Source organism: Sulfurivermis fontis, from assembly GCF_004001245.1.
Classification (GTDB): domain Bacteria; phylum Pseudomonadota; class Gammaproteobacteria; order Thiohalomonadales; family Thiohalomonadaceae; genus Sulfurivermis; species Sulfurivermis fontis.
The window spans coordinates 1,234,192-1,346,674 of sequence record NZ_AP018724.1; the positions used below are offsets into that span (position 1 = coordinate 1,234,192).

Here is a 112,483-nt window from a genome sequence, read left to right on the forward strand (position 1 = left end):
GCTGCTGGCGGCGATGCTGGCGCTGGAGTCCATGTTCCGCTCCGACTTCGACGACGGCGCGCTGGAGCAGATGCTGCTGACGCCCCATCCCCTGCCGCTGCTGGTGCTGGCCAAGGTGACGGCGCACTGGCTGGTGACCGGCCTGCCGCTGCTGCTGGTGGCGCCGCTGCTGGCGCTGTTGCTGAATCTCGAGGGCGAGGCCGTGGTCATACTGCTGGCCAGCCTGGCCCTGGGCACGCCGCTGCTCAGTCTCATCGGTGCCATCGGCGTGGCCCTCACCGTAGGCCTGCGCCGCGGCGGCGTGCTGCTGTCGCTGCTGGTCCTGCCACTGTACGTGCCGGTGCTGATCTTCGCCGCCGGTGCCGTGGGCAATGCCCAGGCCGGCATGGCGGTGACCGGCCAGCTCGCCTTCCTCGGCGCCCTGCTGGCGCTGGCGGTGGCCCTGGCGCCGCTGGCGGTGGCGGCGGCATTGCGCATATCACTGGATTGAGGGACATACCATGTGGGCTTGGCTGCATCGACTGGGTTCGCCGAAGCGCTTCTACGGCTGGTCCGGCGCGCTGGCGCGCTGGGCCGGCTGGGGCAGTCTGCTGCTCGGCGCCGCCGGCCTGTATTACGCGCTGTTCGCTTCGCCGCCGGATTATCAGCAGGGGGAGAGCGTGCGCATCATGTACGTGCATGTGCCGGCGGCCTGGCTATCCATGTTCATCTACATGAACATCGCCTTTGCCTCGCTGATCTCGCTGGTGTGGCGCATGAAGGTGGCCGACATGTTCGCGGCGGCCAGCGCCCCTATCGGCGCGTGGTTCACCTTTCTGGCCCTGGTCACCGGCTCGCTGTGGGGCAAGCCGATGTGGGGCACCTGGTGGATCTGGGATGCGCGCCTGACCTCGGAACTTATCCTGCTGTTTCTCTATCTAGGCTATATCGGCCTGCTCGCCGCCATCGAGGAACGCGATACCGCGGCACGCGCGGCGGCGGTATTGGCCCTGGTGGGGGTGGTGAATATCCCCATCATTCACTACTCGGTGGAGTGGTGGAGCACCTTGCATCAGGGGGCGACGGTGACCAAGTTCGAGAAGCCCTCCATTGCCTGGACCATGCTGCGTCCGCTGCTGCTGATGGCCCTGGCATCCACCCTGTTCTACTTCATGGTGGCGCTGCGCCTGGCGCGGGCCGAGCTGCTGCGGCGCGAGGCGGACAGTACCTGGGTGCGCGAACTGGTTGACGGGCATCAAGGCGGAGGAGGCCACTGATGGGCGACTTTCTGCACATGGGGGGGTATGCGTTTTACGTCTGGGCCAGCTATCTGCTCGGCCTGGTGGTGGTGGTGGTGAATCTGTGGCAGCCCCGGCGCGCCGAGCGCGAGGTGTGGCGTCAGCTGAAGCGGCGGCGCCGTAATGAGGAAAGAATGAATGAATCCGAAACGCCGTAACCGGCTGCTGATTATCGCCCTCCTGGTGGCCGGTGTGGGCACGGCCGTGGCGCTGGCGCTGGTGGCGCTGCAAGAGAACGTCAATCTGTTCTACAGCCCGACCGAGGTGGCGCGCGGCGCAGTACCCAAGGGGCAGACCTTCCGCGTCGGCGGCCTGGTGCGCGAGGGCAGCGTGCGGCGCGCAGGGCAGGGCCTCACGGTCAGCTTCGACGTCACCGACGGCCCGCACAGCGTGACCGTGGATTACACCGGCATCCTGCCCGATCTGTTCCGCGAGGGGCAGGGCATCGTGGCGCAGGGCCGCCTCAATCCCGACGGCCGTTTCACCGCCGATCAGGTGCTGGCCAAGCACGACGAAAACTACATGCCGCCGGAAGTGGCCGATGCCCTGATCAAGGCGGAACAGGAAGGCGCGCTGGCCAACCCGCACAGTCCGCAATGAATGTGAGGGCGCAACCTCACGATCTCGCGACAAACAGGTTTCTTACCATAGGCAGCTAACCCGATGCTCCCCGAATTAGGTCATTACGCGCTGATCCTCGCCCTGTGCCTGGCCCTGGTGCAGGGCAGCGTGCCGCTCATCGGCGCGCAGCGCGGCATTAGCAACTGGATGGCCCTGGCGCGACCGCTGGCCTGGGCCCAGTTCGCGGTGCTGCTGTTGTCCTTCGCCATCCTGGCCCATGCCTTCGTCAGCAATGATTTTTCCGTGGCCTATGCCGCGCGCCACTCCAACAGTCTGCTGCCGGCGATCTACCGTTTCTCCGCCGTATGGGGCGGCCATGAAGGCTCGCTGCTGCTGTGGGCGCTGCTGCTGGCCGGCTGGAGCGCGGCGGTGGGCCTGTTCAGCCGGCGTCTGCCGCTGGCGATGGTGGCGCGGGTGCTCGGCGTCATGGGCCTGGTCAGTGTCGGTTTCCTTGCCTTTCTGATTCTCACCTCCAATCCCTTCGGTCGCCTGTGGCCGATCCCTGCCGATGGCCGCGATCTCAACCCGTTGCTGCAGGACCCGGGACTGGTGCTGCACCCGCCCATGCTGTACATGGGGTACGTCGGTTTCTCCGTCGCCTTTGCCTTCGCCATCGCCGCGCTGCTCGGCGGCAAGCTGGACGCCACCTGGGCGCGCTGGTCACGGCCGTGGACCACCGTCGCCTGGGTGTTCATGACCCTCGGCATCGCGCTCGGCTCCTGGTGGGCCTATTACGAACTGGGCTGGGGCGGCTGGTGGTTCTGGGACCCGGTGGAAAACGCCTCCTTCATGCCCTGGCTGGTGGGCACCGCACTGATCCATTCGCTGGCGGTGGCGGAGAAGCGCAGCGCCTTCAAGAATTGGACCGTGCTGCTGGCCATCTTCACCTTCTCCCTGTCGCTGCTCGGCACCTTCCTGGTGCGCTCCGGCGTGCTCACCTCGGTGCACGCCTTTGCCACCGATCCCCAGCGCGGCCTGTTCATCCTGATGCAGCTCGCCGTGGTGGTGGGCGCCTCGCTGCTGGTCTATGCCTGGCGTGCGCCGCAGGTGAAGAGCACCGGCCATTTTGATCTGATCTCGCGCGAAACCATGCTGCTCGGCAACAATGTGCTGCTGGTGGTGGCCACTGCCTCGGTGCTGCTCGGCACGTTGTATCCACTGATCGTCGATGCCCTGGGCGCCGGCAAGATCTCCGTCGGCCCGCCGTACTTCAATACCGTGTTCGTGCCCTTGATGATCCCGCTGGCCTTCATGATCGGTGTCGGCCCGCTGACGCGCTGGAAGGGCGATCAGCTCGGCCGCCTGCAACGGATGGTACGCCTCGCATTGGCGGCAAGCATCGCCGGGGGCGTGCTGCTGCCCTGGTTGCTGTTCCGCTCCTGGGAGCCGATGGTGATCCTGGGTTGTGCACTGGCGGTGTGGATCGCCGCCACTGCCGTGCTCGATCTGCGCAACCGCCTGCACCATGCCTCTTCGCTGGGACAGGGCCTGCGCCGGCAGGGGCGCAGCTTCTGGGGCATGGTACTTGCGCACCTCGGTGTGGCGGTAACCATCGTCGGCATCACCTTCTCCAGTTATTTCAGCCAGGAACACGACGTGCGCCTGGCCCCGGGCGAAACCTACGTCATGGGCGAGCACAGTTTCGTGTTCGAGCAGCTGAGCGAACACGATGGCCCCAACTACACCGCCAGCCGCGCCACCCTGCGCGTGGAGAAGGCCGGTCGCGCGGTCGCCACCCTGCACACCGAGAAGCGCCTCTACACCGTCACCGGCATGCCGATGACCGAGGCGGGCATCGATTGGGGACTGACGCGTGATCTGTACGTGGCCCTGGGCGAGCCGCTGGGTGATGGCGCCTGGGCGGTGCGTCTGTATCACAAACCCTATGTGCGCTGGATCTGGCTCGGTGCGCTGCTGATGGCCTTGGGCGGCCTGCTGGCCGCTGCCGATCGCCGCTACCGGCTGGTGCGGCGCACGGTGCCGCAGACGGCCGCCGCCAGCGTGGAGAATCATGCATGAAGCTGCGTTTCATCCTTCCGCTCGTCATCTTCGCCGCACTGATCGGCCTGTTCGCCGTCGGCCTGCAACTCAATCCGCGCGAAGTGCCGTCGCCGCTCATCGACAAGCCGGCACCGAGCTTCGATCTGCCGCGCGTGGACACGCCGGAGACGCGCATCACGCGCGATGACCTCACCGCGCACAAGGTCAGCCTGTTCAACGTGTGGGCCAGCTGGTGTGTGGCCTGTCGTCAGGAACATCCCTTCCTGATGGAGTTGGCGCGCAACGATGCCGTGCCCATTTATGGGCTCAACTACAAGGACGAGCGCAAGGATGCCCTCGCCTGGCTGGAACGTCATGGCAATCCTTACCGCGCCAGCGGCTTCGATCACGAAGGCCGCGTCGGCATCGACTGGGGCGTGTACGGCGTGCCGGAGACCTTCGTGGTCGATGCCCGGGGGACCATCCGCTACAAGCACATCGGTCCGCTCACGCCGCAGGTGTGGCGCGAGAAACTGGAGCCCATCGTGCGCGAGTTGCAGGGGGCGGCGTCATGAGGTCGCTGTTCGCCATTGCGCTGTTGCTGTTCGCGGTGGCCGCGCAGGCGGCGATCAGCGCCTACAGGTTCGACACGCCGGAACAGGAGGCGCGCTTCAACAAGCTGTCGCAGGAACTGCGCTGCCTGGTGTGCCAGAACCAGAACATCGCCGACTCCAACGCCGGTCTGGCGCTGGACCTGCGCCGGCAGATCCATGAAATGATCCTGGCCGGGAAAAGCGATGCGCAGATCATCGAGTTCATGACCCAGCGTTACGGTGACTTCGTGCTGTACCGGCCGCCGCTGCGCGCCGGCACCCTGCTGCTGTGGGTGGGGCCGTTCGTGCTGCTACTGGTCGGCGGCGTGGCGCTGGCCTGGTTCGTGCGCCGGCGCGTGGCGACGACCAGCGAGACGCCGCTGAGCGAGGAAGAGCAACGGCGGCTGGACGCGCTGGTGCGTGAGCGCGGAGGACGATCATGACCCTGTTTGTATCGCTGGCGCTGCTGCTCACCGTGTTGGTCCTGGTGCCGGTGCTGCTGCCACTGCTGCGTCCGTGCATGGTACGCACGGCCGGGCGCGAGGCGCTCAACGTGGCGCTGTTCCAGGAACGGCGCGACGAGCTGGCGCAGGAACTGGCGGAGGACGCCATCAGTGCCGAGCAATACGAGGCGGCGCGGCTGGAGCTGGAGCGCGATCTGTTGCTCAATGCCGGCGCCGAGGAGCCGGGTGAACAAGGCCCGGCCCGGACATTGGCAGCGATCGTCGGTGTCGGCGTGCCGTTGCTGGCGGCCCTGTTGTACCTGCAACTGGGCGCCCCCGATTTTGTCGATCCGCCGGCCCCTGCGCAGCATCCGGCCGGCAGTGGAATGGACATGGCCGCACTGACGCAGCAGTTGGCCAAACGGCTGGAACAGAGTCCGGGCGACGTGCAGGGCTGGATGCTGCTAGGCCGGTCCCTGGTGATGCAGAAACGTTACCAGGAGGCGGCGGAAACCTATGAGCGCGCCCTGGAACGCGCCGGCGGGCATCCCGACCTGCTGACCGACTATGCCGAGATGCTGGCCCTGCAACAGGGCAGTATGCGCGGCAAGGCGCGCGAACTGGTCGAGCGCGCCCTGCGCCTCGATCCCGATGCCCAGGGCGCGTTGTGGCTGGCCGGTGTCGCGGCCTTCGAGGAGGCTGATTACACCGCCGCTATCAGTCACTGGCAGCAGTTGCAGAAGCAGTTGCCGGAGGAGGGCGATACCGCGGCGCTGCTGCGCGACAACCTCAACGAGGCACGCGCCCGCCTCGGTGAGCCGCAGCCGCTGGCCGAGGCAGCCGCCATGCTGCGCCTGCACATCACCCTCGCTCCGGCCCTGGCGGCCCGGGCGCAACCGGATCAGGTGCTGTTCATCATGGCCCGCCCGCCGGAAGGCGGCATGCCCATCGCCGCCTTGCGGCGCCAGGTGCGCGACCTGCCGCTCAAGATCGTGCTGGACGACAGCGCCGCCCTCGGCGCCGGCCGCTCGCTGGGTGACTTCAAGCGTGTGGAGGTGGTGGCGCGCATCAGCCGCAGCGGCAATGCCGCCGCCGCCAGCGGCGATCTGGAAGGGAGTGTGCTGGTCGATCCGCGCCAGGTGGAGCCGGTGGAGATTTTGATTGGGAAGGTGAGGGAGTAGGGGCGGCGCCCCGACCCAGGCAATTCGCGCGACAGCGTATTTCCCAACAGATGCTGGGTGCGCATGGCGCACCCAGCAGAGCGGTCTAGCGTTTTCCCCGCAGTCGCCGCAGGCGGTTCTCGCAGTCCTTCAATTTCTGATGCAGGGTGGCCGGGCTGAGGTTGCGCAGCGAGCCGCGGTGGCGTGCTGCCTCGGCCAGCATGGCCTTGTAGTAGAGAACTTCGTTGTGCAGGGTTTCTTCCGATGCATCTTCCGGCAGTGCGCTCGGCATGGGAGTCGTCATCACTGGAATCATGGATAAGCCCTCGCTGTTTCTTGCGAACGGCCCAAGACTAGATCAACGGTGTGGGGCTGGGCAGGGATAGACGGCGGGGCATTTGGGATAGGGAGTTGCGATCAAACCTCGAAAGTTGGCCTAACTACCCGTCCGCAATGATTTTTTGAAATTCATCACATTTCGGGGGCTGTCAGGTCTCCTCCAGCACCTGCAACAGCCCCTGCATCAGGGCCAGCGGCGTCGGCGGGCAGCCGGGGATGACCGCATCCACCGGGATGACGTTGCTGACGGCGCCGCGGCTGGCATAGGAGCAGCCGAATTCACCGCCGCAGGCGGCGCAGTCGCCGGCGGCGATCACCAGCCGCGGCGCCGGTGTCGCTTCATACGTGCGCAGCAGGGCGGTTTCCATGTGCACCGACACCGGGCCGGTGACCAGCAGCACATCGGCATGGCGCGGCGAGGCGACGAAGTGCACGCCGTAGCGCTCGATGTCGTAGTAGCCGTTGTTGAGGGCGTGGATCTCCAGCTCGCAGGCGTTGCAGGAACCGGCGTCCACCTGGCGGATGGCGAGGCTGCCCTGGAATTGCCGCGCGATGCCGGCGCGCAGTTGTGCGCCCACCTGCTCCAGCACGACATCGCGCGGCAGGTCTTCGGTGATGAGTCCGGTCTGGCGGATCTTGTTGAGGATTCTCAGCATGGGCGCCTCACAGGTCGTGTCCCGAATAGGAGCCGTTCACCGACTTGTTGCAGACGGGGAAATCGGGAACGATGTTGCCGTGAATCAGCAGCTCCAGCGCCGGCCAGTTGAACCAGCTCGGGTCGCGCGGGAAGTAGCGGGCGATGCGGCCGTCGGCGCCGAAGCGCACGTAGCTCAGGATTTCGCCGCGCCAGCCTTCGACCAGGCCGAGGCCTTCACTTCCGGCAGCGGGTGCCTGCCACGGCACCTGCACCGCGCCGTCGGGCAGGGTATCGAGCAGCACCACCAACAGCTCCAGTGAGTCGAGGACCTCCTGCATGCGCACCTGCATGCGCGCCTCGACATCGCCGGTCTGGAACAGGGGCGAGGGAACGTGCAGGCGGTCGTAGGGGGCGTAGGGGTGATCGCGGCGCAGGTCGGCATCCTGGCCGCTGGCCTTGCCGACGTAACCGAGGCAGCCGAGACGCTGCGCCTGCTCCGCGCTCAGCACGCCGGTAGTGGCGAGGCGGTCCTCCAGCGAGGGATGATCGTCGAGGATCGGATACAGCGCGGCCAGTTCGCGGCGCAGCGGATCGACGGCGCTGCGCAGCCGCACCACCTGTTCCGCTGACAGGTCGCGCGCCACGCCGCCCGGTACGATGCAGTCCATTAGCAGGCGGTGGCCGCAGCAGGCGGCGTTGTCGCGCAGCCACAGCTCGCGCAGGCGGGCGAACTGTTGCCACATGAAGGCGAAGGCGACGTCGTTGCAGATGGCGCCGATGTCGCCCAGATGGTTGGCGATGCGCTCGCGCTCGGCGTACACGGCGCGCAGCGCCTGCGCGCGCGGCGGCACCGTGATCCTGGCCGCGCGTTCCATCGCCATGCAGGCGGCCCAGGCGTGATGCACCGTGCTGTCGCCGGAAACGCGGCCGGCGAGACGCGCCAGGCCGTGCGCGTCGCGGCCCTCGGCGATCTTCTCGATGCCCTTGTGCACGTAGCCGAGCCGCTGCTCCAGGTTGAGCACCATCTCGCCCACCGCCTGGAAGCGGAAGTGGCCCGGCTCGATGATGCCGGCATGTACCGGGCCCACCGGGATTTCATAGGCGCCGGCGCCCTGGGTCTGGATGAAGCTGTAATCCTGCTCCGGCGCCGCGGGCAGCGGCGCGTTGTCGACGCTGAAGTCCTTGCGCAGCGGATAGCGGTCCGGCGCCCAGCGGTTGTGGCGGCTCCAGCGGCGCGGATCGGGATGATCGCTGAACACCACGCCGTGCATGTCCTGTACGTGACGCTCCATGCGATCGGCGCCGGGATAGTACGGTGTCTGTGACGGCAGTCGGGGCGCCGCCAGCGGCACGGCGGTACGCAGCAGCAGGTGATCGCCCTGATATGCCAGCGCTGCGCTGATCAGCAAGCTGTCATCGTGCTGCTCGGCCCACACGCCGGCCCAGCGGCAGCCGAACTGCGCGGCGACCTGCGCGGCGCGTCCCCAGTCCTCGGCATCGATCTCCAGCAGGTGCGCCGGTGCCAGTTCCCGCGCCGAACCGCGCCGCACCAGCACGCGTTCGTCCTGATAGCGGGCCAGCAGTTCGGACAGCCAGTCGAAGTGGCTCATAACACCCCCTTGCCGGCGATGAGCTGCGTCGCCTGATCGAACCACTGCGCCAGCACGGCGGGAATGGCGAGGCCGAACCACAGCGCCAGCAGCAGGTGCAGGTACACCGGCAGCATGTTGGCCTTGACCGGCAGCTGGCCGTCGGGCTGATTGCCGTAGACCATGGGATGGATGTGGCGGAACAGGCCGGCGAAGGCGATGGCGAGGCCCGACAGCAGGGCCAGGGTGAGCCAGGGCCAGCTCTGCATGGTGGCGATGAGCAGCAGGAATTCGCTCACGAACAGGCCGAAGGGCGGGAAGCCGGCGATGGCGGCGGTGCCGAGCAGCAGGCCCCAGCCGACGCCGGGCTGGGTGCGGATCAGGCCGCGGATCTTGTCGATGGCCTGGGTGCCGGCGATGTGGGTGGCGTGGCCCACGGTGACGAAGATGGCCGACTTCACCAGCGAGTGCAGCGTCATGTGCAGCAGTGCGGCGAAGGTGGCGAGCGGGCCGCCGAGGCCGAAGGCAAAGGTCATCAGCCCCATGTGTTCGATGGAGGAATAACTGAACATGCGCTTGATGTCGCGCTGGCGGTGCAGGAACAGACCGGCCACCAGGAACGACAGCAGGCCGAAGGCCATCATCAGGTAACCGGCCAGTTGCGGCGTGTTGGACACGCCGTGCAGGGCGCCGTCCACCAGCATCTTGGTGCGCACCACCGCATACAGGGCGACGTTGAGCAGCAGGCCGGACAGCACCGCCGACATCGGCGTCGGGCCTTCCGAGTGGGCGTCGGGCAGCCAGTTGTGCAGCGGCACCAGGCCCACCTTGGTGCCGTAGCCCACCAGCAGGAACACGAAGGCGATGCTCATCACCGTGGGGTCGAGCTGGCCGGCGATGCCGTGCAGCGTGGTCCACAACAGGCCGTCCTCGGGCACGGTCAGCACCGAGGCGGCGGCGAAGTACAGCAACACCGTGCCGAACAGCGCCTGGGCGATGCCGACACCGCAGAGGATGAAATACTTCCACGCCGCCTCCACCGACTCCGGCGTGCGGTACAGCGACACCAGCAGCACGGTGGCCAGCGTCGCCCCCTCCAGCGCCACCCACAGGATGCCGAGGTTGTTGGTGGACAGCGCCAGCAGCATGGTGAACAGGAAGCCCTGGTACATGGCGTGATAGAGGCGCATGCGCCGGCTGTTGACGCGGCCGCGTGCCAGCTCGTGATCCATGTAGGGGCGCGAGAAGATCGCCGTGGTGGTGGCGACGAAGGCGGTGAGCACCAGCAGGTAGACATTGAAGGCATCGACGTAGAAGAACTTGCCCGCCGACAGCATGGCGCCGTCGCGGAATACCGCCAGCGCCAGCAGGATGGAGGCCACGGTAGTGGCGGCGGCGAAGGCGACATTGAACCAGCCGGCGATGCGGCAGCGCGGCACCGCCGCCATCAGCAGCGTGCCGAGCAGGGGGATGAGCAGGGTGGCGAACAGGGCGTTCATTCGCGTTCTTCCGTTATTTCTTCCGGCTCGGTGGTCTCCGCCAGGCGGCTCAGGCGATCCACGTCCAGCGAGTCGATGCTCTGGCGGATCTGGAAGAAGAACACGCCGAAGATCACCGTCGCCACCAGCAGGTCGAAGGCCACGCCCAGCTCCACCACCATCGGCATGCCGTGGGTGGACACCACGGCGGCGAAGAACAGGCCATTCTCGATGGACATGAAGCCCACCACCTGGGTGATGGCCTGACGCCGCGTCACCATGATCAGCATGCCGAGCAGCACCACCGCCATGCTGATGGCGATGGTGTTGCGCGTCGCCAGGGTCGACAGCTTTTCCACCGGCAGCGCGACGTAATAGCTGAAGGCCACCAGCGCCGCGGCCGCGAGCAGCACCAGGGCCGGATTCACCACCGTCTCCACCTCGCGGGTGATCTGCAGCTTGACCACGATGCGGTGCAGCACCCAGGGAATGAGCACGGCCTTGAGGGCGAGGGTGATCAGCGCCGACAGATACAGATGGTGCTGGCCGGCGACCAGCGCGACCATCGCCGTGGCGGCGGCCACCAGCGCCCCCTGCCAGGCGAAGGCGTGGATGCAGGCGATGATGCGTGTCTGCGCCAGCAGGGCGAAGGAGGCGAACAGCACCAGCGCGGCGAGGAGCACCACGCCCTGTTCCTGCAGCGTGAACTGGGCGAAGTTCATGCCCCCACCTCCAGGATCACATGGCTCAGCATGCCGAGCAGGGCGAACAGGAAGGCGAGGTTGAGATAACCCGGCACGCGGAACAGGCGCATCTTGGCCAGCACGGTTTCCGACACCGCCAGCACCACACAGAGCAGCATCAGCTTGCCGGCAATGGCGCCGAGGCCGAGCAGCAGGGCCGTCGGCGTGCTTTCCTGCGCGATGCCCCAGGGGGAGAAGATGTTGGCGATGAGCACGCCATAGATCATCAGCTTGAGTTGCGCCGCCCACTCCATCAGCGCGAGGTGGCGGCCGCTGTATTCGAGGATCATCGCCTCGTGCACCATGGTCAGTTCCAGGTGGGTGGTCGGGTTGTCCACCGGCACGCGCCCGGTCTCCGCCACCGCCACCAGCAGCAGGGCCAGCAGGGCGAACATGAACGAGGGACGCAGCACCACACCCTGCGCCAGCAGGAAGTCGATGGCGTGGGAGATGTTGGTGCTCTGCGCCGTCATGGTGAGGGTGAAGATGGCCATCAGCATGGCCGGCTCGGCCAGCGAGGCGATGGTCATCTCGCGCGACGAGCCCATGCCGCCGAAGGCGGTGCCCACGTCCATGCCGGCGAGGGCGAGGAAGAAGCGCGCCAAGCCGAGAAAACCCACCAGCACGATGACGTCGGCGATGATTGCCGTGGGCAGGTGCACGGCGAGCAGCGGGATCACCGCGGCGGTGACCACCGTGGCGGAGAACACCACATAGGGCGCGGCGCGGAACAGCGGCGAGGCGGTGTCGGCGACGATGGCCTCCTTGCGGAACAGTTTGGCCAGGTCGCGGTAGGGCTGGGTCAGCGCCGGGGCGCGGCGGTTCTGCAGACGCGCCTTGAGCAGGCGTAGCCAGCCCACCAGCAGCGGCGCCGCGGTGACGAACAGCGCCGTTTGCAGCAGCGCCAGCAGCCAGCCTTGCAGGTTCAGGAGATCAGCCATAGCAGGAAGATCAGGGTGAAGAAGGAATAGGACAGGTAGGTGCGCACGTTGCCGCCCTGCAGGCGGGCGATGTTGCGCGCGGCACCGAGCACCCAGCGGCCGATGGGCTCATACAGCAGCTTCCAGCTGCGATCGCCGACCTGCAATTGATGGCGCAGGCCGCTGACGCGCCGGTCGTCGCCGAGGCGTTCGATCTTTTCATCCAGCAGCCACACCGGCTGGAAGATGCGCCGTACCGGTTGGGCAAAGGCGGTGGCGGTGTATTGCATGCGCGGACTCAGGGGGCCGAAGCCGCAATCCCAGGGATGGATGCGGCGCACGCGCTGGTGGTTGCGGCCGTGCAGCAGCAGATAGAACAGTCCCCAGGCGATCCCCAGGCCGAGCAGCACCAGCGGCGCGCTGTAGCTGGCGGTTGCCGCCGAGACCGGCGTCAGCCACAACCAGCCCTGGCCGGTGATGCCGGGTTCGGGCAGGCCGCCGAGCACCTGCGGAATGGCCCCCATCACATCGATGCTCAGCGCCGGCAGCACGCCGAGCAGCAGGCACAGCACGGCGAGCAGGGCCTGGGCCGTGCGCATGCCGAAGGAAGGCAGATGGGCCTGGCGTGCCTGGCGCGTGCGCGGCTGGCCGAGGAAGGCGATGCCGTACAGGCGCACGAACAGCATGGCGCCGAGGGCGGCGGTGAGCGCCAGCATGGCGGCGGTGACCGGGATGATGATGCGCAGCACGCCGCTGTCCAGTACCACGCCCTGCAGGGCCGTCTGCAGCGTCAGCCATTCCGAGGCGAAGCCGTTGAACGGCGGCAGCGAGGCGATGCTGAGGCAGCCGACGAGGAAGAAGGTGCCGGTGTAGGGCAGGCGCTTCAGCAGGCCGCCCATGTGTTCCAGGCTATGCTGGTGGGTCTGCTGGATCACCGCGCCGGCGCCGAGGAACAGCAGGCTCTTGAACAGGGCGTGGTTCAGCGCGTGATACAGCGCGGCGATGAGGCCGAGGCTGCCGAGCAGCGGCTGGCCGGCGGCGAGGAAGATCATGGCCAGTCCCAGCGCCATGAAGATCACGCCGATGTTTTCGATGGAGGAATAGGCCAGCAGGCGCTTGATGTCCGTCTGCTGCATGGCGTAGAGCACGCCGAGCAGGGCGGAGACGCTGCCCACCAGCAGCACGATGACGCCCCAGTCCACCTGCACCGTGCCGATGAGATCGAAGGTGACGCGCACGAAACCGTAGATCGCCACTTTGAGCATCACGCCGGACATCAGCGCCGAGATGTGCGACGGCGCCACCGGATGGGCCTCGGGCAGCCAGGCATGCAATGGCACCAGGCCGGCCTTCATGCCGAAGCCGAAGAAGGCGAGGGCGAAGGCCACACCGGCCCACAGCGGCGGCAGTTCCGCCGCACGCATCGCCTCGAAGGTGAAGCCGCCGCCGAAGGCGGCCAGCACACCGTAGCCGAGCAGGATGGCGAGACCGCCGACGTGGGCCATCAGCAGATAGAGGAAGGCGGCACGGCGGTTGGCGGCGTTTTCGTGCTGGAAGGCGACCAGGAAATAGCTGGACAGTGACATCAGCTCCCAGGCCACCATGAACAGGAAGGCATCGTTGGCGATGACCACCAGCATCATGCCGGCCACGAACAGGCCGGTGAACACGCCGAGGGCGGCGAGGGAGTGGCGGCCGTGCAGGAATTCGCGGGTGTAGCCGGGGCCGAACACGGCAACGGCGAATACCACCACACCGATGAGCAGCAGGATGAAGCCGGCGAGGGCATCGATCCGCACCGACCACGCCAGCCATGGCAGGCCGAGGGGAAGCTGGGCGGTGGCGGGTTCACCGGTCAAGGCCAGCAGGCCACCGGCGGCGGCGGCCAAGCCGGAGAGGCCGAGCAGGGGGAAACAGACGAGTTTGAGCAGGGAGCGGAAACGGCTGGTACCTAGACCTGCCAGCCCCGACAGCAGGGACAGCGCGACTGCGTATGCGATCAGCTTCAATACCACGTTTGCCGCTGCTCCTCACCGGGCCATGACGACATCAATCAGTATGGCGCATGATTATAAGTATTTTATTGTCTTGAATAGCGCTGCGATAAGAAAAAAATTTTGTCCGAGCTGCCGTCCTTACTCGGGGTTTCCATAGTAAACATATTGATATTTATAGAAAAATGTCTGTATTTGTGTGTGGATAAAAATCAGATTTTTCCTACATACACGCCTTGCTCCGCTTGCTAATTTGATCGCGTATTCAACCGGCGGGCTTACCTCATGGAAGGACACATCATGGATTGCAACTCCTGCGTGGTTCCAAGCTACGGTGAGGGCGATGCCACTGAGCGTTTCTGCAGCAAGTGCCGCCACCACCTTTTGCAGAAAAGTTATTGCGTAGCCTTGCGCGAAGCCGACGAATCGTTGATGCCCTTCATCGCCCTGGATGACGCCGTGCAGGCCACCGAGTACGCCGGCCGCCTCGGGCGCCAGGGGATTTCCCACGTGATCCTGAGCTGGAACCCCGAGCAGCGTAATTTTTCGCTGTATTGATACCGCTCCGGCTGCGTCGGCATGGCGCGGCCGTTGCCGTTCCGTTCAGTCCAGCGCCGGCCCGGCTGTGTACTCCACAGTAGTGAATCCGTGATCCTCCAGGATTGCGGCGATTTCTTCCCAGCGCCATTCCCGCAACTCCTCCTGCGCCTCGGCAATGAGCGCGGTGACGCGCCGTACCGCGTCGCGCTCACTGTAGTCGTCGGGAATGCGTATCAGCCGGATACGCTCGAAATCGCGGGCGGGCAGCAGCATCAGTCGTTCCGGCATGTGATCTCCTCCTGGGTGGTGGATAATGTGCAAGAGCGGCGCACCGGTGGCAATGCCCGCATGCACGTTTGAGCAGTATAGAACGGTCCGGAGCCATCACTCGGGATGCACCGGCTGTGGCAACGGGAAGGAGGCAGCGTGCTGATCTTTGTCGAGTTGATCGTCCTGGTGGCGATCGTCGCACTGGTGGTGTGGGCCATCCGGCCACCGAAATCCTGAGGACGCGGGTATGTCAAAGGCCTCGCTGTCCAACAGTTGAGGGCTTGCGCTCTTCCGATCTCACCTCTGCCAGCGCCGCATCGCCCATTTCTCCAGTTCCACCAGCGGGAACACGGTGGCGGCGATGAGTACGATCTGCAGCCAGGTGTCCGCACGCAACGGCACTGTGTGGAACAGGTGCTGCATGGGCGGCGCGTAGGTGAACAGCAGTTGCAGGGTGAGTACCAGGGCGACCGCGATGAGTACGTAGCGGTTGCCGAACAGGGCGTCGCGGCTCAAGGACGGCTCCAGAATGTAGCGGCTGCTGAAGATATAGAACACCTCGAACATCACCAGGGTGTTGACGGCGATGGTGCGGGCCTCTTCCAGCGGTGTGCCGTGGGTGCGGTGCCAGAGGAACAGGCCGAAGGTGCCGGCCACCAGGATGGTGGAGACGAACAGGATGCGCCAGGCGAGGAATCTGCTCAGCAACGGCTCCGCCGCCTTGCGCGGCGGGCGGCGCATCACATTGGGCTCCGGCGGCTCGAAGGCGAGGGCCAGGGCCAGGGTGACGGCGGTGACCATGTTGACCCACAGGATCTGCAGCGGCGAGATGGGCAGGCTGCGGCCGAGCAGGATGGCCGCGACGATGGTGAAGGCCTGGCCGCCGTTGGTGGGCAGGATGAACATGATCGACTTGCGGATGTTGTCATAGACGGTGCGCCCTTCCTCCACGGCGTGGGCGATGGAGGCGAAGTTGTCGTCGGTGAGCACCATTTCCGCCGCCTCCTTGGCCGCCTCGGTGCCGGTGACACCCATGGCGACGCCGACATCGGCGCGCTTGAGCGCCGGCGCGTCGTTCACCCCGTCGCCGGTCATGGCGATGATCTTTCCCTCGGCCTGCAAGGCCTCCACCAGGCGTAGCTTGTGTTCCGGGCTGGCGCGGGCGAATACGTCGGTGTCGAGCACGGCGCGGCGCAGGGCTGCCTCGTCCAACTGCTCGATCTCCTTGCCGGTGAGGGCACGGGTGCCGTCACCGATGCCCATCTGGGCGCCGATGGCGCGGGCGGTGACGGCGTGGTCGCCGGTGATCATCTTGACGCGGATACCCGCCGCGCGGCACTTGGCCACGGCGCGGATCGCCTCCTCGCGCGGCGGGTCGATGAGGCCGACCAGGCCGAGCAGGGTCAGGCCGCCTTCCACCTCGGCGAAAGTCAGTTCGCGGCGGCCGTCGTTGTCGGTCGGCTTGGTGGCGATGGCGAGGATGCGCTGGCCGCGTGCCGCGAGTTCGTCGATGCGTTCATGCCAGTAGGCGACGTCGAGGGGCTGAGCGTCGCCGTCCATACGCTGGCTGTTGCAGGCCGTCAGCACCCGCTCCGGCGCGCCCTTGAGCAGGATGAAGCCGTTGCCGGCGTGGTCGTGGTGCAGCGTCGCCATGAAGCGGTGCTCCGACTCGAACGGTATGGCGTCGGTGCGCGGGAACTCCTTTTGCAGCGTGGCCGGGTCCAGGCAGGCCTTGAGACCCAGGGTGAGCAGGGCGCCCTCGGTGGGGTCGCCTTGCAGGTGGTAATGACCGTTCTCTTCCTTGAGGGTGGCGTCGTTGCACAGTACGGCGGCGCGACAGATTTCATACAGGGTGGGGCGCTGTTCCGGTGTCACTTCCTCGTCGCCGCGGGAGAAACTGCCGTGGGGATCGTAGCCTACACCGCTGACATCGTAGGTGCGGTGCTGGGTCACCACGTTCTTGACCGTCATTTCGTTGCGCGTCAGGGTGCCGGTCTTGTCGCTGCAGATCACCGACACCGAGCCCAGGGTTTCCACCGCGGGCAGACGGCGGATGATGGCGTTGCGCGCGGCCATGCGCTGCACGCCGATGGCCAGGGTGATGGTGATGATGGCGGGCAGGCCTTCCGGGATGGCCGCCACCGCCAGGCCCACCGCCGCCATGAACACCTGTTCGGCACTCTGGCTGTATATCACCACCCCGACGGCGAAGGTGGCGGCGGCGATGGCGGCAATCCACAAGCTGAGCAGGCGGCCGAAGCGGTCCACCTGGCGCAGCAGCGGCGTGGTGAGGGTTTCTACCTCGGTGAGCATGGCGCTGATGCGGCCGATCTCGGTGTGGCCGCCGGTGGCCACCACCACTCCGGTGCCCTGGCCGTAGGTGACCAGGGTGCTGGAATAGGCCATCGAGGTGCGGTCGCCCAGTTCGGCATCCGCCGCCACCGGTTCGACGGCCTTCTCCACCGGCACCGATTCGCCGGTCAGGGCCGCCTCCTCGATTTGCAGGTTGCGCACCTTGATGAGGCGCAGGTCCGCCGGCACCTTGTCGCCCGATTGCAGCAGCACGATGTCGCCCGGCACCAGTTCCTCCGCCGGGATCTCCCGGCGGTGGCCGTCGCGCAGCACCATGGCCTTTTGCGACAGCATGGAACGGATGGCATCCAGCGCCTTTTCCGCCTTGCCTTCCTGGAGGAAGCCGATGAGGGCGTTGATCACCACCACGCCGATGATCACCGCCGTGTCCACCCAATGGCCGAGCAGGGCGGTGACTACTGCTGCCAGCAGCAGGACATAAATCAGAATATTGTGGAATTGCAGCAGCAGGCGCATGAAGGCGCTGCGCCGGCGCGGCTGCGGCAGGTGGTTGGGACCGTAGCGCTGCAAACGGCGCGCGATTTCCTCGTCGCCGAGCCCCTCGGGCCGGCTGTCCAGCTCGGTCAGGGCCTGTGCGCCGGGGATGGCATGCCAGCGCGTGGCGGTGGTCTCGGGGGGGACGGACATCGGTGTGGCTCCCTGACTCTTGTTAAGGCGCGTCAAACAGTATGATGCCCACGAGGCCGCGGAGTTTCACCCACCTGATTTTTGCGGGTTAACTCGTTACACTGTGCCCCTTTTCCAATTGCAGGAGCCGGGTCCTCTCGGCGAACAGGTGCCGGTATCAGGCACCGCTTTCGTCCACGGAGTGGGCTCCTACGCTGTTTCACCTGTCGTCTGCGGAGAACTTTGTGTCGGTCATCACCCAGCGTCTGCGCGAATATGTGCGTCTCACCCGCCTGGATCGCCCCATCGGCATCTATCTGGTGATGTGGCCGATGCTGTGGGCGCTGTGGGTGGCGGGCGAGGGCCGGCCCGATCCGCTGGTGTTCGTGGTTTTCATGCTGGGCACGGTGCTGATGCGTTCCGCCGGCTGTGCCATCAACGACTACGCCGATCGCAACATCGATCTGCACGTCAGCCGCACCCGGCAGCGCCCGTTGGCCGCCGGCACCCTCCGGCCGCGCGAGGCGGTTTGGGTGTTCGCCGTGCTGTCGCTGCTGGCCTTCGCCCTGGTGCTGCTGATGAATCCGCTCACCATCCAGCTCTCCGTCATCGGCGTGCTGCTCGCCGCCAGCTATCCCTTCACCAAGCGCTACACCTATCTGCCGCAGGCCTATCTGGGCGCCGCCTTCGGCTGGGCGATCCCGATGGCCTTTGCGGCGCAGGCCAATGCGCTGCCGCCGGTGGCCTGGCTGCTGTTCATCGCCAACGTCTTGTGGTCGCTGATCTACGACACCATGTACGCCATGGCCGATCGCGAGGACGACCTCAAGATCGGCGTGAAATCCTCGGCCATTCTGTTCGGGCGCCATGACCGCCTGATCATCGGCCTGCTGCAGCTGGTGATGTTCGGGCTGTTCGTGCTCGCCGGCCTGAGTCTCGACATGAGTTTGTGGTACTACCTCGGCCTGCTGGCGGCGGCCGGCTTCGCGGTGTACGAGCAGTACCTGATCCGTGGCCGCGAGGCGCCGCAGTGCTTCCGCGCCTTTCTCAACAACCATTATCTCGGCGCGTCGATCTTCGTCGGCATCGCGCTGCACTACCTGCTGACATGAACAATCACGACTGGGCCCGGCGCGATCTCGCGGTGGTGTGGCATCCCTGTACCCAGATGAAGGATCACGAGCAGCTGCCGCTGATCCCCATCCGCCGCGGCGAGGGGGTGTGGCTGGAGGACTTCGAGGGCCGGCGCTATCTCGATGCCATCAGTTCCTGGTGGGTGAACCTGTTCGGTCACGCCAATCCGCGCATCAACGACGCGGTCAAGGCGCAGATGGATCAGCTGGAGCATGTCATCCTGGCCGGTTTCAGCCACGAACCGGTGGTGCGCCTGTCCGAGCGGCTGATCGCGCTGGCGCCGCCGGGGCTCAATCACTGCTTCTATGCCGACAACGGCTCGGCGGCCATCGAAGTGGCGCTCAAGATGAGCTTTCACTATTGGCAGAACGTCGGCAAGAAGAACAAGACACGCTTCATCAATCTGGCCGGCAGCTATCACGGCGAAACTCTCGGCGCGCTGGCGGTGGGCGACGTGTCGCTGTTCAAGGAAACCTATCAGCCGCTGCTGCTGACACCGATCACCGTGCCGTCGCCGGACTGCTATCAGCGCGAGGCGGGGGAGAGCTGCGCCGATTATTCGGTGCGCGCCTTCGCCCACATGGAGCGGGCACTGGCGCAGCATGCCCACGAGGTGTGCGCCGTGATCGTCGAACCGCTGGTGCAGTGTGCCGGCGGCATGCGCATGTACGACCCGGTGTATCTCAAGCTGCTGCGCGCGGCCTGTGACCGTCACGGCGTGCACCTCATCGCCGACGAGATTGCCGTCGGCTTCGGCCGCACCGGCACGCTGTTCGCCTGCGAGCAGGCCGCCATCACGCCGGACTTCATGTGCCTGTCCAAGGGACTCACCGGCGGCTATCTGCCGATGTCGGTGGTGCTGACCCACGACACGGTGTATCAGGCGTTCTACGACGACTACGCGCGCCTCTCCGCCTTCCTGCACTCGCATTCCTATACCGGCAACCCGCTGGCCTGCAGCGCGGCGCTGGCGACGCTGGACATCTTCGCCGCAGACGACGTCATCGCGCGCAACAGGGCGCTCGCCGCCGAGATGGCGCAGGCGACGGCGCACCTGCGCGATCACCCGCACGTGGCCGAAGTGCGCCAGATGGGCATGATCCTGGCGGTGGAGATGGTGCAGGACAAGGCGAGCCGCACGCCGTATCCGTGGCAGGAACGGCGCGGCGTGCGTCTGTATCGGCACGCCCTGTCGCGCGGTGCCCTGCTGCGTCCGCTCGGCAATGTCAGTTACCTGATGCCGCCCTATGTGATCACGCCGGAGCAGATCCGGTTCCTGGCCGAGGTGATGACGGAAAGCATCGACGTCGCTGTGAGCGATCGGCCGGATGCATCAAGCGCTACGGCGACCCTGTTGTTCTGATGCACCGTCTGTTGGTAGATACTGATATTCAGGTCAAGCGCCAGCCATTCCATGTAGTGTCGGATTAAACGGGGTTGGGCTGAGGAACGAAGCCCAACATTCATCTTCACCGATGTGTTGGACTTCCTGTCGTCAGCCCAAGCTACAGAAATGAGGGGGAGCCGACGGCTCCCCCTCTGATTGATGCCGGTCAGGAGACCAGCGGGAACAGGTGCGGTTCGAGCTGGCCGAGCAGCTCCCGCTCGTTGACCTTGGTGTAGTCCTTGTCGATCTGGTGGGCAATGAGTTTCTTCACCTGATCATTCATGTGCTTGTTGAGCAGACCGCGGAAGGCGGAGGGGGCGACGACGGCCAGCTTGCTGTAGCTGTTGGCGGTGCGCCCGTTGTTGAGGATGCCGGCCAGCTCGTGGGCGAAGCGGTCGATCTCGTAATCCTTCGGCGAGGTCGGTTCTTCGTAACCGCTGCCGCTGCCCATGCTGTTGCTGTCGCCCATGTAGGTGCCGGGTCGATCCGAGGCCAGTTGGTCGCCCTTCATGCGGCTGGCGGGGTGGAGATGCTCGCTGACCAGTTTCAGCCCATCGCTGCGTTTGGTCAGGTTGAAAACCCGTGCTTCACTGCCGTTGGCAACCAGAACCCAGGTGTTTTCCATACGACTCTCCTTTCGCTGTACGCTGTGACTCATTGGAAACGCGTTTTGAATGAAGCTTGGCACAAAAAACACGCCCGATCATCCGGGCGGCAAATAAGTGACTCCTGATTGTTGCCATGGACGTATTGCCCATCCATCAGATCCTGCCGGATATCAAAAACCGCCTCGGTCCGGGCCGCCGGCTGGTGTTGCAGGCGCCGCCCGGCGCCGGCAAGACCACGGCCGTGCCCCTGGCACTGCTGGATGAACCCTGGCTGGCCGGCAAGCGGATCCTGATGCTGGAGCCGCGCCGGCTGGCGGCCCGTGCGGCGGCGGCGCGCATGGCGGCGCTGCTGGGCGAGGCGGTGGGGGAGACGGTGGGCTACCGGGTGCGTTTCGAGCACCAGGTCTCCACCCGCACCCGCATCGAGGTGGTGACCGAGGGCATCCTGACCCGCCGCCTGCAATCCGACCCCGAGCTTTCCGGCGTCGGCCTGGTCATCTTCGACGAATTCCATGAGCGCCACCTGCACAGCGACCTCGCCCTGGCCCTGTGCCTGGACGCCGGCGCGGCCCTGCGCGACGACCTCGCCCTGCTGGTGATGTCCGCCACCCTGGACGGCGCCGCCATCGCCCGCTTGCTTGACGCCCCCGTCCTCACCAGCGAGGGCCGCGCCTTCCCGGTGGACATCCGTTATCTCAACCAGGAACCGGACGGCCGTCCGGCGGACATCGCCGCCGCGGCGGTGCGCCGCGCCCTGGCCGAGACGGAAGGGGACGTGCTGGTATTCCTGCCCGGCTCCGGCGAGATCCGCCGCGTGGCGGAGCTGTTGGCCGATGTCCCGGTGCAGTTGCATCCCCTCTATGGCGACCTGCCGCTGCCCGAGCAGCAGCGCGCCATCCTTCCCGACCCGGCGGGAAAGCGGAAGGTGGTCCTCGCCACCAACATCGCCGAAACCTCGCTCACCATCGAGGGTGTGCGCGTGGTGGTGGACAGCGGCTGGGCGCGGGTGCCGCGCTTCGACCCGCGCAGCGGCCTGACCCGGCTGGAGCTGGTGCGCGTCTCCCGCGCCAGCGCCGACCAGCGCGCCGGCCGCGCCGGCCGCCTCGCTCCCGGCGTGTGTTACCGGCTGTGGAGCGAGGGGACGCAGCGCGGCCTCATTCCCTTTGCCGTGCCGGAGATCGCCAGCGCCGACCTGGCCCCGCTGGCGCTGGACCTGGCGCAGTGGGGCGTGCGCGATGCCGCCACGCTGCGCTGGCTGGATGCGCCGCCCGCCGGCGCCCTGAACCAGGCGAACACCCTGCTCACCGAACTGGATGCCCTGGACGGGGAGGGCCGCATCACCGCCCTGGGCCGCGCGATGGCGGCGCTGCCCTTGCATCCGCGCCTGTCGCACATGCTGCTGCGCGCCAAACCCCTCGGCCTGGCGGGCCTCGCCTGCGACGTGGCGGCCCTGCTGTCCGAACGCGACATCCTGCGCGGCCCGCCGCAGGCGCGGAGCTGTGACTTCGCCGTGCGGCTGGAGGCGGTGCAGGCCCATCGCCGCGACGGCCGTGACGGTGCGCGCCGCTTCGATGCCGACCCCAACGCCTGCGCCGCCGTCGAACGCGCCGCCCGGCAGTGGCGGCATCTGATCGAGGCCCAGGCCCCCGATGCCGCGCATATCCACGACAGCGGCCTGCTGCTGGCCCTGGCCTATCCCGACCGCGTGGCGCGGCAGCGCGGCAGCGACGGCCGCTACCTGCTCGCCAATGGCCGCGGCGCCAAACTGGAAACCCATTGCCCGCTGGCGCGTGAGCCCTACATCGTCGCCGCCGAACTGGACGGCGCCGGCGACGACAGCCGCATCCGCAGCGCCGCGCCGATCACCCTGGCCGAACTGGAACAGGTGCATGCCGCGCGCCTGCAATGGCGCGAAGAGGTGCGCTGGGATGCGGCGACGGAGGCGGTGGTGGCGCGGCGCGTGCGCGGCCTCGGCGCGCTGGAACTGGAAAGTGCGCCGCTCGACAAGGCCGCGCCGGAACGCATGGGCGCCGCGCTGCTGGAAGGCATCCGCGCCATGGGGCTGGAGGTATTGCCGTGGGACGATGACACGCGCCAGTTGCAGGCACGCGTCGAGTCGTTGCGCCAGTGGAGCCCGCAGGACGGCTGGCCCGATTTCTCCGACAGCGCATTGCTCGCCACGCTGGAACAGTGGCTCTTACCGTACCTCAACGGCATGAGCCGCCGCAGTCATCTGGCGAAGCTGGACCTGCACACCATCCTGCGCGACAGCCTCGGCTGGGAACGCGCCCAGCGCCTCGATGCCGATGCACCGACCCACCTCACCGTCCCCAGCGGCTCGCGCAAGCGCCTGCACTACGCACCGGGCCAGCCGCCGGTACTGGCGGTGAAGCTGCAGGAACTGTTCGGCCTCGCCGACACCCCGCGCGTCGCCCACGGCAAGGTCGCCGTCATGCTGCACCTGCTCTCCCCGGCGCAACGCCCGATCCAGGTGACGCAGGACCTGAAAGGCTTCTGGGAACGCACCTACGCGGAAGTGAAAAAGGAACTGAAGGGCCGCTACCCCAAACACCCCTGGCCTGACGACCCATGGACCGCCACGCCGACGGCGCGGGCCAAGCCGCGGAGCTGAGTTTGTCTGTTGGCTGGATTGTCGTATATTCGGCGGACGGAAGGATGTTGGGCTTCCTGCGTCAGCCCAACGGGCTAACTATCATGTGAAAAAAATAACGAATGAAAGTATATCTCGACGATGAAAGGGAAACACCTGAAGGTTGGTTAAGGAAGCTCTGAATAAGTTCAGAGCTTCCGCGGCACAGGGATGTGCCGCCATTTTCCAACGACGATAAGTCGTTGGAAAATGAAGCCAAGCGAAAATCACACTTTTCGATTGGCCTGATCTGAGAAGTCCAGGATGGACTTATTCAGACCTTCCATAGTATTTAGGCGATACAGGACGCGCCATGAAAGACCTGCTTCTGCCCATGCTGTTCGACAACGGCCAGGCCATCCGGGATGGCGAGGAGATCGGCCGGCTGACCGCCCGGGTCCGGCACCTCTCGCAGGAGTTGGCCGACCAGCAGGCGAGCGCGGACAAACTGCGCGAGGCGCTGACCTACTCGCGGCAGGCCGCCCAGACCTACTCCGAACTCGCCGAGAGCTATGAGCGCCAGCGCGACCGGGTGCAGAAGCAGTATGACGAGATGTTCGAGGACCCGATCGGTCTGCGTATCTGGGTGCAGTACAACCTGCTGGACATGCGCAGCCGCCTGGTGCGGGCGATGATCAGCCGCGAACGGCTGCTCGCCATGAAGGCCGAGGAAGGCATCACCGCCGCCGAGCGCCGCGAGATGAACAAGGGCCTGGTGACCTTCGCCTACGTCCTGTGGATGGGCGTGACCCTGTTCATGCGCGAGTACCTCGAGGCCGAGGAGATGCTGCAGGCGCTGCAGGCGCGCGCCCGCCGCGGCGAGCTCACCGTGGAGGAGCTGGCCGACGCCCTGGACAAGCCGCTCCAGAACATGGGGATCGCCCAGGAAATCCGCCTGCCGTCCTGGCCCGGCATTAGCTGGAACGCGGCCGGCGCCAAGTCCACCCTGCGCGAGCGGCTCCCGGCGGCCCAGCAGCAGCTCGAGATGGAGATGGAGGATGGTAAGGTGGTGTTCGAGCCGAACGGCAACCGCCTGATCGCCCGCCCGCCCATCTCGTCCTACAGGGGCGACATCCGGACGATGCTCGAGGAGAACTGGGCCTACATCCTGGACAAGCAGTTCGAGTAACCCCGACGCCCGCGCAAGCGGGCGTTTTTTGCGGAATATAGCCAGCAGAAATTTTTGCCGTTATACTACATTCCCCTGCATTGTAGTATACTTCCGGCATGCAGTATTCAGACATCCTCTCATCCTCGGCTCAAACAGCCTACGCTCAGGTCTTCGATCTCGCGCAGGCCTCCGCGCTTGCACGGACCGCAGGCGATCTTCCGGGATCATTTGCCACGAAGAGGGTGCGCGGGCGGCTCTACCACTACTACCAGTACCGTGAACCCGGCTGCAAAGGACCAGCGAAACAGGTCTACATCGGGCCCGATTCGGAGCGCATGCGCGAACTCATTGCTGCCGCGAAAGCACGGACCGTGGCCGCCGTATCAACCGCTGAATGGGCGCGGGCCGCCATCAACCTCGGTTGTGAGCCGGTTACGACACGACACTACCGTATCGTGAAGCGGCTGGCTGATTACGGGTTGTTTCGCGCGGGCGCCATCCTGGTAGGCACTCACGCGTTTCTGGCTTACGGGAATATGCTGGGTGTGCGCTGGGTGTCGCACCAATACACACAGGACCTGGATTTCGCCCACCCTGGCGGACATCTGGCGCTCGGCCTGCCAAACAACATGCAGCTGGATCTGCACGACGCCATTTCATCTCTCGAAAAGGGCTTCCTGCCGATTAATGCGCTCAAAAGCGGACTGGCCGCGACCTACGCGGCCAAAGACGATGCGGCGCTGCGCATCGATTTCCTGACCCCTCTCCATCGAGCAGATGGCCCACAACCCTCTGCAGCGCTGGGTGTGGCACTCCAGCCACTGAAATTCATGGAGTTCTCACTGGAGCAGACCGAACAGGCTGCCGTCTTCTGCAACGAAGGCGCCATACTGGTCAATGTGCCAAAACCAGAACGGTTCGCCGTCCACAAACTGATTGTGTCGGGAGAACGGGCTGGGGCGTTTCACACCAAAGCCACAAAAGACATTGCCCAGGCGGCCGCCCTATGCGAGTTCTTGCTCGAATACCGGCCGGATGAGCTCCTTGCGGCATGGGTGGATGCGACCGGACGAGGTCCTGGGTGGCGCTCCCGCGCCACGCAAGGGCTGAGGGCGCTCAAGAGGGCTGCGCCGGACATCGGTGAGGCGTTGGCCGCTCTGATCGGGCCTGCACAGCCTGGACACGAGAAACCACCCGCACCATAACCCGCCACCGTACCATGCAGAAGGCGAATCACTACGGTTGATGCCGGACTAATGGCCACTACGGATGTCGACCTGCCATTCGATGCGCAGGCAAAACTGCATATTGCGGGCAGCGATGTCGCGACTGAGGGACTGATACGGCCGCGAGACCTTGCGCAGGCCAGGGGGGTCGCGGATCTGGCGGAGCACTACCTTGGACTGTCGTTCGATGACGAGTGCCTGGCCGTCTTCCCGGCCAGAATCCGCGCACTGGTGCGCGATTTGCGCCCGACAACCTGAGCCAGCCCCATCATCACTTTCGCCGTGAATTACGCAGGAGATCACGATGTCCCTGAAATCACGTCCCACCCAACAACACCCCCAGCGGCCACAGCCGCGCCGCATGGCCGCCGCGCCCGCCCTTCCGGCCGTGGTTCCCGTGCGGGACGAATGGTGGTGGTCCACCCGGCTGTTGCTGAACCGGATCGACCATCTGCTGGCCGACAGCAGTCCCGGTAATACCCCTGCAATTTGATGTAAAGTTACCGTCGGCAATACCCCAAAAACGACCAACAAGGAGAGAGCACCATGTCGAGCACCGTAAACCAGGACACGAAGAACGGCGCCCTGTACGCCTACATCTGTTATGCCGTCGGCCTGTTCCTGCCGATCGCCACCATCGTCGGCATCATCATCAACTTCATCAAGCGCGACGCCGCCGCCGGCACCTGGGTGGAATCTCACCACCGCTGGATGATGCGCACCTTTTTCTTCTCCCTCCTGTGGGGACTGGTTCTGTTCATCCTGTTCTTCGTTCCGGTCATCCAGGTCCTGGCCTTCATTGCCGCCATTGGCCTGGCCATCTGGTACATCTACCGCATCGTGCGCGGCTTCCTGGCCTTCAATAGCGAGAAGGCCATGTACGGCGCCGCCCCGGCCGCGGCCGTGGCCACTTCGCAGGCAAACCCCTGACCCCTTGCAGCGTCTCTCGCAGGCTGAAAACCGCTTTCTCCTGCGAGGGACCGCAGCAGGCAGGCTGTCGCTCAACTCATCACCGGGAGAACGAGAATGTCGGACACAGATGAAAAACACGGGGTACTGATTGGGTATGCGATCATCGGTGGGGCCGGTCTTTTGACCCTGCTCCACATGGGCATGCTTTCACTGCTGGTGGCGGTGGGCTCATTGTTTTACCAACGCGCACGCACCCGCGGGCTCGATCATGACGTTTGGCTCAGCCACTATCGCTGGCAGCGACGGTCGGCCATCCTGCTCCTCGCCAGCGTCGGTCTGCTCTTCGTGTGGTTCGGCATCGAGCTGATGCACATGGACGGCAGCAATCTGATGGGCAGTATCGCTACCCATTGGATTGCGCATACGGTGGTGTCTGTCGTGGCCGGTGTCTGGGTGCTGGTGCGGTCGATTCGCGGCGTGCTCCGGTACACGGACCGGCAGCCTATCTAGGGAAGGTCTGAATAAGTCCATCCTGGACTTTTCAGGTCGCTCCCGCCCCTCCCTGGGCTGCGCGACATAAGTCCATCCGTGGACAAAACCACGCCAAGCGAAAAGTGTGATTTTCGCTTGGCTTCATTTTTCAACGACTTATCGTCGTTGAAAAATGGCGGCACCTCCCTGTGCCGCGGAAGCTCTGAATAAGTTCAGAGCTTCCTTAGCCAACTGCTTCTGCCGCGTGCCCGAACCATGGAAATTTCCGCTGCCAGCCGTATCGCCGCACTGCCGCCCCAGGCGGCGGAGCGGCGTGCTGCTGCCGACAACGCTGCGCCGGAAGATTCCACTCAGGCGGAGCAGGGGACTGCTGCACAGCGGGCCGTACCGGCGCAAGCACCCGAAGAGCAGCGCATGCTGCAGCAGTTGCAGGCGCGCGACCGCGAGGTGCGCGCCCATGAACTGGCCCACGTCGCCGCCGGGGCCGGACTGGTGCGCAGCGGCGCGGCCTACAGTTACCAGCGTGGCCCCGACGGCCGTTTCTACGCCGTCGGCGGCGAGGTGAGTATCGATACCGCGGCGGTGCCCGGTGACCCGGCGGCGACCGAGCGCAAGGCCGAGCAGATCATGCGCGCGGCGCTGGCGCCGGCCGAACCCTCGGGCCAGGACCGCGCCGTGGCCGCGCAGGCGGCGCGCATGGCCGCCGAGGCGCGCCTGCAACAGGCGCTGGAGGCCGGCAGTTCCAACACGCCTGGCGACAATTCGCGTACCCCGCAGCTCGATCTCTACGCCTGACCGGTTGAACCCGGTGGCGAAAACCCCGAAACTGCACACCCACACCATTTCAATTCCAATAACGGGGAGCGCGGCATGAGCATCGGCGGATTCATCACCTGGGGCATCATCGCAGTCGTCGTCATCTACGTCATCGCCATCTACAACAATCTGGTGACGCTCAAGCATGCCGTGGCCAAGGCCTGGTCCAACATAGACGTGCTGCTCAAGCAGCGTCACGACGAGCTGCCCAAGCTGGTCGAGGTGTGCAAGCAGTACATGAAGTTCGAGCAGGAGACGCTGGAGAAGGTGATGCTGGCGCGTTCCTCGGTGTCGGCGGCGCGCGAGCGCGGCGATGTCGGCGCCCTCGGCCAGGCGGAAACCCAGCTGCGTCTCGGCCTGGGCAACCTGTTCGCGGTGGCCGAGGCCTATCCCGACCTGAAGGCCAACGAGAACTTCCAGCACCTGCAGCACCGCATCTCCGGTCTGGAGAATGCCATCGCCGATCGGCGCGAGTTCTACAACGAGAGCGTCAACGTCAACAACGTGCGCATCGAGCAGTTCCCCGACGTGATCATCGCCCGCCTGTTCAACTTCGGCCCGAAGCAGCTGCTGGAGTTCAGCGAGGAAGAGAAGAAGGACGTGGACATCAAGGCGCTGTTCGGCTGATGCACTGTAGGAGCGGATCGTATCCGCGACTGCATCGGGTTCCCCCGACGCAGCATCGCGAATACGATTCGCTCCTACGGTTCCGGAATATCTGAACCGTGTTCGAATCCCTTATCCCGCCCGACTGGGCGCTGCGCGTGCAGCAGCTCGCGCCGGCCGAATTCTGGATCGGCACGGGCCTGCTCATCGCGCTCGCGCTGGGCGGTTTCTACGCCATTTTCCGTTTCCTCAAGCGCTATCACATCATCGAGGGCACGCCGACCTCCAGGGTGCGTTCCGCGGCGCAGGGTTATGTCGAGCTGGACGGCATCGGCTACCTGATGCCGGGAACGCCGATCATTGCCCCGCTGTCGGGGATCACCTGCACCTGGTACCACTACAAGGTGGAGGAGAAGACGGCCTCGGGCGGCGACAACCGCGAGCGCTGGCGCACCCTGCGCCAGGAGACCAGCGACGAACTGTTCCTGCTCAAGGATGACACCGGCGAGTGTGTCATCGATCCGGAAGGGGCCGAGGTGACGCCGGCCATCAGCGAGGTGTGGTACGGCGATACGCCGATGTGGAACGGCGGCGCGCGGCGCGGCCGCATCGGCCGCTACCGCTATACCGAGAAGCGCATGCACCCCGGCGACATGCTGTACGCCATCGGCCAGTTCCGCAGCGTCGGCGGCTCGCAGGAGCTGCCCAATACCCACGAGGAAGTGCGCCAGCTGCTGGCGGAGTGGAAGCGCGATCAGGTGTCGCTGCATGCCCGTTTCGATCGCAACAATGACGGCGTGCTCAGCGTCGACGAATGGGAGGCGGTGCGCAAGGCTGCATGGAAGGAGGTTCTGGCGGAGCAGGCCAAGCGGGCGCGCGGGCCGGTGCATCATCTGCTGACGCGGCCGGACGACAGCCGCCGTCCCTTCATCCTTTCGGTGCTGCCGCAGGAGCTGTTGATCCGCCGCTATCGTGTCTATGCCGGCCTGTCGCTGCTGGTGTTCCTGCTGGCAGGCAGCGCGGCGACGTGGCTGCTGACGGCGCGGTTCGGTGCTCTGCCGTAAGGCGGGCTGAAGCCCGCCCTACATCACGGCAAGCCGTAGCTGCCGGCCCAGGGCCAGCGTGTAGATCAGCACCGCCGGCACCTGGAAAAACAGCAGCAATCCCTCATACAGCAGACTCTCGAATCCTTCCCGATTGTGCAGGCGTTTGATGTGGCCACCGATCCAGTGACTGACGTGGTGGGCCAGTGACTGCGTCAGCGGCGCCAGCACCAGTATCGTCACCACCACCGTAGCGCCCGGCCAGTAGCTGACGGTCTTCACGTTCAGGGCCACGGTGAGCCAGTGGAACAGCAGGGTGGACATGGCGATGGCCTGCACCGGCAGCACCAGCCCCTTCAGGTTGCCGAGCAGCGGCGCCAGCGGCAGCAGCAGGCTGAGCACGAAGGCGGTGTTGATCAGCGTGCTGACGCGGCCGTCGTGCGCCCACAGCAGGTCGGGCATGGGTGGCGCGCTGTGCAGGCCGAACAGCCGCGGGTAGGCCAGCAGCAGAAACAGTAGCAGGGCCAGCACGCGGCACCAGGGCAGCAGCACATGCTCCACCATCCAGGCGGTGAAGCCCACGTCCTGTACCGCGTGGTGCAACCGTGCGGTGAAGTATTCCAGCGCCATCACCACCAGGCCGTAGATCAGCAGGGCGCCGAGCAGCGGCGGGCTGAACAGGATGGTGAGCAGATCGTTGCCCGTCATGGGCGGGTGCACTCCGGCGGCAGGTAGCGCATGACCTGCGCCAGCATCTGCGTGTCGGCATCGTTCTGCCCGGTGTCGACGCGGATCGCGCGCAGGCGCTCATCCTCGCCGAGCGGTTCCTGGCTGGCGATCTGCCGCTCCAGCACGGCCAGGCCGGCCTCGGAGGCATCCTTGCCGCGGGCGCTGCGCTGCTCGATGCGGCGGCGCAGTTCGGCCTCGCTGGCGTGGAATTCGACGATGAGAAAGGGGAGGCCGAGGCGTTCGGCCAGCTGACGGAACAGCACGCGCTGGGCACGGCGCAGGAAGGTGGCATCGATCAGCACCGGCTGTCCGCTTTGCAGCATCATCTCTGCGGTGGCGGCCAGATGCGCATAGGTCTGTTCGCTGGCCTGGGCGGTGTAGATGCCGCCATCGACGCCGGAGCCGCTGCGGGCCGTGGCCGTCAGGCCGAACAGGCGTTTGCGCTCCACGTCGGAGCGCAGGCGCACCAGGCCGAGCTGTTCCAGCAATGCCTGGCTGTGGCGCGTCTTGCCCGAGCCGGACAGGCCGCGGGTGATGACCAGGAACGGTTGTCGTGGCACGGCATAGGCGGCGGCCAGTTGCAGATAGGCGGCGATGTCGCCGGCCGCCTGTTGCCGCAGGGCGGTGTCGTCACCGGCCTGGCTGGCACGGATCGCCGCCACCTTGGCGCGCACCATGGCGCGGTAGCTGAGGTACCAGGGCAGCAGGGGCAGGGCGGCATAGTCGCCGCTGTGCTGCAGGTAGGCGTCGAGAAAGCGCCAGGCATAGTCGCTGCGGCCGCGCGCCCGCAGGTCCATCATCAGGAAGGCGCTGTCGCTGATGGTATCGATCCAGCGCAGGCCGTCGTTGAACTCGATGCCGTCGAAGGGGCAGGGCTGGCCGGCGAGCAGGACGATATTGCCGAGGTGCAGGTCGCCGTGGCATTCGCGGATGTGGCCGTTGGCGCGGCGCTGGGCCAGCAAGGGTGTCAGGCGCTCCTTTTCCCCGGCCGCCCAGACGGCCAGCCGCTGCATCTCAGCGCGCTGTGCGGCGTCACTCAGGCGCGGCGCGATCTGCTCGAAGTTCTCCCGCACCGGCTGCCAGGCCGCCTCCGGCGTGCCCCAGGGCGAGGCGGGGTCGACCCGCGCTGCAGCGGCGTGGAAGTCGGCGACGTTGTGGGCCAGCGTGTCGATGAGCGGCGGCGTCAGCCGGCCGGCATGCAGCAGATCGTCCAGCAACCGGCCGGGGGGAAAGCGCCGCATTTGCACCGCGTACTCAAGTATCGGGCCCTCGCCGCCGAAACAGGGACTATCGAGCGTGCCCGTTACGGGGACGGCCGTCAGATAGATCTGCGGCGCGGTGCGGCGGTTGAGGCGGACCTCCTCCTCGCAGAAGCGGCGGCGCCGCTCCAGGGTGGAGTAGTCCAGGAAGCCGAGATCGAGGGGTTTTTTCAGCTTGTAGGCGTGCTCGCCGGCAAGGAGCAGCCAGGAAATATGGGTTTCCAGCAGCTGCACGGCGGCAGGGCCGAGACGCGCCTGTTCGCGGCGCAGCAGGGCCTGGACCAGTTGCCGTTGGCGGGAAAGATCGTCGGACATGGTGTGATGGTGCCTTCAGCGGGGAGCAGCCACAAGATGCAGGAACGAATACACAGCAGCCATTCCCCGCGGGGGGCTGGTAAGATAGGGCGGCACAAGGCAAGAGGAGCCGAGCCGGTGGGCGTCTATTCGGTCGACAAATTGATGGCGGAGACACGGCGTCTGGCGGCCGAATACCGCCGCACGACCGGGCAGCCCCTGGCGGTGAGCGGCGAGATCGCCAAGTACGATGCCGCCCGCCTGCTCGATCTGGAGCCGTGCAAGGACCCCAACCTCGGCTATGACGCCGTCGGCCGCAGCGGCGAACGCGCCGGCCGCCGCGTGCAGATCAAGGGCCGCGCCATCTTCGACGAGAGCAAGGGCGGCCAGCGCATCGGCCAGCTCAAGCTGGAGCAGCAGTGGGACAGCGTGATGCTGGTGCTGATGGACGAGGAGTTCGAGCCGTCGGAGATCTGGGAGGCGGAGCGCGCCGCCGTCCTCGACGCCGTGCGCGAGGCGGAGAACAGCAGCCGCAGCAAGCGCGGTCCCATGTCGGTGGCCAAGTTCAAGGCCATCGGGCGCCTGGTGTGGACGCGGGAAGAGGGCGAGATCAGGGACGAGATTTGGGAAAATCGCCCGGAATAGTTTCGGGCTCCGGATTTCGAATCCCGTGTGCGGGGGCCATTTTTCGAAACTCGAAACTTCATTTATAGATGCACGACATTCACACCATCCTGTCCGCGGATGGTCCTTTCGCTGAACTGATTCCCGGTTTTGCCCCGCGCGTCCAGCAGCAGGAGCTGGCCGAGGCGGTGGCGCACGCGCTGCAAAACCAGCAAGTCTTCATCGCCGAGGCCGGCACCGGCACCGGCAAGACCTTCGCCTATCTGGTGCCGGCCCTGCTGTCCGGGCAGAAGGTGATCATCTCCACCGGCACCAAGAACCTGCAGGACCAGCTGTTCCACAAGGATCTGCCCCTGGTGCGCCAGGCGCTGGGCGTGCCGGTGGAAGTCGCCCTGCTCAAGGGGCGGGCCAATTACCTGTGCCTGCACCGCATGGAACTGGCCCTGGCCGAGGGGCGCTTTCGCAGCCGCAGCGAAGTGGCCGATCTGCAAGTGATCCGCGAATGGTCCGGCCGCACCCGCAGCGGCGACATCGCCGAATTGACCGAGCTGGCGGAGGATGCGCCGCTGTGGTCGCAGGTGACCTCCACCGGCGACAACTGCCTGGGCAGCGAGTGCGGCCAGTACGACGACTGCTACCTGATGCAGGCGCGGCGCCGGGCGCAGGAGGCCGACGTGCTGGTGGTCAATCATCACCTGCTGTTCGCCGACATGGCCCTGAAGGGCGAGGGTTTCGGCGAATTGCTGCCCGGCGCCAATGCCTTCATCCTCGACGAGGCGCACCAGCTGCCGGAAACGGCGTCCAATTTCTTCGGCACCGCGGTGAGCGGCAACCAGCTGCTGGAGCTGGCAAGCGACAGCATCGCCGAGGACCTGCGCGAGGCCGGCGAGAGCGGGCGGCTGCGCAGCGCCGCCGAACACCTGCAAAAGACGGTGAAGGATCTGCGTCTTGCCTTTGGTGTCGAGCCGCGCCGCGGTGCCTGGCGCGAGGTGAAGCCGTTGGCCGGTTTCCAGTCGGCGCTGAACGATGTGGATACGGCGCTCAAGGAACTGCACGCCCAGCTCAAGCCGGTGGCCGCGCGCGGCAAGGGGCTGGAAAGCTGCCTGCGCCGCTGCGAGGAGATGATGCTGCGCTATGGACAGGTGAGCGGCGATACGCCGCCGGACCAGATCCACTGGTTCGAGACCCACACCCGCTCGTTCTCCCTCAACCTGACGCCGATGGACGTGGCGGCGCTGTTCCAGGCCCAGGTGAGCGCGCGGCCCTGCGCCTGGATCTTCACCTCGGCGACGCTGGCGGTGGGCGACAGCTTCGAGCATTTCACCCATCGCCTCGGCCTCAACGAGGCGAAGACGCAGCGCTGGGACAGTCCGTTCGATTTCGCGCGCCAGGCGCTGCTCTATGTGCCGCCGGACATGCCCGATCCCAATGCCTACGGCTATACGGCGGCTGTCATCGAACAGGCCCTGCCGGTGCTGGAGGCCAGCCGCGGCCGCGCCTTCATCCTGTTCACCAGCCACCGTGCCTTGCAGGAGGCGGCGGGCCTGCTGGAAGGCCGCATCGAGTATCCGCTGCTGGTGCAGGGACAGATGCCGCGCTCACGTCTGCTGGAGCAGTTCCGCGCCCTGGGCAATGCGGTATTGCTCGGTACCGGCAGTTTCTGGGAAGGGGTGGACGTGCGCGGTGAGGCGCTGTCCTGCGTCATCATCGACAAGCTGCCCTTCGCCTCGCCCGGCGATCCGGTGCTGCAGGCGCGCATCGAGGCGATGCGCGAGCGGGGCGGCAATCCCTTCATGGAATACCAGTTGCCGCAGGCGGTCATTACCCTGAAGCAGGGCGTGGGGCGTCTGATCCGCGACGTCAATGACCGCGGCGTGCTGATGCTGTGCGACCCGCGCCTGGGCAGCAAATCGTATGGCCGGATATTCATCGACAGCCTGCCGCCCATGTCCAAGACCCGCAAGCTGGAGGTGGTACAGCGTTTTTTTGCGCAGGGTGATTGAGCCCCCCGGGACTTACCGATAGACTTTTCGTCCTCATCGTTATCAACCAGGGAAGCAGACAATGAAAAGAACAGTGATTGCCGGTGCCGTGGCCATGGCACTGATGGGGGCCGGTGCGGCACAGGCGGAAACCGGTTTCGGCATCGGTGTGAAGGTCGGGACGCTGGGCATGGGGGCGGAGCTCACCAAGTCCTTCACCGACAACATCAATGGCCGCATCGGGTTCAACACCTACGATTTCAGCGATACCGGTACCGAGGGCGATATCGATTACGACATCGACCTGGAATGGCAGAGCACCGCGCTGCTGCTGGACTGGCACCCGTGGGGCGGCACCTTCCGCCTGACGGCGGGTTATATCTTCAACGGCAACGAGCTGAAGATGAAGGCCAAGCCCTCCGGTACCTACACCGTCGGCACTACGACCTACAACGCCTCCGACATCACCAGCCTGACCGGCAATGTCACCTTTTCCGACGGGCCTTACGTGGGCCTGGGCTGGAGCAATGCCGGCAAGGCCGGTTTCGGCTTCAGCTTCGAGCTGGGCGCGGTCTATCAGGGCTCGCCCGATCTCAACCTGTCCGGTGAATGCACCAATGTGACGGTGTGCGGCAACTTCGATGCCGAGCTGGCCAGGGAAGAGCAAGATGCCCAGGCGGACCTCGATGAGTTCAAGTGGTATCCGCAGGTCGCCGTCGGCGTTTCCTACGGCTTCTGATTCACAGGCACTGCGCAACGCCCGCACCGCCACCCGGTGCGGGCGTTGTTTTGTCCAGGGATGGACTTATGCCGCGGAGGCCATGGATGGCCGGGAGCGGCGCTTGTTCAGGGATGGACTTATGCCGCGGAGGCCATGGATGGCCGGGAGCGGCGTCCCGCGCCTCGTGCGATAATCGCCTTTCCCTTTATTCACTGTTGCCGTCGTGAAGATACTCGCCCTCGAAAGCGCTACCGAATCCTGTTCCGTCGCCCTGCTGGCGGGGGAGACCGTTTATGCGCGCTCACAGCTGGCGCCGCGCGAACATGCCGCGCTGTTGTTGCCCATGGTGCAGGAGGTGCTGGCGGAGAGCGGGCTCACGCTGAGCACGCTGGACGCCATCGCCTTTGGTCGCGGTCCCGGCAGCTTTACCGGCGTGCGCATCGCCACCGGCGTCACCCAGGGACTGGCCTTTGCGGTCGATCTGCCCGTGTTGCCGGTTTCAACCCTGGCGGCGCTGGCTCAGGGGGCGCTGCGCGAGCTGGGTGCGCAGCAGGTGGCGGCCGCCATCGATGCGCGCATGGGCGAGGTGTACTGGGGACTGTATCGGGCGCAGGACGGCGTGATGACGCTGGAAGGCGAGGAGGGCGTGTTCACCCCCGCGCTGGTGCCGCTGCCTCCCGGCGGCGGCTACACGGGTTATGGCAGTGGCTGGGCCACCTATGGCGATGTGCTGGCCGGGCGCTGCGGCATCACCGTGCATCAGGGGGAACGTTTTCCGCAGGCGGAGGATTTGCTGCCGCTGGCGGCGGCGGCGTGGCGGGCCGGTATGGCGGTCACTGCGGCGGAGGCCCAGCCCGTATATCTGCGCGACAAGGTCACGCACCAGCGCTGAGTGTTCGTATCGCTGTAGGGCGGACTTCAGTCCGCCTCACGATTTCACACCACCAGATCCAACTGCTGCACCGTGCCCACCCCGCCGTCTTCCTTGAGATAGACGCCGCTGGCGCGCACCACGCCGAGCAGGGCGTTGTCGTTGTCCTTGAGCGAGAACGGCGTCGCGGCCTGGCCCAGGTAGATGGCGCCGACGTTGCGCTCCAGCAATCCCTCCAGCCGATCGTTACCCTCGCCGTCGCGGCTCCAGATGAGCAGGCGCGCGAAGATGGCGTCGGCTTCGTCGATCCAGCCGTTGCCGTCGCTGTCGTAGGCCGCGAGGTCGGCGAAGCCGTTGCCGCTCAGGGCACCGAACAGTTCGCGGCCGTCGTTGATGACGCCGTCGCCGTTGCGATCGAGGGCGAGAAAGCCGCTGTCGGGGCCGACGAAGGCGATCTGATCCATGCGGCCGTCGGCATCGATATCGAAGGCGAATTTGGTGCGGGTGAGTTCGGCGGCATTGCCCGCGAAGTTGATCACCAGCGGGTCTTTCAGCGCATCGCCGGCCCGTACCGTGAGGCTGGTGTGGCTGATGAATTCGCGGCTCATGTTCAGTTCCACGGACAACGTGATCTCGCGGCCATCGGCGGTGCGCACGATGCCCTGGGCGGAGAACTGCGTGCTCTCCTGTTCCAGCGTGGTTTCCTCGGCGTGATACACCGCGCCCCAACCCTGGCGCGCGTCGCCGCGGCTGGCCTGTTCCGGGGGTAACTCCACTGCCTTGCCGTGGTTCATCGCGCGGGCATCGAACAGCTCCAGCCTGCGTCCGGTGAGTTTTTCCACCAGCAGCTTGAGGATGGTGACCTGGAGATCACCGGCGTACTCGACCGTGGCATCCGCGTCGGTAGCTTCAATCTGAGCCGGGGACGTCGTTTCGGCCTGTCGCGCTGGCGGCGGTTGGAGACGCGGTGCCTGCTGTGTAAAGGCGAGACTGGAGGTGCTGGCGTCCATGCGTAGTTGCTCGCTGCTGGACTCCAGGGTGAGCTGTCGGCGACCTTCGGCACCGTCCTTCCACATCGTCAGGGACTCGTGGCGGCGCTGGTACTCCAGGTAGCTGTGGCTGCTGCTCAGATGCAGGTTGGAACCGGTGACGATCATGGTGTGCTCCGGGCGGGACGGGCTTTGCACGCATTAGCGTCCCGGGGCCGGAGAACTTTAGAAGGCGGTCAGTATGACGGCAGGAGGATGGAAATCTTTAGCGTGTAAAAGGCGTTAAACGCAAAGGTGCAAAGGACGCGGAGAGCGCAAAGAACTATCGGCTCTGGGCGTTCTATCGCCGTGAGGTGCGTCGTCGAGTCTGACGCCGACGCGTGCCATGTGCGCCTGCAGTGCACATTCCCTTTGCGTTCTTGGCGTCCTTTGTGTCTTTGCGTTGAAGTCTTTTGACTTTCAGCCCGATGCCAGCAGCTTTTCCAGCAGGCGTTCGTAGATGGCGCTCAGGGTGTCGAGGTCGGCGACGCTGACGCATTCGTTGACCTTGTGGATGGTGGCGTTGAGCGGTCCCAGTTCCAGTACCTGGGCGCCGGTGGGGGCGATGAAGCGGCCGTCGGAGGTGCCGCCCTTGGTGTTCACCTCCGGCTCGACGCCGGCGATCTCGCGCACGGCGGCGACGGTGGCCGGCAGCAGTTCGCCGGTCTCGGTGAGGAAGGGATTGCCCGACAGCGACCAGCGCAGGCTGTACTTGAGGCCGTGCCGGTCGAGCAGGGCCTCCACCTTCTTCTGCAATCCGTCCGCGGTCTGCTCGGTGGAGAAGCGGAAGTTGAACATCACCTCCAGCGCGCCGGGGATCACGTTGTTGGCGCCGGTGCCGGCGTTGATGTTGGCGATCTGGAACGAGGTGGGCGGGAAGTAGTCGTTGCCGCGATCCCATTCGATGTTGCACAGCTCCTGCATCACCGGGGCGAAACGGTGCACCGGATTGTCGGCCAGGTGCGGATAGGCGACGTGGCCCTGCACACCGTGCACGGTGAGGTAGCCGGTGAGCGAGCCGCGGCGGCCGTTCTTGATGCCGTCGCCCAGCACCTTGACGCTGGAGGGTTCGCCCACCAGGCACCAGGTGATCTTTTCGCCGCGCTGCTCCAGCACCTCGATCACCTTCACGGTGCCGTCCACCGCCTCGCCTTCCTCGTCGGAGGTGAGCAGGTAGGCGATGGAGCCTTGATGCTGCGGATGGCGCGCCAGGAAGCGTTCGGTGGCGGTGACGAAGGCGGCGATGGAGCCCTTCATGTCGGCGGCGCCACGGCCATACAGCATGCCGTCGACGACCTCGGTGGCGTAGGGGGCATGGGTCCAGTCGCTCTCCGGTCCGGTGGGCACCACGTCGGTGTGGCCGGCGAAGCAGAACAGCGGACCGTCGTTGCCGCGCCGCGCCCACAGATTGTCCACCGGGCCGAAGCGCAGGGGCTCGATGTTGAAACCGAGGGGACACAGACGCTCGGCGATGAGCTGCTGGCAGCCGGCGTCGTCGGGCGTGACCGAGCGGCGGGCGATGAGTTCCTTGGCGAGTTCGAGGGTGGCGGACATGGTGAGGCTCGCATTGGTTGAGTGGCGCTATTAGGCCACAAAGCGTCGTGATGTTGTAGGAGCCGCTTCTATCGGGAAAATATCTCGGCGTAGGCGGCGGAACTGAAGCCGACCGTGATTCTGCCCTCATGCACCAGCACCGGCCGTTTGATGAGCGTCGGATGCTCCAGCATCAGCGCAACTGCGGCAGCGGTGTCGCCGATGTGTCGTGCACTCTCCGGCAACTGGCGCCAGGTGGTGCCGCGCGTATTGATCAGCGTCGCGGTATCGACCTGCTGGAGCCAGATATTCAGTGTGGCGGCATCGAGGCCGTCACCACGCAGGTCGTGAAAGCGGTAGGAGACACCGTGCGCGTCGAGCCAGGCGCGGGCCTTGCGCACGGTGTCGCAGTTCTTGATGCCGTAAAGAGTGGTCATAAAGCCAGTTTCAAGTGACAAGTTCCAAGTCACAAGCAATTCTTGCAACTTGTTACTTGCCACTTGTCACTTCATTTCAAATATCGCGCAGCAGTTCGTTGATGCCGACCTTGCCGCGGGTCTTCTCGTCCACTTTCTTGACGATCACCGCGCAGTACAGGCTGTACTTGCCGTCCTTGGAGGGCAGGTTGCCGGACACCACCACGGAACCGGCGGGGACGCGGCCGTAGTGCACTTCGCCGGTCTCGCGGTCGTAGATCTTGGTGGACTGGCCGATGTACACGCCCATGGAGATGACGGAGCCTTCCTCGACGATGACGCCTTCCACCACTTCGGAGCGCGCACCGATGAAGCAGTTGTCCTCGATGATGGTCGGCGCGGCCTGCAGCGGCTCCAGCACGCCGCCGATGCCGACGCCGCCGGATAGGTGCACGTTCTTGCCGATCTGGGCGCAGGAACCGACGGTGGCCCAGGTGTCGACCATGGTGCCGCTATCGACGTAGGCGCCGATGTTGACGTAGGAGGGCATCAGCACCGCGCCCGGGGCGATGTATGAACCGCGACGGGCGGTGGCCGGCGGCACCACGCGCACGCCGCCTTCGCGGAAGTCGCGCGAGTTCATGTCGGCATACTTGGACGGCACCTTGTCGAAGTAGTTGGTGAAGCCGCCCTTCATGAACTGGTTGTCGTTGATGCGGAAGGAGAGCAGCACGGCCTTCTTCAGCCACTCGTTGACGGTCCACTTGCCGACGGACTGGCGCTCGGCGACGCGCAGCTTGCCGCTGTCGAGCAGACGGATAGCCTCTTCCACGGCCTCGCGGACATGGGCCTCGGCGTTGCGCGGGGTGATCTCGGCGCGGCGCTCGAAGGCTTCTTCAATGACGTTCTTGATATCGTTCATGCGCACTCTCCATAAAATCAAAAGATTTCAACGCAAAGACGCAAAGGGCGCAAAGTTCGCAAAGAAACTCAAGGCTGAAACAGGTACGGATTTGCCCTATACAACCTTGCGCTCTTGGCGTCCTTTGCGTCTTTGCGTTTAAAGGTTTTTCACAAATTCGCGGATGCGGCGCGCCGCCTCCACGCATTCATCCATTTCCGCCACCAGGGCGATGCGCACGCGGTTGCGGCCGGGGTTCATCCCGTGCGCCTCGCGCGACAGGTAGCTGCCGGGCAGCACGGTGACGTGCTGCTGCGCGAACAGTTCGCGGGTGAAGCGATCGTCGTCGATGGGGGTCTCCAACCACAGATAGAAACCGGCGGCGGGCTTTTCCACCTTGAGCACCGGCTGCAGGATTTCGATCACCGCATCGAACTTGCGCTGGTAGTAGGCGCGGTTCCCGGTGACGTGCGCCTCGTCCTGCCAGGCGCTGATGCTGGCGGCCTGGGTCGGCGGCGGCAGGGCGCAGCCCTGATAGGTGCGGTAGAGCAGGAACTTGTTCAGCACTGCCGCGTCGCCGGCGACGAAGCCGGAGCGCAGACCGGGCAGGTTGGAGCGCTTGGACAGCGAGTGGAACACCACGCAGCGGCGGAAGTCGTCACGGCCGAGAGCGGCGCAGGCCTGCAACAGCCCGGCGGGCGGATGGGCCTCGTCGTTGTACAGCTCGGAATAGCATTCGTCCGAGGCGATGATGAAGTCGTGCTCATCAGCCAGGGCGATGAGGCGCTGGAAATACTCGATGGGCGCCACCGCGCCGCTGGGATTGCCCGGCGAGCAGACGTACAGCAACTGGCAGCGCGCCCACACCGCGGCCGGCACGGCGTCGAGGTCGGGCAGGAAGCCGGTGGTGGCGGTGGTATTCATGAACCACGGCGTGGCGCCGGCGAGCAGGGCGGCGCCTTCGTAGATCTGGTAGAAGGGGTTCGGCATCAAGACCAGCGCATCGCTGCTGCGGTCCACCACCGCCTGGGCGAAGGCGAACAGCGCCTCGCGGGTACCGGCCACCGGCAGCACATGCCTTTCGGCGTCCACGCTGCCGTCCCTGAGCCGGAAGCGGCGGGTCAGCCACTGGGCAATGGCGGCGCGCAGCTCGACGCGACCCTTGGTGAGCGGATAGTTGGCCAGGCCGCCCAGATTGGCGATGAGTTCGTCGCGGATGAAGGCGGGCGGCTGGTGCTTGGGTTCGCCGATGGACAGCACGATGGGCGACAATTCCGCCGGCGCGGTCACCCCGGCCTTGAGCTGGGCGAGCTTTTCAAAGGGATAGGGCTGTAGCCTGTCGAGGTCCGGGTTCATGGTCGGGCGCTGGGCCGGGGCCGATGTCACAAGGTTGAAAAATGGCCCCGTAGTATAAGAGCATGCCTTCTGGCCGTCCATTTAACTCAGGTACTTTCATGCAGTTGCACCACGTCAGCCTGCTCGTCGCCGATACCGCCCGCGCCCTGGTCTTTTACCGCGATATCCTCGGCCTGGCCGAGGCACCACGTCCCGACCTGGGGTTTCCCGGTGCCTGGCTGGAGGTTGGCGGCCAGCAGATCCACCTGCTGGAACTACCCAACCCCGACCCGGTGCAGGGGCGGCCGGACCACGGCGGCCGCGACCGCCACGTGGCCCTGTCCTGTCCCGACCTGGATGGTCTCATCGCCCGCCTGGAGGCGGCCGGGATTCCCTACACCCGCAGCCGTTCCGGCCGGGCGGCGCTGTTCTGCCGCGATCCGGACGGCAATGCCGTGGAGTTGATCGCAGGCGGATAGGGGCATGTTGTGGTTTAATGTCGCCCCATGTTCCGGCCCCTCATCCTCTACATCGGTCTGCGCTACACGCGTGCCAAGCGGCGCAACCACTTCATCTCCTTCATCTCCCTCATCTCCATGCTCGGCATCACGCTGGGCGTGACGGCGCTGATTACCGTGCTGTCGGTGATGAACGGTTTCGAGCACGAGCTGCGCACCCGCATCCTGGGCATGACCTCCCACGCCACCATCAGCGGCTACGGCGCGCCGCTGCGCAACTGGCCGGAGGTGGCCGGGCTGGCGCGGCGCGATGCGCGCGTGCTCGGCGCGGCGCCCTACATCCAGAAGGAGGGCATGCTCATCGAGGGCCAGCGCGTCAACGGCGCGCTGATCCGCGGTGTGCTGCCGGCGGAGGAGCCGGCGGTGTCCGATGTGGGCGACAAGATGCTCAGTGGCCGCCTCGCCGACCTGACCCCCGGTGACTACAACATCATTCTCGGTGTCGACCTGGCGCGCATCCTCGGCGTGACGGTGGGCGACAAGGTCACCCTGGTGACGCCGTCGGCCAATGTCACGCCGGCCGGCGTGCTGCCGCGGCTGAAGCGCTTTACCGTCAGCGGCCTCTTCGAGGTGGGCATGTACGAATACGACAGCGCCCTGGCGCTGGTGCATCTGGACGATGCAGCGATTCTGTTCCGCATGCCGGGGGAGGTGAGCGGCGTGCGCCTGAAACTGGAGGACATGTTCCGCGCGCCGTGGGTGGTGCGTGAACTGGCGCAGACCCTGCCAGGCAGTTACATGGTCAGCGACTGGACGCAGCAGCACGCCAATTTCTTCCGCGCCATCCGCACCGAGAAGACGGTGATGTTCGTGATCCTGTCGCTCATCGTCGCGGTGGCGGCATTCAACATCGTTTCCACCCTGGTGATGGTGGTGACCGACAAGAAGACCGACATCGCCATCCTGCGCACCCTCGGCCTGTCGCCGCGCGGCGTCATGGGGGTGTTCATGGTGCAGGGCACGGTGATCGGTTTCGTCGGCACGCTGTTCGGCGTCATCGGCGGCGTGCTGCTGGCGCTCAACGTGGAGACCATCGTGCCGGCCATCGAGCGGATGTTCTCGGTACAGTTCCTGCCGGCGGACGTGTATTACATCAGCACGCTGCCGTCGCGCCTGAACGGCGCCGACGTGGTACGCATCGGCCTGCTGTCCTTCCTGCTCAGCGTGGTGGCCACCCTGTATCCGGCCTGGAGCGCGGCACGTACCCAGCCGGCGGAGGCCCTGCGCTATGAGTGAGGTGGTGCTGTCCTGTCATGACCTGGGCAAGACCTATACCGAAGGCCCGCAGGCGGTGGAGGTGTTGCGCGGGGTGAGCCTCGGCGTGGCGCGCGGCGAGCGTGTCGCCGTGGTGGGCGCCTCCGGCTCCGGCAAGAGCACGCTGCTGCACCTACTCGGCGGCCTGGACCTGCCGAGCCACGGCCGTGTCGAGGTGGCCGGGCAGGACATGGCCAGTCTCGGCGAGGCGGCGCGCGGTCGTCTGCGTAATCGCGCGCTGGGTTTCGTCTACCAGTTCCATCACCTGCTGGCCGAATTCACCGCGCTGGAAAACGTCGCCATGCCGCTGCTCATCCAGGGCGCCGCACCCGCCGAGGCGGCGCGCCGTGCCGGCGCACTGCTGGAGCGCGTCGGCCTGGGGCATCGCCAGAGCCACAAGCCGGGCGAGCTGTCCGGCGGCGAGCGCCAGCGTGCCGCCCTGGCCCGCGCCCTCGTTACGCAACCGCAATGCGTGCTGGCCGACGAGCCCACCGGCAATCTGGATCAGCACACCGCGGAGCAGGTGTATGCCCTGATGCTGGAATTGAACGAGGAACTCAAGACCAGTTTCGTGGTGGTGACCCACGACATGGGCCTGGCGGCGCGCATGCATCGGATTCTCAGGCTGGAAGACGGCAGGATCGTCTAACGGTAGTTACAAGTGACGAGTCTCAAGTTGCAAGAAGGAATCTTGTGACTTGCAACTTGTCACATGTCACTGTTTCCAAAAGTCTTGCGCAGCTCGCGTTCGCGCTTCTTGTGCTGCCAGTGGCGGACCAGGTGCAGGCGCCACAGGCCGCGCACTACGGCATAGCCGAGCAGGCTGCAGATGACGCCCACCACGAAGCAGCCGAGCAGGAAGGGCTGCCAGATCACCGCCAGTTCCGCCTGCAGCCACTCGATGCTGAATTTGCTGTCCGTGGGATGCAGCGGTACCCCCAGCAGCCAGCTGCCGACCTTGTAGCAGAAATAGAAGATCGGCGGCATGGTGATCGGGTTGGTGATCCACACCAGCGCAATGGACAACGGCAGGTTCACCCGGAACAGAATGGCGAACAGCGCCGCCGGCAGCATCTGGAACGGCATCGGCATGAAGGCCCAGAACAGACCGTTGGCGAAGGCGCCGGAGGCGGAGCGGCGGTTGAGGTGGAACAGGTTGGGGTCGTGCAGCAGGGTGCCGAAGATGCGCAAATGCCTGTGTTCACGGATCACGCGGTGATCCGGCATTAGGCGCTTGAGGAATTTCTTCGGCATGATGGGCGGCAGGCGCCTGCGCTGAACGTGGGCGCCTATTATCCACAAACCATCAGGGGCAGGAAACATGGTCGCAGGGACGCTGGCCTTTCTTCTTGGCATTGTCATCTTCCAGTGGCAGGCGGATATCCCGTCCGCCCCCTGGCTCATCCTCATGTTGCCCTTGCCGCTGCTGCCGTGGTGGCTGCCCCGCGCCTGGCAACCGTCGGCGCGGCTGGCGGCATTGGCGGCGGCGGGATTTCTCTGGGCCTGGCTCCATGCCGCGCTGGTTCTTGCGCAGCAATTGCCGGCGGCACTGGAGGGCGAGGACCTGGTGCTGGAGGGCGTCATCGCCACGCTGCCCGAGGCCGATGGCCGGCGCAGCCGTTTTGTGTTCGATACGGAGCGCCTGTTCTATCGGGGGGACGCCCTGCCGCCGCCGGGGCGGGTGCGTCTGGCCTGGTACCAGCCCTATCCCGTGCTGGAGGCGGGCCAGCGCTGGCGTCTGCAGGTGCGCCTGAAGCAGCCGCACGGCATGGCCAATCCCGGCACCTTCGACTATGAAGGCTGGCTCTACCAGCAGCGCATCCGCGCCACCGGATATGTGCGGCCGGGAAACGATACGCGGCTGCTCGCGGCCGACAGCGGCGAGTTTCCCCTGCAGCGGCTGCGCCAGCGCCTGCATGCGCAGCTGCGCGCTGCCGTGGGCGAGCATCCCCTCGGCGGTCTGGTCGCCGCGCTGGCGCTGGGCGAGCGCCAGGACATCGGGCGCGAGCAATGGCTGCTGCTGCGCGCCACCGGCACCAACCATCTGGTCGCCATCTCGGGGCTGCATATCGGCATCATCGCCGGGCTGGTGTTTTTCCTCGTCCGTCGCCTGTGGCCCTGGCCGCAGCGCCTGCCCGCACCCAAGGCGGCCGCCCTCGCGGCGCTCATCGCTGCCGCGCTGTATGCGGCGCTGGCCGGATTCTCCCTTCCCACCCAGCGCGCCCTGATCATGGTGGCGGTGGCGATGCTGGCCCTGCTCGGCCAGCGTGCCCTGCGTCCGGCCCGGGTGCTGGCCGTCGCCCTGCTGGCGGTGCTGCTGCTCGACCCGCTGGCGGTGCTGTCGCCCGGTTTCTGGCTGTCCTTCGGCGCCGTGGCCCTGATCCTGTACGGCATGGGCGGGCGGCTGGGCGGCAGCGGCTGGTGGTGGCGCTGGGGGCGGGTGCAGGTGCTGGTGGCGCTGGGGCTCGCCCCGCTGCTGGCGGTGTGGTTCCAGCAGGTGCCGCTGCTTGGCGCCCTGGCCAATCTGCTGGCCGTGCCCTGGGTGTCGCTGCTGGTGGTGCCGCTGGTGTTGCTGGGTACGGCGCTGCTGGCGCCGTGGCCGGCCGCCGCGACGGCGCTTGTGTCCCTGGCGCTGTTCGGGCTGGAGGCCCTGTGGTGGTGGCTGGAATGGTGCGGCGGCCTGTTGCCGCCGCGCTGGAGCGTGCTGGCCGCCGTGCCGTGGACGCTGCTGCCGGCGCTGGCGGGGCTGGCGTGGCTGCTGGCGCCGCGCGGCTGGCCCGCGCGCTGGCTCGGCGTCATCTGGCTGTTGCCCCTGTTGCTGGTGCGGCCGGCGGGACCGGCCGTCGGCGAGGCCGCGGTGACGGTGCTGGATGTGGGGCAGGGGCTGGCGGTGCTGGTGCGCACCGCGAACCATGCGCTGCTGTATGACACCGGCCCGGCCTACGGCCCGGAGAGCGATGCCGGCGAGATGGTCCTGCTGCCGGTATTGCAGCATTTCGGCATCACGCGGCTCGATGCCCTGATCCTCAGCCACGGCGACAGCGATCACGCCGGCGGTGCCGCGGCGGTGTTCCAGGCGCTGGCGGTGGGGCGCTTTCTGAGCGGCGCGGAGGCGGCGCTGCCCTGGCGCGGGCACGAGCCCTGCGCGCGCGGCCAGCAGTGGGAGTGGGACGGCGTCCGTTTCGAGATCCTGTTTCCCGCCACGGCCGGGGGCCACAGCGGCCGCGGCAACGACAGTTCCTGCGTGCTGCGCATCGTCACGCCCCACGGCGCGCTGCTGCTCGCCGGCGACATCGAGGCCGCTGCGGAGCAGGCATTGCTGGCCGCGGTGCCTGAGCAGCTGGCGGCGGACGTGCTGGTGGCGCCGCACCACGGCAGCAAGACCTCATCCACGGCGCCGTTCGTGACCGCCGTGGCAGCGCGTCATGTGCTCTTTTCGGTAGGCTACCGCAACCGCTGGGGCTTCCCGCATCCGGCGGTGGTGGCACGCTACCGTGCGGCGGAGGCCGACGTGCATGACACGGCGCAGCAGGGCGCCCTTACCGTGCGGCTGGCGGCCGACGGCGTGCAGGTGGAATCCTGGCGGCAGCGGGCGCGGCGCTACTGGTTCAGTCAGTGATGGTGTGGGGCGGGGCACATTTGGTACAGTGTCGCCACTTTTTTCCGGTTGTAATTCAAGGGGTATGACGGGTGTTTGAGATTATTGTCGCCGGCGGCTGGCTGATGGTGCCGATTATCCTGTGTTCCATCGCCGCCCTTGCCATCATCGGGGAGCGTTTCTGGAGCCTGCGTCAGGACAAGGTGACGCCGAAGAATCTGGTGGCCCAGGTATGGCACTGGCGAAGGAACAACCAGCTCACCCCGGAACGGGTGCTGGCGCTGCGCAACAGCTCGCCCCTTGGCCGCGTGCTGGCCGCCGGTCTGCTCAACATGGCGCACAGCCGCGAGGTCATGAAGGAGAGCTTGGAGGAGACCGGCCGCCAGGTGGTGCTGGAGCTGGAGCGTTATCTCAACACCCTGGGCACCATCGCCTCCATCTCCCCGCTGCTCGGCCTGCTCGGCACCGTGCTCGGCATGATCAAGGTGTTCACCGCCATCACCACTCAGGGCGTCGGCAATCCCGGCGTGCTGGCCGGCGGCATCTCCGAGGCGCTGATCACCACCGCCGCCGGCCTCACCGTCGCCATCCCCAGCCTGATGTTCTACCGCTATTTCCGCGGCAAGGTCGATGCCCTGGTGCTGAAGATGGAGGAGGAGGCGCTCAAGCTGGTGGAGGTGATCCACGGCGAGCGCGAGGCGGGGGATTCCGCGGGATGAAGTTCCAGCCCAACAAGCGCGAGGAGCCGGACGTCAATCTGACGCCGCTCATCGACGTCGTTTTTCTGCTGCTGATCTTCTTCATGGTTTCGACCACCTTCAACCGCGAGACCGAGATCGCCATCGAGCTGCCCGAGGCCAGCGGCGAGATCATGGAGAGCGAGCGCAAGGTGGTGGAGATCAGCATCGACGGCGAGGGCCGTTTCTTCGTCAATCGCGAGGAAGTCGTCAACACCAAACTGGATACCCTCAAGCAGGCCATCGCCAGGGCCGCCGGCGACGAGGCCAAGCCGCAGGTGATCCTGAGCGCCGACAAGCGCACCCCGCATCAGGCGGTGATCACCGCCATGGATGCGGCGCGCCAGCTGGGCTTCGTGCATCTGACCTTCGCCACCAGCCAGCCCGCCGAGGGGCAGTAAGCGGATGTCCGACAAAGCCCCGGTTCGTTCGTGGCATCTCTATCGCCGCCTGCTGCGTTATGTGCTGCCGCATTGGCGGATCTTCCTGCTCACCATCCTGGCGTTGGTGGTGGTGGCCGCCAGCGAGTCGGCCTTCGCCGCCCTGATCAAGCCGATGATGGACGGCACCTTCGTCGAGCGCGACCGCGCCGTGATCAAGTGGGCGCCGCCGGTGATGGTGCTGCTGTTCCTGTTCAGCGGTCTCGCCAGCTATGCTTCCTCCATGGGCATGCAGTGGGTGGCGCGCCGCGTCATCCAGACCCTGCGCGGCGAGATGTTCCGCCATCTGCTACGCCTGCCGGTGGCCTATTTCGACAGCGTTGCCTCGGGCACCCTCATCTCCAAGCTGATCTACGATGTCGAGCAGGTCTCCACGGCCAGCACCGATGCCATCAGCACCCTGGTGCGTGACACGCTGACGGTGGTGGCGCTGCTGGGCTGGATGCTCTATCTCAACTGGCAGCTGGCGCTGATCCTATTTCTCGGCGCGCCGGTAATCGCCAAGGTCATCAATGTCATCAGCGGCTATGCACGCCGCTACAGTTCGCGCATCCAGCACTCGGTGGGCGATGTCGCCCATGTCACCGAAGAGGCGGTCGAGGCGCAGCGCGTGGTGAAGACCTTCGGTGGTCAGGACTACGAAACCAAACGTTTCGACGAGGCCAACGAGCGCAACCGTCGTCTCACCCTGCGCCTGGAGTCCCACGTTGCCGCCAGCTCGCCGCTGGTACAGTTCATCTCCGCACTGGGCTCTGCCGGCATCATCTATGTCGCCACCACGGAATCGATGCTGGAACAGATCACCCCCGGCACCTTTGTTTCGTTTCTCGCCGCCATGATGATGATGTATGCGCCGACCAAGCGTCTGACGCGCGTGACCGTCGTGCTGCAGCGCGGCCTCGCGGCGGCGGAGAGCATCTTCGGCTTCCTCGACACGCCGCTGGAGGTGGACGAGGGCCGGCAGCGTATCGAGCGCGCCCGCGGCGCCGTGGAGTACCGTGACGTCACCTTCCACTACAACACCGATCAGACGCCGGTGCTGCACGATGTGAGCCTGAAGATCGAACCGGGCCAGACCGTGGCCCTGGTGGGCCGGTCCGGCAGCGGCAAGTCCACCATGGTCAGCCTGTTGCCGCGCTTCTACGACGTGCAGCAGGGCCGGATATTGATCGACGGCATGGACATCCGCGAGCTGGAGCTGGAGAACCTGCGTGATCAGATCGCCCTGGTGAGCCAGCACATCGTGCTGTTCAACGACACCATCGAGCGCAACATTGCCTATGGCCGCATGAGCGGCGCTTCGCGTGACGAGGTGGAACGTGCCGCCGAGGCGGCACATGCGCTGGAATTCATCCGCGACCTGCCGCTCGGCCTGGATACCCTGGTGGGCGAGAACGGCGTGCTGTTGTCCGGCGGCCAGCGCCAGCGCATCGCCATTGCGCGCGCCCTGCTCAAGAATGCGCCGATCCTGATCCTCGACGAAGCCACCTCGGCGCTGGATACCCATTCCGAGCGCCACATCCAGCAGGCGCTGGAGGCGGTGATGAAGAATCGCACCACGCTGGTCATCGCCCACCGCCTGTCCACCATCGAAAACGCCGATCTCATCGTGGTCATGGACAAGGGACGTATCGTCGAGACGGGCAAACATGGCGAGCTGCTGGAGCGAAACGGCCACTATGCGGCGCTGCACCGCCTGCAGTTCCGCGACGAGCCGGCAGCACCGCACGGCGAGGGCTGAGCGCAGAACCACCGCGCCGATACCGGTTGTGCGGCAGGGGAAGGCATGAATCGACTCGATCACTACTGGTACAGCGTCAACCCGGTAGCGTTGCTGTTGCTGCCGCTGGCCGGACTGTTCTGTGCACTGGCGCTGTTGCGCCGTGCCGCCTACCGGTCCGGCTGGCTGCGCAGCACACGGCTGCCGGTGCCGGTGGTGGTGGTGGGCAATATCACCGTCGGCGGCAGCGGCAAGACGCCGCTGGTGATCTGGCTGGCCCAGTTCCTGCGTGCGCAGGGCTATCGTCCCGGCATCATCAGCCGCGGCTACGGCGGCCTCGCCGCGCAGTGGCCGCAGGCGGTGACGGCGGACTCCGACCCGCGCGTGGTGGGCGACGAGCCGGTGCTCATCGTCCGGCGCAGCGGCTGTCCCATGACGGTGGGGCCGGATCGTGTGGCGGCCGGCCGCCTGCTGCTGCAACAGCACGACTGCGACATCATCCTCTCCGACGATGGCATGCAGCACTACCGCCTGGCGCGCGACGTGGAGATCGCCGTGCTGGACGGGGCGCGGCGGCTGGGCAACGGGTTCTGCCTGCCCGCCGGGCCGCTGCGTGAACCGGCGGGGCGTCTTGCCGGTATCGATCTGCGCGTGGGCAACGGTACGGCGGCGGCGGGGGAGCGGCTGATGACGCTGCAGCCGCAGGCCGTGCTGCATCTGCGCGACGGCACGGCGCAGCCGCTGGAGTCCTTTCGCGGCCGCAGTGTGCATGCCGTTGCCGGCATCGGCAATCCAGCGCGTTTTTTTCAGATGCTGCGCGATCACGGCATCACTGTTATCGAACATGCCTTTCCCGATCACCACCGCTACAGTGTCGCCGACGTGCAGTTTGGCGATGGCCTGCCGGTGCTGATGACGGAGAAGGATGGCGTAAAATGTCGTGCCTATGGTGATGAACACCTGTGGGCGGTGGCGGTAAGCGCGCAACTGCCCGACGACTTCGGCAGGCAACTGCTCTCCCTTTTGGCGAGGTGATGAAACATGGACAAGAAACTGCTCGACATTCTGGTGTGCCCGCTGTGCAAGGGGCCGCTGGTATACAAGAAGGAGCGGCAGGAGCTGATCTGCAAGGCGGATCGTCTGGCCTATCCGATCCGTGACGACATTCCCGTGATGCTGGAGGACGAGGCACGCCAGTTGGCGCCCGATGAGGAAGTCTGATGTCCTTTCGTGTCCTGATCCCGGCGCGCTACGCCTCCACTCGCCTGCCCGGCAAGCCGCTGCTCGACATCGGCGGCAAGCCGATGCTGCAGCGCGTATACGAACAGGCGCTGGCGAGCGGCGCCGCCAGCGTGGTGATCGCCACCGACGATGCGCGCATCGAGGCCGCCGCGCGCGGCTTCGGTGCCGCGGTCTGCATGACCGCGCCGGAACACAGCTCCGGCAGCGAGCGTCTGGCCGAGGCGGTGACAACGCTCGGTTACGGCGACGATGAAATCGTGGTGAACCTGCAGGGCGACGAACCGCTGATGCTGCCGCCGCTGCTCAGGCAGGTAGCCGACAACCTCGCCGCCCATGCCCACGCCGAGATGGCGACCCTGTGCACGCGCATCCACACCGCGGCGGAACTGTTCGACCCGCATGCGGTGAAGGTGGTGATGGACAGGGAGGGCATGGCGCTGTACTTCAGCCGCGCCGTCATCCCCTGGGACCGCGACGCCTTCGCCATCACGACAGCGGAACTGCCGGCCCAGGCGGTGCACTACCGCCACCTCGGGCTGTACGCCTACCGCGTCGGGTTCCTCAAACGTTACGTCACGCTGGAGCCCTGCGCCCTGGAACGCATGGAGTCGCTGGAGCAGCTGCGTGTGCTGTGGCACGGCGCCGGCATCCACGTCGCCGAGGCCGCTGTGCCGCCGGCGCCCGGCGTAGACACTCCCGAAGATCTGGAGCGCGTGCGCCGCCTCATCGCCGGCTGAGGAAATCCGGGGTCAGTCGCAGGCCAGCAGGCCGAGGCGGGCAAAGTCGGGATGGACGGCGCTGCCGCTGTCGTCGAGCAGGGGAATGGTATAGATGCGCGGCACGATGCGGCCCGGTTCACCGAAACGGTTGTCCTGCAGGTCGGTGTTGCGCCCGGCGTCCTGCAACACCAGGGTGGGACCATCCGCCAGCACCTCGATGACATGACAGGCGATGCCGCGATGAGAGACCGGCTGGCCGATCAGGCTGCGTAGCTGGCTCAGGGACAGATTGATACAATCCATGACGAGTACCAAAGTACATTTGTGGGAAATTGAGTGTAGCTGAATTCAGGTGGTGTGTGACATGGTGAGGGTATTGATGGTCTGCATGGGCAATATCTGCCGTTCGCCCATGGCGCAGGGTTATTTCGAGCATCTGGTGCGCGAGGCGGGGCTGGCGCAGAAGATCCAGGTGGATTCCGCCGGGACCCATGCCTATCACGTGGGCAATCCGCCGGATACGCGGGCGCAGCAGACGGCGCGGCGGCGCGGCATCGATCTCAGCGGGCAGCGGGCGCGCAAGGCCCTGCGCGAGGACTTCCACATCTTCGACTATGTGCTGGCGATGGATCGGGACAACTACGCGCTGCTGTCCGAGTTGTGCCCGGAGGGGCAGGAGCACAAGCTGCACCTGTTTCTGGAGTTCGCGCCGCAGCTGGCGGAGCGCGAGGTGCCGGATCCGTACTACGGCGGGCCGGAGGGGTTCGAGCGCGTATTCGATATGATCGAGGCGGCGGCGGCGGGGCTGCTGGAAGACATCCGCAGCCGGCACGGCATTTAATCCGGTGCACATAAAAACGGGGAGCCTGGCTCCCCGTTTTATTTGGTCTTGTCGAACCGTCAGTCCTTCGGCTCTTCCTTGTTTTCGGCCGGGAAGAGACCCGGCTGCGGGGCCGCTTCAGCCGGGCGTTCCGGCTTGTTGGTTTCCACCTGTACCAAGGCCGGGGCCGGTTGCGCCGGACGTTCCACCGGAGCGGGTGGTACGACCGGTTCCACGGCGCGGAGCGCCGGCGGCGGCACGGGCTCGCTGGCGGCAGGTGCGGCGGGTTTGGCGGTTTCCACCGGCTGCGGGGCCGGGGTGGCCGGTACGGGAGGCGGAGCCTCCCGTACGGGTGCAGGGGCGGCGGCCTCTTCCCGGACGGGGGCCGGGGCGGGGGCTGCCGGCCGCTCTTCGCTTGGCTGCGCGGTTTCCACCGGCTGGGCCGGAGCCGTTTCAGCGTTGGCCGCCGGAGCGGGACGCGGGGCCGGGGCCTCCCGGCGCGGTGTCTGGGATCCACCGCCCTCATCCTGGGCCGAGTCGGCGTCCTGCTGGTCCTGCAGATTGTCCGCCTCGCCGGCATCACCGCCGGTTTCACCGGAGGAGCGGCGGCGGCGGCGGCCACCGCGGCGGCCGCGGCGGGAGCCGCTGCGCTCTTCGCGGGCCGTCTGCTGCTGTTCGCCCTCGGCGGCGGTCTGCTCGCCGGCGACAATCACTTCCTCTTCTGCCGGAGCGGCCTTGTCCTCTTCCTCGGCGGCGGCCGGAGCCGGACGGGGCTGGCGCGGCGGGCGCGGCTGGGCCTGGCGCTGCTCGCGTTGTTGCGGTTTCTGGCCACGGCCGCGTTCACCGCGTTCGCCACGGCCTTCACCCTGGCCACGGCGGGAGCCCTGCGGGCTGCCGCGTTCGCGGCGCGAATCGGATTGGGCCGGGTTAGGTTCCTCGGCGACCTTTTCGGCGGCACCGAACAGGCTGCCGAACAGGCGGCGCAACAGGCCGGGCCGGCTCGGTGCGGTCTCCGCAACCGTGGCCACCGGGGCCGGGGCGGTGGCGGGGATCACGGCCTTCACCGCCGGTTCCTCCGCACGTAGCTTCGGCATCTCGCCGGTGGCCTCGGCCGTCTCTTCCGGGCGGACGATCAGCTCGTAACTGGGGCGGGGACGCGGCATCTGTTCGAGGTCATCGGCGCGGATACGTTCCACCTCGTAGGCCGGAGTTTCCAGGTGCGGGTTGGGCACCAGCACCAGCTGCACGTTCTGGCGTTCCTCGATGGCATTCAGCACATGGCGCTTCTCGTTGAGCAGGAAGCTGGCCACGGCCACCGGCAACTGGGCCTGCACCTTGCCGGTCTTCTCCTTCATGGCCTCTTCCTCGATGACGCGCAGGATGGAGAGGGCGAGGGATTCGACGCCGCGGATGGTGCCCTGGCCGCGGCAGCGCGGGCAGATGATCTGGCTGGATTCGCCCAGGGACGGGCGCAGGCGCTGGCGCGACATCTCCAGCAGGCCGAAGCGGGAGATGCGGCCCACCTGGACGCGGGCGCGATCCTGCTTGAGGGCGTCGCGCAGCCGGTTTTCCACCTCGCGCTGGTTCTTGGCCGGGGACATGTCGATGAAGTCGATGACGATCAGGCCGCCCAGGTCGCGCAGGCGCAGCTGGCGGGCAATTTCGTCCGCCGCCTCCAGGTTGGTGTTGAGGGCGGTTTCCTCGATATCGCCGCCCTTGGTGGCGCGGGCGGAGTTGATGTCGATGGCGATCATTGCCTCGGTGTGGTCGATGACGATGGAGCCGCCGGAGGGGAGCTGCACCTCGCGGGTGAAGGCGGACTCGATCTGGCTTTCGATCTGGTAGCGGGTGAACAGGGGCACCTTGTCCTGATACAGCTTGAGCTTGTTCAGGTGCTGCGGCATGACCTGCTTCATGAACTCGCGGCCCTGCTCGAACACCCCCGCCTCGTCGACCAGTATCTCGTTGATGTCGTTGCGTAGGTAGTCGCGGATGGCGCGGATGATGACGTTGCTTTCCTGATAGATCAGGAAGGGGGCGGGGCGCTCCTGGGCGGCGGCCTCGATGGAGCTCCACACTTGCAGTAGGTAGTCCATGTCCCATTGCAGCTCTTCGGCGCTCTTGCCGACGCCGGCGGTGCGGATGATGAGGCCCATGTCCGCCGGGATGTTGAGCTGCGCCATGATGTCGCGCATCTCGCTGCGATCCTCGCCCTCGATACGACGCGATACGCCGCCGGCGCGCGGATTGTTGGGCATCAGTACCAGGTAGCGGCCGGCCAGGCTGATGAAGGTGGTCAGCGCCGCCCCCTTGTTGCCGCGCTCCTCCTTTTCCACCTGGACGACGACTTCCTGGCCTTCCTTCAGCACATCCTTGATGTTGATGCGGCCGGACAGATCGGCGTCGGGCTTGAAGTAGCTGCGGGAGATTTCCTTGAGGGGAAGGAAGCCGTGGCGCTGGGCGCCATAGTCGACGAAGGCCGCCTCCAGGCTGGGCTCGACGCGGGTGATGCGGCCTTTGTAAATGTTTGATTTCTTTTGGGCTCGGGAGGTGCTCTCGATATCCAGGTCGTACAGACGCTGGCCGTCGACCAGCGCCACACGCAACTCTTCGGGCTGAGTCGCGTTGATCAGCATGCGTTTCATGTTGTCGTCTCTCGGGCGCTCGACTGCCGTCCGGACACATCATGGCAGCGGGGCGACGGGGAGCGGCGACGGTACGCCTCACGGACGGTACGCGGCCGGCTCAGCCCAGTCGACCGAACCGGTGTCCGGGGGCAGGAGCACTTTGTTGTTTGGGTGACGGCGTCGCCGTCACGGTATCTCTTTGTAACCCTTACACCGGCCAGGGCGGGAAAGGGACCGGAATAATCTCTGCGTCCTGGGACGCCGCCATGGGCATGCAGCGCGATCTGGCATAAATAACAAGCAGCTACATGATTGGCAGCGTGCAACTATATCAATGATGTAAAGGGGCATCAATCGCCGCCGCGAATTGATATGATTTGCTTATGACTCAGCCCACTGCCCGGATTATCGAGGTTGCCGCCGCCGACGAGGGGCAGCGCATCGACAATTACCTCCTGACCCAGCTCAAGGGCGTGCCCAAAAGCCGCATCTACCGTATTTTGCGGACCGGCGAAGTTCGCGTAAATAGCGGCAGAATCAAACCGACTTACCGTATTAAGGCCGGAGATGCCATCCGTATCCCGCCCATTCGCGTCAGCGAGGAGGAGGCGCCGGCCCGCCCCGGTGATTGGGTGCTGGAGCGGGTCAACGCCAGCATCCTCTATGAGGACAAGGGCTTGCTGGTGGTGAACAAGCCCGCCGGTCTGGCGGTCCATGGCGGCAGCGGCCTCAGTTACGGCCTCATCGAGGCCCTGCGGGCCTTGCGGCCAGAGGCGCCGTTTCTGGAGCTGGGCCACCGCCTGGACCGGGACACCTCGGGCTGCATCGTCATCGCCAAGAAACGCAGCGTGCTGCGCGCCTTCCATGAACTGCTGCGCGAGGGCGGCAGTGACAAGCGCTATCTGGCCTTGCTCAAGGGGCGCTGGCGCGGCGGCGAACGCCGGGTGGAGGCTCCCTTGCTGAAGAACGTGACCCAGTCCGGCGAGCGCATGGTCAAGGTGGCGCCGGAGGGCAAGCCGGCCCTGACCATCTTCCGGCCCCTGACCGTGTTCAAGGATGCCACCCTGGTAGAGGCGGAACTTATCACCGGCCGGACCCACCAAGTTCGCGTACATGCCGCCCATATCGGCCACCCCATCGCCGGGGACGACAAGTACGGCGACGAAGCCTTCAACAAGCGCATGGCCGAGGTGGGGCTGAAACGCTTGTTTCTCCACGCCAGCGCCCTCAGCTTCACCCTGCCGGAGAGCGGGCAGGTGGTGAGCGTGAGCGCCCCGTTGGGTGACGAGCTGCGCGGCGTGCTGGACAGACTGGAAGCGGAGTGATGCAGAGATTCGAATTGCTGGTGTTTGACTGGGACGGGACCCTGATGGATTCCGAGGCCCGCATCGTGGCCTGCCTGCAGGGGGCCATCGCCGACATCGGGCTGCCGCGGAAAGAAGTGGCGGACCTGCGCAACATCATCGGCCTCGGCCTGGCCGAGGCCATCGAGAGGCTGTTTCCCGGCAGCGATGCCGCCACCCGGCAGGCACTGGTGGAGCGCTACCGCCACCACTTCCTGGTGGCGGACCCGACGCCGTCGGCCCTGTTCGAGGGGGCGGCGGAGGTGCTGCACGAGCTGGCGGCGCAGGGCTATCTTCTGGCCGTTGCCACCGGCAAGGGGCGGCGCGGGCTGGACAAGGTGCTGGCGGAGACCGGCCTGGGGCCACTGTTCCATGCCACCCGCTGCGCCGATGAGACCTTCTCCAAACCACACCCGCAGATGCTGCTGGAGCTGATGGAGCACCTCGGCGCCGCGCCGCAGGCCACCCTGATGATCGGTGACACCGAGTATGACATGGAGATGGCGCGCAACGCCCGCACCCATGCCTTGGCGGTAAGCTACGGCGTGCACCACCCGGAACGGCTGCTCAGGCACGGCCCGCTGGGCTGTCTGCAGCGCATCGGCGACCTGCCGGCATGGCTGCGTGACAACGCAGCATCGGGCCTGCACGCGCCTGCAGCCCAGTCCTGCTGAATTCCGAAACCCCGACAAGGAACGCCCGATGATGGAACCGAACGAACCGAACAAGCCTGCCGATACCGGCTGGGAGCGTGATGTCCTCAACCGTCTGGCCTTCGCCTCGCTCAACGAGCAGCGCCGTGCCCGCCGCTGGAGCATCTTCTTCAAGGGGCTGATGTTTCTCTACCTGTTCGCCCTGCTGGCACTGATGCTGCCGGGCCAGCAGGGCGGCAGCGTCAAGCTGGGACGGCATACCGCCCTGGTGGAGGTGAAGGGCATCATCGCCGATGGCACCGAGGCCAGCGCCGACAATATCGTCACCGGCCTGCGCAAGGCCTTCGAGGACAAGAATACGGCCGGCGTGATCCTGCGCATCAACAGCCCCGGCGGCAGCCCGGTGCAGTCGGGCTATGTGTATGACGAGATCAAGCGGTTGCGTGCAAAGTATCCCGCGATCCCGTTGTATGCGGTGGTGAGCGACATGTGCGCCTCCGGCGGCTACTACATCGCTGCCGCGGCAGACTCCATCTATGCCAACAAGGCCAGCGTGGTCGGCTCCATCGGCGTGCTGATGAACGGTTTCGGTTTTGTCGACGCCATGGACAAGCTGGGGGTGGAACGCCGCCTGCTCACCGCCGGCGAGCACAAGGGCTTCCTCGATCCGTTCTCGCCGTCGCGCCCGGAGGACGTGGCCCACATCAAGACTATCCTGGGCGACATCCATACCCAGTTCATCACGGCGGTGAAGGAGGGGCGCGGTGCGCGACTGAAGGACGATCCGATCCTGTTCAGCGGCCTGGTGTGGACCGGCGAGCAGGGGATGGAACTGGGGCTGGTGGACGGCTTGGCCAGTGCCAGTGAGGTGGCGCGCGATGTGATCGGTGCAGAGAACATCGTCGACTTTACGCCGCGTCCGCACTATTTCGAGAAGCTGGCCGCCAGCCTGGGAACGGCGATGGCCAACGGGATGGGGACCGTGTTGGGGATGGGACAAATTAGATAAGGAAGCTCTGAATAAGTTCAGAGCTTCCGCGGCACAGGGATGTGCCGCCATTTTCCAACGACGATAAGTCGTTGGAAAATGAAGTCAATCGAAAATCACACTTCTCGATTGGCGTGGTTTTGTCCACGGATGGACTTATGTCGCGGAGCCCAGGGACGGGCGGGAGCGACCTGAGAAGTCCAGGATGGACTTATTCAGACCTTCCATAAATCAATTACGAGTTCAGGGCTTGGCGTTGCGCAAAATCACGACACACTCTGGGCGGAACTGAAACTGTCCTACTGCGCGTTGGTGCGCTGACCGGTGGTGCCGCGGCTGTCCGGTCCCATCAGGTAGAGATAGACGGTCATGATTTCCTCCGGGCGCGGCAGGTTGTTGGGGTCTTCGCCGGGATAGGCCTTGGCGCGCATGGAAGTACGCACGGCCCCCGGGTCGATGCTGTTGACGCGGATGCGGGTGTTGGTCTCCAGTTCGTCGGCCCAGATTTCCATCATGTTTTCGTTGGCGGCCTTGGTGATGGCGTAGGCACCCCAGTAGGCGCGCCCCTTGCGGCCGACACCGCTGCTGGTGAACAGCACCGAGGCATCTTCAGAGTTTTTCAACAGCGGCAGCAGGGCGCGGGTGAGCAGGTAAGGCGCGTGCAGGTTGACCTGCATCAGCTGTGCCCATTGCTTGAGGTCGTACTGTTCCAGCGGTGTCAGCGTACCGAGCAGGGCGGCGTTGTGCAGCAGGCCGTCGAGGCGGCCGAACTCTTTTTCCACCATCGTGGCGAGCTCCAGATATTGCTCCGGCACCGCCTTCTCCAGGTTGAGCGGAACGAGGGCCGGCTGCGGGCCGCCGTTCTGTTCGATGTCGTCGTACACCTTTTCCAGCTTGCGCGCGCTGCGGCCGAGCAGGATCACGGTCGCGCCGTGGGCGGCGAAGGCCTTGGCGGCAGCGGCACCGATGCCGTCTCCGGCGCCGGTCACCAGAATGACGCGATCCTTGAGCAGATCGGGGGCAGGTTTGTAGTTGTGCATGGCGTGTCCTCTCGGCGCCGGTCAGCGGCACTGTTCAGCGTAGCAGGTCGATGATTTGCTGCGCGCATTGTACTCCACTGCGCACGGCGCCTTCGAGGGTGGCGGGGTAGCCGCTGGCGGTATAGTCGCCGGCCAGCCAGAGGCCCGGCACAGGCGTGGCATTTGGCGGGCGGCGCGCATTGCTGCCGACGTCGCACAGGAAGGTGGCACGCCGCTCCCGCACCACCCGTATCCGCTGCGGTGCGGGCCATTGAGGGAAACGCTGTGCGATTTCCGCCGCCACCTGCGCTCCCTGTGTCGTCGAGTCCATGACCGCATGTTCGCCAGGGCCGCTGATCACCGCGGCCAGCAGGCCGGGTTGGCCGCAGACGATACCGCGATCGATCAGCCACTGCACCGTGCCGCCTGCGAAGCCGAGCATGCTGCGGCCCAGGGTGATACCGGCGGGATAGGACAGATACACGGTGGTGATAGGGGCATCGCCCAGGCTGCGCAGTTGTTGTGCCAGGGGCTGCAGGACAGAGTGCGTTGCCAGCAGCGGTGCGGCGTGCCAGGGCGCGGTGGCGACGATCACATGACTGGCCGCCTGCATCCCTGCCGCAGTGACCACCGTGGGGCCATCGGTGGCGAGGTGGAGTGCTTGAGCACGGCGGCGCGTGTCGACACGGCCGCCGTGCCGTTCGATGTAACGCTGCGCCGGCTGCGGCAGCACTTGGCCCAGGTCGGTACGTGGATGCAACAGATCGGCGTCGTGGCGGCGCCGGGTGAAGGCATCGTGCAATACGTGCAGAAATACCTGTGCCGAAGCCTGGGCCAGGGGGGTATTGAGCGTTGCCAGGCACAACGGTTCCCACAGCGCCCGTACCAGTCCTTCCGGTTGTCCGCCGAGCAGCTCGGCGACGCTGATATCCTGGGCGATGCGAAAACGCCGGCGCCAGGCCGTCAGGCAGAAGGCGAGGGCGGCGCGGCGTTCCGGACCGCGCAGTCCTTGCCACAGGGCCCAGGCCAGGTGCAGCGGCGCCGGCAGTGGCGGTGCCGTCAGCTGCAACAGGGCGTGGTCACGTTGCACGTTCAGGCTCAGGGGCTCGCGCCGCAGGACCGTTGCGGCATCGACACCGATACGGTGCAGCAGGCGCAGTGTTTCGCGGTAGGCGCCGATGAGGAGATGCTGGCCGTTGTCGATGTTGATGCCGTCCAGTTGTACCGTGCGGGCACGGCCGCCCAGCTGCGGGGATGATTCCAGCAGGTGTACCGGCACGCCGGCACCGGCCAGTTCGCAGGCGGCGGCGAGTCCGGCCCAGCCGCCGCCGACGATGATGACCGGCTTCATCGCCGCCGGCGCTCGCGGCGCGCCTCGCCGCGCGCGGTGCGCCAGGCAATCCACAGCTTGCGCCAGGGCGACAGACGGACGCGCCGCTGCAGTACCGGATAGTCCTGCCGTTCAATGGCATCCAGCGTGGAGAGATAGATGGCCGCCATGATCAGGCCGCTGCGCTGACGGTAACGATCGACCGGCGGCAGTTGCGCCAGGGCCTTGTCGTAATAGCCGCGGGCCCGCGTTGCCTGGAAGTGCAGGAGGGCGCGCATGCCAGCGGACGGGCGTCGTGCCAGGATGTCGTCTTCGCTGACACCGAATCGCTCCAGCTCATCCTGCGGGAGGTAGATGCGGCCACGCGCGGCGTCCTCGCCCACATCGCGCAGGATGTTGGTGAGCTGGAAGGCCATGCCGAGATCGTGGGCATATTTCTGGGTATGGCGGTCCTCGTAGCCGAAGATGGCGGCGGCCATCAGGCCGACCACGCTGGCGACGCGGTAGCAGTACAGCGACAGCGCCTTGAAGTCCGCATAGCGCGTCTGCATCAGGTCCATCGCCATGCCGTCGATGATCTCCTGGAAGTGTTCCTCGGCCAGTGTGTAGCGTGCGACGGCCGGCTGCAGTGCGCGGCTAACCGGATGTTGCGGATTGCCCGCGTAGAGGCGGGCAACCTCCTCGCGCCACCAGTTGAGGGTGGTCTGCGCCAGGGCGGCATCGCCGCACTCATCCACCACATCATCCACCTCACGGCAAAAGGCGTACAGCGCCATGATGGCGCGACGCTGTTCCGGCGGCAGGAACAGAAAGCTGTAATAGAAACTGGAGCCGCTGCGGGCCGCCTTCTGTTCACAGTACTGATCGGGTGTCATGGGGTCGCTTCGCTTGCGGAATTGTTGCCACATCACGACAGCCGGGCAAACAGGCTGCGCCAGAGTATCCCGGGCCAGTCACGGCGGCGCAGGCGTGGCCGGTCGAAGGGGGCGGTCGCCACCTGTTGTTCCAGTCGTTCCAGGACGCGCAGACCGCCGGCAATGATGAGACGAATCTCCCAGCCGAAACGGCCGCGCAGGCGCCGGCCGAGGGGAGCGCCGGCCAGCATCAGGGTACGGGCGCGGCGGTATTGCAGGCGCAGCAGTTCCTGCAGTGCCGGGTCGTTACGCCGGTCACGGAAATGCTCCGGGCCGACGCCATAGTGTTGCATCTCGTCGCGCGGGATGTAGATGCGGCCGTTTTCATCATAATCCTGGGCCAGATCCTGATAAAAATTGATCAGTTGCAGGGCGGTGCAGATACGGTCGGAAAGTGCCAGGTTCTCCGGGCTGGCCGCATCGTTCAGGTGCAGCAGCAGGCGGCCCACCGGATTGGCGGAGCGGCGGCAATAGTCGAGCAGGGCGGCAAAGTCATCGTACTGCCGTTGCGTGACGTCCTGGCGGAAGGCATCCACCAGATCGTGGAACAGCGGATGCGGCAGACCATGCCGTGCCATGACGTCGGCGAGGGCAATGAAAACGGGGTTGCGGCTGGCCTCGCCCCGCGCAATGGCGTCCAGTTCGTGATCGTAGCCGGCCAGCAGGGCCAGACGCATTTCCTGTGGCCGATCGCCCTCGTCGGCGCAGTCGTCGGCGCTGCGGGCGAAGGCATAGATTACAGCGGTGGGCCGGCGCAGACGGGCCGGCAACAGGCGGGAGGCGACGGGAAAGTTTTCGTAATGGCTGCGCGCCATCTGCTCGCAGAAGGCATAGGCCTCGGCCAGGGTGTACGACGCGGGCGCCGTTGTGCTAGCGTCAGCGGACATAACTACGGGAGAGTGTTGGCATCATGAAGAAGCTGTTGTTTCTGATCATTATCGTGCTGCTGGTCGGCGTGTGGTTCGGCATCAACATCGCGCGCGACAAACCCCTGTTGAGCAATCCGTTCGAGGAAAAGAGCCTGCGCGAGAAGGCTGCCGATACGGCCAAGGATTTGTACCGCGAATCCAAGGAGGCGTTGAAGAAGCAGCTCGACTAGGCCTTTTCGTCCTCCGTGGCGGTCACATCGCGGGCTGCCACTTCGATCTGCGAAACGTCCGACAGTTCTTTCTTGGCGCTGATTCCCATCTCGGTGAAGCGGCGCACGCTGGGCAGCACACGGGCATCGAAGGTGCCGACGGTTTTGTTGAAATGGCTGACGCTGCTCTCCAGGCTCTTGCCCAGGCGGGCGAGGTGCTCGGTAAAGGTGGCGACACGGCCATACAGCTCCTCGCCCAGCTTGCGGATCCGTTCGGCGTTCTCCGCCAGCGCCTGCTGGCGCCAGCCGTAGGCCACGGCGCGCAGCAGGGCGACGAAGCTGGTGGGCGTGGCCAGGATCACCTTGTCGGCGAGGGCGTCCTCCAGCAGCTTGCGGTCCAGTTCCAGGGCGGCGGAGAGGAATTGCTCGCCGGGGATGAACAGCACCACGAAGTCTGGTGAGTTGGCAAACTGCTGCCAGTAGGCCTTGGCCGACAGCTCGCGCACCCGCTCGCGCACCTTGCGCGCATGGCGCTCCAGCTCGCGGCGCCGGCTCTCGTCGTCGCTGGCTTCGAGTGCCGTCAAATAGGCATCCAGCGGGGTCTTGGCATCGACGATGATGTCGCGGCCATCGGGCATGCGCACGATCATGTCCGGCCGCAGGCTGCCTTCCTCGGTGCGCACTTGTTCCTGTTCGTAGAAATCGCAGTGTTCCACCATGCCGGCCAGTTCGGCCAGGCGCTTCAAGGTCATTTCGCCCCATTGGCCGCGCACCTCGGGACGGCGCAGGGCCTGTACCAGATTGCGTGTCTCGCCCTGCAGCGTGCGGTGCGCCTCGGCCATGGATTCCAGGTGTTTGGTCAGCGAGCCATAGGCCTCGGCGCGGCTCTTTTCCATTTCCTGGATCTGGCGTTCGGTCTTTTCCAGCGCCTCGCGGATCGGTTTGATCAGGTTCTCCACCGCCTTTTCCCGCTGCGCCAGCTCGCCCTGGGCCTGGATGTGGAATTGCTTGAGGTTTTCCTGCGCCAGGCGCAGGAACTCGCCGCTGTTGTGCTTGAGCGCCTCGCTGGCCATGGTGCTGAAGGTGCCGGCGAGGTTCTCGCGCACCTGCTCCAGCGCCACGCTTTTCTCGATGGCGGCGCGGCGTTCGGCATCCAGCTCGGCCTGCAGACGGGCGTTTTCTTCGCGCAGTTGCACGGTGCGCGGGTTGAGGACCAGGAAGGTCACGATGGCGCTGATGAGCGCCGCCAGGGCAGAGGCCAGGATCAGCAGGATGAGGAAGGTATCGGTCACGGTGGCGCCTTCGGATCGGGGATGCCGCTAGTATAACGGCATTGCCCCGGTTCACGCGCTGTCAGGCGAGCCAGCGCAACAGGTCCAGCGGCGTTTCGATCATGCCGTCGGCGCCCCAGGACTGCGGTGCGTCTTCGCCGCCGATGTAGCCATACAGTGCCACCAGGGTATGCATGCCGGCATTGCGCCCGGCGGCGATGTCCCGCTCCGCATCGCCCAGATACAGACATTGTGCCGCCGCACTGCCAGCCTCCCGGCAGGCGAGCAGCATGGGCGCGGGGTGTGGCTTGTGCTCGGGCAGGGTATCGCCGCTGATGACGGTGACGGCGCGCCGCGCCAGTCCCAGCTCCGCCATCAGCGGGTCGGTGAGCCAGGCTGGCTTGTTGGTCACCACGCCCCAGTTGAGTCCGCGCGCCTCGATGGCGTCGAGCAGTTCCGCCATGCCGGGGAACAGGTTCGTGCTGCGGGTGATGTTGTTGCGGTAGATGTCGAGGAAGAAAGCACGCAAATGTTCGAATTCGTCCCGTGGCAGGTCGTTGCCGAAGCCCAGCTGCAGCAGCGCGGTGCCTCCGTGTGAGACCACAGGACGGATGGTGTCGAAAGGCAGCGGCGCGCGTCCGGCATGCTCCAGCGTCTGGTTGAGGGCATAGGCCAGGTCCGGCGCGGTGTCGGCCAGGGTGCCGTCGAGATCGAAGAGTATCGTGCGCAGGGACATTGCCATCAGCTTGAAGTTCGCGCTTCGGACCGTGCGGGTTTGGCAGTCGTAACCCGAAACTATTCCTTCACACAGTACGCCAAATAATTCACGTCCAGATCGCGTCCCAGCGAGTAGCTGCGGGTGAAGGGGTTGTAGCTCATGCCGGTGAGCTCCTTCAGCTGCAGGCCCGCCTGGCGGATGCCGCCCTCCAGCTCCGAAGGGCGGATGAATTTGGCGAAATCGTGGGTGCCCTTGGGCAGCAGGCGCAGGACGTATTCGGCGCCGATGACGGCGAACAGATAGGACTTGGGATTGCGGTTGATGGTGGAGAAGAACACCTGACCGCCCGGTTTGACCAGCCGGGCGCAGGCGGCGATCACCGAGGTCGGGTCAGGCACGTGCTCCAGCATCTCCATGCAGGTGACCACGTCGAAGTGGCTGGGCAGTTCCGTCGCCAGCTGCTCGGCGGTGGTGCGGCGGTACTCCACCTCGACGCCGGATTCCAGCTTGTGCAGTTGCGCCACTTCCAGCGGCGCCTCGCCCATGTCGATGCCGATCACTTTGGCACCGCGCGCGGCCATGCTCTCCGCCAGGATGCCGCCGCCGCAGCCGACGTCGAGCACGGTCTTGCCGGCGAGGCCGGCGCGTTGATCGATGTAGTCCAGGCGCAGCGGATTGATGTCGTGCAGCGGCTTGAATTCACTGTCCGGATCCCACCAGCGCGAGGCGAGGGCCTCGAACTTGCCAATCTCGGCGTGATCCACGTTATGGCTGTGCGTACCCATGATCAGTGTGCTTCCTCTTCGTCGCTGCGCTGGATTCTGTTACGCCACTCTTCGGCCCGCGCCAGCAGGTGCGCCTCGTCCAGGGTGGTGAGGCGGCGTTCCTTGAGCAGGTGGCGGCCGGCCACCCACACGTCGCTGACCTTGTCGCGGCCGGTGGCGTACACCAGCTGGGAAATGGGATGGTACAGGGGGCGGGTCTCGATGTCGTCCAGCCGCACGGCCACGATGTCGGCGGCCTTGCCCACCTGCAACGAACCGGTGATCTGATCGAGGCCGAGCGCCCGTGCGCCGTTGAGTGTCGCCATGCGCAGGGCCTGGGCGGCCGGTACGGCGCTGGCATCGCCGGCGACGCCCTTGGCGAGCAGGGCGGCGGTGCGCATCTCGCCGAACATGTCGAGATCGTTGTTGCTGGCGGCGCCATCGGTGCCGAGGGCGACATTGACGCCGGCCTTGAGCAGTCCGCCCACCGGACAGAAGCCGCTGGCCAGTTTCAGATTGGATTCGGGGCAGTGCACCACGTGGGCGCCGGCGGCGGCCACCGCGGCGATGTCGTCGGCATCGAGCTGGGTCATGTGCACGGCGAGCAGGCGCGGCGACAGCAGGCCCAGGTCTGCCAGGCGCCGCAGCGGACGCTGGCCGCGTGCGGCCACCGCCTGTTCCACCTCGTGGGCGGTTTCGTGTACGTGCATGTGGACGGGCACGTCCATTTCTTCGGCGTACATGGCGACCTTCTGCAGCGGCTCATCCGACACGGTATACGGGGCGTGCGGGGCGAAGGCGGTGGTGATCAGGGGGTCGCCATGGAACTGGTCGTGGACCTTGATGCCCTTGTGCAGGTATTCGTCGGCGTTCTGCGCCCAGGCGGTGGGGAAGTCGATGACGATCATGCCCACCACGGCGCGCATCCCGGCATGGCTGGCGGCACGGGCCACGGCATCGGGGAAGAAGTACATATCGTGGAAGCAGGTGGTGCCGCCGCGCAGCATTTCCGCCATGGCCAGCTGGGTGCCGTCGTGGACGAATTCCTCACCCACCCAGCGCGCCTCCGCCGGCCAGATATGGTGGTTGAGCCAGTCCATCAGGGGCAGGTCGTCGGCCAGGCCGCGCATCAGGCTCATGGCGGCGTGGGTATGGGCGTTGATGAGGCCGGGGATCAGGGCGTGGCCGGGCAGTTCCAGCTCGGTTTCGGCCCGGTAGCGGCGCCGTGCCTCAGGACTGGGCAGCAGGTCGAGGATACGGCCGTCGCCGATGGCGAGGCTGTGGTGTTCCAGTACCACCTGATCCGGTTCGACGGGGATGACCCAGCGGGCGTGGAGGAGGGTATCGACGCTTTGCATGGGCGAAAGATACAGGGCGGGCCTGGGGCTTACAAGTTGCACAAAAGAAAGGGGGCGCGTGGCTGCGCCCCCGAAATGTCATCCAGGAGAGTAGGCGTCCCTGGCGGTAAGGCGTCCTTAGAACTTGAACTCCATGCCGACCACGGCGGCGGTGCCGTCGCCAGCCAGCTTGCCCTTCTTGGCCAGACCGCCGTCGGAGCCATCGGCATACAGGACATAAATGTTGGCATCCTTGTCCAGCTTGTGGTCGTAGGCTACCGCGTAGAAAGAGGCGTCCTTGGTCGCGCTATTGTCGTAATCCAGCTCCCCGTAGGCGGCCTTGACGGTGCCTGCGTCGGAGACCTTCCACTGCAGGCTGGCGTACATGGCGGTATCGTCGTTGCCGCCCTTGATTTCTTCGGTATCGTAGACCAGACCCAGCTTGACGTCGCCGAAAGTGTAGCCCGCCCCCAGCTTGGTGGAGCTTTCGTATTTACCGGCGGCCACGTCGTCGAAGTTCTCGATGGCGGCGGCCAGGAACAACGGGCCGGATTCGTAGGCGATCATGGCCGAGGTGGCGCTGCCCAGATTCTCCTGGGTAACGGCGTCATCGCCGCCGGCATAGGCTACGGCTACGCTGATGTCACCAAACTTGTTCAGATAGGCCAGCACATTGGAGGCGCGGGTGTCGGTGACCACGACGTTGTTGTAGTCGGCGTAGGTGTCGGACAGCGGGTCCAGCTTGGCGGTGGACATCTTGTGCGGGGTGTCGTGAATACCGACGCGCACTTCACCGAAGCCGCCCTTCAGGCCGGCATAGGTGTTACGGGACTTGATGAAGTTGTCGTCGTTGTTGTCGTTGGCATCACCCACGGTATCGATCTCGTACTCCACCTGACCGACCACGGTCATGCCGTTTTCCAGCTTCTTGTCGGCCTTGAAGCCGATGCGGGAGGCGTGGCTGGTGATGGCGGTGGCGCTGTTCTCCACACCGGCGACATCCTGCGAAATGGAGCCGGCAGAGATGTGAATCTTGCCGTATACGGTGGTCTCGGCGGCGGCGGTGCCGGTGAGGCCCAGGGCGGCGACAACGGCGGCAGCGACGAGGCTGTGCTGTACAGACTTCTGCATTGTGTATCTCCCAAGGTTGAGGACTGATTAGCGCTAAAAAGCGGGCGCAGTATCCCCGGCCCGTGTTACACCGGGCTGACTGTTTTGTTACGAAGCGCTGAAGGTTTTGTGACAGGCAGGTGGCGAGGAAATCGGGTAGGATCGGGCGCTTTCTTCCCGGCGAGCGATAGCCCCATGAGCACGAGACACGACACTATCCGCGCGGTCCTTTGGCAGGATGACCGGCTGCAACTGCTGGATCAGCGTATCCTGCCGCACCGGCATGTCTATCTCTCCTACGAGGAGCCGGCCGCCGTGGCACAGGCCATCCGTGACATGGTGGTGCGCGGCGCCCCGGCCATCGGCGTGACCGCCGCCTATGGCGTGGTATTGGCCGGCCGCCAGCGCTATCGCAGCGCCGGTGCCGCCTGGCGTGACCAGATCAAGGAGGATATTGCCCGTCTGGCGGCCTCCCGTCCCACGGCGGTGAACCTGTTCTGGGCCCTGGAGCGCATGGAGCGGCTGATTGCCGGTCTGGGCGCGGGTGACCCCGAGGCCGCGCTGCTGGCCGAGGCCCGCGCCATCCATGACGAGGACATCGCCGCCAACTACCGCATGGGCGAGCTGGGCGCGGCCCTCATCGAGGGTGAGGGCGGTGCGGTGCTGACCCACTGCAATACCGGTTCCCTGGCCACCGGCGGTTACGGCACCGCCTTGGGCGTCATCCGCAGCGCCTACGCCGCCGGACGCATCAGCCATGTCTATGCCGACGAGACCCGCCCCTGGTTGCAGGGGGCGCGTCTCACCGCCTGGGAGCTGGTACAGGACCAGATCCCCGTGACTTTGCTGGCCGATGGGGCTGCCGCTCACCTGATGAAACAGGGCCAGGTGAAGTGGGTCATCGTCGGCTCCGACCGCATCGCTGCCAACGGTGATGTGGCCAACAAGATCGGCACCTACAGTGCCGCCGTTAACGCCCGTTACCACGGGGTGAAGTTCATGGTGGTGGCGCCCACCTCCACGGTGGACATGTCCCTGGCCAGCGGCGAGCTGATCCCCATCGAGAACCGCTCCCCCGACGAGGTGCTGGCCCTGGGCGGGCAGCGGGTGGCGGCCGAAGGGGCGGCGGGCTGGAACCCGGCTTTTGATGTCACCCCGGCGGTCCTCATCGATGCCATCGTCACCGAGCGGGGAGTGGTGTTCAACCCGACCCCGGAAAAGATGGCGGCCATGATGAAAAACACCTGATTCGCCGTTGCCACTTCCCGCCAGCGGCCCGGAAAGGGGCTGTGGGCGCGTTTTAGCCCCATCCGCTGGGGGAGCCTATGGTATGATCCGACCGTTTAATCCGCGCCTGGGGCGGGATGGTGGCTGAGGGATGGTTGCTGCGGCGGCCACGCCTTTGTAATCAGTGAGTTGCGCCACCTTTCCGCAACGCCCCTTAGTCCCCGGCGCCCGAGGGTAGAAAGGACACGATTTCCCGATGGCTGAATTCGCAAAAGAAGTCCTCCCGGTCAACATCGAGGAGGAGATGAAGCAGTCCTATCTCGATTACGCCATGAGCGTAATCGTGGGACGCGCGCTGCCCGACGTGCGCGACGGTCTCAAGCCGGTGCACCGCCGCGTGCTGCACGCCATGCGCGAGCTGGGCAACGACTGGAACAAGCCCTACAAGAAATCGGCCCGCGTGGTCGGTGACGTCATCGGTAAGTACCATCCGCACGGCGACTCGGCCGTGTACGACACCATCGTGCGCATGGCCCAGCCCTTCTCGCTGCGCTACATGCTGGTGGATGGCCAGGGTAACTTCGGTTCGGTGGACGGCGACTCCGCCGCCGCCATGCGTTACACCGAGGTGCGCATGGCGCGCATCGCCCACGAGCTGCTGGCCGACATCGAAAAGGAAACCGTCGACTTCGTACCCAACTACGACGGTTCCGAGCTGGAGCCGGACGTCCTGCCGGCGCGTTTTCCCAACCTGCTGGTCAACGGTTCCGCCGGTATCGCCGTCGGCATGGCGACCAACATTCCGCCGCACAACCTGAGCGAGGTGATCAACGGCTGCCTGGCCCTGATCGACAATCCGACCGCCAGCATCGGCGACCTGATGCAGCACATCCCGGGTCCGGATTTCCCCACCGCCGGCATCATCAACGGCGCGCGCGGCATTCACGAGGCTTACCACACCGGCCGCGGCCGCATCTATGTACGTGCCCGCACCGAGATCGAGGAAATGGACAACGGCCGCCAGCGCATCGTGGTGACCGAGCTGCCCTATCAGGTCAACAAGGCCCGCCTGCTGGAGAAGATCGCCGAGCTGGTGAAGGAAAAGAAGATCGAGGGCATCTCCGAACTGCGCGACGAGTCCGACAAGGACGGCATGCGCATGGTCATCGAGCTGAAGCGCGGCGAGCAGCCCGAGGTCCTGCTCAACAATCTGTATCAGCACACCGCCATGCAGAGCGTGTTCGGCATCAACATGGTGGCCCTGCTCGACGGTCAGCCGCGCCTGCTCAATCTCAAGCAGATGCTGGAGGCCTTCGTGCGCCACCGCCGCGAGGTGGTGACACGGCGCACCATCTTCGATCTGCGCAAGGCACGCGAGCGTGCCCATGTGTTGGAAGGCCTGGCGGTCGCCCTGGCCAACATCGACCCGATCATCGAGCTGATCAAGAAGTCACCCAACCCGGCCGAGGCCAAGGCCGGCCTGCTGGCCCAGGTGTGGGCGCCGGGGGTGGTCACCGACATGTTGGCCCGCGCCGGCGCCGAGGCCTCGCGTCCCGAAGGGCTGGCGAAGGAGTTCGGCCTGGTGGACGGCGGCTACCGCCTGTCCGAGGCCCAGGCCCAGGCCATCCTCGATCTGCGACTGCACCGCCTCACCGGTCTGGAGCAGGACAAGATCATCGAGGAGTATCGCACGCTGCTGGAAACCATCGAGGGCCTGCTGCACATCCTGCGCGATCCCAACCGCCTGCTGGAGGTGATCCGCGAGGAACTGGTGCAGGTGCGCGATCAGTACGCCGACAAGCGCCGTACCGAGATTCGTGCCAGCCAGGAAGACCTGTCGCTGGAGGACCTGATCAGTGAGGAAGACGTGGTGGTGACGCTGTCCCACGAGGGCTACGTCAAGGCACAGCCGGTGGCCGACTACCGCGCCCAGCGCCGCGGCGGCCGCGGCCGTGCCGCTGCCTCAGTGAAGGAAGAGGACTTCATCGACAAGCTGTTCATCGCCAACACCCACGACACCATCCTGTGCTTCTCCAGCCGCGGCCGCGTCTACGCCAAAAAGGTGTACGAGTTGCCGCAGGCCGGCCACGGCGCGCGCGGCAAGCCGATCGTCAACCTGCTGCCGCTGGAAGAGGGTGAACGTATCAACGCCATCCTGCCGATCCGTGAGTTCGAGGAAGGCCAGTACATCTTCATGGCCACCGCCGGTGGCACGGTGAAGAAGACGCCGCTGAGCGATTACGCCAACATCCGCAGCAACGGCATCATCGCCGTGGATCTGGTGGACAACGACCAGCTGGTGGGTGTGGACCTTACCGACGGCAGCCGTGACATCCTGTTGTTCACCGATGCCGGCAAGGTGATTCGCTTCAACGAATCCGACGTGCGTTCCATGGGGCGCGTGGCACGCGGCGTGCGCGGTATCCGCCTGCAGGATGGTCAGAAGGTGGTGTCGCTCATCGTCGCCGCCGAGGGTGACGTGCTCACCGCCACCGAGAACGGTTACGGCAAGCGCACGCCGATGGGCGAATATCCGGTACATGGGCGCGGCGGCCAGGGCGTGATCTCCATCCAGACCACGGCGCGCAACGGTGCCGTGGTCGGTGCGGTGCTGGTCAATGACAGTGATGAAATCATGCTGGTCACCGATGGCGGTACCCTGGTGCGCACCCGTGTCGCCGAGGTGTCGGTGCTGGGCCGCAACACTCAGGGCGTGACGTTGATTCGCCTGGGTGAAGGCGAGAAGCTGGTGGCGCTGGAGCGCATCGCCGAAAGCAGTGGAGAAGAGAACGATTCTGACGAGGTGGCGGCAGAGGGTGGCGAGGAGTAGTGCTCGCATGACTTTACGCCAGGTGATTTTTCCTTAAACGCGATGGTTGGGGGATAAGATGGCACGTGTATTCAATTTCAGTGCAGGTCCGGCAATGCTGCCGCAGGCGGTAATCGAACGCGCGCGGGACGAGATGCTGGATTGGAACGGCAGCGGCATGTCGGTGATGGAGATGAGCCATCGCGGCAAGGAATACATGTCCATTGCAGCCAAGGCCGAGGCCGATCTGCGCGAACTGATGAACATCCCCGCCAACTACAAGGTGCTGTTCCTGCAGGGCGGCGCCTCGCAGCAGTTCGCCATGCTGCCGATGAATCTGCTCGGCGACAAGAACGCCGCCGACTACATCAACACCGGCGACTGGTCGAAGAAGGCCCTGACGGAAGCGAAGAAGTTCTGTACCGTGAACGTTGCGGCCGATACCTCCGCCGGCAATTACACCACCGTGCCGACCCAGGCCGAGCTGAAGCTGTCCGCCGATGCCGCCTATGTGCACTACTGTCCCAACGAAACCATCCGCGGTGTCGAGTTCGACTACATTCCGCAGACCGGCGATGTCCCGTTGGTGGCGGATATGTCCTCGACCATCCTGAGTCGCCCCATCGATGTGAGCAAGTTCGGTGTGATCTATGCCGGCGCGCAGAAGAACATCGGTCCCGCCGGTCTGACCATCGTCATCATCCGCGACGATCTCATCGGCAAGGCGCCGGCCAGTGTGGCCACCATGCTGGATTACAAGACCCACGCCGAAAACGAGTCCATGTACAACACGCCGCCCACCTATTCCTGGTACGTGGCCGGGCTGGTGTTTGAATGGCTCAAGGGACTCGGCGGCCTGGAGGGCATGGCGAAGATCAACCGGCGCAAGGCGGAGAAGCTGTATGCCGCCATCGACGGCTCCGGCGGCTTCTATAAGAATCCGGTGGCCAGTCACTGCCGTTCCTGGATGAACGTGCCGTTTACGCTACCGAAAGAAGAGCTGGACGAGTTGTTCCTGAAGGAGGCCAAGAAGGCCGGCCTGACCACGCTCAAGGGCCATCGCTCTGTCGGCGGCATGCGTGCCAGCATCTACAACGCCATGCCGGAACAAGGTGTGGATACGCTGGTGGAGTTCATGGCCGACTTCGCCAAGCGCAACGGTTAACGGCAATTAAGAAGATACAAGTAACAAAATTCAAGTTGGAGGTGGGTTTTTTCTGGTCTCTTTGTCCTGTTATCTGGGGGGCGCATGTACAAGATTCTGACGCTGAATAATATCTCGGTGGCCGGTCTGGAACGTTTACCACGGGAGCGCTACGAAGTGGCGTCCGAGATACAACATCCCGATGCGATCCTGGTGCGCTCGTACAAGATGCACGACATGGATATCCCGGCGTCGCTCAAAGCGGTGGGGCGCGCCGGCGCCGGGGTCAACAATATCCCGGTAGAGAAGATGAGTGCGCGGGGCATTCCGGTGTTCAATGCACCGGGGGCCAATGCCAATGCCGTCAAGGAACTGGTGATCGCCAGTATGCTGATGGCCTGCCGTAATATCGGTGCGGCGTGGGATTTTGCCCGTGGCCTGGAAGGCGATGATGCCTCCATAGATAAGCAGACCGAGGCCGGCAAGAAAGACTACGCCGGCTTCGAACTGCCCGGACGCACCCTTGGTGTGGTGGGGCTGGGAGCCATCGGACGCGAGGTAGCCAATGCCGCCATCGCGCTGGGTATGAAGGTGATCGGTTTCGATCCCGGCATTACGGTGGAGGGCGCCTGGCGTTTGTCGTCCCAGGTGCAGAAGGCGGCCAGCTTCGACGAGATGATCGGCAAGGTGGATTTCATCACCTTTCATGTGCCGCTCATAGATGCCACGCGCAACATGCTCAATGCGGCGCGTCTGGCGATGGCGAAGAAGGGGCTGGTGGTGTTGAATTTTGCCCGCAAGGGCATCGTCGATGACGAGGCGGTGGTGGCGGCCATCGACAGTGGGAAGGTGTACGGCTATGTGTGCGACTTTCCCACCAACCTGCTCAAGCGGCATCCGCGCGTGGTGACGCTGCCGCATCTTGGGGCGTCGACCCAGGAGGCGGAGGACAATTGCGCGGTCATGGTGGCGGAGCAGGTACGCGATTACCTGGAAAACGGCAACGTGGTGAACTCGGTGAATTTTCCCGAGGTGGTGATGGGGCGCAGCGAAGGCACTTACCGGCTGACGGTGGTGAACTCCAATGTCCCCAACATGCTGAGTCAGATCTCCAGCGATTTGGGTAAGGCGGGACTGAACATCATTGATATGTTGAACAAGTCGCGCGGCGATTTGGCCTATACCGTGGTGGATGTTGACCGCCCGGTGCCGGAAAAGGTGGTGCGCGAGATTGCCGCCATCGACGGTGTGCTGGCCGTGCGTGTCATTGAATAGAGCACATGAACGAAGATCGGTTGCAAGCCATCCGTCAGCGTATCGATGCCCTGGACGAACAGGTCCAGGCGTTGATCAACGAGCGTGCCGCCCTGGCCCAGGAGGTGGCGCGCGTGAAGATCGCCGCCGAGGGTGAGGCGGCGGTATTTTATCGTCCCGAGCGTGAGGCGCAGGTGCTGCGCATGGTGCTGGAGCGCAACCAGGGGCCGCTGTCCGGCGAGGAGATGGCGCGTCTGTTCCGCGAGATCATGTCGGCCTGTCTGGCCCTGGAACGGCCCATGCGTATCGCCTTCCTCGGCCCCGAGGGTACTTTTACCCAGGCAGCGGCGCTGAAGCATTTCGGCCACTCGGTACAGACGCTGCCCCTGGCGGCCATCGATGAGGTGTTCCGCGAGGTGGAGGCGGGTAGTGCCGACTACGGTGTGGTGCCGGTGGAGAACTCCACCGGCGGCATCGTCAGCCACACCCTCGACACCCTGATCAATTCACCGCTGAAGATCTGCGGCGAGGTTGAGCTGCGCATCCATCAGCACCTGATGGGGCGCATGACTTCCCTGGCCGATGTGCACCGCGTCTATTCGCACAGTCAGTCGCTGGCACAGTGCCGCGAATGGCTCGACGCTCACCTGTCCGGTATCGAACGTATCGACCTGAGCAGCAATGCCGAGGCGGCGCGGCGCGCCGCCGCCGAGGAGGGGGCGGCCGCCATTGCCGGTGAGGTGGCGGCCGAGCTGTATGGCCTGCCCATCCTGGCACGCAATATCGAGGATCAGCCCAACAACACCACCCGCTTTCTGGTCATCGGCCGCAAGGCGGTGCCGCCCTCCGGCAGCGACAAGACCTCGCTGCTGGTGGCGACACGCAACAAGCCCGGCGCACTGTATCATCTGCTGGCGCCGCTGGCGCAGAGCGGCGTCTCCATGACCCGCATCGAATCGCGGCCCTCGCGCCAGGGCATGTGGGAATACGTGTTCTTCCTCGATATCGAGGGACATGCCCAGGATGCCAAGGTGGCCGCCGCGCTGCGCGAGCTGGAGGCGGAGGCCTCGCTGTTCAAGATTCTCGGTTCCTATCCCAAGGCCGTACTCTGATCATGACCGATTTTCTTTCTCTGGCCGCGCCCGGCGTGCGGCAGCTCAAACCCTATCAGCCCGGCAAGCCCATCGAGGAGTTGGAGCGGGAGTTGGGGGTGAGCAATATCATCAAGCTGGCCTCCAATGAAAATCCGCTCGGTCCCAGCCCGCTGGCGCTGACGGCCGCGCGCGCGGCATTGGAAGATGTTTGGCTGTATCCCGACGGCAACGGCTTCGTCCTCAAGGACAAACTGAAGCAGAAGCTGGGTGTGGCCATGGAACAATTGATCCTGGGCAACGGATCCAGCGACATCCTTGATTTCGCCGTGCGTGCCTTTGTCACGCCGCAGGACGAGGTGATGTTTTCCGAGCATGCCTTCGCCGTGTATCCGATCCTGACCCAGGCGGCCGGCGCCAGGGCCGTGGTAGTCCCCGCCAAGAATTGGGGTCATGACCTGACCGCGATGCGTAGCGCGATCACCGAGCGCACGCGCCTCATTTTCATCGCCAACCCGAACAATCCCACCGGCACCTGGCTGCCGGCGGCAGAGCTGGAGGCCTTTATTGCCGACCTGCCGGCACATGTGCTGGTGCTGGTGGACGAGGCATATTTCGAGTACGCCAGTTATCCGGCGATGGGGGCGGCGGACTATCCCGATGCTATCGCCTGGGTCGGCCGCTATCCGAATCTGATCGTTGCCCGCACCTTTTCCAAGTGCTACGGCCTCGCCGGTCTGCGCGTCGGCTACGGGGTGTGCCATCCCCAGGTGGCGGATCTGATGAACCGGGTGCGCCCGCCGTTCAACGTCAACAGCCTGGCCCTGGCAGCAGCGGCGGCAGCACTGGACGACAGCGAGCATCTGCAGCAGACTCTGGCGCTCAATGCCGCCGGGATGGACCAGTTGACGGCGGGATTCGCTTCTCTTGATCTGCGTCATATCCCCTCCGTCGGCAATTTTGTCAGTGTGGATACCGGTCGGACGGCGGCGCCGTTGTATGATGCGCTGCTGCGCGAGGGTGTGATCGTCCGCCCGGTGGCCAACTATGGCATGCCGAATCACCTGCGCGTGACCATTGGGCTGCCCGAAGAGAACGCGCGTTTCCTTGCCGCCCTGGCCAAGGTGCTGGGACGCTGAACTATTTTGTTTGAGAAAAGAGTGATACAGCCATGATCATCATCATGAACAACGAGGTTACCGACGCGCAGATCGATGCGGTCGCGCAGCGGCTCAAGAGCTGGGGGCTGGGCAGCAATGTCTCCCGCGGCGTGGAGCGTACCGTCATCGGTGCCATCGGCGACGAAAGCAAGATCGACAAGGAGCTGTTGCAGGCCCTGCCCGGTGTGGAGCAGGTGATCCGTGTGATGAAGCCCTACAAGATCGTGGCGCGCTCGTATCACAAGGAAGACACCGTCATCGATATCAAGGGCATCAAGCTGGGCGGCAGGCAGATCCAGGTCATCGGCGGGCCGTGTTCGGTGGAGACCCAGCCGCAGATGGACGAGGCCGCCAAGTATGTGGCCGCCGCGGGCTGCCGTCTGATGCGCGGTGGCGCCTTCAAGCCGCGCACCAGCCCGTACACCTTCCAGGGGGCCGGTGTCGAGGGGCTGGAGATGTTTCGCAAGGCGGCGGACAAGTACAACCTGCCCATCGTCACCGAACTGATGGATGTGCGCCAGATCGACGCCTTCCTGAAGTATGACGTGGACGTAATTCAGATAGGCACGCGCAACATGCAGAATTTCGATCTGTTGAAGGAGGTGGGACGTCTGCACAAGCCTGTGATCCTGAAGCGCGGCATGGCGGCGACCATCTCCGAGTGGCTGATGGCGGCGGAGTACATCGCCGCTGGCGGCAATCACGACATCATTTTCTGTGAGCGTGGTGTGCGCAGCTTCGAGACCTACTATCGCAACATGCTCGATGTCACCGCCATCCCGGTGCTGAAGAAGGAAACCCATCTGCCGGTAATCATCGATCCCAGCCACGCCGGCGGCAAGGCCTGGATGGTGCCGGCCCTGGCGCGCGCCGCGGTGGCGGCCGGTGCCGACGGCCTGCTGGTGGAGATGCACCCCAATCCGTGCGAGGCGTGGTGCGATGCCGACCAGGCACTCAATCCCCAGGAGTTGGCGGATCTGATGGTGTCGTTGAAGGGCATTGCCCTGGCCATCGGCCGCGAGATCTGACTTGATCCAACGACTCTGCATTATCGGCGTCGGCCTTATCGGGGGTTCGCTGGCGCGGGCATTGAAGGCCGCCGGTGCCGTGGGTGAGGTGGTCGGCTATGGTCGTGACGCCGCCCAACTGCAATTGGCGCTGGAACTGGGTGTCATCGACCGCGCCGAAACCGATCTGGCCGCGGCACTCAGCGGTTCCGATGTTGTGGTGTTGGCGATTCCGGTCGGGGCGATGGAAAGCATGCTATGCGCCATGGCTCAGCACCTCGGGGCCGACACTATCGTTACCGATGTGGGCAGTACCAAGGGATCGGTGGTGGCGGCGGCAGAGCGTGCCTTCGGCGCTGTACCGCCGCGTTTCGTGCCGGGCCACCCCATCGCCGGCACCGAGCGCAGCGGCGTGGCCGCGTCGTTCGCCGAACTGTATCACAAGCGCCGCGTGATCCTGACGCCGCTGCCGCAGACTGATCCCGCTGCGGTTGCCGTAGTGCGCGCTCTGTGGCAGGCAGCCGGTGCCGAGGTGGTGGAGATGACAGTGCGGCACCATGACGAGGTGTTGGCCGCCACCAGTCATCTACCCCATGTGTTGGCCTACACGCTGGTCGATACCCTCGCGCGCATGGAAGAGCATACCGAGATATTCCGCTTTGCAGCCGGTGGTTTCCGCGACTTTACCCGCATCGCCAGCAGCGATCCGCGCATGTGGCACGACATCTGTCTGGCCAACCGCGAGGCCATCCTCAAGGTACTGGATCGATATGCCGCCGATCTTGCCGCGGTACGCGGTGCCATAGAGCGCGGCGACGGTGCCGCCTTGCTGCACACCTTTGGCCGCGCCAAGAAGGCGCGCGATGAATTCAAGCAATAACCTGTTCCTACGAAACACATCATGTCCAACAGCAGCGAATCCAATGTCATTTTCCGTGCCGCCGCCGGCGGCAAGTTGCAGGGCCATATCCGTGTGCCCGGCGACAAGTCCATTTCCCATCGATCCATCATGCTCGGCTCCCTGGCCGAGGGGGTGACCGAGGTGAGCGGTTTCCTCGAGGGCGAGGACAACATCGCCACCCTGGAGGCGTTTCGCGCCATGGGGGTGCAGATCGAGGGGCCGGCCGACGGCCGCGTCACGGTGCACGGTGTCGGCATGCACGGCCTGAAGGCGCCAACCAGGCCGCTGTACTTGGGCAACTCAGGTACCTCCATGCGCCTGCTCTCTGGCCTGATGGCGGCGCAGCCCTTCGATGTCGAGATGAGCGGTGATGCGTCACTGTCCAAGCGGCCGATGAAGCGTGTCACCGATCCGCTGCGATTGATGGGGGCGGTGGTGGAAACCACGGCGACGGGCACGCCGCCGCTCAAGGTGAAGGGCGGCCAGAAATTGCACGGCATCGATTATGTGATGCCCATGGCCAGTGCCCAGGTGAAGTCCTGTCTGCTGTTGGCCGGATTGTATGCCGCCGGCACGACCTGCGTGACCGAGCCGGCACCGACCCGCGACCATACCGAGCGTATGCTGGCCGGCTTTGGTTATCCGGTGGAGCGGCGCGGCAATACCGTGTGCGTGCAGGGCGGCGGCAGGCTGACCGCAACGAAGATCGATGTGCCCGCCGATATTTCGTCGGCGACTTTCTTCATGGTGGGGGCAGCCATCGCCGCCGGTTCCGACATCGTGCTGGAGCATGTCGGCATCAACCCGACCCGCATCGGCGTCATCAACATCCTGCGCCTGATGGGGGCCGATCTGGAATTGCGCAACGAGCGCGAGGCGGGCGGCGAGCCGGTGGCCGATATCCGGGTGCGCGCCAGCAAGCTGAAGGGCATCCGTATCCCCGAGGAGCAGGTGCCGCTCGCCATCGACGAGTTCCCGGCGCTGTTCGTCGCCGCCGCCTGCGCCGAGGGCGAGACCGTACTCACCGGCGCCGAAGAACTGCGCGTGAAGGAGTCCGACCGCATCCAGGTGATGGCCGATGGCCTGGTGGCGCTTGGTGTAGACGCTCGGCCGACCCCCGACGGCATGATCATCCGCGGTGGCCGCATCGGCAGCGGGCAGGTGGACAGCCACGGTGACCACCGCATCGCCATGTCCTTCGCCATGGCTGCCCTGGTGGCCTCCGGTCCCATCACCATCACCGACTGTGCCAACGTCAATACCTCCTTCCCCGGCTTCGTGGCCCTGGCCAACCGCGCCGGCCTCACTCTGCAGGCCGAGATCGTCTGATGGCGGGCACTATCCCGGTCATTACCGTCGACGGCCCCAGCGGGGTCGGCAAAGGCACCATCAGCCAACTGTTGACCCGCCGTTTCGGCTGGCATTTCCTCGACAGCGGGGCCCTCTATCGGCTCACCGCCCTGGCGGCACGGCGCCAGGGGGTGGCGTTTGATGACGAGGCGGGCTTGGCCTGGGTGGCGCGGGGGCTTCCCGTGGAGTTTCGCCCGCAGGAAGCAGGTGAGTTGCAGATATTCCTTTCTGGACAAGAAGTTAGTCGCGATATCCGCACCGAGCAGGCAGGTAACGATGCCTCTCGCGTAGCGGCTGTACCGGCAGTACGCGAAGCCCTGTTGGCGCGCCAGCGTGCCTTTCGGCAGCCTCCTGGCCTGGTGGCGGACGGCCGCGATATGGGCACCACCGTGTTTCCGGATGCCCCGCTGAAGATATTCCTTACCGCCAGCGCCGAGGTACGGGCACAAAGACGCTATAACCAGTTGAAGGAAAAGGGGTTAGATGCTAACCTACGCAGTCTTTTCACCGAGATAGCCGAACGTGACGAGCGGGATCGCAACCGCCGTGTGTCGCCGCTCAGGCCGGCAGAGGATGCGGTGGTGATCGACACGTCGACGCTCGGTATCGAAGAGGTTCTGGCCGCGGTGCTGGCGGAATGCCGCTCGCGGCTGGGTATGCAGTAGGGGCTGCTATCGCAGGTGCGGTGGCGGTTTGGTTTTCAACTTCAACCCGCGGCAGTAATGCGGTTCTACATAGGCCGTTCGACGAACGGCAAGGTACGTGAGTGATGAGCGAAAGCTTTGCAGAATTGTTTGAACAGAGTCTTGCCGGTTCCCAGATGCGCCCCGGTGCCATCATTACCGGCAAGGTAGTCCAGGTTGGCAATGACGTCGTCGTCATCAACGCCGGTCTCAAGTCCGAAGGCGTGATCCCCGTCGAGCAGTTCCTCAACGAGAACGGCGAGATCGAGGTCAAGGTCGGCGACGAGGTGGACGTTGCCTTGGAAATGGTGGAAGACGGTTTTGGTGCCACCCGCCTGTCCCGTGAAAAGGCCAAGCGTTCCGAATCCTGGACCCGCCTGGAGCGCGCCTCCGAGGCCGGCGAGACCGTGATTGGCCGCATCGTCGACAAGGTCAAGGGCGGTTTCACCGTCGACCTCAAGGACATCCGTGCGTTCCTGCCCGGTTCCCTGGTGGATGTGCGCCCGGTGCGCGATCCCTCCTACCTGGAAGGCAAGGACTTGGAATTCAAGGTCATCAAGCTCGATCGCAAGCGTAACAACGTCGTCGTCTCGCGCCGTGCCGTGGTTGAATCCGAGGGCAGCGAAGAACGCGAAGCCCTGCTGGAAGGTCTGCAGGAAGGTCAGGTAGTCAAGGGCATCGTCAAGAACCTCACCGATTACGGCGCCTTCGTCGACCTCGGTGGCATCGACGGCCTGCTGCACATCACCGACATGGCCTGGAAGCGCGTCAAGCATCCGTCCGAGGTGGTCAACGTCGGCGACGAAATCGAAGTCAAGGTACTCAAGTTCGACCGCGAGCGCACCCGTGTCTCCCTGGGCCTCAAGCAACTGGGCGAGGATCCGTGGGAAGACATCACCCGCCGTTACCCGGTGGGTACCCGCCTATTCGGCAAGGTGACCAATCTGACCGACTATGGCTGCTTCGTCGAGATCGAAGAAGGCGTGGAAGGTCTGGTGCACGTCTCCGAGATGGACTGGACCAACAAGAACATCCACCCGTCCAAGGTTGTCCAGATGGGCGACGAAGTGGAAGTCATGGTGCTGGACATCGATGCCGAGCGTCGTCGTATCTCTCTGGGCATGAAGCAGTGCCAGGAAAATCCGTGGGATGCCTTCTCCGCCAGCCACAACAAGGGCGACAAGGTGTCGGGCAAGATCAAGTCCATCACCGACTTCGGCATCTTCATCGGCCTGGAAGGTGGTATCGACGGTCTGATCCACCTCTCCGACATCGCTTGGAACGTGCCGGGTGAAGAGGCGGTGCGCAACTTCAGCAAGGGCGACGAAGTCGAGGCCGTGATTCTGGCCATCGATCCGGAACGCGAGCGCATCTCTCTCGGCATCAAGCAACTGGAAAAAGATCCATTCTCCAACTACGTGGCCGAGCACCGTAAGGGCAGCATCGTCAAGGGTATCGTGCGTGAAGTGGATGCCAAGGGCGCCATCATCGATCTGGAAGAGGGTGTCGAGGGTTATCTGCGGGCCTCCGAGCTGTCCCGCGATCGCGTCGAGGATGCCCGTACCCTGCTCAAGGCCGGGGATGAAGTCGAGGCCAAGTTCATGGGTGTAGACCGCAAGAACCGCACCATCACCTTGTCAGTCAAGGCGAAGGACAGCGAGGAGGAGGCGGAAGCCATGCAGGACTACAACCGCGCCGCAGCAGCCGCCAACCCGACGCTGGGCGACCTGCTGAAGGAGCAGATGGAAAACAAGAACGACTGAGCAGTGAACTGGAAGGCCCGTCATCCGGCGGGCCTTCCCTTACTTTGGGGGCATCCATGACCAAGTCGGAACTGATCGAGATCCTGGCGCGCAAGCAGCCCCAACTCAATTCCAAGGATGTCGAGTTGGCGGTGAAGACCATACTGGAACACATGGCGCAGGTATTGGCCGGTGGTGAGCGTATCGAGATTCGTGGATTTGGCAGCTTCTCACTGCACTATCGTCCACCACGTGTGGGCCGCAATCCCAAGACAGGTGAATCTGTCCAACTGGGAGCCAAATATGTGCCGCATTTCAAGCCTGGCAAGGAGTTGCGCGAGCGTGTGGATCAAGGGGCCGTACTGACGACGGATTGAATGCCGGGCTGTACTCGGAAGTAATTTTCACTTCGTAGTGTCTAGCACTTTTCACACTGAGACATCGCTTTGTAATTCGTCGAGCCTGGTAATATCCTGTAGTAACGCAGCTGGCGTAAACGTTGGGATACGACAGGGGCTTCGGCCCCGCCATACGGGGTCGACATGAAACGCCTGTTACTTCTTATTCTCTTTCTCCTGCTGGTGGCCCTGGGCATCAGCTTCGCCGTACACAATTCTGAGCCCGTTACGCTGCATTATTATTTTGGTTCCGTTTCCGGACCATTATCACTGATTGTGGTCATTGCCCTTGCCGTTGGCGCCGTACTCGGTGTCGGCACCAGCCTGCTGTTGGTATTCAGCCAGCGGCACAAGGTTTCGCGTCTGCAACGCAAACTCGATACCTGTGAACAGGAAATTCGTAATCTCCGTCATTTGCCGTTGCGCGACAATCACTAAGCTTCCATGGGCGCCGAACTGTTGTTCCTGCTGTTGCCGGTAGCCGCGTTGTCCGGCTGGCTGCTGGGGCGGCGTGAGGTACGTGATGGTGGCAGACAGTTTTCCCATCTGTCTTCCGACTATTTCAAAGGACTCAATTATCTCCTGAACGAACAACCGGACAAGGCGATTGAGGTTTTTATCCACATGCTGGAAGTGGACAGCGATACCGTGGATACGCATTTTGCCGTTGGCAGTCTGTTTCGCAGGCGTGGCGAAGTCGATCGTGCTATTCGCATCCATCAGAATCTTATCGCCCGCCCGACTCTTAATCGCCAGCAACGTGATCAGGCGTTATATGAGCTGGGAACCGACTACATGCGGGCCGGTTTGCTGGATCGCGCGGAAAGCCTGTTTCATGAGTTAGTGAACGAGAGTCCGTCTTATCGGCCACAGGCGCTGCGTCAGTTGCTGGATATCTATCAGCAGGAAAAGGACTGGCATAAGGCTGTTACCGTAGCTCAGCGTCTGCAAGGCATGGGTAGCGAGGAGATCGGCCCTGTAATCGCGCAGTATTATTGCGAACAGGCGGAGCAGGCATTGATGCTGGGGGAGCGCAGCGAGGCTCTGCGCCTGGTACGGCGTGCCCTGGCCGAGGATCGTAATTGTGTGCGCGCCACTTTGCTGGAAGGGCGCATCGAGTTGGATAATGGCGCATACAAATCTGCCGTGCGCGTTCTGCGTCGGGTTGAGCAGCAGAATCCTGCCTACCTGCCCGAGGTACTGGCGCCGTTACAAGAGGCTTTTGTGCAACAAGGGCGGGTGGGCGACATGATCGCCTATCTGCGCGATATGTTGGCACGCCACGGCGGGATATCGATTATGCTGGCGCTGGCAGAACTGATACGCCAGCAGCAAGGTGAGAAGGAAGCGGCAGTTTTCGTAGTCAATCACATGCGCGGCCATCCTTCTATCCGTGGCATGGAGCGATTGATTGCGCTCAAGTTGCACACCAGCGACGGGCAGGCGCGGGATGATCTGTTGGTTCTGAAGGACCTGACGGACAAACTACTGGAGAGCAAGCCGGTCTATTGCTGCAGTCAGTGTGGCTACAGTGGCAAAACGCTGAGTTGGCAATGTCCGAGCTGCAAACAATGGACTACCATCAAGCCGATTCACGGTATTGAAGGCGAATAACTATCCGGTGAATACATGAGCAAGAATCTTGGACCGCGCATCATTATTGCACTCGACTATGCCGAACCACGTCTGGCACTGGATATGGCGGCGAAGTTGGAGCCGGCACGCTGCCGTCTGAAAGTCGGCAAGGAGCTATTCACCCGCGGAGGGCCGCAGTTGGTGCAGACGCTGCGCAACAAGGGGTTCGAAATCTTTCTCGATCTCAAGTTTCATGATATTCCCAATACGGTAGCCGGTGCATGCAGTGCGGCTGCCGATCTCGGCGTATGGATGGTCAATGTGCATGCCATGGGGGGACGGTGCATGATGGTCGCTGCGCGTGAAGCACTCGACAAGGTGGCCCAGCCGCCACTGTTGATTGCCGTCACTATTCTTACCAGCATGGGTGAACGAGACATTCATGAGGTTGGCCTGGCCGGGATGCCCGCCGACAACGTGGTCCGTCTTGCCGCCTTGGCTCAGGAGAGCGGTATGGATGGCGTTGTCTGCTCGCCGCAAGAAGTAGCCATGCTGCGGCGTCAAGCCGGCGAGTCCTTCCGGCTGGTTACGCCTGGTATCCGTCCGATATGGTCGGCAAAAGGGGACCAAACCCGTATTACCACGCCGGCAGATGCTGTACGGCTCGGTTCGGATTACCTGGTAATCGGCCGGCCGATTACGGCGGCCGAGGAGCCAATGGTTGCGCTGGAGGCTATTGAACGCGAGCTGGCGGAATAGGCGTTATTGCAGAAATTTCCTACAGAAAATTCTCTTCCTGCCTACTGTGCTCCCCTTGTGGTAGCTTGATACCTTCGCTATGTTCTTTTGCGCATCGCTTTCATGGTGATGCGAATGACTAGGGATATTGCCAATCACAGGAGTGAAATCATGCGTAAATTCGCAGTAGCTTGTTTCTCCGCCTTTCTTCTCGGCCTGTCGACCGTCGTTTCCGCCGCACCGGTCGACATCAATACGGCAGATGCGGCGACCTTGGCGCAGTCCATCAAGGGCGTTGGTGCCAAGCGTGCAGAGGCCATCGTGGCCTATCGCAAGGAGCACGGCCCCTTCAAGACGGTCGATGACCTGGCCAAGGTACCTGGGATCGGTGCCAAGATGGTGGAGGCCAATCGCCAGAACCTTGCCGTGGGCAAGCGCTGACCACACGGCCGTTGCAGCCCGACAGAGGCGCCCGCTGTGCGGGCGCCTTTCTTTTGTTTTTCATCTCTTTGCCGCACAATATGAGCATTCCGCAATTCACGACGCAGGGTGTGTATGTGAACGTTTCCAAGGCTGTCTTTCCCGTTGCCGGTATGGGGACCCGCTTTCTGCCTGCTACCAAGGCGAACCCCAAGGAAATGCTGCCCATCGTCGACAAGCCGTTGATTCAGTATGCGGTGGAAGAGGCGATAGCCGCCGGCATTACCGAAATGATCTTCGTGACCAGCAGTGCCAAGCGCGCTATCGAGGATCATTTCGACAAGAATTACGAACTGGAAGCCGAACTCGAAAAGAAGGGTAAGAGTGAACTGCTTGAGTTGGTGCGTAGCGTATTGCCTGCCGGCGTGTCATGCGCCTATGTTCGGCAGCCGGAGGCGTTGGGCCTGGGGCATGCCGTGCTGTGTGCCAAGCCATTGATCAAAGACGAACCGTTTGCAGTAATCCTGGCGGATGATTTGATCGATGGTTATGGTGGCAGTGCCATGGCGCAGATGGTCGAAATGTATACCGCGCATCAGTGCAGTCTCCTTGGGGTCGAGGAGGTGGCTGCAGAGGATACCGACAAATACGGTATCGTGAAGGCAGTGCCAATGGATGAGCGGTTGTCGCGTGTCGAACGCATCGTGGAGAAGCCGAAGCCGGCCGAGGCTCCCTCCACGTTGGCTGTGGTAGGACGCTATATCCTGACGCCGCGTATTTTCGAGCTGCTGGAAACGACGGGGCGTGGTGCCGGCGGGGAAATACAGCTTACGGACGCCATTGCGGCTCTGCTGCGGGAAGAGCCGGTATTGGGTTATCGCTTCAGCGGTCGCCGCTACGATTGTGGTAGCAAGCTGGGGTATCTGGAGGCGACTGTAGAGTTTGCCCTGAAGCATCCGGAACTCAGTGATGAATTCCGCAGTTATCTGAAGAGGAATTTCTGTTGAGCTGAAAGACATCGCCGCACGATGTCGCGCTCGAGTTTATTCTGTCAGTGGATTGTGCCGCGAGTGATTGGCTCCCCCGGTTGGACTCGAACCAACGACACACGGATTAACAGTCCGCTGATCTACCGACTGATCTACGGGGGAATCGATAGAGGCGCATATACTACTTATCCGCCCGTACCAGGTCAAGACTTCATGTGGGACATTGTAGTGCGCTCCCGCTTGCCGATAGGCCGGAGCTCCTGACCCGCCCGGTCTTGGCCAGGATCAGTGCCCTGGCCGCAACCGCGCCCCGATTGTCACAGAAGACGAAGGTGCCGTTGCTGCTGGCTGTGCCGTTCGGGTAATAGACGGTGTAGTTGGAGCTGGGAAAGGCATTCCACTCGAGTGTCTGGCCCGGTGGCAGGGCGGCCTGCGCCCACAACAGTGTCTCATCGTCGTTCCACTGTTTGTCACCATTGTTATCCTCAAACAGGATCCATCCGGCATGCCATGGCCGTGAGTTATTGCAGCCGGTATCAGACGTACCTTTGCAGATGACGATGGGTTGGTTGCGCTTGATAGCCTCGCTGCGGGCGTAGTGCAGCGCAGTGGCGAGGGCATTGATCGAGGTCGTGAGCCGGTTGTTCTGCAGCAGGCTGGCAAAGGACGGGACGGTAATGGCCATGATTACCGCCGTGATAGCCAGCACGGCAAACAGCTCTGTCAGCGTGTAGCCCTGATGCAGCCGGCGGTGGCCGGTGCGGGCGGGGGAGAAGATGACGTCCATGTCATACCCACATCCGTGTCGGGTATAACCATAGGACAGTCAGGCTGCAGTTTGAAGTGCCGTCCTGTCAGCAAGTGCTGCTATTGTTTGTCGGAAATTTCCTATTTCTCACCGAAGAGATTGCTGAGGCGCTGCAGGGCATTGCGTAGGTTGTCGAGCGAGGTCGCGAATGACAAGCGCATGTAGCCCTCGCTGCCGAAGGCCGAGCCGGGTACCAGGGCTACGCCGGTGTGATTGAGTATGTAGTCCGCCAGTTCGATGTCGTTATGGATATCGCTGTGCTCGGCGACGATGCTGCGCATATCCATGAAGGAATAGAAGGCACCCTGTGAGGGCAGGCAGTTGATGCCCTTGATTCGGTTCAGGCCGGCAACCACGAAATCATGCCGTTCCTTGAACGCCTTGAGCATGGTCTTGATACAGCTCTGGTCGCCGTTGAGCGCCACTTCGGCCGCCACCTGGGATATGGAGGTGGGATTGGACGTGCTCTGCGACTGGATGTTCTTCATTGCCTCGATGAGCCTGTCCGGGCCGGCGGCGTAGCCGATGCGCCAGCCGGTCATGGAGTAGGCCTTGGACACGCCGTTGAGAACGATGGTGCGGTCGTACAGATCCGGGCAGGCATTGAGAATGTTCACAAACGGCTCATCGGTCCACAGAATGTGTTCGTACATATCATCCGAAGCGATCATCACCTGGGGATGACGGCGTAGCACTACGCCCAGGGCGGCCAGTTCATCTTTGCTGTAGGCAACCCCGGTAGGGTTGGAGGGGCTGTTCAGGACCACCAGGCGGGTGCGCGGGGTGATCGCCGCCTCCAGTTGGGCAGGGGTGATCTTGAAGCCCTGCTCCAGGCCGGCCTCGATGATGACCGGTACGCCCTCGGCCAGCAGCACCATGTCGGGGTAGGATACCCAGTAGGGGGCCGGGATGATCACCTCGTCGCCGGCATCCAGCAGGGCCTGGGCCAGGTTATAGAAGCTCTGCTTGCCGCCGCAGGAGACCAGGATCTGTTTTGCGGTGTAATCCAGCCCGTTGTCGCGGGCGAACTTGGCGATGATGGCCTTTTTCAGCCCCGGCGTGCCGTCCACGGCGGTATACTTGGTAAAGCCTTTCTGGATGGCCTCGATGGCGGCCTGCTTGATGTGGTCCGGGGTGTCGAAGTCCGGTTCGCCGGCGCCGAGGCCGATGATGTCCTTGCCCTGCGCCTTCAGTTCCTGGGCGCGCGCGGTGACCGCCAGGGTGGGGGAAGGCTTGATGCTTTGAACGCGCTTGGACAATTGGATATCCACCGTTTTCCTCGACACAAAAGTTGGAAATAAAACCGCCCTAATATAGCCGAACCGCAAGCTTTGCTGAATCCCCCAAGCGCTGAATCATGAAGAGAAAGTTCCAGTTGCAGGCCCCCTATGCCCCGGCCGGTGATCAGCCGGAGGCCATCCGGCGCCTGGTCGACGGGCTGCAGGCGGGGGAGGCCGGCATGACCCTGCTCGGGGTCACCGGTTCCGGCAAGACCTATACCATCGCCAATGTCATCCAGCAGGTGCAGCGGCCTACCCTGATCATGGCCCACAACAAGACCCTGGCGGCCCAGCTCTATGGCGAGATGAAGGAGTTTTTCCCGCACAATGCGGTGGAGTATTTCGTCTCCTATTACGACTATTACCAGCCGGAGGCCTACGTCCCGTCGACCGACACCTTCATCGAGAAGGACGCCTCCATCAATGACCACATAGAACAGATGCGCCTGTCGGCTACCAAGGCCATCCTGGAGCGGCCGGATACCATTATCGTCGCCACCGTCTCGGCCATCTACGGCCTGGGCGATCCGGATTCCTACATGCACATGTTGCTGCACCTGGTGCGCGGCGACATCATCGACCAGCGCGCCATTCTGCGCCGTTTGGCCGAGCTGCAATACACCCGCAACGACCTCGAACTGCGCCGCGGCACCTACCGGGTGCGCGGCGAGGTGATCGACATCTTCCCGGCCGATTCCGACAGTGAGGCCGTGCGGGTGGAACTGTTCGACGAGGAGGTGGAGTCGCTCAGCTTTTTCGACCCGCTTACCGGCGAGGTGCTGCGCAAGGTGCCGCGCGTCACCATCTATCCCAAGACTCACTATGTCACCCCGCGCGAAAAGGTGCTGGCGGCGGTGGAGTCGATCAAGCTTGAACTGAAGGAGCGGTTGGAAGAATTGCGTGCCGCCAACAAACTGGTGGAGGAACAGCGGCTGGAACAGCGTACCCGCTTCGACATCGAGATGATGCTGGAGCTGGGCTACTGCTCGGGCATCGAGAACTATTCGCGCCACCTGTCCGGCCGTCAGGCCGGTGAGCCGCCGCCGACATTGTTCGACTACCTGCCGCAGGACGCACTGCTGGTCATCGACGAGTCCCACGTCACCATACCGCAGATTGGAGCCATGTACCGCGGCGACCGCTCGCGCAAGGAAAACCTGGTCAATTACGGCTTCCGCCTGCCCTCGGCCCTGGACAACCGGCCGCTCAAGTTCGAGGAATGGGAACGCCTGTCGCCACAGACCATCTTCGTGTCGGCGACACCCGCCAAGTATGAGCTGGAGCATTCTGGCGAGGTGGTGGAACAGGTGGTGCGTCCCACCGGCCTGGTGGACCCGGAGGTGGAGGTGCGTCCGGCCACCTCCCAGGTGGACGACCTGCTGTCGGAGATCCGCAAGCGCGTGGCGCTCAAGGAGCGCGTGCTGGTCACCACCCTGACCAAGAAAATGGCCGAGGATCTGACCGATTACCTCGCCGAGCACGATGTGCACGTGCGCTATATGCACTCCGATATCGACACTGTCGAGCGCATGGAGATCATCCGTGACCTGCGCCTGGGGACATTCGACGTGCTGGTGGGCATCAATCTGTTGCGCGAGGGGTTGGATATGCCCGAGGTGTCGCTGGTGGCGATCCTCGATGCCGACAAGGAGGGATTCCTGCGTTCGGAAACCTCGTTGATCCAGACCATCGGCCGTGCCGCACGCCATCTCAACGGCAAGGCCATCCTGTATGCCGACCGCATCACCGGCTCCATGCAACGCGCCATGGATGAGACTGCGCGCCGTCGCCAGAAGCAACTGGATTTTAACACAGCAAACGGTATCACCCCGCGCAGCGTACAGAAGGCGGTACGGGATATCTTGGAGTCCAACTATCCCGGCGTTCCTGGCACGCCGGCTCGCTACGCCAAGGTGGCCGAAGAGGTTATTGAGTATGCCGCCATGCCGGCAGCCGAACTGGTGAAGCGCATCAGAAAGTTGGAAGAGCAAATGTACCAGCATGCACGCAACCTGGAGTTCGAAGAGGCGGCGCGGTTGCGCGACCAGATACGCCTGATGCAGGAACACAATATGGGCTTGGGGGAGCCGGTTGCGGACTGAAGCCGGGTAATGCTTGAAAAACAACGTGTTACAACATGTTTGACTGTGTCCGGTGAACAGGTATAATGGCGCGCTTCTGACGACAGGCGTGTAGCTCAGCTGGTTAGAGCACCACCTTGACATGGTGGGGGTCGTTGGTTCGAGTCCAATCACGCCTACCATTTATATTCCAGGGCCCCGCTATCGCGGGGCTTTGCGTTTCTCGGGCTGGAACAATGCCGCGCAGGCCGTGGATGGTCGGGAGCGGCGAGCGGGGTATGCCATGCGCCTGTCCGCTGCCGCCGTCGGGGCCGACGGTTTCAAGAGGCTATTCATCTCATCGCTGCTGATCCTGAGCAGTGGCGGCCTGTCCTTATTGTGGGTTTTGCATCATGTGGTACGCGTTGGCCGGGTTGCATCCTGTCGGTCGGATGGTGGTGCAACGGTACTGGTGCCAGGAGTGCGATTGACGGACGGTGAAGTGGGCCGGGACTTTTGCCTGCGCCTGGAGCGTGCCCTGGCCTTGTATGCGGCGGGGGCGGAGACTCTGCTGCTGCTGGGTGGAGTGACGTCGGCTGGCAGCGTGAGCGAGGCGGCCAGAGGGGCCGGATTTCTGGAGGCTCACTGTGTCCCCAGTACGGCGCTACGTCTGGAAGAGCGCTCGCGTCATACACTGGAAAACCTGCGTCATGCCCGTGAGTTTCTTGGCGCGGAAATGCCGGTAACTATTGTTTCCAATCGCTATCACCTGGCTCGTATCGCGGTGATGGCCGACGGGCTGGGAATGCCGTACCGTTTGTGTGCGGCAGAGCCGCATTGGCAGTGGTCATGGCCCATGGCTGGTCGCTTGCTGTTGGAGGCTCTTTATGTGCATTGGTATCTGACCGGGCGGCACTGGGCACGCCTGGTACGGGATCGCGCCAGCGAGGCTCGTATCAGCTGACAGCCGCTATCAAATTTTCATGCGTACGGATATGGCCGGTGTTTCCCGTGTCAGATGATGTTGCATACGCCATGGCATCGGCTCGTCCTTGGGTCAGGACGGAGCAATCGGTGTTTGATTCTTCAGCGTCGTAGCATTTTGGCGTGTCGTTCGATCGCCTCTCGGCGCTGTCGCTGCTGTACCACGGCAATGGCATGGCAATCCAGGAGGGGAGCCAGGCATGGACATCCTTGATGTTCTCGCCGGCGTCCGGGGGAGTGGCGGGCAATTGAGTTCGGGCCGGGAGTATATATAATTGCCCGACCAGCCTTTCAAACTGGCAGCAGCGCTTGCCAGCGGGCCTTTTGCACAGTTCCCTAGGAATGCTACAGGAAAAAGCGCACACATGTCCGAATTGACCCCGTTGGAACTTGAGGTGGGGCAACTGATTATCGATACCCTGAACCTGGAGGATATCGCGGTTGCTGATATTCAGGCAGAGGCGCCGTTATTCCGTGACGGATTGGGACTCGACTCCATCGATGCACTCGAGTTGGCATTGGCAATCACCCGCCAGTATGGTTTCCAGTTGCGTTCCGACGATGAAAACAATGCACGCATCTTTTCCTCCCTGCGCGCCCTCGCCGCGCACATCGCCGCTCACCGCGTAAAATGATTCATGCGCGGCGCGCGTCCGTGCTGTTGTTGATTACCTATCCCGTTACTGTTCACTACGGCGTGCTTACCGCCGCTTACATTCCTGCCGTGGTCGTGCTCGCCGCCATCGCCGGGCTGCAGGCAGGCAACCGGACCGATGGCTTCCGCATTCTGCCCGCACTGCTTGCCATGACGCTGGTGCTGTCAGTGGCGCTGTTGCTGGCCGATAATAAATACATCCTGCTGCTGTGGCCTCCGCTATTGATCTATTTCGGCCTGGCGGCGCTGTTTGCCGTGAGCCTGCTGCCGGGGCGGCAGCCGCTGGTGACCCGCATTGCCACGCTGCTCGATGGCGCACTCGATGAGGCAGCGTTGCGCTATACGCGGCGTGTTACCCTGGTCTGGGCGCTGTTCCTGACTGTGCTCGGCCTGATCAGTATCGTGTTGGCTTGTTGCGGTACGCGCGAGGCCTGGTCGCTGTACACCAATCTGTTGGGCTATTTGTTGATCCTCGCCTTCTTCGCCGTCGAATTCCTGTGGCGCCGCCGCTGTCTGCCGCAGTTGCCGCGGCGCAGCTTCACCGCCTTCATGGCCGCGTTGGTGCGCCTCGATCCCGGGAGCTGGCGTCGGTGAAACAGGAGACCTTGCTGCCGCTGACCCGGCATGCACCGCAGGACATCATCGCCTGGCACCAGGGGCGGCCGGTGCGGTGCGCGGAGTTCCTGGCGCAGGCGGCGGCCCTGGCGGCTACGCTGCCGGCGGCGGGGCATGCGGTGAATTTGTGTGAGGATCGCTATCTGTTCATGTTGGCCTTTGCAGCCTCGCTGCTGCGCGGCCAGGTGAATCTGCTGCCGCCCAACCGCGCACCGCGTGTGGTGGAAGAGGTGGCGGCCGCCTTTCCCGGCAGCTACTGCCTGGTGGAACGCCGCCAGGATGAACTCGCGTTGCCGCAGCATGTGCTGGGACCGAGCCTGCCGTCGCCGCAGTCAGTGCCGCCGGTGTTGATTCCGGCGGCGCAGTTGGCGGTGGTAATCTTTACCTCAGGCAGCACCGGCACGCCGCGTCCGCATCGCAAGTACTGGGGCGATCTGGTGCGGGGGGCGATGCGCTCCATTGACCACTTTGGCCTGGCGCAGTATGCGGGTGGGACGATCGTTGCAACCGTGCCGCCGCAGCACATGTACGGCCTCGAATCCACTATCCTGTTTCCACTGTTGAGCGGGCTGGCCGTGCATGGCGGACGGCCGTTCTTCCCGGCGGATGTGCGCCAGACACTGAGAGATGTGGCACAGCCGCGCGTGCTGGTGACCACGCCGGTGCACCTGCGCGCCTGCGTGGCGGCAGAACTGCACTGGCCTGCCAGCGCCCTGATTATCAGCGCCACCGCGCCGTTGTCCGCCGCGCTGGCGGCCGCAGCGGAGCAGTCCTTCGGTTGTGAAGTGCGCGAGATATACGGCTGCACAGAAACCGGAGCCATCGCCAGCCGGCGTACCGTTGCAGGGGCGCCATGGCAACCCTACGACGGTGTGCAACTGCACTGCGTGGCTGACCGTTGCACCGCCAGTGCCGATTTTCTGCGCGAGCCCACACCGCTCAACGACGTTATCGAAATGTGCGCGGAGGGTTTTGTGCTGCTGGGCCGCGACAGCGATATGGTGAACATCGGCGGTAAGCGCGCCTCACTGGGCGATCTCACGCAGCGCCTGCTGGGCATACCTGGTGTGGACGATGCCGCGCTGCTGTTGCTCAATGCGGACAGCGAGCGCGGCGGCCGCCTGTGCGCCTTTGTCGTTGCGCCGCAGTTGAGCGAGCAAACGGTGCTCGAAGCGCTGCGACCGCGCGTGGATGAGGTTTTCCTGCCGCGGCCGATATATCGCGTGCCGCGCCTGCCGCGCAACGACACCGGCAAACTGCCGCGTGACGAGCTGCTGGCCATGTTGCAACGCATGAGGGGGGACGATGGAGTACAGTGAGGACTGTGTCATCGCTGCCAGCCACCCCTCGTTGCCGGGACATTTCCCCGGGCAGCCGGTGGTGCCGGGCGTAGTGCTGTTGGAGCAAGTGTTGCGTGTCGCTGCTCGCGCCGGTGTCGCGGTGCCGGTGCTGCCACAGGTGAAATTCATCGAGCCGCTGTTGCCGGCGCAGCCATTTACCATTCATCTGCGCAGTGACCGTTCCGATCGCCTGCGCTTCGAATGCATACGCGAGGGCCGTATCATCGCCAGCGGCCGGTTGCAGACGGAACTGCCATGAGCACGGACAACTGGCAGGCACAGCGTGAGCGCGGTTCGCCTTGGGCCCTGCGCCTGATCTTGTGGATTGCGCTGCGCCTCGGTCGTGGTCCGGCGCGCCTGCTGTTGTATCCGATTACGCTGTATTTCTTCCTCAACGGCCAGACCGCGCGAGTGGCTTCTTACGCCTACCTGACGCGCATATTCGGCCGTGCACCAACCTTGAGCGAGAGGCTGCGCCACATACACTGCTTTTCCGCCACCATCCTTGATCGGGTATTTTTTCTCAGCGGCCAGTTTCACCGCTTCGACATACGTGTGCACGGCGGTGAGATAATTCAGGCACAAGCCGGCAGCGGTAATGGTTGCCTGCTGCTCAGCGCTCATGTAGGCAGCTTCGATGCGCTGCGCACCCTCGGTGTCGAACAGCGCCACCTGCCCATAAAAATATTGATGTTGCCCGATCACAACGGCTTCATCACCGCATTGCTGCATGCCCTCAATCCGGCCTTGTTGGATACAGTGATACCGCTGGGCGGCATCGATACGCTGTTGCAAGTACAGGAGACGGTGGCGCAGGGCGGCATGGTGGGCATGCTGGGCGATCGGGTGGGTGAGGGCGGCAAGACAGTGTCCTGCCGTTTCCTTGGCGGAGAGGCGCGTTTTCCCATCGGTACGGCACAGCTGGCGGCGGTGCTGCATGTGCCGGTGATCCTGGTGTTCGGCCTGTATCGCGGCGGTAATCGCTATGATCTGCACTTCGAACGTTTCGATGCGCCGCTGCCGCAAAACCGGCGCGAACGCGGAGCGGCCCTCGGCGCATGGACCCAGGCCTATGCGCAGCGTGTGGAACATTATGTACGCAGCGCACCCTATAATTGGTTCAATTTCTATGATTTCTGGTATCAGGATTAGTTGGCTGGCGCTGTTGTTTGTGCTGCCTCCGCTGGCCGCCGCTGCGCAATGGGATGCAGCACAGTTGCTGGCGGAACTGGCTCGTACTGTGCCGAAGCGCATCGCCTACAGTGAGACACGCCGCATGGCTTATCTGGATGTACCGCTCGGCAGTGCGGGGGTGCTGGAGTTCCGTCCGCCGGACTTGCTGCGGCGCAGCGTAGAGGGCAATGGCGAAAACTATGTCATCGTCGGCGATGTCGTGCGCATCGAAACGTCGGACGGTAGTCGCGAGATCGCGCTGGACGTGCATCCGGCGCTGCGTGCCTTTGCCGAGTCCCTGCGCGCGACTTTGGCTGGCGATCTGCCGCGCTTGCAGCGCCATTTTCATGTTGCACTGGCGGGCGATAAGGCGCATTGGCGGCTGTCGCTGCGGCCACGCGATGCCGACGTTGCCGTGCTCATCGAGGACATCGAGTTGAGTGGCACGCACGCGCACCTGCTGCGCGTCGAGACTCGCGAGTCCGGCGGCGACATTGCCATCATGGAACTCAAGGACGGTCAATGAGGCCGCGTCTTGCACTGTGGGCGTGGCTGGCGCTGCTGCTCGGTGGCGCCTGGTTCAGCCTCACTCGCGTCAGTGTGGTGAATGACATGGCGGCCTTCCTGCCGCGCGAGGAAGGACTGGAACAGACCGTGGTGCTCGATGCATTGCGCGAAGGGCCGGCTGCCCGCCTCATTATTGTTGCTCTGAGTGGCGCAACGGATACGGCGCATTTGGCCGCTGCCAGCCGTGCGTTGGCAGCGCGCTTGCGCGGTGATACCCACTTCCTGCGCGTGGTCAACGGTCCTGCCGTACCGCCACCGGAGGAGCAGGATAGATGGTTTGCCTACCGTTATCTCCTCGCGCCGCTGCCGGACGATGCCTTCACCACTGCCGGTTTGCAGAGGGAACTGGAAACCCGCTTGCTTGAGCTTTCCGCACCCTTCCCGCTGTTGGACAAGGCACATCTTCCTGCCGATCCACAGGCAGCGTTTCGTCGTCTGCTGAGCCGGTGGGAGGAAGGCGGTGCGCCGCACTTGCGGCATGGTGTTTGGTTCGACCCCACGGGGCAGCAGGCCCTGCTGCTGCTGGAAACCCGTGCTGCCGGTTTTGACCTTGATGGCCAGGCGGAAGCGCGTGCCGCGATCATCGCAGCCGTCGCGCCGGACATCACCGTCGAGTTCAGCGGCCCAGGTATTATCGCGGCAGCCACACGCGACATCATTCGCAACGAGGTGCAGTGGCTTAGTGCGCTGGCCACTGTCGTGCTGCTGCTGATTCTGCTCATCGCCTATCGCAGCCCGCGCCTGTTATTGCTTAGTGTCCTGCCACTGCTGGCCGCCATAGTCGCAGCGGTAACTGTCACCGCTCTGGCATTTGGTTCCTTGCATGGCATCACCCTGGCCTTTGGCATTACCCTGCTCGGTGTCGCCATCGACTATCCGTTGCACCTGTTTTCCCATGTGCAGGCCGGTGTACCCCCATACCACAATCTGCGCCGCATCTGGCCCACCCTGCGTCTGGGGGTGGCAAGCACTGCCGTGGGCTATCTGGCCATGGCAGCCAGCCCCTTCAACGGGCTGGCCCAACTGGCACTGTTCATGGTGGGTGGTCTGCTGGCGGCAGTAGCCACCGTGCGCTGGGTCTTGCCGCCGTTGTTGCCGGCAGCACCTGCGGTGCGTGCCAACTTCCTTGCCGTCCGCGGTGCCGGGTACAGCCTGTGGTGGCTGCCGCTGCTTGCTTTGCCGGCTTTAGGCTATCTGCTGCTGACACCATGGCCGGTGGTGGAGACTGAGTTGTCGGCCCTGAGCCCGGTGCCTCCGGCCTGGCGTGAGCTGGATGAACGTTTGCGCCGCGCAGCGGGGGCGCCGGATGTGAGTCGCCTGCTGCTGGTGGATGGGGGCAATGCCGAAGAGGTGTTGCAGCGCAGTGAGGCACTGGAGGCCCCGCTGAAGGCACTGCGCAGCGATGGCGTGATCGCCGGTTACCGCCTGCCGTCGGACTATTTGCCGGCGGCGGAAACCCAGATTCGACGTCGCGATGGCCTGCCCGATGCAGACGCTTTGGCAAACATACTGGAAGCGGCACTGCAGGGATTGCCATTTCGCAGCGGTCTGTTCGAGCCGTTTCTGCAGGATGTTGCAGCTAGCCGAAGGCTGACACCATTGTTGCTGGAGGATATCGACGACACCGTGCTTGGTAACCGGCTTGCAGCCTTGCTGCGGCCCCATGGTGAACGCTGGTTGGGCTTGGTGCCTTTATATGCGGTCCACGACGAGCGTGCACTGGTGGCGTGGACCGAGCCTTCGCTTGTTCCGGTGCGTTATCTCAATCTGCGCCAGGCGGCGGACCAGATGGTGGCGGATTTCATGCGCGGAGCGGGTATTTATCTTCTGGCGGGTTTGTCGCTGATCCTGATACTGCTCGGCATCGGCTTGCGCAGCTTGGTACAGCTGGCACGGGTGACGCTTCCGGTGCTCGGCGCCCTGGTCCTGACCGTGGCCATATTGCATATGTCAGGCGCGCAGCTGTCGCTGTTCCATCTGGTGGCGCTGTTGCTGGTACTGGGGCTGGGCATTGATTATGGATTGTTTTTTGCGCGCCGGGCCACGGCAGAGGAGCGGGCACGTAGCGGCCATGCCGTTACTGTATGCGCTATCTCCACCGCCGGTGTGTTTGGTATTCTCGCGCTCTCGCAGATCCCGGTGCTGCATGCTATCGGCAGTACCGTTGCCCTTGGGGTGGTGCTCAGTTACGGATTTGCCCGCCTCGTACGCACAACATAGGTTTTTCATGGCCTTCGAATCGCTTGTTATTACCGCCTACAGCACGATCAGTGCCCTTGGGCATGGCCGCCGTGCGGCACTGGACGCCCTGTTGGCCGGTCGCGGCGGTTTGCGCCCATGTGATTATCCCGGTGCCGACCTGGAGACCTGGATCGGTCGTGTCGATGGTATCGAAGGGGTGGCACTGCCAGATGAGTTGACGGCGTTTGACTGCCGCAACAACCGTCTTGCGTTACTGGGGCTCGAATGTGACGGTTTCGCCGCGGCCGTGGCGGCCGCACGTGCGCGCCATGGTGCGGCGCGCATCGGCGTATTTCTCGGCACCAGTACCTCCGGCATCGAGGCGACAGAACAGGCCTACCGGCAACGGGGGGCGGACAGCGGACAGTTACCAACGAACTTCGATTACCGCCATACCCACAACACCTTTTCCGTTGCTGATTTTACCCGTCGCTATCTGGGACTGGAGGGACCGGCGCTGGTGATATCCACTGCCTGCTCATCCAGCGCCAAGGTTTTCGCCACCGCCAGCCGTTACATTCGTGCCGGTTGGTGTGACGCTGCGGTGGTAGGGGGAGTGGACAGCCTCTGCCTCACCACGCTGTATGGTTTCAACTCCCTGGAACTGGTGTCACGCCAGCCCTGTCGCCCCTGGGATGTGGCGCGCGATGGAATCAATATTGGCGAAGCGGCCGGTTTTGCTCTGCTGGAGCGCGAAGGGGAAGGGGTGCGTCTGCTGGGGTATGGTGAGAGCAGCGATGCCTACCACATGTCCACACCACATCCCGAAGGCGAGGGGGCGCTGCAGGCGATGCAGGCGGCGTTGCGGTGTGCCGGCTTGGAGCCGGCACGCATCGATTATATCAATCTGCATGGTACCGCGACACCGTCCAATGACCGCGCTGAAGACTGCGCAGTGACAAGACTGTTCGCCGGAGGCTCTGCGTGCAGTTCCACCAAAGGTTGGACCGGCCATACCCTGGGTGCAGCCGGGATCACCGAAGCGATTTTTTGTGCACTGGCTATTGAAGAGGGCTTTATCCCGGCCAGCCTCAATACCGAGCAGATCGATCCGCAGCTATCTGCGCCCATAGTACGCACCACGGTGCGGCAGCCGGTGCGTGTGGTAATGACCAACTCCTTCGGTTTTGGTGGCAGCAACTGTGCACTGATACTGGGGCGGTGCGTATGATGCGGGTGTATGTCGAAAGCGTCGGACTGACGGCCCCCGGCATGGTGGGCTGGGCTGCAGCGCAGTCTGTGCTGCGGGGTGAGGCGGCGTTGGATGCGGCGAACGTGCCGGTCTTCCGTCCCACCCTGCTGCCGCCCAACGAGAGGCGCCGTACCACGGCGCTGATCAAACTGGCGTTGCAGACAGCGGAGGATGCCCTGGCGCACAGCCGTTATGCGATGCATGAGTTGGCCTCGGTATTCGCCTCGTCGGAAGGTGACGGTGAGATTGTCGACCGTATCTGCACGACACTGACTCTACCGGATCGCCCTGTCTCTCCCACGCACTTCCACAATTCGGTACACAATGCCGCGGCCGGTTACTGGGCTATTGCTGCCGGGTCGTGCAAACCATCGACCAGCCTGGCTGCAGGCGTGTACTCCTTCACGGCGGGTTTGCTGGAAGCGGCTACGATGGCAGTGCTGGAGTGCGTGCCGGTAGTGTTATTGGCCTACGATTATCCCCTGCCACCGGTCCTGGCCGGGCGTGGTTATGTGGAGACGGAGTTTGCTGTCGCACTGGTGCTCACGGCGGAAGAGGGCGATGGCATGACGCCGTTGGATCTTGCGGTGCTCTCCGGCACTGGGGCTTCTCCCTCCCTGCCGACGAAACTGGCTGCGCTGCGCACGCACAATCCTGCGGCAGCGGCTTTGCCATTGTTGCAGGTGCTGGCGCGCGGCGCGACCGCCAGACTGACCCTGCCGTACCAGGAACACTTGGCGTTGCAGATCGGGATCGGTGCATGACACTGGAACGCGACGAACTCTGTGCCCTGATTCCTCATGCCGGCAGTATGTGCCTACTCGACCGGATAGTGTGCTGGGATGACGGCAGCATCATATGCACGACGGCCAGCCACTGCCGCCAAGACAACCCATTGCGTACTGCCGCGGGGCTGGCTGCCATACATGGCGTGGAATATGGCGCCCAGGCCATGGCGGCGCATGGCGGCCTGCTGGCCCGGCGTGCCGGTGCATCCCTGCCGGCCGGTTATCTGGCGGCACTGCGCGATGTGCGCCTGCATGTAACCAGGCTGGACCTGGTGCCCGGGGTACTGCACGTGGCAGCTACCCGGCTGATGGCGGATGGCGGCAACCTGATGTACCGCGTTGAAGTCAGCGGTGCAGGCCGGTTGCTGGTGGAAGCGCGGGTAACGGTGGCAGACATGAGTTGGAGAAAGCAATGAAACGTGCGCTGGTGACCGGCGGCAGCGGCGATATAGGAGCGGCCATTTGCCGTCGCCTCGCTGTGGAAGGTGTCGAGGTGCTGGTGCATGCCAACCGCAACCTGGCGCGCGCCGAGGCGGTGTGTGCCGAGATTGTCGCGGCGGGTGGCAGGGCCAGGGCGGTGGTATTTGATGTTGCGGATACTGAACAATGCAGGGCCATCCTGGCGGCCGAGGCGGAACGGTCACCGATCCAGATTGTGGTCAACAATGCCGGTGTACATGATGATGCCCCGCTGGCCGGTATGTCGGAACGGCAATGGCGGCATGTGATCGATGTCTCGCTGCATGGCTTTTACAATGTGACACAGCCTCTATTGCTGCCCATGATGGCGACGCGTTGGGGGCGCATCATCAGCTTGTCCTCCATCGCCGGAGTGATGGGTAATCGGGGGCAGGCAAATTACGCCGCCGCCAAGGCTGGCCTGCATGGTGCCAGCAAGTCGCTGGCCTTGGAACTGGCCTCGCGTGGCGTCACGGTCAATGTTGTCGCTCCGGGTATCATCGCCGGCAGAATGACGGATCAGGTGTTCGATAAGGACGCCATTAAAAATCTGGTGCCAATGAAACGGGCGGGGCAGCCGGAAGAGGTTGCCGCGCTGGTGGCGTTTCTGGCCTCGGAACATGCCGCCTACATTTCCGGTCAGATCATCGGCATCAATGGGGCCATGGCATGACAGCCCATGCGGCAATAGTCGTTATCCCCGCCTACAACGAAGGGGCGACGATCCGCACTGTGGTACAACGCGCCCTGGCTTACGGACCGGTAATCGTTGTCGATGACGGCTCGACAGACGACACGGTTGGGCAACTCGGTGGCCTGGCGGTCGCTGTGTTGCGCAACGAGCACAACAGCGGCAAGGCGTTCAGCCTTTGGCGCGGGATGCAACATGCACTGTCAATGGGGACTGATGCGGTGATTACTCTGGATGGTGACGGGCAACATGCACCGGAGGACATCCCGCGCCTGCTGTCCGTTGCCCGGCGTCTGCCGCGCACCGTGGTGATCGCCGCAAGGTTGCGTGCACGCCACAACGCGCCGTGGGCACGGCGCATAGCCAACAGCGTTGCAGACTTCTGGATATCCTGGGCGGCAGGGCAGTCTATCGCGGACAGTCAATCAGGTTTCCGCTACTATCCGGCGGATTTGCTGCGCAGCTATACGCCGCGTTTGCACCGCAGTCACGGATTTGTATTTGAAAGTGAAATACTGATCGATGCGGTGCGTACAGGCTTTGCTTGCGTCGCCGTGCCTATCGATACGGTATACCATGCCGCGGCACGGCCCAGTCATTTTCGGCCGGTAGCCGATATCGCGCCTATTGTGTCGATGGTGACAGGGAAACTGCTGGCGCGCGGTTTGTATCTGCAGGGGCTGTGGCGCGTATGGCGGGAGCCCGCCCATATTGAGCAATGAGAGCAGTATACCCCGGTCGTGTACTTCGGTAGTGAGTGACAACGGCACTCCTATGGGAACAATGGTAATGCGCAAGCCTGCGGGGCAGGATATTTTTGCTTGGATTATTTGCTTGCTGGTACTGTCGTTTGCCGGCAGCACAACGGCTGCACAGTTGCGGCGTGAATGTATGGATGAACCTGTTTTCCAGGGACGGGTCTGCTTCCACGAAGCCAACCGGGAGGGGGAGCGCACCATTGTCATGGTGCACGGCATCGGCGGCAGTGCCGATGACTGGCAGGGGCAGATCCCATTGCTGGCTGCCAACTATCATGTGCTGGCGCTCGATTTGCCCGGCTTCGGTCGGTCCGATGGCGGCACCAAGCATTACACTCCGGATAACTATGCGGCGGTGCTGTCTTATCTTGTCAGTCAGCGTGCCCATGGGGCAGTGTTGCTGGTGGGGCATTCCATGGGGGCGGCGGTCACGCTCAATTATGCCGCGCTGTACCCTGACAGGGTGAGCCGGCTGGTGGTGGTGGATGTGGCCGGAATACTGCATCGGCTGGCCTATAACAAGTTTCTGGTGGGCAACTGGCTGTACGGCCTCAGTGACGAGCCGCACTGGTCGTCGGAACTGCTGCAGAGCTTTGCCGGCAAGTTTCTTGAGGGCATGGAGCGTGTTCCCTTCGACAGCGAGGACATGTTGACTGTCAGTGCCGGCGCGGGGGAGGGGGCGGAGCGGCGTATTGCTGCCATGGCCTTGCTGGATGCGGATTTTACCCCGTTGTTGCCGCGTGTTTCGGCGCCGGTTCTGATGCTTTGGGGGCATGATGATCAGGTGGCACCGTTGCGTACGGCCGAGGTGCTGTTGCGGCGCCTGCCACGGGCTTGGTTGGATATCATCGAGAAGTCCGGGCATGTGCCGATGCGCGATCAGCCCGTGGTATTCAACCGGCGCCTGCTTGCCGCACTGGCAGATGAGTTGCCGCCGCCGGCAGTGGCCCGCGAGGTGGTCGGGGATGCCGACCGCATCGGCCGTTGCGAAAAACAGCGCAACGTGCATTTCGTGGGGCGCTACCGGCGTATCGAACTGCATGGCTGCGGTGATGTCACCATCCGCGATGCGGATGTTGGTGAACTGTATGTGTTCGAGTCGCGGGTCAACATCGAGCACAGCCGGATCGGCGGTGGCGAATTGGCAGTGGATATTATCGGCTCGGACGTCAAGATGACGGTGGTTTCGGTGCAGGGCGATGTGGCGATCCGCACCGCACGCAGCCGGCTGGACCTGGCCGCCGTCGATCTGGACGGCAGTACGGCTGCGGTAAGTGCGGTGAGCAACTCCAAGGCTGTGTTTTCCCTGTGTCAGGTCAGGAGCCCATACCGTAGCGGGGACCTGCATGGCTATTACGCCATGACGCCTGACTCACCTCTGTGAGGTTTGCCGCTTGTATCCCCAAGTCAATCCGTTAGAATGACGCCCTTCCGGCACACCGGACGGTGTCGCCCATTCCGGCATCCCCGCGATGCCCCTGTTCAAGCGGAGTAGCACGCGGCCCCTCGTATAGGCCGCCACTGGAGACAGCCATGCCCACGATTACCCTGCCCGACGGCAGCCACCGTTCCTTCGATCGCCCTGTTTCCGTACAGGATGTCGCCGCGGCCATCGGCCCCGGTCTGGCCAAGGCCGCCCTGGCCGGCAAGGTGGACGGCCGGCTGGTCGATACCTCCCATGTACTGGACCATGACGCGCAACTCGCCATCATTACCGCTCGCGACGAGGAGGGCGTCGACATCATCCGCCACTCCACCGCCCACCTGCTGGCGCAGGCGGTGAAACGCCTGTTCCCTACCGCCCAGGTGACCATCGGTCCGGTGATCGAGAACGGCTTCTACTATGACTTTGCCTATGAGCGCCCCTTCACCACCGAAGACCTGGAGAAGATCGAGGCGGAGATGGAGAAGATCGCCGCCGAGGACTACAAGGTCGAGCGTTCGGTGATGCCACGCGAGGAGGCCATCGCCTTTTTCCGCGACATGGGCGAGGAATACAAGGCGAAGATCATCGAGGACATCCCCCACGGCGAGGTGCTGTCCCTGTACCGCCAGGGCGATTTCATCGATCTCTGCCGCGGACCCCATGTGCCGTCCACCGGCAAGTTGCAGGCCTTCAAGCTGATGAAGGTGGCCGGTGCCTACTGGCGCGGTGACTCCAACAACGAGATGCTGACCCGCATCTACGGCACCGCCTGGGGCGACAAAAAGGCGCTCAAGGAATACCTGCACCGCCTGGAAGAGGCGGAGAAGCGCGACCACCGCAAGATCGGCCGCCAGCTCGACCTGTTCCACACCCAGGAAGAGGCCCCGGGCATGGTGTTCTGGCACCCCGCTGGCTGGACCCTGTGGCAGGCGGTGGAGCAGTACATGCGCCGGGTGTTCCGCGACAACGGCTATCAGGAGGTCAAGACCCCGATGGTGATGGACCGGGTGCTGTGGGAGCGCTCCGGTCACTGGCAGAACTACCGCCAGAACATGTTCACCACCGCCTCGGAAAACCGTGACTACGCGGTCAAGCCGATGAACTGCCCGGGTCATATCCAGATCTTCAATCAGGGCCTGAAGAGCTACCGCGACCTGCCGCTGCGCCTGGCCGAATTCGGCTCCTGCCACCGCAACGAGCCGTCCGGCACCCTGCACGGCCTGATGCGCGTACGCGGCTTTACCCAGGACGATGCCCACATCTTCTGTGCCGAGGAGCAGGTGCAGGAGGAGGCCGCCACCTTCATCGCCCTGGTGATGGACGTCTATGCCGACTTCGGCTTTACCGACATCCAGGTCAAGCTCTCCACCCGCCCGGAGAAGCGCATCGGTTCCGACTTGGTATGGGACAAGGCCGAGCACGCCCTGGAGCAGGCCCTTAACGCCCGCGGCCTGGCCTGGGACCTGCAGCCGGGGGAGGGGGCCTTCTACGGTCCCAAGATCGAGTTCTCCCTCAAGGACTGCCTGGGCCGCGTCTGGCAGTGCGGCACCCTGCAGGTGGACTTCAACCTGCCCGAGCGCCTCGGTGCCCATTACATCGCCGAGGACGGCAGCAAGCAGGTGCCGGTGATGCTGCACCGGGCCATCCTGGGCTCCCTGGAGCGCTTCATCGGTATTCTCATCGAGCACTATGCCGGTGCCTTCCCCCTGTGGCTGGCCCCCCAGCAGGTGGCGGTGCTGAACATCACCGATCGCCAGGCCGAGTACGTCCAGCAGGTGGAGCGGACCCTGGCGGCGCGGGGTTTCCGGGTCAAGTCCGACTTGAGAAATGAGAAAATAGGCTTTAAAATCCGCGAACATACCCTGCAGCGGGTGCCGTATCTGCTGGTCATCGGCGACCGCGAGGTGGAACAACAGGCAGTGGCCGTGCGCACGCGCGGCGGTGAAGACCTCGGCAGCATGACGCTGGAAGCGTTTGTCGAGCGCCTGACCGCTGAAACCGCGAGCCGCGGCCGCGCTTTTTTGGAGGAATAGAGCATCAACACCAGAACAGGTCCGGCGCGTCCCGCTGAGGGAGGCGCCCGTTTGAACGAAGAGATCACTGTTCCCGAGGTGCGCCTCATCGGTACCGAAGGCGAGCAGATAGGCGTCGTTTCCATCGCTGAGGCGTTGCGGATTGCGGAAGAGGCGGATTTGGATTTGGTGGAAGTGGCCGCCGAGGCCAAACCGCCGGTCTGCCGCATCATGGACTACGGCAAGTTTCTTTTTGAAGAAAACAAGAAGAAGCATGCCGCCCGCAAGAAGCAGAAACAGATCCAGATCAAGGAGATCAAGTTCCGGCCAGGGACGGATGAGGGGGACTACCAGGTAAAACTGCGCAACCTGGTACGTTTCCTGGAAGACGGGGACAGGGCCAAGATCACACTGCGGTTCCGCGGTCGTGAGATGGCCCACCAGGAGCTTGGGCTGAAGTTGCTCAAGCGCATCGAGGCGGACCTTGCCGAGGTGGGAACGGTTGAACAGTTCCCGCGTCTGGAAGGTCGTCAGATGGTCATGGTCATCGTCCCGAAAAAGAAAAAGTAAGTCGTTATGACTTACGGGGTGCGCTACTGTCAGTCTTGCGCGGCTGCCAGTGTGAAAATGTGCACTTGAACTATTAACCGATAAATGCGGAGTTAGTGTAATGCCCAAGATGAAGACTAAGCGCGGGGCGGCCAAGCGTTTCAAGGCCACCGCCGGCGGTTTCAAGCGTGGCCAGGCGTTCAAGCGCCACATCCTTACCAAGAAGACCACCAAGCGCAAGCGTCAGCTGCGTGACGATGCAATGGTTGCAGCGGTCGACACCCGTATGGTGTCCCGTCTGATGCCCTACGCGTAAGTGAGGTAAGGACAAATGGCTCGAGTAAAACGTGGTGTAATCGCGCGTGCGCGTCACAAGAAGGTCCTGGCCAAGGCCAAGGGCTACTATGGCATGCGCCGCAATGTGTTCCGTGTCGCCAAGCAGGCCGTCACCAAGGCCGGCCAGTATGCCTATCGCGACCGTCGCCAGAAGAAGCGCCAGTTCCGTACCCTGTGGATCGCCCGTATCAATGCAGCGGCCCGCGAGTGTGGCCTGTCCTACAGCCGCATGATCAACGGTCTGAAGAAGGCCGGCATCGAGATCGACCGCAAGGTGCTGTCCGATATCGCCATTTTCGACAAGAACGGCTTTGCCGTGTTGGCGGAGAAGGCCAAGGCCAGCCTGGCGGCATAAGCGTTGTACCTTACATGGCCGGTGCTATGCCGGTTATCAGGTAAACCGCTTCATGAGAAGGGGAAGGCCAGTGGCCTTCCCCTTTTCGTTTTAGAACATAACGAATTCCAACCGACACGCGGTCGCAGGCCGCAGACGGGGTAATGATCGTGCAGGATGAACTCCAGCAACAGGTGACACAGGCCTGCGAGGCCGTGGCGGCTGCCGCCGATCTGGCGGCTCTCGATCAAGTGCGCGTGCACTATCTGGGTAAGAAAGGTCTGCTCACCGAGCGCATGAAGCAGCTCGGCCAGCTGGCGCCGGACGAGCGGCCCAAGGTCGGTGCGCTGATCAACGCCGCCAAGGAGCAGGTGCAGCAGGCCATCGAAGCGCGCAAGGAGCATTTGCAGAATGCGGCACTGAATGCGCGGCTCGCCGCCGAGGCGGTGGACGTAACCTTGCCCGGCCGCGGCCAGCGTAGCGGCGGCCTGCATCCGGTGACGCGCGTCCTGTCACGCATCGAAGCGCTGTTCACCCAGCTTGGTTTCACCGTGGCGGAAGGTCCGGAGGTGGAAGACGACTTCCACAACTTCGAAGCACTCAACATTCCTGCTTCGCATCCGGCCCGCGCCATGCACGACACCTTCTATTTTGATGCGCGCACGCTGCTGCGCACGCACACCTCGCCGGTGCAGATCCGCGCCATGGAAAAACAGCAGCCGCCTTTGCGCGTCATTGCGCCGGGGCGTGTTTATCGCTGCGACTATGATCAGACCCATTCGCCCATGTTCCACCAGGTGGAGGGATTGCTGGTGGACGAGCAGGTGACCTTCGCCGATCTCAAGGGCATCCTCGATGATTTCCTGCGCAACTTCTTCGAGGGCGATTTCAAGGTGCGTTTCCGCCCATCTTATTTCCCGTTTACCGAGCCGTCGGCCGAGGTGGATGTGCAGTGCGTGATGTGCGGCGGCAGCGGCTGCCGTTCCTGCAAGCACACCGGCTGGCTGGAAGTGGGCGGCTGCGGCATGGTGCACCCCAACGTGTTCAAGGCGGTGGGTATCGACAGCGAACGCTACACCGGCTTTGCCTTCGGCATGGGTGTGGAACGTCTCGCCATGCTGCGTTATGGCGTCAATGATCTGCGTCTGTTCTTCGAGAACGACCTGCGCTTCCTGGAGCAGTTCCGATGAAATTCAGTGCACAGTGGTTGCGGGAATGGGTGAATCCCGCGGTGGACATCGACACCCTGTCGGCCCAGCTGACCATGGCAGGCCTCGAAGTGGATGCCGTGGCGCCGGTGGCCGAGACCTTTACTGGCGTGGTAGTCGGTGAGGTGCTGCGGGTAGAGAAGCACCCGGATGCCGACAAGCTGCGCGTGTGCCAGGTGAATACTGGCAGCGGTGAGCCGCTCAACATTGTTTGTGGTGCCGCCAATGTGCGCGTGGGGCTGCGTGTGCCGACGGCCACCATCGGCGCGGTACTGCCCGGCGATTTCAGGATCAAGCGTTCCAAGCTGCGCGGCGTGGAGTCTTTCGGCATGCTGTGCTCGGCCAAGGAGCTGGGACTGGCGGAAACCTCCGACGGCTTGCTGGAACTGCCGACGGATGCGCCGGTGGGGCAGGAACTGCGCACTTACCTGCAACTGGACGATGTCATCTTCGAACTGGGGCTGACGCCGAACCGCGGCGATTGCCTGTCCATCGCCGGCATTGCGCGCGAGGTGGGCGTCATCAACCGTTGTGCCGTGACCGCACCGCGTATCGCCGCGGTGGCCGCCTCATCCGCCGATGCCTTTCCGGTAAACGTCAGCGCGGCGGCCGATTGTCCGCGCTATGCCGGTCGCGTGATCCGCGGCATCAACCCGCAGGCCGCTACCCCGGTCTGGATGGCGGAGCGCCTGCGTCGCAGCGGTGTACGCAGCCTGGGGCCTGCGGTGGATATCACCAACTACCTGCTGCTGGAACTGGGGCAGCCGATGCATGCCTTCGATCTCGCCAAGCTGCAAGGTGGGATCGAGGTGCGCCGTGCCCGTGCCGGCGAAAAGCTGACCCTGCTCAACGGCAGCACGGTGGAACTGGATGGCGAGACCCTGGTGATCGCCGACGGCCGTGGACCGCAGGCCCTGGCCGGCGTAATGGGCGGCGAGGCCACGGCGGTGGGTGAGGGGACGGTGGACATCTTCCTGGAAAGTGCCTTCTTCGCGCCCGAGGCGATAGCCGGCCGCGCCCGCCGTTACGGTCTGCACACCGACTCATCGCACCGCTTCGAACGCGGTGTGTCGCCGGTACTGCAACGCGATGCGCTGGAGCGGGCCACGGCACTGTTCATCGAGATCACCGGCGGTGTGCCCGGGCCGGTGGTGGAAGTGGTGCACGAGGCCCACCTGCCGCGGCGCGAGCCCATAGTCCTGCGCCAGGCGCGCATCAAACGCGTGCTGGGCTTCGAGCTGGAACCGGCGGAGGTCACCGATGTCCTGACCCGCCTGGGCCTCGATGTGGTGCAGGTCGCAGAGGGCTGGCGGGTTACCGCGCCAGCGTGGCGTTTCGATCTCACTATCGAGGAGGATCTGATCGAGGAACTGGCGCGCATCCACGGCTATGACAAGCTTCCCAGCATCCGTCCCGTCGCCGCCCTGCAGATGGGCGCGGTACCCGAGGGACAGGTGGATCTGGCGCAATTGCGCCGCCTGCTGGTGACGCGCGGTTACCAGGAGGCGGTAACCTACAGTTTCGTAGCGCCCGAGATGCAAAAGTTGCTCGATCCGGGCCTGGAACCGCTGGCCCTGGCCAATCCGATCTCCGCCGAAATGGCGGTGATGCGCACAACCCTGTGGGCCGGTCTGGTACAGGCTCTGGCCTACAACATCAATCGCCAGCAGGGACGGGTGCGTCTGTTCGAATCGGGGCTGCGTTTCCTGCCGGGGGCCGATGGTCTGCGTCAGGAGCGCATGATTGCGGGTCTGGCCTACGGCGATGTTGTGCCGGAGCAGTGGGGTGAGCCGGCGCGCGTGGTGGACTTCTTTGACCTCAAGGGCGATGTGGAGGCCCTGCTGGCCTTGGCCGGACTCAATAGTGCGGTACGTTTCGTGGCGGCAACTCATCCGGCCCTGCATCCCGGCCAATCGGCGCGTATCGAGTATGACGGTGCGCTGCTCGGGTGGCTTGGCGCCCTCCATCCGGTTGTGGCCGACAAATTGGGGTTGGCTGCTCCCGTTCTGGTATTCGAATTGGCCCTGGAACCGCTGTTGCGGGGATATTTGCCACGTTTTCGAGAGCTCTCGAGATTCCCGGCAGTTCGCCGTGACATTGCGCTTGTTGTCGATAGTTCTCTACAAGTTGACGCTGTTCTGTCTGTCGTTCGCAGGGCGGCACCGGACACGCTGCGGGAGTTAAAGTTGTTTGACCTGTATACAGGCAAAGGTATTGATCCGGGTCGAAAAAGTCTCGCATTGGGCTTGACCTTGCAGGCCGATTCGCGCACCCTTACAGACTCTGAGGTAGACGCGGCGCTGGAGGCCATTCTGGCGGCGCTCAAGACCGAACTGGGTGCAACCCTGAGAGATTGAGGTTAGCGGGAAATGGCGTTGACCAAAGCGGATATAGCCGAACGCCTGTACGAGGAACTCGGGCTGAACAAGCGCGAGGCCAAGGAGCTGGTGGAGATCTTTTTTGAGGAGATCCGTGGCGCGCTCCAAAACGGTGATCAGGTGAAGCTGTCGGGATTCGGCAACTTCGACCTGCGCGACAAAAAGCAGCGCCCGGGACGTAACCCCAAAACAGGCGAGGAAATACCCATCACCGCCCGGCGCGTGGTAACGTTCCGGCCGGGACAAAAACTGAAGGCGAGGGTTGAGGCTTATGCTGGAACCCAGCAACAATAACGAGCTGCCGCCCATCCCGGGCAAGCGCTACTTCACCATCGGTGAGGTCAGCGAGTTGTGCGATGTAAAGCCGCATGTGCTGCGTTATTGGGAGCAGGAGTTCCCACAGCTCAAGCCGGTCAAGCGTCGTGGCAACCGACGTTATTACCAGCGTCACGATGTCATCATGATTCGGCAGATCCGCAGCCTGCTCTATGAGCAGGGTTTTACCATCGGCGGTGCGCGCCAGCGTCTGGAACAGGAAGCGACACCGCCACAGGGGCCGGTCGACTCGCAGCTTCTGCATGCCTTACGCGAAGAACTGGAAGAAATTCTGGCGATCCTCAAGCGCTGACCGTTCCTATCCATGGCGCACTGGTGTATGATTTGCGCCTTCCGCACGGCGGACCCTCACAAGAAGTTTCAGCAGTACCCAATCGGGGCGTAGCGCAGCCTGGTAGCGCACTTGCATGGGGTGCAAGTGGTCGGAGGTTCAAATCCTCTCGCCCCGACCAATTAATCAATAAGTTAGCGCTGTTTCCACAAATGCCGATTTCTAAAACCTGGCATCCCCCTTATCAAAGTCGGGGCGGTGAAACCGAGATGTCAATATGGACATCGCTGACGATTGGTCTCAATCCCCTTATCAAAGTCGGGGCGGTGAAACGATTGGCAGCACCTATGACGATTATACTGAATGGTCTCAATCCCCTTATCAAAGTCGGGGCGGTGAAACTGTACCCTCTGGATGTCGCCTGGCGCAAGGGCTGCGGAGTGCGTTTGCGGACAAGATGGCGCGGGTGGTGAAAATTATCCCGTCGACACACGCGCCGACCGTGGGTAAGTTCAATTTTTCTTTTGTTTTCAGTGTGCGGGCAAACATTTCTGGAATGCGCCTCAGCATTAGGCTCCAACTGTAGGCATTGCTGTGATATCTCATGGCTGCCGGTGTGCTCGGTGTGGCGGATAACGGTCGTACAGGCAGCTCGCCCGCAGGATTGCGTCAAAGAAATCGATCCCCTCATCCCAGCCTTCTCCCTGGGGGAGAAGGTGCAATGCGTTGGCCGTTCATGAGAGCAGGAACTTGTGCAGACCGCCGGGCAAAGCTTCGAGCTGGGGGCCCGCCAGGATCTGAAGACCGCTCGCTTCCGCACGCCGACGGTTGCCCTGCTTGATATCGTGCAGGCTGAGCAGCAGGCCGCGGGCCTTGATGCCACCGGTGGCGCGGGTCAGGGATTCGAGCTGGTAGAGCACGGCGTTGGGATTTTGATAGAGCATGGCGTTGGGATTGGCCTGTTTGCTGTAGTTCTCCGTCTTGCATTCGATGAGATAGAGGGTGTTGTCGCGCAGGACGGCGATGTCCAGTTCGTTCTGCATGTGCTCTTCGCCTGTCCCCGCGCTGATCTTGATGTTACAGGCGATGTCCTGCACCTGGGGGAGCAGGAGGCGCAGTTTGGCGACCGTGGCAAAGGCAAGTTCTTCCAGCCAGCCGCCGCTGGTGAAGGTGATGGCCTCCTGATTGGGCAGGACGATGTTCTCACCCTGGCGCGTGGCAATCTGATTGCGCTCCAGGATGGCCAGCAGGGGGCGCAGTGCGCGCAGTTGTCCTTCGCTGAGTTGAACATTGTCATTGCCGGCATTGGCGCTGGCATAGACATTGAGCAGCCCCGCCAGATTCGGGCGGCGCAGCGTGCGCGCCAGCAACTGTGCGGCAGCATCGACTTTTGCTTGCGCTGCCTCAGTACGACGCAGCTGGGTGACCGGCATGCCGTGGGCGGCGAGGAAGTCTTCCAGCAGCACTTTGTCGGCCAGAGGATGTTGCGGTTGGCCGGGGGGATGCAGCCAGAGGGCGGTATCGGTTTTCGGGTTGACGTAGAACACGGGACGGTCGGCCTTCAGAAAGGCTTCGTAGGCGGCGAGCGACATGGGTTTGGTGCCGCCGGTGATATTGGCGGCACAACTCGGATCGTCCGCCACGCGCGCGAACAGGCGGCGCAGCGCAGCGAAGTCATAGGCATCGTCCACGTTCAGTGTTTCACACGGTATGCCATGCCGTTCCAGAACCCCGCGCAGCCACCCGGCCTTGCGTTGCAGATCCTTTGTGACGGCCAGGATCACCCGTTGTGGTTTCAGTGCCGGATCGAGCGCGGGCGTCAGGTTGGGGGTGGGCTGGTCGGAGACCAGATAGAGGTGGGTCGTTGCGTTAGTCGTCATGTCATTGTACCCGGGTCAGCAGACCCAATTCATAGGGAATGGCAGCGAGTTGTGCCGCGTCGAGCACGGCGCCTTCCGGCAGGCGCTCCTTGATGCGCAGCACCAGGGCGCGGTCGCCGGGCTGCATGGTGATGCTGATGCGCTCGCTGGCCACGTCCTGACCCAGCAGATGGCTCAACAACTGAGCCGCACCGGCATGACCTATCGCCGAGG

The 112,483-nt window shown here is 64.3% G+C and carries 114 protein-coding genes and 3 tRNA genes (2 of these 117 running past the window's edge); 83 read left to right on the top strand and 34 right to left on the bottom strand.

Translation table 11 applies throughout. The annotated features are described in order from the left end of the window. From ccmB to ccmI, 8 genes are all read left to right on the top strand, one after another. Nucleotides 1-490 carry the 3' portion of a heme exporter protein CcmB gene (gene ccmB, locus EP379_RS06385; protein ID WP_127476998.1) on the top strand. 185 nt of this gene lie to the left of the window's left edge, so the window shows 490 of its 675 coding nt (coding positions 186-675); its start codon lies off the left edge, out of view; it ends in the stop codon at nt 488-490. A 10-nt stretch (nt 491-500) separates the two neighbouring features. After that, nucleotides 501-1,256, top strand: a complete 756-nt coding sequence (locus EP379_RS06390) for a heme ABC transporter permease (RefSeq protein WP_127477001.1) — start codon at nt 501-503, stop codon at nt 1,254-1,256. Next, on the top strand, nt 1,256-1,435 hold the full coding sequence (gene ccmD, locus EP379_RS06395) for a heme exporter protein CcmD (RefSeq protein ID WP_127477003.1): 180 nt from the start codon (nt 1,256-1,258) through the stop codon (nt 1,433-1,435). The genes EP379_RS06390 and ccmD overlap by 1 nt, the downstream gene beginning before the upstream one ends. Further along, nucleotides 1,416-1,877, top strand: coding sequence for a cytochrome c maturation protein CcmE (ccmE, locus tag EP379_RS06400; RefSeq protein ID WP_127477005.1), 462 nt, complete (start codon nt 1,416-1,418; stop codon nt 1,875-1,877). The genes ccmD and ccmE overlap by 20 nt, the downstream gene beginning before the upstream one ends. Before the next feature lie 63 nt (nt 1,878-1,940). Further along, nucleotides 1,941-3,917: a heme lyase CcmF/NrfE family subunit gene (locus tag EP379_RS06405; RefSeq protein ID WP_127477008.1), complete on the top strand. Its 1,977-nt coding sequence runs from the start codon at nt 1,941-1,943 to the stop codon at nt 3,915-3,917. Next, on the top strand, nt 3,914-4,453 hold the full coding sequence (locus tag EP379_RS06410; RefSeq protein ID WP_127477010.1) for a DsbE family thiol:disulfide interchange protein: 540 nt from the start codon (nt 3,914-3,916) through the stop codon (nt 4,451-4,453). Before EP379_RS06405 ends, EP379_RS06410 begins: the two co-directional genes overlap by 4 nt. After that, on the top strand, nt 4,450-4,914 hold the full coding sequence (locus EP379_RS06415; RefSeq protein ID WP_127477013.1) for a cytochrome c-type biogenesis protein: 465 nt from the start codon (nt 4,450-4,452) through the stop codon (nt 4,912-4,914). Before EP379_RS06410 ends, EP379_RS06415 begins: the two co-directional genes overlap by 4 nt. Continuing rightward, nucleotides 4,911-6,095, top strand: a complete 1,185-nt coding sequence (gene ccmI / locus EP379_RS06420; RefSeq protein ID WP_127477015.1) for a c-type cytochrome biogenesis protein CcmI — start codon at nt 4,911-4,913, stop codon at nt 6,093-6,095. Before EP379_RS06415 ends, ccmI begins: the two co-directional genes overlap by 4 nt. Nucleotides 6,096-6,180: 85 nt before the next feature. Here ccmI and EP379_RS06425 read toward each other — a convergent pair whose 3' ends face one another. The 7 genes from EP379_RS06425 to hyfB form a co-directional block, all read right to left on the bottom strand. Beyond that, nucleotides 6,181-6,366, bottom strand: a complete 186-nt coding sequence (locus tag EP379_RS06425) for a hypothetical protein (protein ID WP_127477017.1) — start codon at nt 6,364-6,366, stop codon at nt 6,181-6,183. A 196-nt stretch (nt 6,367-6,562) separates the two neighbouring features. Next, nucleotides 6,563-7,069, bottom strand: a complete 507-nt coding sequence (locus EP379_RS06430; protein ID WP_127477018.1) for an NADH-quinone oxidoreductase subunit B family protein — start codon at nt 7,067-7,069, stop codon at nt 6,563-6,565. A gap of 7 nt (nt 7,070-7,076) precedes the next feature. Further along, nucleotides 7,077-8,660: a hydrogenase large subunit gene (locus EP379_RS06435; protein WP_127477019.1), complete on the bottom strand. Its 1,584-nt coding sequence runs from the start codon at nt 8,658-8,660 to the stop codon at nt 7,077-7,079. Beyond that, nucleotides 8,657-10,138 (bottom strand): hydrogenase 4 subunit F, encoded by a 1,482-nt coding sequence (locus tag EP379_RS06440; RefSeq protein WP_127477020.1) that lies wholly within the window; start codon nt 10,136-10,138, stop codon nt 8,657-8,659. Before EP379_RS06440 ends, EP379_RS06435 begins: the two co-directional genes overlap by 4 nt. Further along, nucleotides 10,135-10,839, bottom strand: a complete 705-nt coding sequence (locus EP379_RS06445; RefSeq protein WP_127477021.1) for a formate hydrogenlyase — start codon at nt 10,837-10,839, stop codon at nt 10,135-10,137. Before EP379_RS06445 ends, EP379_RS06440 begins: the two co-directional genes overlap by 4 nt. Then, nucleotides 10,836-11,801 (bottom strand): respiratory chain complex I subunit 1 family protein, encoded by a 966-nt coding sequence (locus EP379_RS06450; RefSeq protein WP_127477022.1) that lies wholly within the window; start codon nt 11,799-11,801, stop codon nt 10,836-10,838. The genes EP379_RS06445 and EP379_RS06450 overlap by 4 nt, the downstream gene beginning before the upstream one ends. Then, nucleotides 11,786-13,795 carry a hydrogenase 4 subunit B gene (gene hyfB / locus EP379_RS06455; RefSeq protein ID WP_127477023.1) on the bottom strand — a complete coding sequence of 670 codons (2,010 nt, stop codon included), beginning with the start codon at nt 13,793-13,795 and terminating at the stop codon, nt 11,786-11,788. Before hyfB ends, EP379_RS06450 begins: the two co-directional genes overlap by 16 nt. Nucleotides 13,796-14,074: 279 nt before the next feature. Between hyfB and EP379_RS06460 the strand changes: the two genes are divergently transcribed. Then, nucleotides 14,075-14,332, top strand: a complete 258-nt coding sequence (locus tag EP379_RS06460; protein WP_127477024.1) for a hypothetical protein — start codon at nt 14,075-14,077, stop codon at nt 14,330-14,332. A 45-nt stretch (nt 14,333-14,377) separates the two neighbouring features. Here EP379_RS06460 and EP379_RS06465 read toward each other — a convergent pair whose 3' ends face one another. Together EP379_RS06465 and EP379_RS06470 are read right to left on the bottom strand one after the other, a co-directional pair. Next, on the bottom strand, nt 14,378-14,602 hold the full coding sequence (locus tag EP379_RS06465; RefSeq protein WP_127477025.1) for a hypothetical protein: 225 nt from the start codon (nt 14,600-14,602) through the stop codon (nt 14,378-14,380). Between the two features lie 279 nt (nt 14,603-14,881). Continuing rightward, nucleotides 14,882-17,584 (bottom strand): cation-transporting P-type ATPase, encoded by a 2,703-nt coding sequence (locus tag EP379_RS06470; protein ID WP_127477026.1) that lies wholly within the window; start codon nt 17,582-17,584, stop codon nt 14,882-14,884. Nucleotides 17,585-17,817: 233 nt separating this feature from the next. Between EP379_RS06470 and ubiA the strand changes: the two genes are divergently transcribed. After that, nucleotides 17,818-18,675 (top strand): 4-hydroxybenzoate octaprenyltransferase, encoded by an 858-nt coding sequence (gene ubiA / locus EP379_RS06475; protein ID WP_232024013.1) that lies wholly within the window; start codon nt 17,818-17,820, stop codon nt 18,673-18,675. After that, complete coding sequence (locus EP379_RS06480) at nt 18,672-20,060, top strand: adenosylmethionine--8-amino-7-oxononanoate transaminase (RefSeq protein ID WP_127477028.1); 1,389 nt, start codon at nt 18,672-18,674, stop codon at nt 20,058-20,060. The genes ubiA and EP379_RS06480 overlap by 4 nt, the downstream gene beginning before the upstream one ends. 190 nt (nt 20,061-20,250) lie before the next feature. On the opposite strand, the gene EP379_RS06485 is transcribed toward EP379_RS06480, so the two are convergent. Then, the gene (locus EP379_RS06485; protein WP_172600398.1) at nt 20,251-20,709 is read right to left on the bottom strand and encodes a host attachment protein; all 459 of its coding nucleotides are present in this window, start codon (nt 20,707-20,709) and stop codon (nt 20,251-20,253) included. Nucleotides 20,710-20,825: 116 nt separating this feature from the next. Here EP379_RS06485 and hrpB point away from each other — a divergent pair, with 116 nt between their 5' ends. The 10 genes from hrpB (at nt 20,826) to EP379_RS06535 (ending at nt 29,569) form a co-directional block, all read left to right on the top strand. Next, nucleotides 20,826-23,324, top strand: a complete 2,499-nt coding sequence (hrpB, locus tag EP379_RS06490) for an ATP-dependent helicase HrpB (RefSeq protein WP_127477030.1) — start codon at nt 20,826-20,828, stop codon at nt 23,322-23,324. Between the two features lie 331 nt (nt 23,325-23,655). Beyond that, on the top strand, nt 23,656-24,471 hold the full coding sequence (locus EP379_RS06495) for a hypothetical protein (RefSeq protein ID WP_127477031.1): 816 nt from the start codon (nt 23,656-23,658) through the stop codon (nt 24,469-24,471). A gap of 98 nt (nt 24,472-24,569) precedes the next feature. Beyond that, nucleotides 24,570-25,658, top strand: a complete 1,089-nt coding sequence (locus tag EP379_RS06500; protein WP_127477032.1) for a GSU2403 family nucleotidyltransferase fold protein — start codon at nt 24,570-24,572, stop codon at nt 25,656-25,658. Nucleotides 25,659-25,709: 51 nt separating this feature from the next. Beyond that, entirely contained in the window at nt 25,710-25,937 is a 228-nt protein-coding gene (locus tag EP379_RS06505) for a hypothetical protein (RefSeq protein WP_127477033.1), read from the top strand. A 46-nt stretch (nt 25,938-25,983) separates the two neighbouring features. Then, entirely contained in the window at nt 25,984-26,172 is a 189-nt protein-coding gene (locus EP379_RS06510) for a hypothetical protein (protein ID WP_127477034.1), read from the top strand. A gap of 53 nt (nt 26,173-26,225) precedes the next feature. Next, the gene (locus EP379_RS06515) at nt 26,226-26,609 is read left to right on the top strand and encodes a DUF4870 family protein (protein WP_127477035.1); all 384 of its coding nucleotides are present in this window, start codon (nt 26,226-26,228) and stop codon (nt 26,607-26,609) included. 96 nt (nt 26,610-26,705) lie between these two features. Beyond that, nucleotides 26,706-27,101, top strand: coding sequence for a hypothetical protein (locus EP379_RS06520; RefSeq protein WP_127477036.1), 396 nt, complete (start codon nt 26,706-26,708; stop codon nt 27,099-27,101). 237 nt (nt 27,102-27,338) lie between these two features. Beyond that, nucleotides 27,339-27,878 carry a putative metalloprotease CJM1_0395 family protein gene (locus tag EP379_RS06525; protein WP_127477037.1) on the top strand — a complete coding sequence of 180 codons (540 nt, stop codon included), beginning with the start codon at nt 27,339-27,341 and terminating at the stop codon, nt 27,876-27,878. Nucleotides 27,879-27,953: 75 nt separating this feature from the next. Further along, a complete protein-coding gene (locus EP379_RS06530; RefSeq protein ID WP_127477038.1) occupies nt 27,954-28,526 on the top strand; it encodes a LemA family protein in 573 nt (190 codons plus the stop codon). A gap of 98 nt (nt 28,527-28,624) precedes the next feature. Then, on the top strand, nt 28,625-29,569 hold the full coding sequence (locus tag EP379_RS06535; RefSeq protein ID WP_127477039.1) for a GIDE domain-containing protein: 945 nt from the start codon (nt 28,625-28,627) through the stop codon (nt 29,567-29,569). 18 nt (nt 29,570-29,587) lie between these two features. Here EP379_RS06535 and EP379_RS06540 read toward each other — a convergent pair whose 3' ends face one another. After that, a complete protein-coding gene (locus tag EP379_RS06540) occupies nt 29,588-30,256 on the bottom strand; it encodes a hypothetical protein (RefSeq protein ID WP_127477040.1) in 669 nt (222 codons plus the stop codon). Beyond that, entirely contained in the window at nt 30,253-31,851 is a 1,599-nt protein-coding gene (locus tag EP379_RS06545) for a bifunctional aminoglycoside phosphotransferase/ATP-binding protein (RefSeq protein ID WP_127477041.1), read from the bottom strand. The genes EP379_RS06540 and EP379_RS06545 overlap by 4 nt, the downstream gene beginning before the upstream one ends. A gap of 117 nt (nt 31,852-31,968) precedes the next feature. Between EP379_RS06545 and EP379_RS06550 the strand changes: the two genes are divergently transcribed. From EP379_RS06550 to tsaB, 4 genes are all read left to right on the top strand, one after another. Beyond that, nucleotides 31,969-32,475: a hypothetical protein gene (locus EP379_RS06550; RefSeq protein ID WP_127477042.1), complete on the top strand. Its 507-nt coding sequence runs from the start codon at nt 31,969-31,971 to the stop codon at nt 32,473-32,475. 68 nt (nt 32,476-32,543) lie between these two features. Beyond that, complete coding sequence (locus EP379_RS06555; RefSeq protein ID WP_127477043.1) at nt 32,544-34,457, top strand: DNA repair helicase YoaA; 1,914 nt, start codon at nt 32,544-32,546, stop codon at nt 34,455-34,457. 61 nt (nt 34,458-34,518) lie between these two features. Continuing rightward, entirely contained in the window at nt 34,519-35,175 is a 657-nt protein-coding gene (locus EP379_RS06560) for a hypothetical protein (protein WP_127477044.1), read from the top strand. Between the two features lie 205 nt (nt 35,176-35,380). Next, nucleotides 35,381-36,049 (top strand): tRNA (adenosine(37)-N6)-threonylcarbamoyltransferase complex dimerization subunit type 1 TsaB, encoded by a 669-nt coding sequence (gene tsaB / locus EP379_RS06565; protein WP_127477045.1) that lies wholly within the window; start codon nt 35,381-35,383, stop codon nt 36,047-36,049. Between the two features lie 44 nt (nt 36,050-36,093). On the opposite strand, the gene EP379_RS06570 is transcribed toward tsaB, so the two are convergent. The 5 genes from EP379_RS06570 to dapC form a co-directional block, all read right to left on the bottom strand. Next, nucleotides 36,094-37,185, bottom strand: a complete 1,092-nt coding sequence (locus EP379_RS06570; RefSeq protein ID WP_127477046.1) for an FG-GAP repeat domain-containing protein — start codon at nt 37,183-37,185, stop codon at nt 36,094-36,096. Nucleotides 37,186-37,476: 291 nt separating this feature from the next. Then, the gene (gene dapE, locus EP379_RS06575) at nt 37,477-38,610 is read right to left on the bottom strand and encodes a succinyl-diaminopimelate desuccinylase (protein WP_127477047.1); all 1,134 of its coding nucleotides are present in this window, start codon (nt 38,608-38,610) and stop codon (nt 37,477-37,479) included. A gap of 68 nt (nt 38,611-38,678) precedes the next feature. Further along, on the bottom strand, nt 38,679-39,026 hold the full coding sequence (locus EP379_RS06580; RefSeq protein ID WP_127477048.1) for an ArsC family reductase: 348 nt from the start codon (nt 39,024-39,026) through the stop codon (nt 38,679-38,681). A 76-nt stretch (nt 39,027-39,102) separates the two neighbouring features. After that, entirely contained in the window at nt 39,103-39,927 is an 825-nt protein-coding gene (gene dapD / locus EP379_RS06585; protein ID WP_127477049.1) for a 2,3,4,5-tetrahydropyridine-2,6-dicarboxylate N-succinyltransferase, read from the bottom strand. 138 nt (nt 39,928-40,065) lie between these two features. Continuing rightward, nucleotides 40,066-41,262 (bottom strand): succinyldiaminopimelate transaminase, encoded by a 1,197-nt coding sequence (dapC, locus tag EP379_RS06590; RefSeq protein WP_127477050.1) that lies wholly within the window; start codon nt 41,260-41,262, stop codon nt 40,066-40,068. Between the two features lie 98 nt (nt 41,263-41,360). Between dapC and EP379_RS06595 the strand changes: the two genes are divergently transcribed. The 3 genes from EP379_RS06595 to lolD are packed head-to-tail and all read left to right on the top strand — an operon-like array spanning nt 41,361 to nt 43,662. Next, nucleotides 41,361-41,720 (top strand): VOC family protein, encoded by a 360-nt coding sequence (locus tag EP379_RS06595; protein ID WP_127477051.1) that lies wholly within the window; start codon nt 41,361-41,363, stop codon nt 41,718-41,720. 27 nt (nt 41,721-41,747) lie between these two features. After that, complete coding sequence (locus EP379_RS06600; RefSeq protein WP_127477052.1) at nt 41,748-42,995, top strand: lipoprotein-releasing ABC transporter permease subunit; 1,248 nt, start codon at nt 41,748-41,750, stop codon at nt 42,993-42,995. Continuing rightward, nucleotides 42,988-43,662, top strand: a complete 675-nt coding sequence (lolD, locus tag EP379_RS06605; RefSeq protein ID WP_127477053.1) for a lipoprotein-releasing ABC transporter ATP-binding protein LolD — start codon at nt 42,988-42,990, stop codon at nt 43,660-43,662. Before EP379_RS06600 ends, lolD begins: the two co-directional genes overlap by 8 nt. 59 nt (nt 43,663-43,721) lie before the next feature. Here lolD and EP379_RS06610 read toward each other — a convergent pair whose 3' ends face one another. Next, on the bottom strand, nt 43,722-44,267 hold the full coding sequence (locus EP379_RS06610; protein WP_127477054.1) for a DUF2062 domain-containing protein: 546 nt from the start codon (nt 44,265-44,267) through the stop codon (nt 43,722-43,724). Between the two features lie 67 nt (nt 44,268-44,334). Here EP379_RS06610 and EP379_RS06615 point away from each other — a divergent pair, with 67 nt between their 5' ends. The 7 genes from EP379_RS06615 (at nt 44,335) to kdsB (ending at nt 51,487) form a co-directional block, all read left to right on the top strand. Continuing rightward, nucleotides 44,335-46,632, top strand: coding sequence for a DNA internalization-related competence protein ComEC/Rec2 (locus EP379_RS06615; RefSeq protein WP_127477055.1), 2,298 nt, complete (start codon nt 44,335-44,337; stop codon nt 46,630-46,632). Nucleotides 46,633-46,703: 71 nt separating this feature from the next. Beyond that, a complete protein-coding gene (locus EP379_RS06620; protein ID WP_172600400.1) occupies nt 46,704-47,330 on the top strand; it encodes a MotA/TolQ/ExbB proton channel family protein in 627 nt (208 codons plus the stop codon). Continuing rightward, entirely contained in the window at nt 47,327-47,749 is a 423-nt protein-coding gene (locus tag EP379_RS06625) for an ExbD/TolR family protein (protein ID WP_127477056.1), read from the top strand. The genes EP379_RS06620 and EP379_RS06625 overlap by 4 nt, the downstream gene beginning before the upstream one ends. 4 nt (nt 47,750-47,753) lie before the next feature. Next, complete coding sequence (msbA, locus tag EP379_RS06630) at nt 47,754-49,529, top strand: lipid A export permease/ATP-binding protein MsbA (protein ID WP_127477057.1); 1,776 nt, start codon at nt 47,754-47,756, stop codon at nt 49,527-49,529. A gap of 45 nt (nt 49,530-49,574) precedes the next feature. Continuing rightward, a complete protein-coding gene (gene lpxK / locus EP379_RS06635) occupies nt 49,575-50,543 on the top strand; it encodes a tetraacyldisaccharide 4'-kinase (protein ID WP_127477058.1) in 969 nt (322 codons plus the stop codon). 6 nt (nt 50,544-50,549) lie between these two features. Then, complete coding sequence (locus EP379_RS06640; RefSeq protein WP_127477059.1) at nt 50,550-50,729, top strand: Trm112 family protein; 180 nt, start codon at nt 50,550-50,552, stop codon at nt 50,727-50,729. Next, nucleotides 50,729-51,487 carry a 3-deoxy-manno-octulosonate cytidylyltransferase gene (gene kdsB, locus EP379_RS06645; protein ID WP_127477060.1) on the top strand — a complete coding sequence of 253 codons (759 nt, stop codon included), beginning with the start codon at nt 50,729-50,731 and terminating at the stop codon, nt 51,485-51,487. Before EP379_RS06640 ends, kdsB begins: the two co-directional genes overlap by 1 nt. A 12-nt stretch (nt 51,488-51,499) precedes the next feature. Here the strand turns inward: kdsB and EP379_RS06650 are convergent, their stop codons facing one another. Then, the gene (locus tag EP379_RS06650; protein WP_127477061.1) at nt 51,500-51,772 is read right to left on the bottom strand and encodes a hypothetical protein; all 273 of its coding nucleotides are present in this window, start codon (nt 51,770-51,772) and stop codon (nt 51,500-51,502) included. 61 nt (nt 51,773-51,833) lie between these two features. On the opposite strand from EP379_RS06650, the gene EP379_RS06655 reads away from it, so the two are divergent. Then, nucleotides 51,834-52,310: a low molecular weight protein-tyrosine-phosphatase gene (locus EP379_RS06655; protein WP_127477062.1), complete on the top strand. Its 477-nt coding sequence runs from the start codon at nt 51,834-51,836 to the stop codon at nt 52,308-52,310. Nucleotides 52,311-52,369: 59 nt separating this feature from the next. Here EP379_RS06655 and rne read toward each other — a convergent pair whose 3' ends face one another. Next, nucleotides 52,370-54,934: a ribonuclease E gene (gene rne / locus EP379_RS06660; protein WP_127477063.1), complete on the bottom strand. Its 2,565-nt coding sequence runs from the start codon at nt 54,932-54,934 to the stop codon at nt 52,370-52,372. Between the two features lie 365 nt (nt 54,935-55,299). Here rne and rluC point away from each other — a divergent pair, with 365 nt between their 5' ends. Genes rluC through EP379_RS06675 form a run of 3 tightly spaced genes read left to right on the top strand, consistent with a single transcriptional unit; the run spans nt 55,300 to nt 57,921 of the window. Continuing rightward, the gene (gene rluC, locus EP379_RS06665) at nt 55,300-56,241 is read left to right on the top strand and encodes a 23S rRNA pseudouridine(955/2504/2580) synthase RluC (protein WP_127477064.1); all 942 of its coding nucleotides are present in this window, start codon (nt 55,300-55,302) and stop codon (nt 56,239-56,241) included. Beyond that, the gene (locus tag EP379_RS06670; RefSeq protein WP_127477065.1) at nt 56,241-56,933 is read left to right on the top strand and encodes an HAD-IA family hydrolase; all 693 of its coding nucleotides are present in this window, start codon (nt 56,241-56,243) and stop codon (nt 56,931-56,933) included. The genes rluC and EP379_RS06670 overlap by 1 nt, the downstream gene beginning before the upstream one ends. A gap of 28 nt (nt 56,934-56,961) precedes the next feature. Continuing rightward, complete coding sequence (locus EP379_RS06675; protein ID WP_127477066.1) at nt 56,962-57,921, top strand: S49 family peptidase; 960 nt, start codon at nt 56,962-56,964, stop codon at nt 57,919-57,921. Between the two features lie 278 nt (nt 57,922-58,199). Here EP379_RS06675 and EP379_RS06680 read toward each other — a convergent pair whose 3' ends face one another. Genes EP379_RS06680 through hpnC form a run of 4 tightly spaced genes read right to left on the bottom strand, consistent with a single transcriptional unit; the run spans nt 58,200 to nt 62,050 of the window. Beyond that, nucleotides 58,200-58,940 (bottom strand): YciK family oxidoreductase, encoded by a 741-nt coding sequence (locus tag EP379_RS06680; RefSeq protein WP_127477067.1) that lies wholly within the window; start codon nt 58,938-58,940, stop codon nt 58,200-58,202. 34 nt (nt 58,941-58,974) lie between these two features. Next, a complete protein-coding gene (gene hpnE, locus EP379_RS06685; RefSeq protein WP_127477068.1) occupies nt 58,975-60,270 on the bottom strand; it encodes a hydroxysqualene dehydroxylase HpnE in 1,296 nt (431 codons plus the stop codon). Then, a complete protein-coding gene (gene hpnD / locus EP379_RS06690; protein WP_127477069.1) occupies nt 60,267-61,124 on the bottom strand; it encodes a presqualene diphosphate synthase HpnD in 858 nt (285 codons plus the stop codon). Before hpnD ends, hpnE begins: the two co-directional genes overlap by 4 nt. A 32-nt stretch (nt 61,125-61,156) precedes the next feature. Then, nucleotides 61,157-62,050, bottom strand: coding sequence for a squalene synthase HpnC (hpnC, locus tag EP379_RS06695; RefSeq protein ID WP_197722873.1), 894 nt, complete (start codon nt 62,048-62,050; stop codon nt 61,157-61,159). 23 nt (nt 62,051-62,073) lie between these two features. Between hpnC and EP379_RS06700 the strand changes: the two genes are divergently transcribed. Beyond that, complete coding sequence (locus tag EP379_RS06700; RefSeq protein ID WP_127477070.1) at nt 62,074-62,262, top strand: hypothetical protein; 189 nt, start codon at nt 62,074-62,076, stop codon at nt 62,260-62,262. Here EP379_RS06700 and EP379_RS06705 read toward each other — a convergent pair. The 5 genes from EP379_RS06705 to EP379_RS06725 all read right to left on the bottom strand — a co-directional run bounded on the left by EP379_RS06705 (nt 62,259) and on the right by EP379_RS06725 (nt 67,462). Beyond that, a complete protein-coding gene (locus EP379_RS06705; protein ID WP_232023987.1) occupies nt 62,259-63,533 on the bottom strand; it encodes a DNA recombination protein RmuC in 1,275 nt (424 codons plus the stop codon). The genes EP379_RS06700 and EP379_RS06705 overlap by 4 nt on opposite strands. Before the next feature lie 61 nt (nt 63,534-63,594). Next, nucleotides 63,595-64,254 (bottom strand): phosphoglycolate phosphatase, encoded by a 660-nt coding sequence (gph, locus tag EP379_RS06710; RefSeq protein ID WP_127477071.1) that lies wholly within the window; start codon nt 64,252-64,254, stop codon nt 63,595-63,597. A 53-nt stretch (nt 64,255-64,307) separates the two neighbouring features. Beyond that, the gene (gene ubiG, locus EP379_RS06715) at nt 64,308-65,015 is read right to left on the bottom strand and encodes a bifunctional 2-polyprenyl-6-hydroxyphenol methylase/3-demethylubiquinol 3-O-methyltransferase UbiG (protein WP_127477072.1); all 708 of its coding nucleotides are present in this window, start codon (nt 65,013-65,015) and stop codon (nt 64,308-64,310) included. Nucleotides 65,016-65,017: 2 nt separating this feature from the next. After that, complete coding sequence (locus EP379_RS06720; protein WP_127477073.1) at nt 65,018-66,352, bottom strand: TRZ/ATZ family hydrolase; 1,335 nt, start codon at nt 66,350-66,352, stop codon at nt 65,018-65,020. A gap of 117 nt (nt 66,353-66,469) precedes the next feature. After that, nucleotides 66,470-67,462 (bottom strand): porin, encoded by a 993-nt coding sequence (locus tag EP379_RS06725; RefSeq protein WP_127477074.1) that lies wholly within the window; start codon nt 67,460-67,462, stop codon nt 66,470-66,472. Between the two features lie 174 nt (nt 67,463-67,636). Here EP379_RS06725 and mtnA point away from each other — a divergent pair, with 174 nt between their 5' ends. From mtnA to galU, 17 genes are all read left to right on the top strand, one after another. Then, nucleotides 67,637-68,689 (top strand): S-methyl-5-thioribose-1-phosphate isomerase, encoded by a 1,053-nt coding sequence (mtnA, locus tag EP379_RS06730; RefSeq protein ID WP_127477075.1) that lies wholly within the window; start codon nt 67,637-67,639, stop codon nt 68,687-68,689. Nucleotides 68,690-68,924: 235 nt separating this feature from the next. Further along, nucleotides 68,925-71,498, top strand: a complete 2,574-nt coding sequence (gyrA, locus tag EP379_RS06735; RefSeq protein WP_127477076.1) for a DNA gyrase subunit A — start codon at nt 68,925-68,927, stop codon at nt 71,496-71,498. A 58-nt stretch (nt 71,499-71,556) separates the two neighbouring features. Beyond that, nucleotides 71,557-72,642 (top strand): 3-phosphoserine/phosphohydroxythreonine transaminase, encoded by a 1,086-nt coding sequence (serC, locus tag EP379_RS06740; protein WP_127477077.1) that lies wholly within the window; start codon nt 71,557-71,559, stop codon nt 72,640-72,642. 84 nt (nt 72,643-72,726) lie between these two features. Next, on the top strand, nt 72,727-73,896 hold the full coding sequence (locus EP379_RS06745) for a phosphoglycerate dehydrogenase (RefSeq protein WP_127477078.1): 1,170 nt from the start codon (nt 72,727-72,729) through the stop codon (nt 73,894-73,896). 5 nt (nt 73,897-73,901) lie between these two features. Beyond that, a complete protein-coding gene (pheA, locus tag EP379_RS06750) occupies nt 73,902-74,987 on the top strand; it encodes a prephenate dehydratase (RefSeq protein ID WP_127477079.1) in 1,086 nt (361 codons plus the stop codon). Nucleotides 74,988-74,989: 2 nt separating this feature from the next. Further along, nucleotides 74,990-76,105, top strand: coding sequence for a histidinol-phosphate transaminase (gene hisC, locus EP379_RS06755; protein ID WP_172600401.1), 1,116 nt, complete (start codon nt 74,990-74,992; stop codon nt 76,103-76,105). A 32-nt stretch (nt 76,106-76,137) separates the two neighbouring features. After that, complete coding sequence (gene aroF, locus EP379_RS06760; protein WP_127477080.1) at nt 76,138-77,154, top strand: 3-deoxy-7-phosphoheptulonate synthase; 1,017 nt, start codon at nt 76,138-76,140, stop codon at nt 77,152-77,154. Between the two features lies 1 nt (nt 77,155). Continuing rightward, nucleotides 77,156-78,013, top strand: a complete 858-nt coding sequence (locus tag EP379_RS06765; RefSeq protein ID WP_127477081.1) for a prephenate dehydrogenase/arogenate dehydrogenase family protein — start codon at nt 77,156-77,158, stop codon at nt 78,011-78,013. Nucleotides 78,014-78,034: 21 nt separating this feature from the next. Beyond that, nucleotides 78,035-79,363 (top strand): 3-phosphoshikimate 1-carboxyvinyltransferase, encoded by a 1,329-nt coding sequence (aroA, locus tag EP379_RS06770; protein WP_127477082.1) that lies wholly within the window; start codon nt 78,035-78,037, stop codon nt 79,361-79,363. Next, nucleotides 79,363-80,049: a (d)CMP kinase gene (gene cmk, locus EP379_RS06775; protein ID WP_127477083.1), complete on the top strand. Its 687-nt coding sequence runs from the start codon at nt 79,363-79,365 to the stop codon at nt 80,047-80,049. Before aroA ends, cmk begins: the two co-directional genes overlap by 1 nt. 104 nt (nt 80,050-80,153) lie before the next feature. Further along, on the top strand, nt 80,154-81,830 hold the full coding sequence (gene rpsA / locus EP379_RS06780) for a 30S ribosomal protein S1 (protein WP_127477084.1): 1,677 nt from the start codon (nt 80,154-80,156) through the stop codon (nt 81,828-81,830). Nucleotides 81,831-81,886: 56 nt separating this feature from the next. After that, a complete protein-coding gene (locus EP379_RS06785) occupies nt 81,887-82,186 on the top strand; it encodes an integration host factor subunit beta (RefSeq protein WP_127477085.1) in 300 nt (99 codons plus the stop codon). Nucleotides 82,187-82,351: 165 nt separating this feature from the next. Next, nucleotides 82,352-82,645 (top strand): LapA family protein, encoded by a 294-nt coding sequence (locus EP379_RS06790; protein ID WP_127477086.1) that lies wholly within the window; start codon nt 82,352-82,354, stop codon nt 82,643-82,645. Nucleotides 82,646-82,651: 6 nt separating this feature from the next. After that, nucleotides 82,652-83,821: a lipopolysaccharide assembly protein LapB gene (gene lapB / locus EP379_RS06795; protein ID WP_127477087.1), complete on the top strand. Its 1,170-nt coding sequence runs from the start codon at nt 82,652-82,654 to the stop codon at nt 83,819-83,821. A gap of 15 nt (nt 83,822-83,836) precedes the next feature. Then, entirely contained in the window at nt 83,837-84,541 is a 705-nt protein-coding gene (gene pyrF / locus EP379_RS06800) for an orotidine-5'-phosphate decarboxylase (protein WP_127477088.1), read from the top strand. A 150-nt stretch (nt 84,542-84,691) separates the two neighbouring features. Beyond that, nucleotides 84,692-84,961, top strand: a complete 270-nt coding sequence (locus EP379_RS06805; RefSeq protein ID WP_127477089.1) for a ComEA family DNA-binding protein — start codon at nt 84,692-84,694, stop codon at nt 84,959-84,961. Between the two features lie 80 nt (nt 84,962-85,041). Then, entirely contained in the window at nt 85,042-85,947 is a 906-nt protein-coding gene (gene galU, locus EP379_RS06810; protein WP_127477090.1) for a UTP--glucose-1-phosphate uridylyltransferase GalU, read from the top strand. A 68-nt stretch (nt 85,948-86,015) separates the two neighbouring features. Here galU and EP379_RS06815 read toward each other — a convergent pair. From EP379_RS06815 to EP379_RS06825, 3 genes are all read right to left on the bottom strand, one after another. Beyond that, nucleotides 86,016-86,091 (bottom strand) — tRNA-Asn (locus EP379_RS06815). A 49-nt stretch (nt 86,092-86,140) separates the two neighbouring features. Further along, entirely contained in the window at nt 86,141-86,716 is a 576-nt protein-coding gene (locus tag EP379_RS06820; protein ID WP_127477091.1) for a GspH/FimT family pseudopilin, read from the bottom strand. Nucleotides 86,717-86,817: 101 nt separating this feature from the next. Further along, on the bottom strand, nt 86,818-88,002 hold the full coding sequence (locus EP379_RS06825; protein ID WP_172600530.1) for a pyridoxal phosphate-dependent aminotransferase: 1,185 nt from the start codon (nt 88,000-88,002) through the stop codon (nt 86,818-86,820). Between the two features lie 92 nt (nt 88,003-88,094). Here EP379_RS06825 and uvrB point away from each other — a divergent pair, with 92 nt between their 5' ends. From uvrB to EP379_RS06955, 26 genes are all read left to right on the top strand, one after another. Then, nucleotides 88,095-90,119, top strand: coding sequence for an excinuclease ABC subunit UvrB (gene uvrB, locus EP379_RS06830; protein WP_127477093.1), 2,025 nt, complete (start codon nt 88,095-88,097; stop codon nt 90,117-90,119). 84 nt (nt 90,120-90,203) lie between these two features. Continuing rightward, nucleotides 90,204-90,280, top strand: a tRNA-Val gene (locus EP379_RS06835). A gap of 284 nt (nt 90,281-90,564) precedes the next feature. Then, complete coding sequence (locus tag EP379_RS16360; RefSeq protein WP_172600402.1) at nt 90,565-91,041, top strand: YdcF family protein; 477 nt, start codon at nt 90,565-90,567, stop codon at nt 91,039-91,041. Between the two features lie 385 nt (nt 91,042-91,426). After that, nucleotides 91,427-91,696 (top strand): phosphopantetheine-binding protein, encoded by a 270-nt coding sequence (locus tag EP379_RS06845; protein ID WP_127477094.1) that lies wholly within the window; start codon nt 91,427-91,429, stop codon nt 91,694-91,696. Nucleotides 91,697-91,716: 20 nt separating this feature from the next. Continuing rightward, nucleotides 91,717-92,310: a COG4648 family protein gene (locus tag EP379_RS06850; RefSeq protein ID WP_172600403.1), complete on the top strand. Its 594-nt coding sequence runs from the start codon at nt 91,717-91,719 to the stop codon at nt 92,308-92,310. After that, nucleotides 92,307-93,650 carry an AMP-binding protein gene (locus tag EP379_RS06855; RefSeq protein ID WP_172600404.1) on the top strand — a complete coding sequence of 448 codons (1,344 nt, stop codon included), beginning with the start codon at nt 92,307-92,309 and terminating at the stop codon, nt 93,648-93,650. The genes EP379_RS06850 and EP379_RS06855 overlap by 4 nt, the downstream gene beginning before the upstream one ends. After that, on the top strand, nt 93,637-93,930 hold the full coding sequence (locus EP379_RS06860; RefSeq protein ID WP_127477097.1) for an ApeI family dehydratase: 294 nt from the start codon (nt 93,637-93,639) through the stop codon (nt 93,928-93,930). Before EP379_RS06855 ends, EP379_RS06860 begins: the two co-directional genes overlap by 14 nt. Then, the gene (locus tag EP379_RS06865; protein WP_127477098.1) at nt 93,927-94,823 is read left to right on the top strand and encodes an LpxL/LpxP family acyltransferase; all 897 of its coding nucleotides are present in this window, start codon (nt 93,927-93,929) and stop codon (nt 94,821-94,823) included. Before EP379_RS06860 ends, EP379_RS06865 begins: the two co-directional genes overlap by 4 nt. Then, nucleotides 94,801-95,370: a LolA-related protein gene (locus EP379_RS06870; RefSeq protein WP_127477099.1), complete on the top strand. Its 570-nt coding sequence runs from the start codon at nt 94,801-94,803 to the stop codon at nt 95,368-95,370. Before EP379_RS06865 ends, EP379_RS06870 begins: the two co-directional genes overlap by 23 nt. Next, a complete protein-coding gene (locus EP379_RS06875; RefSeq protein ID WP_127477100.1) occupies nt 95,367-97,631 on the top strand; it encodes an MMPL family transporter in 2,265 nt (754 codons plus the stop codon). The genes EP379_RS06870 and EP379_RS06875 overlap by 4 nt, the downstream gene beginning before the upstream one ends. A gap of 7 nt (nt 97,632-97,638) precedes the next feature. Further along, nucleotides 97,639-98,823 carry a beta-ketoacyl-[acyl-carrier-protein] synthase family protein gene (locus tag EP379_RS06880; RefSeq protein ID WP_127477101.1) on the top strand — a complete coding sequence of 395 codons (1,185 nt, stop codon included), beginning with the start codon at nt 97,639-97,641 and terminating at the stop codon, nt 98,821-98,823. Next, entirely contained in the window at nt 98,820-99,608 is a 789-nt protein-coding gene (locus EP379_RS06885; RefSeq protein ID WP_127477102.1) for a beta-ketoacyl synthase chain length factor, read from the top strand. The genes EP379_RS06880 and EP379_RS06885 overlap by 4 nt, the downstream gene beginning before the upstream one ends. Beyond that, on the top strand, nt 99,605-100,048 hold the full coding sequence (locus EP379_RS06890) for a hotdog family protein (protein ID WP_127477103.1): 444 nt from the start codon (nt 99,605-99,607) through the stop codon (nt 100,046-100,048). The genes EP379_RS06885 and EP379_RS06890 overlap by 4 nt, the downstream gene beginning before the upstream one ends. Then, nucleotides 100,033-100,764 carry a 3-oxoacyl-ACP reductase FabG gene (gene fabG, locus EP379_RS06895; protein WP_172600405.1) on the top strand — a complete coding sequence of 244 codons (732 nt, stop codon included), beginning with the start codon at nt 100,033-100,035 and terminating at the stop codon, nt 100,762-100,764. Before EP379_RS06890 ends, fabG begins: the two co-directional genes overlap by 16 nt. After that, a complete protein-coding gene (locus EP379_RS06900) occupies nt 100,761-101,504 on the top strand; it encodes a glycosyltransferase family 2 protein (RefSeq protein WP_127477105.1) in 744 nt (247 codons plus the stop codon). The genes fabG and EP379_RS06900 overlap by 4 nt, the downstream gene beginning before the upstream one ends. Nucleotides 101,505-101,571: 67 nt before the next feature. Further along, the gene (locus tag EP379_RS06905; RefSeq protein ID WP_172600406.1) at nt 101,572-102,924 is read left to right on the top strand and encodes an alpha/beta fold hydrolase; all 1,353 of its coding nucleotides are present in this window, start codon (nt 101,572-101,574) and stop codon (nt 102,922-102,924) included. A gap of 149 nt (nt 102,925-103,073) precedes the next feature. Next, nucleotides 103,074-104,999, top strand: a complete 1,926-nt coding sequence (thrS, locus tag EP379_RS06910) for a threonine--tRNA ligase (RefSeq protein WP_127477107.1) — start codon at nt 103,074-103,076, stop codon at nt 104,997-104,999. A gap of 3 nt (nt 105,000-105,002) precedes the next feature. Further along, nucleotides 105,003-105,548 (top strand): translation initiation factor IF-3, encoded by a 546-nt coding sequence (gene infC, locus EP379_RS06915; protein WP_127477108.1) that lies wholly within the window; start codon nt 105,003-105,005, stop codon nt 105,546-105,548. A gap of 100 nt (nt 105,549-105,648) precedes the next feature. Then, complete coding sequence (gene rpmI, locus EP379_RS06920; RefSeq protein ID WP_127477109.1) at nt 105,649-105,843, top strand: 50S ribosomal protein L35; 195 nt, start codon at nt 105,649-105,651, stop codon at nt 105,841-105,843. A gap of 15 nt (nt 105,844-105,858) precedes the next feature. Continuing rightward, entirely contained in the window at nt 105,859-106,218 is a 360-nt protein-coding gene (gene rplT / locus EP379_RS06925) for a 50S ribosomal protein L20 (protein ID WP_127477110.1), read from the top strand. 143 nt (nt 106,219-106,361) lie between these two features. After that, nucleotides 106,362-107,387: a phenylalanine--tRNA ligase subunit alpha gene (gene pheS / locus EP379_RS06930; RefSeq protein WP_127477111.1), complete on the top strand. Its 1,026-nt coding sequence runs from the start codon at nt 106,362-106,364 to the stop codon at nt 107,385-107,387. Continuing rightward, on the top strand, nt 107,384-109,762 hold the full coding sequence (gene pheT, locus EP379_RS06935) for a phenylalanine--tRNA ligase subunit beta (protein ID WP_127477112.1): 2,379 nt from the start codon (nt 107,384-107,386) through the stop codon (nt 109,760-109,762). The genes pheS and pheT overlap by 4 nt, the downstream gene beginning before the upstream one ends. A 12-nt stretch (nt 109,763-109,774) precedes the next feature. Beyond that, the gene (gene ihfA / locus EP379_RS06940; protein WP_127477113.1) at nt 109,775-110,077 is read left to right on the top strand and encodes an integration host factor subunit alpha; all 303 of its coding nucleotides are present in this window, start codon (nt 109,775-109,777) and stop codon (nt 110,075-110,077) included. Then, nucleotides 110,055-110,411 (top strand): MerR family transcriptional regulator, encoded by a 357-nt coding sequence (locus tag EP379_RS06945; RefSeq protein WP_127477114.1) that lies wholly within the window; start codon nt 110,055-110,057, stop codon nt 110,409-110,411. The genes ihfA and EP379_RS06945 overlap by 23 nt, the downstream gene beginning before the upstream one ends. Before the next feature lie 83 nt (nt 110,412-110,494). Continuing rightward, nucleotides 110,495-110,571: transfer RNA gene (locus tag EP379_RS06950), tRNA-Pro, on the top strand. Between the two features lie 96 nt (nt 110,572-110,667). Further along, entirely contained in the window at nt 110,668-110,976 is a 309-nt protein-coding gene (locus EP379_RS06955) for a hypothetical protein (protein WP_127477115.1), read from the top strand. A 148-nt stretch (nt 110,977-111,124) separates the two neighbouring features. Here EP379_RS06955 and EP379_RS06960 read toward each other — a convergent pair whose 3' ends face one another. After that, nucleotides 111,125-112,270, bottom strand: a complete 1,146-nt coding sequence (locus EP379_RS06960) for a Card1-like endonuclease domain-containing protein (RefSeq protein ID WP_127477116.1) — start codon at nt 112,268-112,270, stop codon at nt 111,125-111,127. Between the two features lies 1 nt (nt 112,271). Then, nucleotides 112,272-112,483, bottom strand: partial view of an STIV orfB116 family protein gene (locus EP379_RS06965; protein ID WP_172600407.1) — the 3' portion only. 109 nt of this gene lie beyond the right edge of the window; the window shows 212 of its 321 coding nt (coding positions 110-321); its start codon lies off the right edge, out of view; it ends in the stop codon at nt 112,272-112,274.

Coding starts and splice junctions, on each gene's coding strand:
- EP379_RS06390 (WP_127477001.1), top strand. CDS start 501: ATGTGGGCTTGGCTGCATCGACTGGGTTCGCCGAAGCGCTTCTACGGC.
- ccmD (WP_127477003.1), top strand. CDS start 1,256: ATGGGCGACTTTCTGCACATGGGGGGGTATGCGTTTTACGTCTGGGCC.
- ccmE (WP_127477005.1), top strand. CDS start 1,416: ATGAATCCGAAACGCCGTAACCGGCTGCTGATTATCGCCCTCCTGGTG.
- EP379_RS06405 (WP_127477008.1), top strand. CDS start 1,941: ATGCTCCCCGAATTAGGTCATTACGCGCTGATCCTCGCCCTGTGCCTG.
- EP379_RS06410 (WP_127477010.1), top strand. CDS start 3,914: ATGAAGCTGCGTTTCATCCTTCCGCTCGTCATCTTCGCCGCACTGATC.
- EP379_RS06415 (WP_127477013.1), top strand. CDS start 4,450: ATGAGGTCGCTGTTCGCCATTGCGCTGTTGCTGTTCGCGGTGGCCGCG.
- ccmI (WP_127477015.1), top strand. CDS start 4,911: ATGACCCTGTTTGTATCGCTGGCGCTGCTGCTCACCGTGTTGGTCCTG.
- EP379_RS06425 (WP_127477017.1), bottom strand. CDS start 6,366: ATGCCGAGCGCACTGCCGGAAGATGCATCGGAAGAAACCCTGCACAAC.
- EP379_RS06430 (WP_127477018.1), bottom strand. CDS start 7,069: ATGCTGAGAATCCTCAACAAGATCCGCCAGACCGGACTCATCACCGAA.
- EP379_RS06435 (WP_127477019.1), bottom strand. CDS start 8,660: ATGAGCCACTTCGACTGGCTGTCCGAACTGCTGGCCCGCTATCAGGAC.
- EP379_RS06440 (WP_127477020.1), bottom strand. CDS start 10,138: ATGAACGCCCTGTTCGCCACCCTGCTCATCCCCCTGCTCGGCACGCTG.
- EP379_RS06445 (WP_127477021.1), bottom strand. CDS start 10,839: ATGAACTTCGCCCAGTTCACGCTGCAGGAACAGGGCGTGGTGCTCCTC.
- EP379_RS06450 (WP_127477022.1), bottom strand. CDS start 11,801: ATGGCTGATCTCCTGAACCTGCAAGGCTGGCTGCTGGCGCTGCTGCAA.
- EP379_RS06460 (WP_127477024.1), top strand. CDS start 14,075: ATGGATTGCAACTCCTGCGTGGTTCCAAGCTACGGTGAGGGCGATGCC.
- EP379_RS06465 (WP_127477025.1), bottom strand. CDS start 14,602: ATGCCGGAACGACTGATGCTGCTGCCCGCCCGCGATTTCGAGCGTATC.
- EP379_RS06470 (WP_127477026.1), bottom strand. CDS start 17,584: ATGTCCGTCCCCCCCGAGACCACCGCCACGCGCTGGCATGCCATCCCC.
- EP379_RS06480 (WP_127477028.1), top strand. CDS start 18,672: ATGAACAATCACGACTGGGCCCGGCGCGATCTCGCGGTGGTGTGGCAT.
- EP379_RS06485 (WP_172600398.1), bottom strand. CDS start 20,709: ATGGAAAACACCTGGGTTCTGGTTGCCAACGGCAGTGAAGCACGGGTT.
- hrpB (WP_127477030.1), top strand. CDS start 20,826: ATGGACGTATTGCCCATCCATCAGATCCTGCCGGATATCAAAAACCGC.
- EP379_RS06495 (WP_127477031.1), top strand. CDS start 23,656: ATGAAAGACCTGCTTCTGCCCATGCTGTTCGACAACGGCCAGGCCATC.
- EP379_RS06500 (WP_127477032.1), top strand. CDS start 24,570: ATGCAGTATTCAGACATCCTCTCATCCTCGGCTCAAACAGCCTACGCT.
- EP379_RS06505 (WP_127477033.1), top strand. CDS start 25,710: ATGGCCACTACGGATGTCGACCTGCCATTCGATGCGCAGGCAAAACTG.
- EP379_RS06510 (WP_127477034.1), top strand. CDS start 25,984: ATGTCCCTGAAATCACGTCCCACCCAACAACACCCCCAGCGGCCACAG.
- EP379_RS06515 (WP_127477035.1), top strand. CDS start 26,226: ATGTCGAGCACCGTAAACCAGGACACGAAGAACGGCGCCCTGTACGCC.
- EP379_RS06520 (WP_127477036.1), top strand. CDS start 26,706: ATGTCGGACACAGATGAAAAACACGGGGTACTGATTGGGTATGCGATC.
- EP379_RS06525 (WP_127477037.1), top strand. CDS start 27,339: ATGGAAATTTCCGCTGCCAGCCGTATCGCCGCACTGCCGCCCCAGGCG.
- EP379_RS06530 (WP_127477038.1), top strand. CDS start 27,954: ATGAGCATCGGCGGATTCATCACCTGGGGCATCATCGCAGTCGTCGTC.
- EP379_RS06540 (WP_127477040.1), bottom strand. CDS start 30,256: ATGACGGGCAACGATCTGCTCACCATCCTGTTCAGCCCGCCGCTGCTC.
- EP379_RS06545 (WP_127477041.1), bottom strand. CDS start 31,851: ATGTCCGACGATCTTTCCCGCCAACGGCAACTGGTCCAGGCCCTGCTG.
- EP379_RS06555 (WP_127477043.1), top strand. CDS start 32,544: ATGCACGACATTCACACCATCCTGTCCGCGGATGGTCCTTTCGCTGAA.
- EP379_RS06560 (WP_127477044.1), top strand. CDS start 34,519: ATGAAAAGAACAGTGATTGCCGGTGCCGTGGCCATGGCACTGATGGGG.
- EP379_RS06570 (WP_127477046.1), bottom strand. CDS start 37,185: ATGATCGTCACCGGTTCCAACCTGCATCTGAGCAGCAGCCACAGCTAC.
- dapE (WP_127477047.1), bottom strand. CDS start 38,610: ATGTCCGCCACCCTCGAACTCGCCAAGGAACTCATCGCCCGCCGCTCG.
- EP379_RS06580 (WP_127477048.1), bottom strand. CDS start 39,026: ATGACCACTCTTTACGGCATCAAGAACTGCGACACCGTGCGCAAGGCC.
- dapD (WP_127477049.1), bottom strand. CDS start 39,927: ATGAACGATATCAAGAACGTCATTGAAGAAGCCTTCGAGCGCCGCGCC.
- dapC (WP_127477050.1), bottom strand. CDS start 41,262: ATGAACCCGGACCTCGACAGGCTACAGCCCTATCCCTTTGAAAAGCTC.
- EP379_RS06595 (WP_127477051.1), top strand. CDS start 41,361: ATGCAGTTGCACCACGTCAGCCTGCTCGTCGCCGATACCGCCCGCGCC.
- EP379_RS06600 (WP_127477052.1), top strand. CDS start 41,748: ATGTTCCGGCCCCTCATCCTCTACATCGGTCTGCGCTACACGCGTGCC.
- lolD (WP_127477053.1), top strand. CDS start 42,988: ATGAGTGAGGTGGTGCTGTCCTGTCATGACCTGGGCAAGACCTATACC.
- EP379_RS06610 (WP_127477054.1), bottom strand. CDS start 44,267: ATGCCGAAGAAATTCCTCAAGCGCCTAATGCCGGATCACCGCGTGATC.
- EP379_RS06615 (WP_127477055.1), top strand. CDS start 44,335: ATGGTCGCAGGGACGCTGGCCTTTCTTCTTGGCATTGTCATCTTCCAG.
- EP379_RS06625 (WP_127477056.1), top strand. CDS start 47,327: ATGAAGTTCCAGCCCAACAAGCGCGAGGAGCCGGACGTCAATCTGACG.
- msbA (WP_127477057.1), top strand. CDS start 47,754: ATGTCCGACAAAGCCCCGGTTCGTTCGTGGCATCTCTATCGCCGCCTG.
- lpxK (WP_127477058.1), top strand. CDS start 49,575: ATGAATCGACTCGATCACTACTGGTACAGCGTCAACCCGGTAGCGTTG.
- EP379_RS06640 (WP_127477059.1), top strand. CDS start 50,550: ATGGACAAGAAACTGCTCGACATTCTGGTGTGCCCGCTGTGCAAGGGG.
- kdsB (WP_127477060.1), top strand. CDS start 50,729: ATGTCCTTTCGTGTCCTGATCCCGGCGCGCTACGCCTCCACTCGCCTG.
- EP379_RS06650 (WP_127477061.1), bottom strand. CDS start 51,772: ATGGATTGTATCAATCTGTCCCTGAGCCAGCTACGCAGCCTGATCGGC.
- EP379_RS06655 (WP_127477062.1), top strand. CDS start 51,834: ATGGTGAGGGTATTGATGGTCTGCATGGGCAATATCTGCCGTTCGCCC.
- rne (WP_127477063.1), bottom strand. CDS start 54,934: ATGAAACGCATGCTGATCAACGCGACTCAGCCCGAAGAGTTGCGTGTG.
- rluC (WP_127477064.1), top strand. CDS start 55,300: ATGACTCAGCCCACTGCCCGGATTATCGAGGTTGCCGCCGCCGACGAG.
- EP379_RS06670 (WP_127477065.1), top strand. CDS start 56,241: ATGCAGAGATTCGAATTGCTGGTGTTTGACTGGGACGGGACCCTGATG.
- EP379_RS06675 (WP_127477066.1), top strand. CDS start 56,962: ATGATGGAACCGAACGAACCGAACAAGCCTGCCGATACCGGCTGGGAG.
- EP379_RS06680 (WP_127477067.1), bottom strand. CDS start 58,940: ATGCACAACTACAAACCTGCCCCCGATCTGCTCAAGGATCGCGTCATT.
- hpnE (WP_127477068.1), bottom strand. CDS start 60,270: ATGAAGCCGGTCATCATCGTCGGCGGCGGCTGGGCCGGACTCGCCGCC.
- hpnD (WP_127477069.1), bottom strand. CDS start 61,124: ATGACACCCGATCAGTACTGTGAACAGAAGGCGGCCCGCAGCGGCTCC.
- hpnC (WP_197722873.1), bottom strand. CDS start 62,050: ATGTCCGCTGACGCTAGCACAACGGCGCCCGCGTCGTACACCCTGGCC.
- EP379_RS06700 (WP_127477070.1), top strand. CDS start 62,074: ATGAAGAAGCTGTTGTTTCTGATCATTATCGTGCTGCTGGTCGGCGTG.
- gph (WP_127477071.1), bottom strand. CDS start 64,254: ATGGCAATGTCCCTGCGCACGATACTCTTCGATCTCGACGGCACCCTG.
- ubiG (WP_127477072.1), bottom strand. CDS start 65,015: ATGGGTACGCACAGCCATAACGTGGATCACGCCGAGATTGGCAAGTTC.
- EP379_RS06720 (WP_127477073.1), bottom strand. CDS start 66,352: ATGCAAAGCGTCGATACCCTCCTCCACGCCCGCTGGGTCATCCCCGTC.
- EP379_RS06725 (WP_127477074.1), bottom strand. CDS start 67,462: ATGCAGAAGTCTGTACAGCACAGCCTCGTCGCTGCCGCCGTTGTCGCC.
- mtnA (WP_127477075.1), top strand. CDS start 67,637: ATGAGCACGAGACACGACACTATCCGCGCGGTCCTTTGGCAGGATGAC.
- gyrA (WP_127477076.1), top strand. CDS start 68,925: ATGGCTGAATTCGCAAAAGAAGTCCTCCCGGTCAACATCGAGGAGGAG.
- serC (WP_127477077.1), top strand. CDS start 71,557: ATGGCACGTGTATTCAATTTCAGTGCAGGTCCGGCAATGCTGCCGCAG.
- EP379_RS06745 (WP_127477078.1), top strand. CDS start 72,727: ATGTACAAGATTCTGACGCTGAATAATATCTCGGTGGCCGGTCTGGAA.
- pheA (WP_127477079.1), top strand. CDS start 73,902: ATGAACGAAGATCGGTTGCAAGCCATCCGTCAGCGTATCGATGCCCTG.
- hisC (WP_172600401.1), top strand. CDS start 74,990: ATGACCGATTTTCTTTCTCTGGCCGCGCCCGGCGTGCGGCAGCTCAAA.
- aroF (WP_127477080.1), top strand. CDS start 76,138: ATGATCATCATCATGAACAACGAGGTTACCGACGCGCAGATCGATGCG.
- aroA (WP_127477082.1), top strand. CDS start 78,035: ATGTCCAACAGCAGCGAATCCAATGTCATTTTCCGTGCCGCCGCCGGC.
- cmk (WP_127477083.1), top strand. CDS start 79,363: ATGGCGGGCACTATCCCGGTCATTACCGTCGACGGCCCCAGCGGGGTC.
- rpsA (WP_127477084.1), top strand. CDS start 80,154: ATGAGCGAAAGCTTTGCAGAATTGTTTGAACAGAGTCTTGCCGGTTCC.
- EP379_RS06785 (WP_127477085.1), top strand. CDS start 81,887: ATGACCAAGTCGGAACTGATCGAGATCCTGGCGCGCAAGCAGCCCCAA.
- EP379_RS06790 (WP_127477086.1), top strand. CDS start 82,352: ATGAAACGCCTGTTACTTCTTATTCTCTTTCTCCTGCTGGTGGCCCTG.
- lapB (WP_127477087.1), top strand. CDS start 82,652: ATGGGCGCCGAACTGTTGTTCCTGCTGTTGCCGGTAGCCGCGTTGTCC.
- pyrF (WP_127477088.1), top strand. CDS start 83,837: ATGAGCAAGAATCTTGGACCGCGCATCATTATTGCACTCGACTATGCC.
- EP379_RS06805 (WP_127477089.1), top strand. CDS start 84,692: ATGCGTAAATTCGCAGTAGCTTGTTTCTCCGCCTTTCTTCTCGGCCTG.
- galU (WP_127477090.1), top strand. CDS start 85,042: ATGAGCATTCCGCAATTCACGACGCAGGGTGTGTATGTGAACGTTTCC.
- EP379_RS06820 (WP_127477091.1), bottom strand. CDS start 86,716: ATGGACGTCATCTTCTCCCCCGCCCGCACCGGCCACCGCCGGCTGCAT.
- uvrB (WP_127477093.1), top strand. CDS start 88,095: ATGAAGAGAAAGTTCCAGTTGCAGGCCCCCTATGCCCCGGCCGGTGAT.
- EP379_RS06845 (WP_127477094.1), top strand. CDS start 91,427: ATGTCCGAATTGACCCCGTTGGAACTTGAGGTGGGGCAACTGATTATC.
- EP379_RS06860 (WP_127477097.1), top strand. CDS start 93,637: ATGGAGTACAGTGAGGACTGTGTCATCGCTGCCAGCCACCCCTCGTTG.
- EP379_RS06865 (WP_127477098.1), top strand. CDS start 93,927: ATGAGCACGGACAACTGGCAGGCACAGCGTGAGCGCGGTTCGCCTTGG.
- EP379_RS06870 (WP_127477099.1), top strand. CDS start 94,801: ATGATTTCTGGTATCAGGATTAGTTGGCTGGCGCTGTTGTTTGTGCTG.
- EP379_RS06875 (WP_127477100.1), top strand. CDS start 95,367: ATGAGGCCGCGTCTTGCACTGTGGGCGTGGCTGGCGCTGCTGCTCGGT.
- EP379_RS06880 (WP_127477101.1), top strand. CDS start 97,639: ATGGCCTTCGAATCGCTTGTTATTACCGCCTACAGCACGATCAGTGCC.
- EP379_RS06885 (WP_127477102.1), top strand. CDS start 98,820: ATGATGCGGGTGTATGTCGAAAGCGTCGGACTGACGGCCCCCGGCATG.
- EP379_RS06890 (WP_127477103.1), top strand. CDS start 99,605: ATGACACTGGAACGCGACGAACTCTGTGCCCTGATTCCTCATGCCGGC.
- EP379_RS06900 (WP_127477105.1), top strand. CDS start 100,761: ATGACAGCCCATGCGGCAATAGTCGTTATCCCCGCCTACAACGAAGGG.
- EP379_RS06905 (WP_172600406.1), top strand. CDS start 101,572: ATGCGCAAGCCTGCGGGGCAGGATATTTTTGCTTGGATTATTTGCTTG.
- thrS (WP_127477107.1), top strand. CDS start 103,074: ATGCCCACGATTACCCTGCCCGACGGCAGCCACCGTTCCTTCGATCGC.
- rpmI (WP_127477109.1), top strand. CDS start 105,649: ATGCCCAAGATGAAGACTAAGCGCGGGGCGGCCAAGCGTTTCAAGGCC.
- rplT (WP_127477110.1), top strand. CDS start 105,859: ATGGCTCGAGTAAAACGTGGTGTAATCGCGCGTGCGCGTCACAAGAAG.
- pheS (WP_127477111.1), top strand. CDS start 106,362: ATGATCGTGCAGGATGAACTCCAGCAACAGGTGACACAGGCCTGCGAG.
- pheT (WP_127477112.1), top strand. CDS start 107,384: ATGAAATTCAGTGCACAGTGGTTGCGGGAATGGGTGAATCCCGCGGTG.
- ihfA (WP_127477113.1), top strand. CDS start 109,775: ATGGCGTTGACCAAAGCGGATATAGCCGAACGCCTGTACGAGGAACTC.
- EP379_RS06945 (WP_127477114.1), top strand. CDS start 110,055: ATGCTGGAACCCAGCAACAATAACGAGCTGCCGCCCATCCCGGGCAAG.
- EP379_RS06955 (WP_127477115.1), top strand. CDS start 110,668: ATGGACATCGCTGACGATTGGTCTCAATCCCCTTATCAAAGTCGGGGC.
- EP379_RS06960 (WP_127477116.1), bottom strand. CDS start 112,270: ATGACGACTAACGCAACGACCCACCTCTATCTGGTCTCCGACCAGCCC.